Origin of the sequence: Larkinella punicea (genome assembly GCF_003334855.1) — a bacterium.
GTDB lineage: Bacteria > Bacteroidota > Bacteroidia > Cytophagales > Spirosomataceae > Larkinella > Larkinella punicea.
Genome location: NZ_QOWE01000005.1, coordinates 57672 through 173014, shown reverse-complemented (window position 1 = coordinate 173014; position 115343 = coordinate 57672). Strand labels below are relative to the sequence as shown.

The window sequence follows — 115343 nt, the reverse complement described above, 5'->3', positions numbered from 1 at the left end:
CGGTTTTCGGTGGCTGGCGCGTGCTTTTTGTGCGTTAGCCACCGAAAATTTTTACAATATTTTTTCCTTTCTTGACTGGTAAGAGGAAGTAGTATTCTTCAATTGGCATCCCGCATACGGTTTTCGGGAAACGGCGGTTTTGGTCGGTTCTGGGTGAGGTATTTGATAACGATGCCACATGATTGCTGCTTTTAAAACAAAGTTGATGCGTTTCTTCGTGATATTCTTGCCGCTTGTACTGCTTGTTTGGCAATGCAGTCAGTTTGGCTATCATTCTGTTGGCGGATTCCCAAGCAGGGCTGGTGCTCATGCAAAAGCATTAGAGCATTTACATTTCTGGTATTACTGGATCACTACAGATATGTATAAAATAGAGTATTCGTACCTTGAAAACGGCGCGTATAAACGCGAAGCCATGTGGTATTTTAAGGACAAAAATAGATTAGGGTTAGAAGAGGATATCGGTAGTGGTTTTTATGTACTGTGGCCCGGCATCAACCGTTCCGAAATAAAGCGGTTGATCGTGCAAACTCAACAAGGAATGCCACTAAACAGCATCCTTCGGAAATCAATTTTGCCTGGAGATACCCGGGATATTGAGGCCAGATAAGGCTTTATATCTCATGATGTACACTGATTCAAGAAAAAATATATGCTTAATCGCACTTGGCAAAAGCAACTCGGAGGAGTGACTCTAAATACTATTTGTTACCTGGTTTTGTGTGCTGCTCTATTTCCTTTCTGGCTACTGTTTGGTGTTTTGGCTAGTGAAACCGCTCTTTGGCAAAAAGTGTTGTGGCATATTGTTTTTCCTTTAGTTGGGCTGCCCTGGCCCGAATCCGTCGCAGGCGTTTTGGTCTGCTTGTTATCAAATGCAATATTATGGGGTACTATTGCTCAACTATTAACTCATTTTAAATACTTAAAAAAGTGAGTTTTCTATGATGATAATGAACAGATAATTAGTAAAAGTCTGGCTTCGTTTTTAAAGTATGATAGTGGTTTTAAGACTACTATTGTAAGGAATAAGTAATCGAATAAGAGTAGGGTTTACTTCATAAAGCCTGTTGAAGGAATTACAATGTGAGCACTTAATACTAATTCAGAATAGATGTAGCGTATATTTAGGCTATGAAATATACCGACAAAATAAAAGAAGAGGTTGATTTCCTGCTTGATGCCGAAAAACGGCGGGGTAATGCTTTGAATAGGGATCGAGCCCGATTTTTACGCTTACTGAAATCAGGCGAGTGCAATTCGCAAGCCGCTGCCGGAGCCGTCATTGGCCTGTGCCAACGCCATTCGCAACGACTCTGGCAAACCTACCAGCAAGGTGGTTTTGAAGCTTTGATGATTGGGCCTTCCCGCCGAGGTTGGGGCAAGCTCAGTAGCGTGCAAATAAGTCGATTACGCCAATTTCTGGTAGACAACCAGGCTCAAACGCTGGCCGATATTCAAGCGTATTTAGCGGGCAGTTTAGGGGTATCCTACACCATCGGCGGAGTGAGTGATTTGTGTAAACGACTCAAAATCAAACGAAAAATCGGTCGTCCTGTCAATGTCCGCCAAGAACCCGGAGCCCTTGAATTTTTTAAAAAAGTTTAGCCAACTACGGGCTGATTATAGAGACGAAGCCATTTTGTTTCATGATGAACTGCGGGCGGGAACCCGCACCGAACTGGGTCACAAATGGACTCCGATGGGCTATCGCCCAAAGGCTCCAGTACGCATTGGGTACGAAAACACCTATCTTTATCTGACCCTTTGCCCCTTCAGTGGGGAAGGTTTTGCGGCTTTTTTACCGCAATTGAACAGCGCATCATTCGCCTGGTTTATCGCTAAAGTGCAAGCATGTGTAGGTCAAAAAACGCTCTTTATCGCCGATGGAGCTACGGCTCACAAACCCGAATTGTTTGATAAGGAGAAACTGGTGTTCGAGCGATTACCTGCAGCCTGTCCCGAGTGGTCCGCCACCGCGGCTAAACCCGGTCGAACGCTTTTTCAAGGAAGTTCGCAAACAGTTGAAAAATCGAGTGTTTGATTCCTTACAGCAAGCCCAGGAGCGCATTCAAATTATTGTTGAACAGCTTTTCGAGCAGGATGGAAAAATCGTTTCACTGACTTGTTTTCCATACCTGAAAAATACGCTATCTCAAATATGAATTAGTATAAGTTGACAATAAACGCGGCATTCCTGATGTAGAACCGCACCGTAGCGATGGGTAACTGAAAATCATAGACCTGTATATATAGTATAACATTAGGTTTTTCGGGAAGATAAACGGATTCATTTATCGGTGAAAGGAAAACATATTTACTTGTACAATAGCATACAACTAAAATGGCCACTTTAGATACTATCTCAGTAGGACCGGAAAAAGAAATAATCCTGCTTGATTTTAACTATGACACCGATTCTATACTGGAAATAAATGAACGTTTGGGCCCATTCTCTAGTGATATTACTTTTAAATATAGCAATGTTAGAGATCCTTTGAGTGAATTCTGGAATAAGACAGAAATAGCGTGTGTAGCTGGCTGCTGTGGAATCAATGCTTTTGTACTTTGGCCGGAGGAGATTGTTGAGGTAGTAAAATATCTTGATATAGAGGTACTTGTTAGCCAGCTAGAAAGAGTCAAAGAGCAAGCACTTGTTAGTGACGCCCAAATAATTAGCTATCGTCGGCTCAATTATAATTTTGCAAGGCGTTCTTTTTTAGAGTTGATGGATTATCTAATAACAGAAATCAAACAGTGGGCTTAGAGTTAAATGATCATAAGATTGACTAAACTATTATGCAAAGCCAAGCTGACCCATTACTAAAAGAACTGCTAGCCGTTACTGAAGAGGTTTATTCATAGCTGACGTTACCGCCCAATTGGCCGGATTCCCGATTTCCGAACGTCGGCGACGACGATAAACCGGTAGCGGGGGTCTTTGTCGAACGAGTCTTTGGAGGAACGGTAATGCCGCTGGGCGCGTTGACGGGCTTCGGTGAAGAGTTTTCGGGAGGCTTTCCGACGGCGGACTGACATGATTTTCCGTAAATCGACATCGCCTATCATCGAGGTTTCCAGACAGGCCAGGTCCTTGTGTTCGGCGTCGCGGTAGTAACCCAGCACGCAGTGGTCGGCCAGCAACACCAGAACCGGGTCGATGTGAATGGAGCGCAGCACCGACGCCATCAACACCATGCCATCGACGCAGTTGGCCTGCCGGTTGTTCCAGGTCTGGTCGATCGTCCGAATGCGCTGGCTGTAGAGGTTTTGCGAAATGCCGGTACTTGAATTGGTGGAGATCGAACTGTAGCGAATACCCCGTTTCTGGAGCGCATACCAGATGGAAAAAACCTGATCGTCAACCCGCTTTTTGTCGCCGGTCTGGTAGCCATCGAAGCCATCCACAATGTCGGTTTGCAATGCCTGACTCAAGACTTCGTCCACAACCGGATCATCTTCGTTGATGTAGGCCACATACATGTAATTCAAATCCAGGTCGCCCGTACCGGTTTCGTCGTCTTCCCAATAATACGGGCAGTCGTTGACGGAACGCATCGTGGCCACCACCGTCCGATGGCCGACTTTTTCGTTGTTGATGTAGGTTGTGACTGTGAAATTAACCGGGGTGGGTTGCAGCAAACCGCGCAGTTTTTCAAAATTCCAGGGAATGCGGGGCGTTATTTCGTAGTTTTTATCGGGCTCCTGCAAAATGCCCTCATAAACAGCCGCTTCACTAAAGGGCGTTGCGCCGACTTCCACCCGAACCGAGGTGTTCAGGCCGGGATTGTGAAAAGAAACCGCCACGTTCCCGTCGCCATCGCCTAATCGATAATTTTTACTCTTTTCGGACAGAGCCGCGCGCGCCAGCAGATAGGAAGGGAAAAGCTGTTGTTCCATGCCCACCACCACCGATATCCGCTGCCGGTTTCCCCACGCCGTGGCGGGAGAAGAAGAAACATGCGCCAATGCATCCCCGCTGGTCTCAACAGGTGCCAACTGCGAATAACCAGGGAGCAAGAAGAAATAAAATACACTAAAAACAAGTGCATTGCACAATAATCTCATTTCGGTTAAAACAGTTACGATAGAATCTACGGGTGGCTTTGCGAATTAACAAAATAGTATCAATTTAGTCAATAGGTAACCTCGGGGTGGATTCAACATTTTTTTGTACTATTGTGCGGATTTTAAAATCGTATGCGCGCTGCACTGGCTTACATCCTGCTCATTGCGACCCTGCTGCCTCTGTTCAGTCAGTGGGGGACCATTGCGTATTACCATGCCAATAGGGATTATATTGCAAAAGTCCTGTGCGAAAACCGCGCCAAACCGGAGCTGCATTGCGACGGACAATGTTTTCTCGCCAAAAAACTGACCGCTCAACAGGAGCAGCAGGATAAAGCAACCACGGAACAGGTGCAGAAAACGCCTGATTTTCAATTATTCTATCAGTCGAATTTGCCGTTTTTATTTCAGCCGGTTGTCATTGCTCAGACGACGGTTTTGCCGGCTTATCTGCCGGGATCGTATTCCTCCCCACAGGATTCGTTGTTCCAGCCTCCGCAGGTTTGATGGTTTATTGTCAGACCTGTCAGGTTTCAAAAACCTGACAGGTTCCCGGTTTAACCGATGGAAGGCTTCCATCGGTTTGCTCGTCAATTTCATCAAACCGAAGCAACTTCATGACTTTTTTATACCGGCTCGTGGTCACGGTTTTCGTGACTTTGGCGCCATTCGGGCTATACGCCCAATCCCTTATTCAGGGCACCATTTTCGATGCCCAAACCAAAGAGCCCCTGGCGGGCGTCTCCATCTCTTCGGAAGACCGCAAAACCGGCACGCTGACGAATGCCAACGGTCAGTTTTCTTTCCATTCTGCCACGGAAAAGCTGCTGATTTCGGCCATTGGCTTTCAATCGCAGGAGGTAACGACCTCCGAAAAACCGCTGCGTATTGCCCTGGCGCCCGCCGTCGAAAATCTGCAAACGATTGTCGTGACCGCCAACCGCGAAGCCCAGAAACGGACCGAAGCGCCGGTCGCCATTTCCCGGCTTTCGCCCACGTTGATCGCCGAAACCAAGCCGACTTTGCTGGCCGAACTCATCAACAAAACGCCGGGTGTGGTGATGCTGAATTACAACAACGAACAACACGGCATGGGCATTCGTCAGCCGTTTGGCACCAGCGCCTACTTTCTCTACCTCGAAGACGGTGTTCCGATCCGGCCGATGGGTGTTTTCAACCACAATGCGCTGATTGAAATGAACGTCTTCACCGTCAGCTCGGTAGAAATTGTAAAAGGTCCGGCTTCGTCGCTCTACGGACCGGAAGCCGTGGGGGGCGCCATCAATTTTATCACGCAACGACCCACCGCCGTCCCGACGTTTCGGGTGGGCATTCAGGGCGATCAGTGGGGCTATGGCCGGGTGCAGTATGGCGGGGGCGGGATGTTGACCAAAAAACTGGGCGTCTATGCGGGCGGTTTTTTTGCCCGGCAGCGGAATAGCTGGCAATCCCGCTCCGACTACGACAAAGTGTCGTTCAATGGCCGCGCCGAATACGCGTTTACGGGTCGGACCAAACTGACGGGTACTTTTTCGTACAACGACTACAATTCGCAAACGGGTGGCAGCGTCGACAGCGTTGCTTTTTACAACCGGCAATACACCTCGACCTCGGATTTTACGTACCGGAAAGTGAAGGCAATCCGCTCGCGGCTGACGCTCGATCACCAGTGGAAAAACGGCTCCGATAGTTACCTGACGGCTTTTTACCGCGACAATTCGATTGGCCAGAACCCGAGTTACGGCATTCGCTGGACGAGTGGCGCAACCAAAGCGACAGGCCAGATCAACGTCAATGCCTTTCGCAGTTATGGCTTCATTGCCCAGCACAGCCAGAAGCTGCCGTTCTGGAACGGACGGGTGATGGCCGGGCTGACCTACGATGCGTCGCCAACGACCTATAACGCCTACCAGATTGAACTGGAAGTCCAGCTTCGACCCGACAAAAAATCGGTGGAACAGTATAAACTGGTGAAAGAACGGCCCGATTTGCTGCTGGCCGATTACGCAGCCGACATGCACAACTCGGCCATTTACGCCCAACTCGACCTGAATCCCTGGTCTGCCCTGCGGATTTCGCTCGGTGGGCGGTTTGACCAGATGGCGTTCGATTATGACAATTACCTCGACCAGAGTACCGGGCGAAAAGCCTACCGCCAGTTTACGCCCAAAGTGGGGTTGACCTACGACCTGGGCCGCGACCGGGGTTTGTATGCCAACTACAGCAAAGGCTTTTCACCGCCGGGTCTGACGTCGATTTTTACCAAACGTGTCAACGTCCAGCCGGGTGATTCTCCCTTTTATTACAACCTCCAACCGGCGTATTTCAACAACTACGAAGTCGGCGGCTGGGCGTCGCTGCTCAACCGGAAAATGTACATCGACGTGGCGGTTTACCAGATGGAGGGCCGCAACGAACTGCTCAACATTCGCCAGCCCGACAACAGCACGGACTACCAGTCGGCGGGAAAAACGCTGCACCGGGGCATTGAATACAGCCTCACGTATCGTCCGTCGGGCGAGTGGTTTTTCCGGTTTGGCGGGACCAATGCCGTCCACCGGTTTGTCGATTTTGCCTTGAGTACGCGGGCTTCCGATGCTGTAAAAAACGTGAACGGCTTCGATATGCCGCAGGCCCCGCGCTGGGTGGCCAACACCGAACTGACGTATAAACCACGCTGGGCCAAAGGGTTGCGGATGTCGGCGGAATGGCAACGCATCAGTTCCTGGTACCAGAACCAGATCAACACGGTTTCGTATGACGACCGGGGCGCGTTCGGTGGTCGGGGTGTCAGCGTCATCAACCTGCGGGCGGGGTATGCCTTCCGGCGGTTTGAGGTATTTGCCAATCTGATGAATGCCACTGACGAACTTTACGCGACCTCGGCCACGCGCGGCAACAACGCCACCGACCGAACTACCTATACGCCCGCAGCACCCCGGACGCTGGTGGGCGGGATTCAGTATAATTTTTCAAAGTGACCTAAACTGCATACCGTATTGACCATGAAAAACAGCATCCTGATTGCCGCAATTCTACTGTTTGGATTTGCCGAGCGACCCGCCAAAGAAATCCGGCTTTCGAATCCCCAGTTTGTGGGATCGACGCCCCGGCTGACCACCGACCACCGGAATCACCCGGTGTTGAGCTGGACGGAAAAAGAAGGCGAAAAAGTCGCTTTTTACTATTCCGTGTCGGACGACGGCGGGCGGACGTTCGGTGAGAAAATCCGGATCAAGTCGCCGGCGGTTTTTTCGACCCACGCCGAAGGAATGCCCAAAGTGGCGTTTAAAAAAGACGGAACCGTGCTGGCGACCTTCGAAGTGTCCCGACCAACCGCCGAAGCTCCCCGCGCCGGTGATGTGCTGTACGTTACCTCGGCAGACGGCGGCCAAACCTGGACCGAACCCAAAGCCGTTCACCGCGATACCACGCCGGGGAAAGGCCATTCGTTCAGCAACCTGAACCGCCTGCCCAACGGCGAAATCGGAATTGCGTGGCTCGACGAAAAAACCGCCAACAAGGAAGGCCGAACCGTAAAATTCGCCCAAACGGTGCCGGGTGGCGGTTTTGGGAAAGAGGTGCTGGTGGACGACAATGCCTGCCAGTGCTGCCGCACCAACGTCTTTATCGACACGAAAAACCAGATTCACATCGCCTACCGGGATTTGTTGGACAACGGTGCGCGCGACATCAGCCACGCGGTTTCGACCGATGGCGGCCGTACCTTTACCAGCCCGAAAGTGGTGTATGATGATCAGTGGAAAGTGAACGCCTGCCCGCATACCGGCCCCGATGTGGCACAGGTTGGCAATGAGCTGTTCGTGACCTGGTTTTCGGGGGGAGAAAAAACACCTGGTATCAAGCTGGCCCGGCTGGGAGCAACGCAACTGGTTTCGGGGATCGTCTCCGTGCGAACGAAACATCCGCAGATCGCGTCGCTCAACGGGCAACTGATCTGGGTTTGGGACGAGTCGATGGAGGTGAAAAATGCGGCTGGCGAAAGTCGGTTTATCTCCCGAATCGGGATGCGGAAGGTGTCCGGCGGCACGGCTTCCCCCATCACCTACCTTACGCCAACCGATGTCAATGCGGCTTTTCCGGTGGTTCTGGCCACAAAAAAAGGTCTTTTAGTCGCCTATGAACAGAAGAAAGACCAGCAAAACAGCGTTATCGTAAGTAGATGGATTGAATCAATGTAATGCAACGTTCAGTATGAAAAACACCTTTCTCGCTTCCGGTATGAGTTTATTTCTCTTTTTGACCGTTCTGGTTGCCTGCCACAATGACCCCCTGGAACCGGAATACGGAACGGTTCAACTGAGATTTGATAACGTAGTCGGTGCGCAGGAATTGAAACTGGATTCAACGACCTACATCAACGGCAGCGGAGAACCGTTTACCGTGTCCCGGTTTACGTATTTCATCAGCAACATCAAGCTAAAAAAAGCCGATGGGTCGGAATACGTCGTTCCGCAGGACAGCAGTTATTTTTTGACGTCGCAGAGCAACCCGGCCTCCCGGACGGTTCTGCTCCGCAACGTTCCGGTGGGCGACTACACCAGCATCAACTTTGTGGTGGGCGTGGATAGTCTGCGGAATACGATGGATATCGGGAAACGAACCGGCGCACTCGACCCCGGTGGTGCGGCTGCCGGGATGTATTGGGACTGGAATTCGGGTTATATTTTCCTGAAACTGGAAGGAACGTCGGCCAAAGCGCCGGTCGATGCGACGGGAAAACGGAATTTTGTCTACCACATCGGCTTGTTCGGTGGGTACCAAACCAAAACCGTCAATAATCTCAAAACCATTCAGTTAGCCCTGGGTACGCAGCCCGCCCACGTGATTGTCAATGGAAAAACCGGTATTCAGATAAAGGCGGATGTGCTGAAGGTGTTCGACGGGGTAAAGCCGCTCAGCATTGCGGCTTTACCGACGATTATGGTATCGGATTCTTCGAAAAATGTTGCGAATAATTACGCCACGATGTTCAGCATCGGTACGGTTCAGGTTGATTAAGTATTTGGTACAAGTATGATCCGAAATCTCCTTTTGTATAGCTGGTTATGCGCCGTTCTGCTGCCGACATTCAGTCAGTGGGGAACGATTGCGTATTTCCAGCTCAACAAGGAGTACATTGCCCGGGTGCTGTGCGAAAACCGGGATCGGCCGGAGCTTCATTGCGACGGACAATGCTATCTGGCCCGGCGGTTGAAGGCACAACAGGAAAAACAGGATCAACAGACCACCGAACGGGTACAGAATATACCTGTCCTTCAGCTATACACGCCCCCTTTCCTCCGGTTCGATTTCCTGCCGGAGTTGACGGTTTTGCCCACAAAAGTTACGTTTAGTTATCAATTACCAGCCTATTCGGCTCCCCTCGCTGATTTACTACAGCCGCCCCGTCTGTAACATTCCGAAGCAAACCGGCATATTTTCACAAACCAGCTAATCGTTTTCTTTCGGTTACTCAGAAAGAGTCTGCCTGCTCTTCCAGCAACTTTTTTACGTTGCCGGGAAGATGATGACCCGCCGGTTTTGCTTCAATTCCTTTCGTTTACTCCAAATCAGCACTTTTTAATCCTTATTCGAATTTCGTATGAACTTCCGTTCTTTATCTCTGATAGTCAGTGTGGCTGTGCTTTTTATGGCCTGCACCAATGATTCGTCCACCACGACCCCGGAACCGGCTGGCTCCGGGGCGGTCGATTTGAAAATCGAAGCCCTGTATGGCTCCGCAGCGTTTGAATTGGGCAAGGCCTACACTACGGCCGGAAACGAAAAAGTAACCTTCGATCAGCTCCGGTTTTGGGTTAGCAAAGTGGAACTGACCAAAAAAGACGGTTCCGTGTATGAAGTGCCGAATTCCTATTACCTCATGCAGTATCTGGGGAAGGATGAAGCCATTCAGGATGGTACGTTTACCCTGACAGCCGGCAAACGGGAGGTGGTGAACCTGACGGGTGTTCCGGCGGGGGAATATACCGGTGTCAAGTTTGGCATCGGCGTCGATCCCAAATACAACGACAACCTGACCCTGGCCGCTGGCGAGCTGAATATCCTGCAAAACATGACGAATGTGAGCTGGATGTGGCACACCAGCTACATCTTCACCAAACTGGGCGGAACCGTTGACGTGGCCGGAGCCGCCAGCCCTTTCCTGCTGGAAACCGGTACGAACGTCAATTACAAAACTATCTCGCAGACGTTTGCCACGCCACTGGTTGTCGACGGTTCGATGAAAGGGCAGATGACGTTGCAGGCTGATGTTGCCAAGGTTCTGGACGGTATTGTGATTGCCCGGGATGCCAAACTGAACACGACCGACAAAACTTACCACATCAATGCCGGAACGGCCAGCATGATGAGCAAACTCGCCGGAAACTACCCGGTTTCGTTCGTAAATGCCAAAACCGCCCGCATTAGTCAATAATGAATCGACGGGGAATTTTTGCGGGATTGATAACGCTGGGAATGGTCGCCTGTTCTCCGCCGGACGATCCTGTGCCGACACCCGAGACGCCACTGCTGGTGCGGGAACCCGCCAATTTTCCGCCACTGCCGTCGTCGTCGGATAATCCAGCGACGACGGCGGGGGTGAAACTGGGTCGGCAACTGTTCTACGATCCGCAACTTTCTGCCAACGGAAAAGTGTCCTGTGCCTCCTGCCACGATCCAGCCAAAGCTTTTTCCGACGGTGTTCGGGTTTCGGCGCTGGGCGTTTCGGGTCGGCCTTTGCTTCGGCACAGCCCGGTTTTGATGAATCTGGCCTGGGCAACCAATGGCCTGTTTTGGGATGGCGGTTCTAAAAATCTGGAATCCCAGGTGTTGGGGCCACTGACAAACCGCGACGAAATGGGCCACGATCTGGTCGTTTTAGCCAATTACCTAAAAACCGTCCCGGCCTACAAAACCCAGTTCGAGCAGGCTTTCCCCGGCGAAGCCATCCATTACGCAACGATTGCAAAGGCACTGGCGCAGTTTCAGCGGACGCTGGTTTCGGCCGATTCCCGGTATGATCAGTGGGTTCGCAAGGAGGGCGGTGTTCTCAGCGATGAAGAACAACGGGGGCATCAACTATATCAGCAACACTGCGCGGGCTGTCATGCAACGGACTTGTTTACGGATAACCAATACCACAACAACGGCCTGGACCTGGTTTTTTCGGACGAGGGCGACGGCGAAGGACTGGGTCGGGAGCGGGTGAAGTTCGATCCGGCTGACCGGGGAAAATACCGCACCCCCACGCTGCGCAATGTGGCCCTGACGGCTCCGTATATGCACGATGGGCGCATGGACACGCTGGAGGATGTGCTGGATCATTATTCAGACCGAATTAAAACATCGCCGACCCTGGACGCCCGATTACCAGCGGGCGGTTTCAGGTTGGCAACCACTGATAAAAAAGCGCTTCTGGCGTTTCTGAACACGTTGACAGACCCGCAATTTGTCACCAACCGGGCTTACCGGCCCTAACGAAAACGCACCCGATTCGCTTTCGCAAGATGATAGAAAACCGATTTTTTGGACTAATTAGCAGTATACTCTTTTTGGGAATCGTGATGGCCTGCCAATCGGGCAAAGATCCCGGTCCGGAAGCCACCGGCGTGTATGACCCAACGCCATATGACTGGCGAAAACCGGCGAATTTTCCCGAACCGGTTTACGATTTCTCGAAAAATCCGATGACCCAAAAAGGCGTGGCATTGGGGAAGATGCTGTTCTTCGATGGCGCGCTCTCGCGCGATGGCCGGATTGCCTGCGGGTTTTGCCACCAGCAGTATTCGGCTTTTGCCCATGCCGACCATTCGCTCAGCCACGGCATCGACGATAAAATTGGCACCCGCAACGTGCGGAATCTGCAAAATGTGGCCTGGAGCACGGCTTTTTTCTGGGATGGCAGCATCACGGATCTGGATACATTGGCCATCAGCCCGATTCAGAATCCGCTGGAAATGGGCGAGCATCTGGGCAATGTGCTGGACAAGGTGCGCCGGAGTTCGAGCTATCCGGCGCGTTTTAAAGAAGCGTTCGGAACCGGGCAGATTACGCAGGAGAACTTTCTCAAAGCCTTGTCGCAGTTTATGCTGACGATGGTTTCGGCCAATTCCCGGTATGACAAATACGTCCGGAAAGAACCGGGCGGTGACTTATCGGCGGATGAACTGGCGGGGCTTGCACTGTTCAAAAAGCAGTGTTCGGGTTGTCACCAGGGCGAGTTGTTCACGGATCAGAGGTATCACAACAACGGTTTGCCGGTCAGTGAAATCAACGATCAGGGGCGTTTTGAGGGGACTAAAAAAGAAACCGACCGGCTGAAGTTTCTGGTACCCAGTCTGCGCAACATTGAACGCTCGTTGCCGTACATGCACGACGGGCGGTTCTGGTCGCTGGAGCAGGTGCTGGATCACTACAGCCAGGGTGTGAAAGATAGCCCGACGCTCGATTCGCGCCTGAAAACCGGTGGTGTTCTGGGAGTTGCTCTCACCGAACCGGAGAAAAAGCAGATCATTGCTTTCCTCAAAACACTTACCGATCAGCAGTTTATCACCGATCGGCAGTTTATTCCGAATTGATTATAGGCCTTTCGTTATTGCCCCTAATCCCCTGAAGGGGACTTGGAAGCGCGCTACTCCGGATGCTAAAAGTCCCCTTCAGGGGATTAGGGGCAATAACGAAAGGCTTGTGATGATTAGTCAATGTATTCTAACAATCCACTTTATGAAAAAGCTTTTTTTACTGATTTTCCTGCTTAGTCCGACTCTGGCCTCGGCCTGTGAAGTGTGCGGGTGTTCCGGCTCCAGCTTTTATCTGGGCGTATTGCCCCAATTTCAAAAGCACTTCGTGGGTCTGCGCTACCGCACCCAAAGCTACGACACCCGGCTGACGCTTCACCACGCCGGAACGATCTACGATTCGCGGGAGGAATTCCGGGCCATCGACCTCTGGGGACGGTTTTATCCCCATCCCCGGATTCAGGTGCTGGCGATGTTACCTTACCAGATCAACAAGCAAACTCAGGGGCCGGACGTCCGGCGACACCAGGGAATTGGCGACGCGACGGTTTTGGTCAATTACAAACTGCTCGACAAAACCCGGATGAGCGACAGTGGCCGGGTGGTGAAACAAACGCTGCTGGTGGGTGGCGGCACCAAGCTCGCGACGGGCGAATACCGCTACAACCAGTACGATGGTGCGCAGGTGGCTAATCCGAATTTTCAGGCAGGGACCGGCGCTTACGATGCGGTTTTCAACGCCATTTATACGCTGCGCATCGACAAATGGGGGATGAATGCGGATGCAACGGGCCGTCTGACCGGCACGAATGCCAACGACTACCGGTTTGGCAACCGGCTCAATAGCTCCATCACCGGTTTTTATGTGCAGCAATGGGAAAAGCTGGATGTTGCGATCATGCCGAGTGCGGGTTTCTACGGCGAACTGGCGCACAAAGACCGGGATTACGCCGGCATCGTAGCGGAAACGGGCGGGTATATGCTGGCCGGAACCGTTGGACTGGATATTTACCGGGGGAACTGGATGATGGGAGTGAATGCCCAGATACCAGTCAGTCAGCGGATTTCCGAAGGATTGGTACAGGCCCACAGCCGGGTTGGGGTTCATCTGGCGAGAACGTTTTGATGATTTTTTTATTATCTAAAATCTGATTATCAATGATTTGTAAAATCAAACTTTCAATTTTGTGTTTTCTGGTTGGGCTTCTCGGATCCTGTCAATCCAAAAAGCAACCTGACGACCATCATCACCACATGGTTTCGGACTCCGGACAGACGACAGGCCCTGTTGCGGAGCTGGAGAAACAGGTTCTGGCCGTACACGACAGCCTGATGCTCCAAATGAATGACTTGATGCGTATGCAGGAAGAAGTATCCGTTAAAGTGGAGAAGAGCGTTACGCCATCCAGGGAAAAAGGGGAGCAGGTTCTGCGGCAGCTTAAAGAGGCTGATGAGGTGATGATGGACTGGATGCACCAGTACAAAGGCGACACGCTCAAACAACTGGATCAGGAAAAGGCGCTCGACTACCTGAAAATCCAGCAAGGGAAAGTAAGCAACCTGAACCGCCTGATGCGCCGGAGTCTCACCGATGCCGAAAACTACCTGAAAGAATGAGAAAAATCCGAAAAATCACCCTGACAGCCGTTGGATGGCTAGGTCTGTTTACCGGCATTTTCTGGTCATGCCATCACGACAATCCGGACCCTCAGCCGGGGCCGACAGGATCGCTCCAACTCGCCTTCGACAATGTGGTGGGGAACACTGATTTACAACTCAATACGGAAAACTACACCAACGCCGGTGGCGAATTGTTCAAAGTAACAACCCTGAATTATTACGTTACGAACATCCGGCTGAAACGGGCGGATGGGTCGGCGTATGTGATTCCGCAGGACAGTAGTTATTTTCTGGTGAAAGAGGCCGAACCGGCTTCGCAGCGCATTATGCTGAAAAATATTCCAGTCGGCAATTATACGGAAGTTTCGTACCTGATTGGCGTGGATAGCCTGCGCAACACGATGGACGTCAGCAAACGAACGGGGGTTCTGGACCCGTCCGGTGGCATGACCGGCGGCATGTACTGGGACTGGAATTCCGGTTACATTCATTTCAAAATGGAAGGGACTTCCCCACAGGCTCCGGTGACAGCCAGTGGCAAGGTTTTCCTGTATCACATCGGCCTTTTCGGCGGTTATCGGACTAAAACCATCAATAATTTAAGGACAATCGCTTTACCCTTTGGAGCAACAACCGTCCGGGTGACCGAAAACGGAGTCGTTCCGAAGGTGACGATTCAGGCGGATGTGCTCAAGGTGTTCGAAGGGTCGATGAAGCTCCGTATTGCCGTGAATGCGGATATTATGGTGTCTTCGCTGTCGTCCGGTGTGGCCGACAACTACGCCCGGATGTTTCAGATTGCAACCATAAAAACCGATTAAGTCTGCCGGTTTTTCAATCGTAAATGGATGGCGGGTTAATCATCACCCGCCATACGTTTACATTCTTCCGTACGTTTTATTGTAGTAAATTTGTCAGAGCTTACACTTTTTTGCCCCGTTCCCCTAAAGGCCGGGCGGCCGGTGCCGGACTTTTAGCATCCGGATAATTTTGCGTACAAGTCCGGCACCGGCCGCCCGGCCTTTAGGGGAACGGGGCAAAAGCGTAAGTCCTAATTTGTATTCAGACAAGCAAGTAAAGCTGAAGTAGATAGAAATGACGCGTTGGCAACATGTTGGAATCCTGGCGGCAATCGTTTTTTACGGTTTCGCGGTCGGCTGTCAGAACGACTCGGGAAAGGACGGCCCGGTTGAGCCGGAACCCAAACCCGTCGAGTTCAAGGCGACGCCGTACAACTGGAAAAAACCGGCCAATTTTGACGATCCGCACTATGATTTTACCAAAAATCCGCTGACGGTCGAAGGCGTTGCGTTGGGAAAAACATTGTTCTACGACGGAATCCTGTCGCGCGACGGGGCCATTACGTGTGCGTTTTGCCACCAGTCGTTTTCGGGTTTTGCGCATAACGATCACGCCCTGAGCCACGGTATCGGTGATAAAATTGGCACCCGCAACGTTCCCGGTATTCAGAACGTGGCCTGGACGCGGGCTTTTTTCTGGGATGGCGGTATTGTCGATCTGGATTTGCTGCCCATCGCCCCCATTCAAAATCCCGTCGAAATGGGCGATTCACTGGCCAATGTGCTGAAGAAAATCCGGGCCAGCGGCCAGTATCCGGCCCTGTTCAAAGCGGCTTTCGGAACGGAGGAGGTAACGACGGAGCGGTTTTTGAAAGCCCTGTCGCAGTTTATGCTGACAATGGTTTCGGCCAACTCCAAATACGACAAGTATTCCCGGAAAGAAACCGGCGCTTCACTGACCGAATCGGAGCTGCGGGGCTTGGCGTTGTTCAAAGCGAATTGCTCGGGTTGCCACACTGGTGAATTGTTCACCGACCAGAGTTTCCGCAACAACGGTTTGCGGATGCAACTCGCCAATAGTAAAGACTTCGATCTAGGCCGGTATCAGATCACGTTAAACCTGGATGACTATAACAAATTCCGGGTGCCGAGTTTGCGGAATGTCGAGCGTACCTCGCCCTACATGCACGACGGACGTTTTCAGACGCTGGAACAGGTGCTGGAACACTACATCAACGATGTGCAGGATACGCCCCAACTTGATCCGTTGCTGAAAAAAAGTGGCAAACCCGGTATTGCCCTGACCACCACCGACAAGGCGGACCTGCTGGCATTCCTGCGAACGCTGACCGATGACGAATACATCCGCGACCGCCGTTTTCAGCCGGATTGAAAGGCGCGGTTAATTTCGGTAAAACGCCTGGTTTTCCCGCATCACAATGTCGATCGGCATGTATTGCTCCTTCTCGATGGATTTTGAAAAAATCAGAAGCTGATACAACGTCATGATGCTCCGGTAGCCCTGGTCCTCGGGTTGGTGGCAGATCAGGAAGTCGATCAGGCCATTGTCGAGGTATTTGGCGTTCTCCTTGATCAGGTCATATCCGATCAGCAGCGGTTTTTGCTTCAGATTTAATTTTTCCAGAAAACGCGCCACCAGAAAAGACCGGGAGTTGGTTACGAACAGCACGTCGATGGCCGGATTGGCCTCGAACAGCGGCTGGAGGTTCCGGAAAACGGATTGCTCGTCGGTCTGGTGACTATCGACCCGCAGGATGGGATACGACTTGTGGTGTTCGGCAAAATACGCCCTGAAACCTTCTTCGGTCTCTTTGTAGGTGTAACTATCAATGGCCGTAGCAATGTTGACCACCAGCAATTGACTATTTTCCCGGAGCGCGTACGTGCTTAATTTGCCGGCCAGATAACCGCTCTGAAAGAGGGGCGGGCCAATATACGAAAGGTTTTTCTGATCGGGAATGGTTGAGTCGATGAAGACATACGGAATGCCTTTGGTGTCGCAGGTCGCGGTAAATTCCCGGGCTTCGTTGATGAACATCGGCGCCAACACAATGCCGTCGGCCGAGGATTCCAGGATGGCGTTGGCCTGTTTAACGAACGATTGCTGGTCGCTGAGGTCAAAAAAGAACAGGTCGACCTGTAATCCGTACTGACTGATTTCGGTGTTGGCCCGCTGAATGCCCCGCAAAGGCGCATCCCAGAATTCGGTTTCTTCGGTGGCCGAAGGAATCAAAACCGCCAGCTTGATGATTTTGCCGGACGCCAGACGGCGGGCCAGCATGTTGGGCTGGTAATTCAGTTCCTCGATGATTTTGTTGATTTTCTCGCGTGTTTTGTCCGAAACACCGGTTCGGTTGTGAATAACGCGGTCTACCGTAGCAATGGTGACGTTGGCCCGGCGGGCAATTTCCTTAACACCCTGAAGTTCTTTCTTTTTCATGTATTGGCTCTCCGAACAGGCAAAAAGTCGCAAACCGCCAGCGGGCCGGAATACGTTTCTCTTTCCTTTCTCTCACTCTTTCACCGAAAGATACTTTTTTTGCTTTATGCCACAACAAATAGGATCATAAGTCAGGGGAAATAAGCGGTTTTTTCTGACAAGCAGCAGGAGCATTCGCGTAGAAGTTGTCGCCCGCATCCCGTGAGATAGGGGCGACAACGATCAAATTCATTGGGGTAAGCGGGAGGCACTGTCGGTGTCGACAAACAAAATCGCGTCTTCGTGCAGCCGCAGAATGGTAGAAGGATACTGCTCGCTGACCGGCGAATGCAGCGTGTGGTAGACGGCCTGCGCTTTGTTGACGCCCGGAACCATGCAAAAAACGTGGGGGGCCTGCATCAGCGCCGGAACCGTCAGCGTCAGGGCGTGCGTCGGAACATCTTCAAAAACCGTAAAGCAGTCATCATTCACCTGTTGCTGGCGGCAGGCCTGGTCCAGATCGACGACTTTGACCAAAACCGGGTCGTTGAAATCGGCGACGTGGGGGTCGTTGAAGGCGATGTGGCAGTTTTCACCAATGCCCATGCAAACCACATCGACGGCCTGTTGCTTCAGGAGATCGCTGTATCGCTGGCATTCAGCCACCAGGTCCGGGGCGTTGCCGTTCAGGTAGTTGACGGTTTGGAAAGGCACCCGGTCGAAAATCCGTTCTTTCAGAAAGTTGCCGAAACGCTGCGGAGCCTCATCGGCCAACTGGACGTATTCGTCCATGTGAAAGGCGTGAATCCGGCTCCAGTCGATGGCTTCTTCCTGGCACAAAGCCGCCAGAAATTCTTCCTGCGACGGGGCTGCGGCAAAAATCACGGAAACCGTATCCTGTTGGGCAAGCAGGCTTCGCAGGCAGTTGCCCACGGCTTGTGCGGCACTGTCGCCCAGTTGGTTCCGGTTGTCGAACCGGCGAAAATCAAGTTGGTTGGTATTCGATTGGCTAATCATTCGGATGATGGTATTTTCTTCGTATAGGGTTTAAAAGACGGGGATGCTTTCACGCTGGTAGACAATCCGCCCTTCAACCATCGTCAGTTGTATTGAAATATCGGCATCAAAAAACACCAGATCCGCGTCCTTCCCCGGTGCCAGAATGCCTTTCCGATCGGCAACGCCCATGATCCGGGCCGGGGTGCTGCTGATCATGCGGATGGTGTCGAGCAGCGGAATTTCCGCCAGATTGATCATCGTGCGCACCAGCCGGTCGGCGGTGGCGACGCTTCCCGCAAAAGCCTGACGATCCGGCATTTTGGCCACGCCGTCCTCCACAATCACCTCGGTTCCGTTGTGGAGGCTGCCCAGAATGCTGTTGCCGGGCGGCATCCCCGCGGCCCGCATGGCGTCCGTGATCAGGGCGGTTCGTTCTGCCCCCTTGATTTTGTAGGCCAGTTTGAGCAGTGGAGCCGGTAAATGAACACCATCGGCAATAAGTTCCACGTCCATCTGATCCAGCAAATACGCACTTTCGATCACCCCGGCATACCGAAAGCTGTTCCGGCGGGTAACACCCGACATCGCGCTGTACAGGTGCGTGGCTAAGGAATAACCGTTTTCGACGGCCGCCAGCACTTCCTCATACACCGCATCGGTATGCGCAACAGCCGCCAGAACGCCTTTCGAGCGCAGGAATTGCCCAAATTTCAGCGCTCCCTTGAGTTCGGGCGCGGCACTCCAGCGGGTCACGGACGACGAACGCGCCAGCACTTCCTCATATTCGTCCGGGTCGGGATCGCGAATGTAGCGCGGGTCCTGCGCACCCCGCTGGCTCATAGCAAAATACGGGCCTTCGAGGTGCATACCCAGAAACCGGGCGCCCGACGTGTTGCGGGCGTTGGCTTTTTCGTAAATCTCCAGCGTGTTGAACAACTCCTCGCGCGTACTGGTCAGGGTCGTCGGCACCATCGCGGTGGTGCCGTATTGGGCGTGGAGTTCGGCGATGCGCAGAAAGGCTTCCTCGCTGCCGTCCATAAAGTCGTGCCCACCCCCGCCGTGGACGTGCAGGTCGATAAAACCGGGCGACACATACGCTCCCCCGGCGTCCAGTTCCAGCGCGTCGGGGACGTCGATGTCGCGTTCGCTGATTTCCGTGATGGTTTTTCCCGTAATCAGGATCGTTCCGTGGGGAATGATCCGGTAGGGGGTCAGAATCCGGGCGTTGGTAACCTTAATCCGTTGTGGTGCGTTGCCAGTGTTGTTCATGAACAGGTGTTTTAGCCGCCCCCGAAATCCGCCACCGGCGAATGCGGTGACCGTAAAAGGCATAATAAGCCAAATATAAGTAGCAGGGAAACAGAACCCAATAGGCTTCCCGCAGTCCGTATTGATCAGCGAGATACCCGTAAACCAACGGCAGAATGGCATTGCCGCTCAGACCCATGATCAGCAACGCTGCCCCCACTTTCGTAAACCGCCCCAAACCGTCGAGCGCCAGGGGCCAGATGCTGGCCCAGACCAGCGAGTTGGCCAGCCCCAGCAACACGATAAACCAGATGGAAACGTCGGCCTGATGACCCAGAAACACGACGCTGCTTTTCGCGAAGATAATCAATAGCGTGAACGCCAGCCCCAGCAACGTGCAGATTCTGAATACGTTGACCTGACTAATGCGTTTGGGAATCAGGATGATGCCCAGCAGATACCCGCAGATGGCGGCAAAGAGCGTATACGACGGAAACGTTTTGGCTTCCAGCAGCGAAATGCCCATCGAACTGGCGTAACCGATGATGGTGTCGATGGAAATGACCTGTGTGCCGACGTGCAGAAAAATGGCGATCGCGCCCAGCACCAGGTGCGGAAACTGAAGAACCGACGTTTTCCCGGAATTAGCAGCCGCTACTTCGGTGGTTTCCTGTTCGGTATTGATTTCGGGCAAGGGCGAGTAGCGAACCAGAATGCCCAGTCCGATCAACACGAAGCCCATCACCGTATACGGAACAATCACGCGCCGAACCAACTCGTCCAAAGCCTGGGCTTTTTCGATGGGCGACATGCCCGGCAACTGGCTGAACAGGTCGGTATCGGTGGCCCGCAGAATCACCGCGGCAAACAGAATCGGGGCCAAAATACCGGCGCCCTTGTTACCGATGCCCATGATGCTGATGCGCTGGGCGGCCCGTTCTTTCGGTCCCAAAACCGTGATGTAGGGATTGGCCGCCGTTTGCAAAACCGCCAGCCCGACGCCGATCATGAACAGCCCCAGCAGGAAAATCTCGTAGGTTCGCGTCAGGGCTGCGGGGACGAAAATGAACGCGCCCAGCGCCATGATCCAGAAACCGATCATCATGCCCTTCTTAAAACCGGTGGCTTTGAGCAGATACGACGACGGCACCGACATCACGAAATAGGAGATGTAAAACGCGAAGGTGACCAGATACGACTGGAAGTTCGTGAGTTCGCAGGCAATCTTGAAATACGGAATCAGGATGGCGTTGACCCAGGTCACAAACCCGAAAACAAAGAAAAGCAACCCGATCAGGGCAATGGAAATCCGCGTATCCCGCTGGCTCAGCGACCCTACGTCAACCGTCTTGGTTTGGTTTTTCATGCGATTGTGGTCTAAACGGTGGGTTCCCAGCCCCGCTGGTAGTCGCGCTTCCAGTACTGCTGCGCCTGGCGGTTATTTTTGATGTGGCCGTTAGTCGGGTCAATTTCCAGCGTTCCGCCCGACCGCAGGGCAATGTTGCCCAACTGACAAAGCAGCGTACTCTGGTGACCACTCAAAATATCGGCATTCAAAGCCGTTCCTTTTTTGATGCCATCAAAGAAATTCTGGATGTGAATCGCGTCCAGCACCTGCGAGGGGTTCATGCGGTCGCGGGCGTTGATGACGACGTCGTTCTTGACCTCCTTCACCAGCTTGTTTTCCAGATCGTAAATCCGGTAGGCATTGCCCCCGTCGATCTGCAACGAGCCGGTATCGCCGTAGAAAATAACGCCGACGCTGCTGCCTTCGATGGTGCGTCCGTTGCAACTCCGGCCTTCCCACGTCATGCCGGTATTGTTCGGAAATTCGAGGTTGATCACCTGCGTGTCCGGCGTTTCCCAGTCGTCTTTGTAACGATACCGCCCGCCCGAGGAGGTCACCCGGTTGGGGTATTCAACGTCGAGGCCCCAGCGCATCAGGTCCAGCATGTGCGTGCCGTTGTTGAGGGCTTCGCCCGTTCCCCAGTGCCAGAACCAGTGCCAGTTGTAGTGCAACAGATTGTCTTTGAACGCCATACGGGGCGCGGGTCCCTGCCACAGATCGTAGTTCAGCCACGACGGAACGGCCGCTTCTTTCCCGACACCGATGGACGGACGGTTGTTGGTATACCAGCCTTTGGCAAAATACGCCCGACCGATCACGCCATCCCGAACCGCCTTGACCCCGGCGGCCACGTTGGGCCACGACCGGCGCTGGTTGCCCATCTGAATCACGTTTTTGTACTTTTTAGCAGCCGCTACCAGAATCTCGCCCTCGTTGGGATTGTGGCTACACGGTTTTTCCAGATACACGTGTTTTCCGGCTTTCGACGCCAGAATGGCGGCTGGCGCGTGCCAGTGATCCGGCGCGGCCACCACCAGCGCATCCAGGTCCTTGTCTTCCAGTGCTTTCCGAAAATCAGGAACGGCTTTGGGTTTGGATTTCTGAATGCCTTCCACGGTGGTGATGCACTTGTCGGCCGCGCGGGTGTCCACGTCCGAAACCGACCGGATTTCGCAGTTGGGTTGCAGGGCAAAATTGGTCGCCAGCGCCAGTCCGCGACTGTTGACGCCCATCATGCCCACCTGAATGCGTTCGTTGGCCCCCAGAATCCGGGCGTAACTTTTGGGACTAAAACCGGGGAGCATACCGCCCAGCGATAAAGCCGCGGTTCCCGCCAGCGTCTGACCCAGAAAGGTCCTCCGCGACGGCGAACCGGCTGTGTTTTCTGTTTTTAGTTTCGATTGGCTCATTATACTCACTATTAAGTTGAAAAAGGGTTGCCTGTATTGATTTTACTGCTTGTCGGATTGTATCAAAAACCGTGTAAGGTCCGCCCGCATGGGCGCGGTGATCCGGTTGATTTCCGGCGGGGCCTGAAACTGCAAGGCACTGGTCTTCTGGTAAATACCGTAGACGGTTTTGACCCGATCCATTGCCGACTGCACCGCCGACGGATCGGCATGACGGTTCAGGCTGGGCGCGATCACCAGCAGCGGACGCGGGGCAATGCAGGCCATGATTTCGTCATAATCGACCGGTGCCTGTTGCGGGTTTTCGGCAAATAAGCCCAGCCGGGGCAAAAAACCGTGCTGGTAAGCGTCATTTTTCAGGCTTTCATACTGCTTCGTACTCGTCCGCCAGGGCGAAAACGCAGCCACAACGGCTACTCCGGCGATCCGTTGATCGAGCGCAGCAGCCATCAGGGCAACGCGGCCGCCGATGGTTTCACCCAGTACATAAATCTGCTGGTTGTCAAGGCCTTCGTATTGCTCAAGTGCATCGACGCACGCGCGGACATCGCTCACCATTTTGCCCATTTTGGACCAGCCCGGGAAACGCTCGTAAAAGTAGGTGCCTTCTTCCAGGCGGTTTCCGAATCCCAGTAAGTCGATGGCCAAAACCGCAAAGCCCTGATCCAGGATCTCCTGAAACAGCACTTCATTACCCCGCCCGCCCTCGGGTTTGTAGCCAACGGCGTAGCCGGTATTGTAATTGTAGGAATGGAGGTAAATGACAACGGGTCTTTTTTTGCCTGGATTCAACGGGCCATCCGGCTGGTACAGGGTGCCGCTCAGGTGATCGCCCATGGCGGTATACGGCCCCAGATAGGTAATCGTTGCCCGTTTGGGTTTGGGCCGCCCCGTGATGCCGTCGATCCAGTCGACGCGGTCGATGGTGGTGGGGGCTACGGGATTGGGTTTCACGCCAGCGGGTTCATCCCCCAGCAACCAGTTGAGACGCGCCCGAATGGCTTGCTTCCGGCGACCCAGCGCAAGGGTATCTTTGGCTTCGTTCAGGCGGATCGCGGGCCAGGAGGGACGTACAGTTTTAGTCGTCCGGAGCCAGTTTACATAGGAAAAATCGCAATACCGGACGTTTTCCCAGCGGGCGGTTTTTCGTTTGAACTGGTTGTCCAGAAAATCCAGGCAACGTTCCACATCCCGGGTCGTCACGGCATGTTCGCCCATGCGGGGAAGCAGGCCAATCTTCGCCGGTGAACCCAGAAAATCATAGACGGTTTTTGCAGACTGGTAACATTGCTCATTTGCCCAGGGATTCAACTGCCGTTCCACCGTCGAGTAGGTGAGTAGCAAACTGCGCGGGGCGATCAGGGCCAGAAGCTGGTTTTGGTCGATGGGTAGCCGGTCTTCCCGCCCGAAGAAAAACCGCAGACGCGGGTGAAACCAGTGGGCTGCGTTGGCGCAAATGTCGTCGATGGTCTGGTTGCCGTATTGCGGGTCGCTAAACCGCCAGGGCGTGATGCCGCCCGTTCCGCAACTGCTGGAAATGACAGCCGCAAACCGCTCGTCGAACGCAGCCGCCCACAACGCCTGCTTGCCATTGCGCGAATGACCCGTAATGGCGATCTGGGCCGGATTGACTTCGTCTCGCGTAACCAGATAATCCACTACCCGCGAAGCGCCCCAGGCCCGGCGCATCAAACCGGTGAAGTCATAGTCGGGGTAAAGAGCCTGATAGGCCTGGGTGTCGTCCTGCGTATCCGCCCCGGCATACACGCAGCCGATGTAGCCGCGCTTGACAGCCAGTTGCGCCCAGCCCCGGTGCGTTACGGGCGTCATGTAAACTGGTAGCGATCCTTTTCCCGGCGGAATCATCAGTTCCAGCGTCATGCGGGCGCGGTTTTCGGGACCAAACGACAACTCGATCCATTGAATCCGAACGGCCCCTTCGTAGCGGTCGGAAAGAATCCGGGGGTTCACGGAAGCAGGAGCCGGGGGGACGGTTCCGCTGATCCAGTGCTGAAATTCCCGCCTGATCCGGTTCCGTTCCTGCGACCAGTCGGCTGCGGTTTGGATGCGTTTGCCGGTCGTACCCGAAATCAGCGGGTCGGGCAGAAACGGCACGGACGGGAGTGTTGAAAAATCGGGGGGTAATTCGCCCGTTCGCCGTTGCCAATCCAGCCAGGTGCTGTCCTGAAACGTCACCCGCCGGCTGATCGGATGCCGGTGATCCTGCTGCACATTCAGCCGCAGAGATTCTTCCAGATACTGTTTCCGCCGGGCCAGGTCAGCCTGCGCCCAAAGCGAGGTTGCCAGCGGGCCGGTTAACAGAAGGATCAAAATCAGGCGAAGCAAATACCGCATGGTTGAGAAAGGGTTTGACGAACGGGCTTTACCCACTTAAAAGGTATAATGTGGATTTTGCTCCAGGGCCTTGTTCCGGTTCCAGGCATCGCGCGGGATGGGGAACAGAATGGGGACGGTGCTCAGCCACGGTTTTTTGTCAATTTCCAGGTCCTTGATGTTGGGGCGGTTGGCCTTGATAAAGTCAATGAAGCGACCGCGACGGTTGAGATCCGAGAACGCCCCCGCCGGTTCCCAGATGAATTCCATGCGTCGTTCGTAGAAAATGGCATCCAGCACCTCCGCTTTGTTCAGCGTTGCCGGTTTGGCCGCCAGACCGGCCCGCACCCGGATGCGGTTGACCTGCTGCATGGCGTCCTGCGAGCGACCCACTTCGTTGAGGGCTTCGGCGTAATTGAGCAGGGCTTCGGCAAACCGCAGAATGGGCGGGTTGATGCCTGAGTTGGTCAGCGCGGGGCCTTCCCAGTATTTGGTGACGATGTAGCCCGTTCGGGACCAACCCGCCGGTACGTCTTTCGGCATCACAAACGCGGGCATGTCCTGATGCGCTTCGCCCGGCCCTATGATGACGCTCCAGTAGCGTTTGTCCTTGATTTTGCCACCGGCCTCTTTTTCAAAAGCATTCACCCATTGCGGTTGCGGAACGAAGTTACTCCAGGCGGCACTTCCGCTGTATTGCGACGGCGATCCGCGCGGGGCCGTCCGCTTCACGAGGTTGTTGCCTTCCGCATCCGGGGAAACCCGGAATTGGGTCGAGAACAGAATCTCCTTGTTGTTTTCGTTGCTTTCGCGAAATACATCCCGGAAGTTGGGAATCAGGTCGTAGGCGCCGGTGGCGATTAGCTCTTCGCTGTATTTGACGGCATCAGCCCATTTTTGCTGCCACAGGCTGGCTTTCACCAGATAGCCCAGAGCGGCTCCTTTGGTGGCCCGGCCCACATCGGCGGTTCCGGTCCAGGCCGTTGGCAGCGCCTTGGCGGCTTCCAGCAAGTCGGTTTCGATCTGTTTCCAGGTTTCGGCCGCCGTGGCCCGCGGAATGGCGAGGTTGGAAGACGCATCCAGTTTTTCGGTAATCAGCGGTACTCCGCCGAAGTAATTGACGAGCCGGTAATAGAACAACGCCCGCAGAAACCGCGCCTGACCCAGAATGAGGGCCTGATTGGCCGGGTTGATGCCACTCATTTTGGTCGCTCCGTCGATTACCAGGTTGGCCCGGCCAATGCCCTGATAAGCCGCCTGATAAACGTCCCGGATGATGGTGTTGCTCGACGGCAGGTTTAGCGAGTGCAGTTCGATCCGGTTGGCACTGCCGTCCATTTCGTACATATCGCCCGACATCGCCCACTCAATATCGGCGGCATCGCGGACGTTCGTAAACGTTTCCTCGCGTTGCAAAACCGCATAGGTGCCAATCAGAGCCGCCTGGGCGTCCGATTCGGTCAGGAAGAAATTGGCATCGGTCAAAACATCCTTGGGCGTCAGTGTCAGAAACGAATCACTGCACGCGGTGGCCGTCAGCAAAAAACCGGTGAGGGCCAGGTAGTTGATATACTTGCGCATGAGTTCGGTTGGATTAAAAGTTCAGATTGATACCCGCCATGAACGTCCGGGGTTGCGGATAAACGCCATCGTCGATCCCGGCCTGCAACGGATTCAGGCTGCCGATTTCGGGATCAAAACCCGAATATTTCGTGAACGTGAACAGGTTCTGGGCCGATACGTACACGCGCGCACCCTGGAACGCCCGGGTTCTGGACAGCAGCGATGCCGGAATCCGGTAGCCCAGCGTGACGTTCCGAATCCGGAGGTAATCGCCGTCTTCGACGTAAAACGTCGAGCTGTTTCCGAAATTTCCGTTGGCATCGGTATACTGCAACCGGGGTACGTCATTGCGGCCACTGCCGGGTGTCCAGCGGTTCAGTACGTCCTTCACACCGTTGATGACGCCCGATCCCCCAAAATACTTCAGCGGATACACCGACCGGCGGTTGGCGTTGTAAATCTGGCTGCCGCCGATGCCCTGCACGATGATGTTCAGATCAAAGCCTTTGTACGACAGATCGGCGTTGGCGCCATACATCAGCGTTGGCCACGGACTTCCGATCCGCACCTGATCCTGATCCGTCAACTGGTTGTCGCCGTTGATATCCCGAAACCGGAAGTCACCCGCTTTGGCGTTGGGTTGCAGGACTTTGTTGACCTCCTCGTTGGTTTGATAAATGCCATCGACCTGGTAGCCACGGTAATACCCGATTGGTTGCCCCACTTCGGTGTAGGTCGCCCGCATGTCGAAATAGCTGGATACCGTCGCTCCCGTGATCGGCTGGCCGACGCCCAGGCTTTTGACTTCGTTTTTGAGCGTCGAGATGTTCGTATTGACGTCATACCGGAACTGGCCGACCTTACCCCGGTAGCCGAGCAAAAACTCCCAGCCCCGGTTTTGAACCTTGCCGCCGTTGACGGAGGGCGCATTCTGGAAACCGGCTTCCACCGAAACCGGCAGACTCACCAGCATGTCTTTGGTGTTTTTGACGTAATAATCCGTCGTCAGATACAGCCGGTCGTTGAAGAACGATGCATCGATCCCGAAGTTGGTTTGTTCGCTGATTTCCCACTTCAGGTTGGGGTTGCCGGGCCGCGACATGCTGGCTCCGATGACCAGCCCCTGATTGGTGCCCAGCACGTAGTTGTCGTTGACGGTTCCGATCTGGATCGTGCTCAGATAGCCGAAAGAGCCGATGGCGTCGTTCCCCAACTGCCCCCAGCTTCCGCGCAGTTTCAGCGAGTTAATGGCCTGAATGCCTTTCATAAACGCTTCGTCCGACAGGTTCCAGCCGGCGGAAACCGATGGGAAATTCCCCCACTTGTGCTTCGGCCCGAAGTTGGACGAACCGTCGCGTCGCATGCTGACCGAGAGCAAATACCGCTCTTTGTACGAATAATTGACCCGACCCAGATAGGATGCCAGCGAATAAAGCGACCCGGTGCCGCTCGCCCGGCGCTGCGTATCGTTGCTGCCGTTGATGACCTGCAATTGCTCATTCTGGAAGTCCAGCGCCGTTACGGAAACCCAGTCCGAGACGTTTTTCTGGGCGGTTTGCCCCACGACGGCGCTGATGCGGTGCGCTCCCACATCCGTGGAATAGGAGAGCGTGTTTTCAACCAGCCAGTTCAGTCCCTGCGTAAACGTGTTGCCCAACCGGGCCTGCAGGTTGCGGTAGTGACCGCGTTCGGCTTTCGGTTCCCAGGTGGTCGACCGGTTGTTGCTGGCGTCGATGCCCACGCTGGTTCGCCATTTGAGTCCCTTAATGACCTCATATTCACCGAACATGTTGCCGTAGATGCGCAGGTTGTAGAGGTAATTCTCGATGGAATTGGCCCGGAGCAGCGGGTTGTCGCCCTGGGTCGTGTAATAGGCAGACGATCCGTTGACCACGGCGCTGGGGCCCAGGGTCGGATAAAACTGCTGGGCGAGGTTGAAAATACCGATCCGCAGATCCTGGTTTTGCTGCCCCTTGGCCTGTGAGTAGGTGAGGGCCATCGTTCCGCCAAACTTCAGTTTGTTCGTCACGATCAGGTCGGCGGTGGCCCGGGCGGTGTAGCGTTTATACCAGGTTTCGATGAGCGTTCCCTGCTGATCCCGGTAGCCGAGGGTCAGTGCTCCTTTCAGTTTCTGGCTGCCGCCCGAAATGCTGAGATCCACGTTTTGCACCGGCGCACTGCTGAAAACTTCGCCGATCCAGTCGGTTCCCTGACCGAAGGAAGCCGGGTTGGCCCATTCCGGATTGGGTGCCATGCCGGAGTTGGTATACAGTTCGTTGGCTAAGGTTGCAAATTCCTGCCCGTTCAAAAATTCGGGCTTTTTCCACAGTTGCTGAATCCCGGTATACGCGTTCAGGCTCACTTTGGCCTGGCCTTCTTTTCCGCGTTTGGTCGTGATCAGAATAACGCCGTTGGCGGCCCGCGCTCCGTAAATGGCCGCAGCCGCAGCATCTTTCAGGATTTCAACGGATTCGATGTCGTTCGGGTTGATGATCGATAAACCGTCGACCTGATCCGAACTGCCGCTGATGCCCATATTACCACCACCGAGCGGAAAACCGTCGACCACATACAGCGGCTGGTTGCCGCCCGTTGTCCCGACGCCCCGAATCCGAACAGACGCGCCACCGCCGGGGGCACCGCTGGTTTGGCTGATGAAAACACCCGGAACACGCCCCTGTAGCGACGAGGTAACGCTGTTGGTCGCTACTTTTTGCAATTCTTCCGCTTTAACGGACGAAACCGATCCGGTCAGTTCGCGCTTGAGCTGGGTTCCGTAACCGACTACGACTACTTCGTTGAGGGAAGAAGCCGCCTGTTGCAGCAGCACGTCGATGGTCGTCTGCCCTTCGATTTTTACCTCCTGCGTGGTGTAGCCAATGTACGAAAATACCAGCACGTCATTCGGTTTGGCGTCGATGCTGTACTTGCCGTCGCCGTCCGTCGAAACACCCCGGGTTGTGCCTTTGATGGCCACGTTGGCACCCGGCAGCGGTGATTGAGCCAGGTTATCCCGGATAACGCCTTTAATTGGGGTAGAAGTTTGGGCCATTGCCGACCGGTTGGCCAGCAGAACCAGCAACCAGAGGCAGGTTACCTGCCAGACGAGCCGTCGCAGGCGTTGGGGAGCAGTTGTCATAGTGTAAAGGAGTTGAGCATGAGAAAAACTGGAAATAAACCAATTCATGGAGGGGGTTAATTGAGCAGAAAATACATGTCGGGTACGTACCCGGAACCGGAACAAAAAAGGGATACTACGATTTTTGCGCTTTTTTCAGGACGCTGGCGAGGCTCACGGCGACGCCACCCTGGCGTTTGCTTTCGTCGGCGGCTTCCATAAAGGCAAAGATTTCGATGGTTTCTTCGGGCTTAACGGGCGTTTCACCGGTTTCGAAAAAGTGGATGATGTCTTTCAGTAGCGGGTTGTAACCGGCGTAGGGCCCCAGGGTTACGTTGCCGTTTTTGGTATACACCGTGCCGCCGTATTCGTGCTTGCCGGTGCGGGTGCCGCGAAAGGTTCCCACGCGTCCGTCGCTCCAGGTGCCGATCACGATGTCGGTGTCGGGCGTATGAACCCGCGTCACGCTCTGACAGCCCGTTCCCATGGCCGTAAACAGCGTTTCGACGCCGTGAATGCCGTACCAGAACAGATCAGGGTGTGTTTTTTCCAAAACCGCCGGGCTGTAGGTGTCGGCACCCACGACCAGGCTTTTGTCGATGCTGTCCATGCCTTTGATGTAGCGGAGCGAAGACGCCGAGAAAACCGGGATGTTTTTCTTCTTTGCCAGGTCAAAAATGGCAATGGCGTCGGTGAGCGAAGCGGCAATGGGTTTGTCGATGAAAACGCGTTTTCCGGCGGCAAAAACCTTGGCAACCTGTTCCCGGTGCAGCCGACCGTCGTTGGTTTCCAGCATCACGACGTCTACTTTACGCAGCAAATCATCGATCGAATCCGCGATTTCGACACCCAGTTTTTTGACCTCTTCAATGTAGCCGGGAATTCGTTTGACACTGGTTTCGATGTCGTTGCTGCCTTTAGGATAGGCCGCCACCACCCGGTAGCCGGCCCAGTCGGGATTGGGGGTTGAGCTGTTGAGTTCTTTGGTGAAGGCAATGCTGTGGGAGGTGTCCAGCCCGATGATGCCCACTTTTTTCCCCTGGAGTGGCCGGGCGGATGCCGATCCGGCGGCTGCGAACGGAAGCAGGTAGGACCCCAAACCAGCGGATGCTGCCAGCATTGAGAATTTTCTACGATTAAGTGTATTTGCCATATAATATTTTACAAGGGTATGGGTTTGTAAAAACGTGTACGTACCCGAAAGGTGGGATTCAAAATTTAATAAAACAAATAAATTTTGCTTTTATTGGTTAAATACCATTTATGGTATAAATAGTTGTATTAAAATTAGGTTTTGGAAGGGGCCATTCACCGAATTTCAAGTCATCCGGATTATTATCAGGCGTATAAGAAAGTATAGAATTCGTTTCCGTGTGGGTACAGGCATTCTTTCCCCCAGGCGTTTATCCCGCAGGGATCGAACAGCGTAGCGTCGGTAGATAAACCAGAGTCGTTCTCCCACCCGCGTGCCGTGAGGTACGCGACCTTCCGGGTGCTATAAATTGTCGCGTACCTCACGGTACGCGGGGAGAACGGTTGATCCTTTGGGCTACCGACGCTACGCTGTTCGATCCCTACGGGATAAACGCTTGGGGGAAAGAATGGAAGTTAGCAAATTTGGGGTCAAAAGACCATTCACCGTGGGTCAAAAAACGGAATCGTTTGCTTAATGCGCGTGGCGCAGGCGATGAAGCCGGATGTTGGTGAGGTGGGTTAAAACCAGGCCTAAAGAGGCTGCGTAGCCGAGGTATTCGAAGGTTTCGTTGACATCTTCCAGCACAATGGCCACGGCAAAAACGCTCAGGAAAAACCACAGGCAGGCTTTGATGGCGGGCGTGGTGAAATGCCGGGTGGCAAAATAAACCGCTACGATGTTGACACCGATGAAGACATAATCAAGACTGAGGTAGCCGACCCGAACCGTGTCGTTGGTCAGAAAAGACGACGATACGAGCAGAATGGGCGTGATCAGGCAGTGAATGATGCACAATACCGATCCGCTAATTCCGATGTAATCCGCCTTGCTGCCTAGTGCTCCCAATTTCATAGTCGTCCGTTTGCTCAGTAATCATTGCAAAATAAATAGATGGTTTTGTACCGATCAAGATTATTTGCAATAAAGTTGCATTTATTTTTGCAACCTTGTTGCGAGTATTTACTTTTGCTGCCGGATTGCCGACCGATCGTCGGCTAAAACAAACTAAATAGCATTGAAGAATGAAGGCAAAACGAACACGTCAATGGGTGTGGATGCTGTCGCTGGCAGCGTCGCTGGTGTTGGTAGCGGGTTGTAATGACAAAGCCGATGAGCCCGAACCGGCCGATGAGAACGAATTGATTACAACCGTCAACCTGAAATTTACGGAGTCGGGGACAACCAGCACCCAGACGTTTACATACCGGGATACCGACGGTGATGGGGGACAGGCGGCTACGCAATTCGATAAAATTGTGCTGAAACCCAGCAAAACCTACGAACTGGCGGTGGAATTACTGGACGAGAGCAAAACGCCCACGGATGATATTTCAAAAGAAGTAGCCGAAGAAAGCGATGAGCATTTGTTCGTCTTTACGGTTTCTCCGACAACCCTCGCGACGTACACCTACGGCGACAAGGACGCCAACAACCTGCCCATTGGCTTGAAAGGCACGTTCAAAACGAATGCCGCCGGAACCGGAAAACTAAAAGTTCAACTCCGTCACCAACCCAATGCGAAAGACGGCACGCCAACACCGGGTAGCGACGATGTGAATCTGGATTTCGATCTGACGGTTCAGTAAGCGAACCGTCAGATCTTGAATTGAATTAACGAGCGACTTACGCTTTCTGCCCCTAAATCCCCTAAAGGGGACTTTTAGCATCCGGCTCGAGCTGTGTCCAAGTCCCCTTTAGGGGATTTAGGGGCAGAAAGCGTAAGTATAAGAGAATTATCACACGTAAGTTCTGGCTGAGTGATAAAGACATCCTCATTTATCACTCAGCTTGCTCAATACCGTATAGCCTTTCAGTTTCCCGTTTTTGTTGTAGGTTTCGGTTTTGATGTCGAACAGCACATCGGCTGCCCGGTAGCTGACGGAGCGGAAGGAAACCCGGACGGGAATTCCCATCATCCGATTGGCCAGGTTAATGTCGGAACCGATTTTATAGACGTCGAACGTGCCGGCGGGTGTTGTCAGGCTTTCTTTGCTTTCAACTTTCCGGTTGACAACCTTGATGGACATATCCATCATTTTGGTGTCTTTGTTGTAGGTTTCGGCTTCCAGTTCGCCGTCGGCCAGGGTGCTGCCTGCGCTCAATTGTTTGGGATAAACCAGTTTGTTGGTTTTGATCCGCACTTCCATGTCTTTCATCGCGTCGTTGGTGGCCAGCACTACGCCCGACAGATCGGCGATGAGTTCATCTCCCGTACAGGTATACTTCACCGCCATTTCAGGGGCCGGTTTGCCCTTGTCGTCGAACGACTGCATGACGATATTGATCAGCGTGGAACCGCCTTCACTCGTGACCTCCTTGATGGTATACACAACCCGGCCGGTCGGCTTGTCTTTGGCGCTGTAGGACAGCATTTCGTAGCTGGTTCCCGGTTTAAATTTGATTCCCAGACAATCCTGGGCGTACGTAAAGAGGGTGGTTAAACCGAGGGCAAAGAAGAGAAGTAGCGTTTTCATAGAAATAGGGTTCGGTACGAAACCGGTAACCTACGGAAAATTTGCCAAACCGGAGCAAAGGATTGAGTAAACGGACGTCAGACCCACGCCATGCTGACGACCCCGATGAGCATGATCAGTTTACAGAGCGAACTCAGGTAGGCGAAATCCCGCTTGGTATCGGCCCGGACCAGCCGGTAGACGAGCCACGCAATGGGCACCAGCAGGATGACAAACATCCAGAATAGTTGCTCGTTTTGCAGCGAATGGGCGATGGTGAACAGCGAAATGATGAAGGCGGCAATGATGCTGTACAGCAATTGTTTGGTTCGGCGGAGTCCCCAGACGATCGGGAGCGTCCGGCAACCGAAGCGGGCGTCGCCCTTCACGTCTTCCATGTCTTTGATGATTTCCCGAACGAGTGTGATGACGAAGGAGAACAACGCGTAAATAAGCAGCAGATCAACCTGTTGCCGGTAGAAAACCGCCAGCACAATCAGTGACAGAGCCGTTAGAAGCGCCACGATAAAATTCCCGATGAAAGGCTGGCGTTTAAAAGTTGACGAATAAAACCACAGCAATGTGACCGACAGGACATTGACGACGAAAACCCATTTGCTGAGGTAAAAACCGATCACGACGCCCAGAAAATTCAGCCCCTGGTGTAATCCCATGGCAATCTGCCGTTTCAAATACCGCCCAATGATGACCCGATCCGGTTTGTTGATAATATCGATCTTGATGTCGAAATAATCGTTGATGATGTAGCCGGCCGCGGCAATCAAAACCGTTGACAATGAGAGCAGAAAGAGCTTCGGGTCCAGGAGCAAACCGATCCAGTTGTCGCGCGGGCCAATGAGCGTAATACGGGCAAAATATTGCGTGCCGACGATGATGAGCAGGTTTTGTACCCGGATCAACCGCAGGAACCCCAGAATGTATACGTAAAATGGCGGAGTACCCGCGCGGGGCGAATGGCTCCGGACTTTTGGGGTCATAACCGAAAGGGAAAATCAGTGAACCAAAGATACGGTTTCCGGGCCGAATCACCGGCTCCGCTAAAATCTTTCTCTGTCCAACCAAATTTGTGAACACAAACGACCGGAATTGATGTTATGGGAACTGATTGGAAGAGCGAAGGTGTGAACGGGTGTCTGTCACTCGGTTATACCCTCCCTCCCTCAGTCCTTCCATCATCTTACGACTATATGAAAATTGGCATAGTGTGTTACCCGACGTTCGGGGGAAGCGGTGTGGTGGCAACGGAACTGGGCAAGGCCCTGGCCAAAGCCGGTCACAAAGTCCACTTTATTACCTACCAGCAACCGCACCGGTTGGACTTTTTTAACGAAAACGTTTTTTACCACGAAGTAAATATACCGACGTATCCGCTCTTTCAGTTCCCGCCTTACGAAACGGCGCTGGCCAGCGCGATGGTGAACGTCGTTCAATACGAAAAGCTGGATTTATTGCACGTTCATTACGCCATTCCACACGCATCGGCGGCTTATATGGCCAAAATGATTCTGCGGGCGCAGGGGCGGCACATTCCTTTTGTCACCACACTACACGGAACCGACATTACGCTGGTGGGCAAAGATGCATCTTACGAACCGGTGGTGACGTTCAGTATCAACGAGTCGGACGGCGTAACGGCGGTTTCGGAACACCTGCGGCAGGAAACGCTCGATCAGTTTGCCATTCGCCGGGATATTGAAGTGATTCCGAATTTCATCGACCTCGACCGGTTCAAACGGCAGAAGAAAGACCATTTCAAAATGGCGATTTGCCCGAATGGCGAGAAGCTGATCGTCCACACCTCGAATTTCCGGCGGGTGAAGCGCATCGACGATGTGGTGCAGATCTTCCATAAAATCAATCAGCAGATTCCCAGTAAATTATTACTTTCAGGCGACGGTCCGGAGCGGGCGCGGATTGAAAAACTGTGTCGCGATATGGGCATTTACCAGGACGTGCGGTTTTTGGGCAAACTGGATGCGGTCGAGGAGGTTTTGTCGGTGGCCGATTTGTTCCTGATGCCGTCCGAAAACGAAAGTTTCGGCCTGGCCGCGTTGGAAGCGCTGGCCTGCGAAGTGCCGCTGATCACGTCGAACGCCGGTGGTCTGCCCGAATTGAACCTTCAGGGCGTGACCGGATTTCTGAGCAACGTCGGTGATGTGGACGACATGGTAAAAAATGCCCTGTACATCCTGGATGACAATAACCTGCCGACCTTCAAACACAACGCGCTGGAGCGGGCGAAGGAGTTTGAAATTTCGCGCATTCTGCCGCACTACGAAGCCTATTACGAAAAGGTGGTGATGGAAAGCCGGGCGCTGATCTGAAATAACGGTTTTTAGCAACTTTTTGCCCGACAAGTGTTAACTTTGCCACAAACCAAGAACGTATGAAATTCGGTGTAGTAGTATTCCCCGGCTCCAATTGCGACGACGATGCGGTCGACGCGCTGCGTGATCAACTGAAACAGGATGTCGTCAAGCTCTGGCACAAAGACCACGATTTGCAAGGCTGTGATTTCATCATTCTGCCCGGCGGTTTTTCCTACGGGGACTACCTTCGGACGGGGGCCGTTGCCCGGTTTTCGCCCATCATGAACGAAGTGATCAAACACGCCGAGCGGGGTGGTTACCTGATGGGCATCTGCAATGGTTTCCAGATTCTGGCCGAAGCGCGGCTGGTTCCCGGCGTTCTGCTGCGGAATACCAACCAGAAATACGTTTGTAAAAATATCTACCTCCGTCCGCAATCGAAGAGCGTTCTGCTGACCGCCGGTTTGGACGATCGGGCCTATAAAATCCCCATTGCCCACGGCGAAGGCCGGTATTTCATCGATGCCGATACGTTGAATGAACTGAACGACAACGATCAGATCATTTTCCGGTATTGCGACGAAGCGGGAAACATCACCGACGAAGCCAATCCGAACGGCAGTCTGGACAACATTGCGGGCGTCGCGAACGAACGCAAAAACGTGTTCGGCCTGATGCCTCACCCCGAACGGGCGGCCGATTCGCTGTTGGGCAATACCGACGGACGGCTGATTCTGGAGCAGTTGCTGAATACGGTTTTGGTATAGCGATCCTGTTCGTTTAATACATTGGAAAAGTCGGCTCATGTGGCCGACTTTTCGCGTTTATGAACTTCTGGATACCGGTCTATGCATTCGAGTTACTTTATTGACCGTTTGCTCAAACGTTCTCCAAAATAAGGGAGATCAAGTGTGACTTCAGGCTCGTGGCAACGTCTGACAACTAATCCTAACCATTCGTTGAGACCATGCTTCAGAAACTTTGTAATCGGTACGAATCCCTGAATTGTCTTGTCCGGAAACGAGCCACCGGTTCTCCCAAAGAATTGGCCCAAAAATTAGGCATCAGCGAACGGGCCTGGTATAAACTCCGCGACGAGTTGGTCAATGAACTGGGCGTTCCGCTGGCCTATTGCCCGGTCCGGCGGACGTACTACTATGCTGAAGAAGGGGAATTGGTATTTCGGTTTCGGCGCAAGTTAGAAGATGAGCAGATGGAGGGGTTGTCGGGCGGTTTTGGTGCGCATACTGCCGTTGCCCACGGAAGCTTTGAAAGTCTGATCCGGCTATGGGTATGACGGCCCTTTTTTTGATGGTTCCGGCTTATGGCCATTTGAATCTGACGTTCAAACTGGCGAGGCAGTTGCAATCCGATGGGTATCAGATCGTTTACGGGTATTTGGGGAAACCTGAACTGGCCCAGCAAATTCACCGGCAGGGATTCGCGGTGCATTGGTTGCAGAGTCTGCCGTTTGGAATAGGGGTAGAGGAAGCTACGCACAAAGAGAAAAGTGAGTCGTATCTGGAATCGTTACTGGATCGTTTTACGGACAAAACGTTTCGCGCCCGCTCGGCCGATTTGCAACGCACGGTCGACGCCCTAAAACCGGCCCTGATTTTCATCGATTCATATTACAGCACCGACTTTATCGTGTTGTATCCTTTCATTAAAGACAAAGGAATCGAGGTGGTTCTGCTGCAAACCATGTTGTCGACCTATGAAGATGCGGCTATTCCGCCTTTAAACAGCCAACGTATTCCCGGTCAGGATTCTGTCGGTGCAATCCGTCGGGCGTGGCGGGCCTATTACCGAAACCGGGCTTTCAAACAACTGGGGCAAACCCTATTGTATTTGGGCCGGAGCAACCACCGGATCATCCGGCAAAAGTTCCGGCAGAACGGTTTGCCCGATTACCACCGGATTCGCAATGATAAAACGTTTTATACCGGTTTCGATAATCTGCCGGAATGGATTCTTTACCCACGGGCCTTTGAATTTCCGCAGCGAACGCTTCATCCCTTTCAACAGCATCTGGGGTTGATGATCGATACCGGGCGGGTAGAAAACCCTTCATCGGCTTATCAAACCATGTTGAAGCAGCTTTCACAGGAGCGGCAGACGAATCCGAACGTAAAAGTGATGTATGCTTCCTTGGGAACCGTCTCGAACGCCCATGCCAAACCGCTTTTGCTCAAGCGGTTTTATCAGCGGCTGATCGCAGCCGCAGCCCGGCAACCCAATTGGCGCTTAATTGTGTCGGTTGGGCCGGAATTGAAAGACGCCTTTCCGACCCGTCTTCCGAACGGCTGGATTCACGAGCGGGTCCCGCAGGTGGATATGCTCCGGCATTGTGATGTTTTTGTGACACACGGCGGCCCCAATTCGGTGCTGGAAGGTGTTCTTTGCGGGGTTCCCATGCTGGCTTATCCGCTCAACGACACCTGGGATCAGAATGGTTACACCGCCCGACTGGCCTATTTCGGCTGTGGACTGACGGGTAACCTGCGAAAAGACCGTCCGGTAGATATGGAGCAAAAGATCCTGCAACTGCTGATGGAGCCAAAATTCAGGCAAAACCTATTGGCATTTCGGGAGCAATTGCAGGAATTTGACGGGACTAGGGCTTTATTTGCGCTATTGGGTGAAAAAAAATCTTAAAATTTTTCTACATTTTTTCGTCACTGCATTCTCAGTGCAGTGGGAAGTGCGATGTTTGGAAAGTCATTCAACGGGGAATGGCGGTAAACATAAACTTTTATGCAAAAGATTGAAATTTGCCAAATGGAAAACCTTCATGGCGGAGATTGTGACATGGCTGCGGGCTTTATGTATTCAGTTGGAACAGGGGCTATGTTTATTCCAGGCTTCCAGGTAATTGCTGTACTAGGCCTAGGGATAGGAGCTTTGATGACAGCTACAAATTGCGGCTACGGTAAACCACACTAAAAATTTGACAATGTGTTGATTGTGAACGAGTATATTCATTCTTCGGCACATTCATTTGCCCTCAATATTAATTTACTTAAACTCAGATCAAAATGAAAAAAATTAGCTTAACGCAGCAGCAACTTTTAATCGGCGGTTCCGCTTGCTCTGGTGCTTTGGGTGCCAGTATTGGTGCAACAGTTATTGCAGGAGCTGGAATATTCTTTGCTCCATTATCTATGGGTACTAGTCTTGTAGTGGCAGCAGGGGTTGCGACATTATGGAGTGCTGCAACCTGTTACGGTACGGGCTTTAGATAATAAGAGATAGTATTTAATGGTTTTTTGTAATTATTTAAAAAGAAGGGATTATTTTTTTAATATTACAAAATGCCTCTCATCCAGAATTTACCAAGTCTTTGCTTAGATTTGGATAAATTCTGGATGAAAAATGAAGGATATTGCATTTGTGGTATATCAATAATTTAATTCTTATGAAAAAACCTTTTTATAAAAACCAAATATTTATATATATGGCTTTTTTTGTTTCAATAATGACAGCCTTTAATTTGTATATTATTTATAGGCATGAGTTACTATTGGTGGTATTAATCCTTTTATCAGTATTAGCTATATTAGCAATTTGGAAGTTACCAAAACTTTTTAAATAAAATTGTAGTAGAGAAAATGAGTAGCTTGATTAAAGCTATACAGATCGCCTATCTGGCTTACTATGCCTACTATTTAGTAAAATTTGGCTCCAATGAAGGCCCTAAAAAAGAAGAGACAGAGTGGTTGTTAATCTCTTCTTTAGTGATCTTAGTTCTTAATGTAGTTTATTTTTACCGTAAAAAGAAAGCCGAAAATATTTAATGATTGTTCCTATGAATACTAACAATTTAATGCTGATTCGTGCTCTGGCGGGTCTTTGTGCAGGTTGTCTGCTACTGCTAATGTTAGTCAGATCTGACGCTACCATACTTACTGATGATATAGTGGATACGATAGCAGGTTTTATAACAGCAATGGCTTGTTTCGTGTTTTTTATGAAATTTTCTAAAAGAACAGGTAAGTGAATAAAAACATTATTGAGATGTTTTTAAATGAATGAAGAAAAGTGAAAAATTTACCTGGGGCCATTTGCTCACGATCATTGCCGATGCAATCGCCATCAGTTTTCTATTCTATGTTTTATTTCATAAAAAATAAGTCATGGCACTACGTCAGGTAAACGTCTTTCGGTTTGCTTTTTTGTGCGCCCTGGCAATGCTCGCCCAATGGGCGTTTCAATATTTTCTGATTTCCGATCAGTTGTATTTCAATTCGTTATCCAATCAACTCACTTACGAGCGCATTCAGGAGTTGATCGATCAGGGCAAAAAATGGCAATGGTTGGGCTATGCCCTGGTGCCGGTCTTGTACCTCGTAAAATTTGGGCTGGTTGCGGGTTGTCTGGGCATCGGCTATTTTTTTGCAACCAGCCAATTTGCCTTCAGGCGGTTTTTCGGCGTAGCGATTCAGGCCGAGTTGGTTTTTCTGATTCCCATTCTTTTTAAATTACTCTGGTTTTTGTTTGTGTAAACCGATTTTGATCTAACCACGATCAGCCAGTTTTATCCGCTTTCCGCCCTTACCTTATTCAACGCCAGCGAATTACCACCTTACTATCTGTATCCCTTACAGGCGCTGAATGTATTTGAAGTGGCCTACTGGTTTTTGCTGGCGTATGGCGTTACGCAGACTCTGGAAATGTCGTTCTCCAAAGCGTTTAGTCTGGTTTTATCCTCCTACGGCATCGGCTTACTGCTCTGGATCACCGTGGTTGTTTTTATCACCGTCACCTACGCATCCTGATATGAAAACCGGCCTGAAATACAGTGTCGTGATCGGTGTTCTGTTGCTGATCGGTTATTTTCTCAGCCGTACAGTCAGTGCCGTTAGCAACACGAATGAACTGAAAACCAAACGTCAAACCGTACCGGATTTTAGCCAACTGGCGATTCAAATGCCGTCGAAAACCGTACCGAAAACCATGTTGAAAGGCCGTACCAATGTCATTATCCTTTTCAATCCCGATTGCGAACATTGTCAGTACGAAGCCGCCGAAATCAGCAAAAACGGCGATGCGTTCAAACAGGCCGACGTCTGGATGCTGACCACCGAAAAACCGGCCCGGGTGCGTGCCTTTACGAAACAGTTTGGGCTGGACACGCTCGCCAATGTTTGCGTGGGCACACTCACCCCGGACGAACTGTATAAAACCTTCGGCCCAACCGCCGTGCCGCATTTGTTCATTTACGGCCCTGACGGCAACCTGCGCAAAGAATACAAAGGCGAAACGAAACTAGAAGCCATTCTGAAATACTTATGACCACACCCCAACGCATTACCAAAACCTTTACCCGGCAGCTCGACCAAACCGACTGCGGAGTGGCCTGTCTGCTGTCGCTGGTTCGCTACCACGGCGGAGACGTCTCGCGTGAGCGGCTGCGCGAACTGAGCGGCACCAGCATTCAGGGCACCACGATGCTGGGGTTGTGCCAGGCGGCAACGGGACTGGGTTTGGAGGCCGATGGTTTTGAAGCGGATAGTGTTCAAAATCTGCACGATCTGACCATGCCGGTCGTTCTGCATGTGGTTCTGGAGGAGCGGTTGCAGCATTATGTGGTATTTTATGGAATCATACCCGCCAGTCTTCCAAAAGGACAGACGAATCCCTCTTCCGGGGTAAAATACCGCATCGGTGATCCCGGCAAGGGCGTGGTCGAGATGACGGCGGAAGAACTGGAAACCATCTAGCAATCAAGAGCACTGCTGCAGGTCACGCCAACCGAGTCTTTCGTACAAACCGGTCAGCAGCAAAAAGGCCAATGGCAGTGGTTTCGGGCATTGATCCGGGACGACGTGCCGCTGCTGGGCATAGCGGCTGGTTTGGGAATTCTGATTGCCGTCCTTGGGTTGTCGATGGCCTTGTTTTCCCAACGATTGATTGACGACATCCTGCCGAAGCAGAATGCCGAAAAACTTACACTGGGACTAGTCTTGCTGGCGGTGTTGTTGCTGGCCCGGTCCGGATTGAATTACCTGCGGAGTTTCTTTCTCCTGCGCCAAAGCCGTGAATTCAACATCCGGATTGCCGATAGCTTTTTTCGGGATTTACTTCGATTACCCAAAGCGTTTTTTGACACCCGCAAAACCGGCGATCTGGTCGCCCGGTTGAACGACACCCGCCGAATTCAAAGCACCATCAGTTTTCTGACCGGTAGCGTGGTCATCGACACCCTGGTCGTTCTGATTACGGCCGGGGTACTTTTTCGTTATTCCTGGCAGATTGGGTTGCTGTCGCTGCTCAGTTTTCCGTTATACGGCTGGTTGGTCTGGCGGTTTAATGGTCGGATTATCACCGGGCAACGCGAGGTGATGGCGTCCTATGCCCGCACAGAATCTCACTTTATCGACAGCATGAGCGGTATTGGCGCGATCAAAGCCGGTCGGCGGGAGGAGTTTTTTGCCCGGATTACCCAAAGCGTTTATCAATTGTTCCAGCATAAACTCTATGATCTGGGTTTGCTGGGAAACCGGTACGGCATTCTCAGTGAGGTAGTCGGCGTCGGTTTGTTGATGGCCCTGATCAGCGTAACGGCTTTTATGGTGTTGCAAAAGCACCTGTTACTCGGCGAAATGATGGCGATTATTAGTATGGCCAGCACGCTGATTTCTTCGGTTTCGAAGCTTTCAACCACCAATATTCAGTTACAGGAAGCCCGTGTAGCCTTTGATCGAATGCGGGAGTTTTTCCGCAATCGATCAAAATTTTCAACGGGACTTTGCTGGATAACATTTGCCTGGGCAATGTGCTGGAAGAAGGCGAAGCAGTCGTTCAATTTTGCCAGAAACACGGTTTTGACCGGTATTTTGAATCCCTTCCGCAAAGCTACCTTACCTTGGTTGGTGAAGAAGGTATTAATCTCTCCGGCGGACAACAGCAACTGGTGGGGCTGGCTCGGGCGTTGTACCGGCGTCCACAACTGCTGTTGCTGGATGAAGCAACTTCGGCACTCGACCGCCAGACCGAGCAGTTTGTGTTGGACCTCCTAGACCGGCTACGCCCCCAATTGGCTACGGTATTGGTAACACACCGCAGCCAGTCGGTACAACTGACAGATCGTGTCTATGGCTTGGCCACAGGCTGTCTGGAAGAGCAGAAAGCAGTAGCTATGTTTTCCTGAATGTCGGGTGAAAGGATGCTATTCAACAGGGTAGATGTGACTTTTTCGGATTAATCACGTCTGACAACTAATCCTAACGTTGTCAAACCCAGTCGTTGACCCACACAACTACTTTCTTTCACCATGGAACTGGTCATTAAAGAACTCCGCAAATCCTATTCGGGAAAAACCGTGCTCGATGCCCTCAATCTGACCTTTCGGGGTGGTGATGTGATTGGGCTGCTGGGCAAAAACGGATCGGGGAAAACCACCTTTCTCAATTGCCTGATCGACCTGATTGCACCCGATAGCGGGGAATTCTATTTCAAAGGCGAGGAGTTAACGGGAGATCGCTTGCCGTTAAAACGGGTGCTGGGCATCGTGTCCGACGTCATTCCGCCCGTGCCTGAATTTACCGGCGCGGACTACCTGCGCTTTATGGGCTTGATCCACAAGCTTGATGACGCGACGTTTCAAAAACGCTCGACCGACTTGACCAATTTCTTTTTTGACGAACCCGGCGTCCTGAAAAAGAAGATTAGCCAGTATTCGACGGGAATGATCAAAAAGATTAGTTTCTGTGCAGCGATTCTTCACATCCCATCGGTCGTCATCCTGGACGAACCGTTTGCCGGTCTCGACCCCATAGCCGTCCGGCAGTTGATTTCATTCCTCCAAACGTATCGGCGGGCCGACCGCATCATCCTGGTTGCGTCCCACGACCTGAGTTATTTGGAAGAAATCGCCACGCGCATTCTGGTGTTGGATGAGACCCAGATCAAATTTGACGGCAAACTGGCGGACTTTACCGAACAAGGCACCAAAGTCATCAGTGAGGCTCTGTTCGAGATATTAGTACCAAAGACCAAACAAACCACTTTCGACTGGCTCTAACTTCTCCGAATGATGTTTCCCATCCTTGTTTTCGCCTTGCGTAGGCGGTTTTTTGGCTTCTTCCGGAGTGCAGAGTCGATCCTCGGACTGATCCTGCGGCTTGTTTTCATGGCCGCTCTGGCGTTGAGCGCGGGTGCAATGGGCTGGTTGATCGATTTGGCTGCCACTTCTGACAAAATGGGAGCTAATCCCAACAATCTCATCCTGATCAGCAACGGTGTCGTCTGTGGGCAGTGGATGTGGATGGAATTCTTTCCGACCTACACACCACGGTCAACGCTATTTTCAAAAACCTTTCCGATTCCATATCGCGCTCAGTGGATCGGGACGCTGTTGTATGATGCGTTTACGGTTTCGGTGGTTGGTTCGGGATTGCTTTTCGTCATCCTGAACGCATTTTCGGAAACGTATACCAACGCGCATCTGGTGTCTTCACTCCTGCTGCTGGGCAACGCCGTAATTTTTGTTCAACTGCTGAAAGCGTTCCTGGAATCGACGCACGGCGGCAAGCGGTATTCCTGTTGGGTTGGGGAATGCTGAGTGTCCTGATCGGTTTTTCGGCCTGGCATTGGCGGTTCGACCCGACCGGATTGCTTCTTGTTTTGAGTGTTGCTTTAGCCAGCCAAAGTATACTCTTGTATTTACTGGATCGGGCTGCTCTGGCGAGAACGGAATCAACGGTTCTGCTCGTAAAGACAAACTACCTGTCACCGGTTTATACGGCCTTCATCAACAATGCCCAGGCGCGAAAAGCCTTCGCGTTCGGAATCTTGATGAAAGCACTATTGCTGTTGTTTTCATCAAAAATGTTGGCGAGTGATTTTTCATCGGCCAACTTTGTGCTTTTCTTATACGTTTCCCCAATGATTTTATTCAATTATGTGGCCAATAATAGCTGGGGTTTCTTTCCGGCCTTGTGGATCAACGGTTCGTTAGGGAGTCGCTCGGAGGTGTATTTGATTTATTTTCAGCTTTTTATCATTCCTGTTCTAATTGATCTGATCGTAACCATCAGCGTCCTTGCCTTCTTAAACCTGCTCAGTGGGCACCTCCTCTCTTTTTACCTCATCAGTACGGCTTGTTTCAGCTTGAATGGCCTTCTTTTTTCGCAGTATAAAGCGTTTCGGGTACACAACAGCCTGAGTTTTGGTCAGGTAAAAAGTAATGTAAGTGGCTGGAGTATTTTTATCAATTTTCTTTTACTGATCGGGATTGGTCTGGCGCTGAAAACCGTAGTGACGACCTTCGTCCTCTGCCTGGGTCTGGTGCTTGCTGTCGGGTATGTATTCCGTTCTATTTTGCCACGGGATCGCAATGCGATTCACAGAATTTACAAAAGTGTATTCGTAGACCGGGAGTAAAGCCAAAGAAGGAGTCTACAAGCCATTCATTCGGATTTATTTAAGTGTGCAAATTGCGTATATTAGTAACTTGGCCTGGAAAATGCTGTTAATTACGGTAATTTTATACACTGCCATTGTACGCATTGAATGCCATGCCAATTCCAATTAATGAGCCTGAAAGAGTAAGAGCCTTGCACCGGTACCAGATTCTGGACACGGTTCCCGAGAAGGAATTTGACCGGCTGACCGAACTGGCATCCCTGATTTGTCAGGTTCCAATTTCATTGGTATCGCTCATCGACGACCACCGGCAATGGTTTAAATCGCGGGTTGGCCTCGACCTGAAAGAAACCAGCCGGGATATTGCGTTTTGCCGGTATGCCATTCTGAACAGTGACCTCTTCGAAGTGGAAGATGCCGCACGGGATACGCGCTTCAAAGAAAACCCGCTGGTTACTTTGGATCCCCACATCCGCTTTTACGCGGGCTACCCGTTGACCGATTCCGATGGCTATGCGTTGGGAACGCTTTGTGTATTGGACCGGATTCCCCGGCAACTTACTGAAAATCAAAAACAATCATTGCGTCTGCTGGGTGATGCCGCTCTGGAACTGATTGTCAAACATCGCCATAACCAGGAACTGAAATACCTCGGCAACCTTTTTACGCTGTCAAATGACCTGATCTGTGTGGCGGGTACCGACGGTTATTTTAAAAAACTCAACCCGGCTTTTCAGGATGTGCTCGGCTGGGATGAATCCTATCTGTTGCGGACTTCTTTTTTTGATTTGGTTCACCCGGACGATTTGCAGGCCACGCAGAACGAAATTGCCGAATTGGCATCGGGCAAGTCGACCATTAATTTTGCCCACCGGTTTTGTTGCCAAAATGGCACCTACCGGAACCTGCAATGGGTAGCGACCCCCGAACCTGACACCGGATATCTGTTTGCCATTGCCCGGGACATTACCGACGAGAAGGAGAAAGAGCGTCTGTTGTTTCAGTCGGAAAACAAATTCCGCTCGTTTTTTGAAAACTCCCAGGGTCTCATGTGTATTCATGATCTGGAGGGGAAACTGCTTACCGTCAACAGTGCCGGTTCCCACGCTCTGGGCTATGAACCGGCAGAGTTAGTTGGCCTGCGCTTGTCAGATATTGTTCCCGAAGTTCACCAGGCGGCACTTTCCGCGTACCTGCAAACCATCAATAAAACCGGTCGGGCCAGCGGGCTGATGCACACGCTCACCAAAGACGGGTCGTTGTTGATCTGGTTGTTCAACAACATCCTGGAAAAAGAACTGAACGGCCATACGTATGTGATCGGTAATGCTATCGACATTACCCGCAGACACCAGTTGGAAGCGGATTTGAACCGGACCAAACAAATACTGGAACAAACGAATGAGGTGGCCCGGATCGGAACCTGGGAAGTGAATGTTGTTCAGGAAACCGTATACTGGTCAGCGGTAACCAAAGCCATTCATGAAGTGCCAAAAGACTATGTCCCGGATTTTCATGCGGCTGTATCTTTCTTCAAAGGGAAGAATTACGAGCAGATTATGGAAGCCGTAAACCGCTCCGTTCAGGAAGGTATAGCCTATGATGTAGAATTACAAATCGTTACGGCGAAAGGACGGACTGTATGGATTCGGGCGCTGGGAACCCCCGAATACCAGAACGGAAAGTGTGTTCGCTTATACGGCACGTTTCAGGATATTGATGAACGAAAGAAAGCAGAGCAGGCATTGCTCAACGAAAAACTCAGACTGGCCGCTTTTGTCGAACACGCCCCGGCGGCTGTCGCGATGTTTGACCGGGAAATTCGTTACATCGCCGTCAGCAGCCGCTGGATGGAGGAATATCACCTGGGGGGAAGTGTGCTCGGCCGGTCCCATTATGACGTATTTCCCAATGTGTCGGACGAGTGGAAGGCCATTCACAGCCGTTGCGTCGAGGGGGCGGTGGAAAAGAATGAGGAGGACATCTGGCGGCCCGAGGGATGGGATCATGACCAGTATCTGCGCTGGGAAGTCCGGCCGTGGTACCAGTTCGATGGCTCCATCGGCGGAATCATGATGTTCACCCAGGACATCACCGAAATTTGTCTACAGCGTGATGAGCTGAAAAAAGCGAAGATTCTGGCCGAGCAGGCCAGTCTGGCGAAATCGGAATTTCTGGCCAACATGAGCCATGAGATCAGAACCCCGCTCAATGGCGTCATCGGGTTCACGGATCTGGTGCTGAAAACTGCCCTGAATACCACGCAGCAGCAGTATTTGTCCATCGTCAACCAATCAGCCAATACCTTGCTGAGCATCATCAACGACATCCTGGATTTTTCGAAGATCGAAGCCGGAAAACTGGAGCTGGCGATTGAAAAAACGGATATTTACGAGATCAGTAGCCAGGTGGCCGACACCATCACGTACCAGGCTCAGAACAAAGGGCTGGAGGTGTTATTAAATCTTTCCGTTGACCTCCCCCGGTTTGTCTTTGTCGATTCGGTGCGGTTGAAACAGGTGCTGGTCAATTTGCTGGGGAATGCCGTAAAATTCACCGAGAAGGGTGAAATTGAACTGAAAATTACGGCATTGAGCGATGTTGCAGAAGACCATGTTACGTTTCGGTTTGAAGTGCGGGATACCGGTATTGGCATCAAACCGGAAATGCAGGAACGCATATTTGACGCTTTTTCCCAGGAAGACCCTTCCACGACGAAAAAATACGGCGGAACCGGTCTGGGGTTGACCATCTCCAACAAGCTGCTGGGCTTGATGGGAGGCCAGCTTCAGTTGACGAGCAATCCCGGTGAAGGTAGTTGCTTTTTCTTCGAAATCAGGCTTAAGGCGGAACCGGGGGATGCAATCGTCTGGCGCGATAACCTCCCGATCAATACCGTGCTGATCGTGGATGACAATGCACACAACCGCCTTATTTTGCGGCAAATGTTTTTGTTGAAAAACATTGAAGTAGAGGAAGTTAGTAACGGTTTTGAAGCGCTTCAGTTGCTGGGCCGCCATAAAAAATACGATGTCATTCTGATGGATTACCACATGCCCTACATGGATGGGCTGGAAACGATTCAGAAAATAAGGACTACCTTTCCGCCGTCGCCCGGCGAGCAACCCATCATCTTTCTGCATAGTTCATCGGATGACGAAAAAATCATCAAAGCCTGTGAGTCGCTGGATGTTAACCAACGGTTGGTGAAACCCATCAAAATGCAGGAGCTGTACCAGGCCCTGTACCGGCTGGTTCAGCAGGACGAAAAACCCGTGCCGGCATTGCCCGCCCGCCCAACCGCGGTTGATAGCCAAGCTGTGAAGGTGTTGATCGTGGAGGATAATAAGATCAACCTGCTGCTGGCGAAAGTCATCATCGGGCGGATTGCCCCGAACGCGCATATTTTTGAAGCGGCTAACGGCGTGGAAGCGGTTCAGTGTTACATCCAGGAATCTCCCGATCTGATTCTGATGGATGTTCAGATGCCGTTGATGAATGGGTACGAAGCCACGCAGCGGATTCGGGAATTGGAGAAAGACCGGCGCATTCCGGTTATTGCCCTGACGGCGGGAACCGTGAAAGGGGAGCGGGAGAAGTGTCTGGTGGCCGGGATGGACGATTTTCTTACCAAACCCATTGTGGAAGAATCCCTGGCTTCTCTGTTTAGGGTGTGGCTTGCAGCCGAATCGAAGAACGCGAACGCAACTGAGCAGCCCGGTGAGCGTAATCCGCATTTTGACCCGGAACCGTAAACGAACTACCCGACCGGGGTTCTGCCGAAACGTAACACGATCCTGGATGGAACAGCGAATAGGCCCCTTACCGAATCCTAAAATCCCCCAATCCGCAATTGGATATGAATCAAATCCTTCCGGAAAACGTCATTTCTCCTGCACAGGCCGGGTGAGTCGTCCTTACCGCAAATCCACCACTTCAACGCCGGGATACTTGGTTTTATCAAACACAAAATATGCATCGGCTACGGCCACGTTTGGCGTGAATTTGTCGATCGTATAACTGGTTACTTTACCGGTTTTGTCGGTCAGTTTCCAGCCTTTCACCTGCTTGTCTTTCTTGTTGACCGAAATTTGTACTTTAACAATCTGGGTACTTTTCTTTTCGGGTGTCAGTTCCACCACTTCGACGGGTTGACCACCCTGTTTCTGCTCACCGATGTATTTGTAGTTGTACCCTTGCTTGTAGATGGAATAGATCTTCGTCGGATTGAAATCCCCGGCAGCACCGGCGTCGTAGTCCTGAACGTTCACTTCGTTGGTTTCCTTGATGTAGGTAGACATCGTTTTGCCGTCGGTGAAAACTTCCTGACCGGCCAGCTTCAACCGGAACGCGTTCTTTTTCACCGTTAAATCGCCTTTGTAATTGCTTCCTTCGCCCGTGTAAGTGAAGGCGGCTTTGTAGGAATTCAGCGCTTTGTATTTGGCACTCATGGCATCTAAAACCTCCGATGCTTTTTTATCTTTTTGCGCCACCGATGGCAGCGAAAATCCAATAACCAATGCCCACAATAAGGCTAATTTTTTCATGTGTATCGTCTTTTACGTAATTTTGGGTAATTCGCTAAAACCGCCCGCAAAGTTGCTGACCGTTTCGTAGGTAGACAAGATTTATGGGAAAAAGTTTAATGAATTGATAAAAGGGAGAAAAGGATGAAGGGAAGAGGGTTCCGGTTTACCGCTCTTCCCTTCATCCTTTTCTCCCTTTTATCAATTCATATTTTTCAGAACTTCCTCCAGCGTATGGATGTCCTGAATCAGCACCTCGCGGGCTTTGCTGCCTTCAAAGGCCCCCACAATACCGGCGGCTTCCAACTGGTCGATGAGCCGCCCGGCCCGGTTGTAGCCTAACTTCAACCGACGCTGAATGAGCGACGTACTGCCCTGCTGGTGATTGACCACCAGACGAGCCGCTTCGTCGAACATCGGATCGCGGTTTTCGAGATCAATTTCTTTCTCTTCACTGCTTCCCGATTCATCACCGGCAAATTCGGGCAGGTTATACGCCGAATCATACCCGCGCTGGCTGCCGACAAATTCGCAGATATCTTCAATTTCGTTGGTATCGACAAACGGACATTGCAGCCGGACAATGTCGGAATTGGACGAGAACAGCATGTCTCCCATCCCGACCAATTGCTCGGCGCCACCCGTATCGAGAATGGTCCGGGAGTCGATTTTAGACGTCACCTTGAACGACAGGCGCGCCGGGAAGTTGGCTTTGATCAAACCCGTAATGACGTTTACGGACGGCCGTTGGGTGGCCACCACCAGGTGAATCCCGATGGCCCTCGCCAACTGCGCCAGGCGGGCAATGGGTTGTTCGACTTCCTTGCCCGCCGTCATCATCAGGTCGGCTAACTCATCGATGACGAGCACAATGTATGGCAGGAACTTATGGCCCTTTTCCGGGTTCAACCGGCGCTGGATGAACTTGGCGTTGTATTCTTTCAGGTTCCGGCACTGTGCGTCTTTGAGCAGGTTATACCGGTTGTCCATCTCGATACAAAGCGAGTTGAGCGTGTTGACCACCTTTTTCGTGTCGGTAATAATCGGCTCGTCGCTGTCGGGCAACTGGGCCAGAAAATGCCGTTCGAGCTTGTTGAACAGCGTCAACTCCACCTTTTTCGGATCGACCAGAATGAGCTTGAGCTGCGAGGGGTGTTTCTTGTAAATCAGCGACGTCAGCAACACATTCAACCCGACAGATTTCCCCTGTCCTGTGGCACCCGCCATGAGCAGGTGGGGCATTTTGGCCAGATCGGCCACGTAAATTTCGTTGGAAATGGTTTTGCCCATCACCACCGGCAACTCAAAATTACTTTTGGTAAACTTCTCGGTCGACATCACCGAGCGCATCGCCACCATTTCCCGGTTTTTGTTCGGCACCTCGATACCGATGGTTCCCTGGCCGGGCATCGGCGCAATGATCCGAATACCGAGGGCGGCCAAACTCAGGGCAATGTCATCTTCCAGACTCTTGATTTTTGAGATCCGGACCCCAGCCGCCGGAATGATCTCGTACAGCGTGACGGTTGGCCCGATGGTCGCCTTGATGCTGTCGATCGTGATGCCGTAATTCTGGAGCGTTTCCACAATCCGGTCTTTGTTGGCTTCCAGTTCTTCCGCCGAAACCTGGGCCTTTTTATTTTCCGGATATTCGGTCAGTAAGTCGATGGTCGGAAACTGATACCGGGGCAGATCGAGCGTCGGGTCATACAGACCGTGCAATTTCAACGCATCCTCGTCCAACTCGTCCGTTGGTCCGGCAAACACTTCTGCAACGGGTTGGGGCGATTCAGATGCCGGTTCGACCGGCGTGGTATCGGCAATGGTGAACGTCAGCGGTTTTTTAGCGGGTGGCCCCGATCCATTCACCTTTCCGGGCTTCAGTTCGGTCGTATGCCCATTCAGGGATTCGGGTTCCGCCGGGACTTCAGCAACCGGGGCCGGCGTCGGTGTGGGGACCGGTTTTGGAACGCCGTTGGTTGCCGGTTTGACGTCGATAAAGTCTTTTACATCGTCTTCATCCTCCTCTTCCGGATCGTCCTCTTCGCCATCATAAGCAGATTTGGCGGTCGAAACCGGTCTTTGGGGTAACGAGATTGACGGTAATTTGGTGATTCCGTAGAAAAAAACGAGAAAGACGAACAAGGCAAACCCGATGATGGCAAGACCACCCCAGCCAATGAGGTTATAGAGCCAGACGTTCACTTCGTAGCCAATGCCACCGCACCAGACGCTGCCCTGCCCGACGGAGTCGGTGGACAGAACGATGTAACCGGCCAGCGCACTGATCCAGGTCATGTAAAACAGCACGGCTTTGGTCGTGCGGCTCAACGGCAACAGTTCGAAATTGAAAGCCAGTTTACACCCGGCTAAAAACAGGATGATGGGAATGCCGAGGGCGGCAATTCCGAACCAGCGGAAAATGAATACGTGGGCGATGTAAGCCCCCAGAATACCCAGGAAATTCCGCATTTCGGTGCCCGATTCCCGCAGGGGCGCATCGGACACTTTGCTCAGCACGCTCTGGTCGGCCTGACCGGTGAGCAAGTACGAGCAGAAGGCTACGGTGAGCCCAATGGCCAGCAGCATCAGCAACCCGCCAAAGGCTAATTGCGACCGGCGGTCGGCTTGCCAGGCCGGCCATTTCATCGAAACCGACGATGGCCGCGGTTTCGGCCGCTCATTCCGAACGGAGTTTTGTCGGTTAATGGGTTGACTCATTTTTTTGTAAACTGCTATAATCTACCTCTTCTGCCAATACTTTGCAAATCTCTTTCGCCAACGTAGGGCCTTCATAAATGAACCCCGTGTACACCTGCACCAAACTGGCCCCAGCCCGCAGTTTTTCGAGCGCGTCTTCCGCCGTTGCAATACCACCTACCCCAATAACCGGGAACGCATGACCCGATTGTTGACAAAGATAACGAATCACCTCCGTCGAACGTTGTTTTAACGGCGCTCCGCTGACGCCACCCATGCCTATTTTTTCAACAGTCTGGGCATCGGTTTGTAAACCGTCGCGGCTAATCGTCGTGTTGGTTGCAATAATACCGGCAATGCGGGTGGTGGTAACAATTTCGATAATATCATCCAACTGACTGTCGGTCAGATCGGGGGCAATTTTGAGCAGAATGGGTTTCGCAACTGGTTTCCGGCGGTTTTCATCCTGCAAGCGTTGCAACAGGGCCATGAGCGGTTCTTTTTCCTGCAAGGCCCGCAACCCCGGCGTGTTGGGCGAACTGACGTTGACGACGAAATAATCGACGGTATCGAACAGGTCGTGAAAGCAGGCCAGGTAATCGTCCAGCGCGTTTTCGTTCGGCGTCATTTTGTTCTTGCCGATGTTTCCGCCAATGATCAGTTGCTGGCCCGAACGCCGTTTGCGCAGCCGGCTGGCAGCCGCTTTGGCACCTTCGTTGTTGAAACCCATGCGGTTGATCAGCCCTTTGTCGGCTTTCAGACGAAAAAGCCGGGGGCGGTCGTTGCCGGCCTGGGGGCGGGGTGTTACGGTGCCGATTTCAATAAAGCCAAAACCCAGGCAGGCGAGTTCGTCTACCCATTCTGCATTTTTGTCGAACCCAGCGGCCAGGCCGACGGGATTGGCAAACTGAATGCCGAAAACTTCCCGTCTCAGGCGTGGATCGTCGACGGTAAACAACTGACGGGCCAGCCAGCGAAAACCGGGGATGGCCAGCGAAATTTTCAGGAAAGAAGTAACAAAATGGTGAATTTGTTCAGCATCAAAACGAAAGAGGAGAGGCAGGACGACGCGCTTGTACATAACACAAATGTACAGAACTGTCGGGATGTGGTGCAAGCCGCCAGATGGATAATTAACTGCCGGAAAAATTAATTTCCCGGCAGTCATTCCCCGGCCGCTGATGGTCCGTTGTGCTGTTCGGTTAACTCCCAAACAGATCGGACGACAAATAGCGGTCGCCCCGGTCGCAGATGATGCAGACCACGACGCCTTGTTCCAGTTCCTCGATGAGCTTGAGGGCGGCATAAACGGAACCTCCGCTGCTCATCCCGGCAAAAATCCCTTCTTCGCGGGCCAGCCGGCGGGTCATCCGGGTGGCGTCGTCCTGCGACATTTCAATGACGCGATCGACGCGGCTGGGTTCAAAAATCTTGGGCAGGTATTCCTGGGGCCATTTCCGAATTCCCGGAATCTGTGACCCTTCGGAAGGCTGGCAGCCCACCACCTGAACCGCCGGATTCTGTTCCTTCAGATACCGGGACGTTCCCATGATGGTGCCGGTGGTTCCCATGGCTGAAACAAAATGAGTAATTTTACTCTGAGTATCTTTCCAGATTTCGGGGCCTGTGGTGCGGTAATGGGCTAAGTAGTTGTCAGGATTGGCAAATTGATTAAGCAGAAAATAATGGCCTTTTGTGGCCTGTTCCTCGGCATAATCGCGGGCGCTCTCCATGGTTTCCAGCAACGTCACTTTTGCGCCGAATGCCTGCATGGTCAGAATCCGTTCGCGGGTCGAGTTCTGGGGCAAAACCAGCTCGATTTCAACGTTGTAGAGCCGGGCAATCATAGCCAGTGCAATGCCGGTGTTTCCACTCGTGGCTTCGATCAATTTCATACCCGGTTTAAGATCACCACGATCGATAGCTCCTTTGATCATGCTGTAGGCCGGACGATCCTTCACGCTGCCGCCCGGATTGTGTCCTTCCATCTTTCCGAACAGCTTAACGCCTGACTTTGAGTTAATATGCTTTAATTCAACCAATGGGGTGTTCCCAACAAAATCTAATAAAGTAGCCATGAAGAGTTTACGAAGAATGAAATCCTATCTGAAACAAACACGAAGGCGGTTTTCAAAGTTGCAAACTGCCCAAAGGTTACTAAAAAAGGCGTTGTAGTGCAGTAAAAGGGCATCAGGGCAAATAAGTTGAAAATATTTTTGCTGTTTGTGGGTGAAATGTTGAAAAAACATTGCGTTTATCAAATAATATGAGCCATTTTTGTAAAAGATCAATATACAACGGCTACGTATATGAAATTACAAATCCATTCCACCCCCAGAAATAGTTACTCCGAGTACCAGTTGCAAGCCGTCACCCGTCATCTGAACCTATCAGACATTGTCCTGCCTTTTTGGGGCCAGCGCCGGAAAATCCCGGCGTACCGAATCACCTGGCTTGAAGGACAGGGCAACTACACGGTAGTGCATTTTAGCGACGGTTCCGAGATGATCGTATCGCTGACGTTGAAAAAACTGGAAGGTCGTTTGCCGACGGAAATCTTTGTGAGGCCCCACAAGAAAAGCATCATCAACCTGCTGTACCTGCAGGAAATCCGCCCGGGGAAAAGTACAACCATCTGTCTGACAAATGGCTGTGAAATTGAAGTTTCGCGTCGGAAAACTACGCATTTCATGCGGCTGGTGGTCGCCTTTCAGCAGGAGTTTCTTCCGCTCACGACGCAGTATGCCAGGGCCTGAAGCATAAAAAAAGCGGTTTTTCAACCGCTTGTCTTTTACTTCTTGGGGAGTTTAGCGAGTTCTTCGTCGCGCAGTGGCCGTCGAAGAATCTTGCCGACATTACTTTTCGGTAACTCGGTCCGGAACTCGATGTGGCGCGGTCGTTTATAATTGGTCAGTTGGTCTTTGCTGTACTTGAGAATGTCTTCGGCCGTGAGGTTGGGGTCTTTTTTGACCACAAAGATTTTGACGGCTTCCGTCGATTTGTCGTCAGGCACACCGATGCAAGCCACTTCCAGAACGCCCGGACACTGGGCAATCACATCCTCGATTTCGTTGGGGTATACGTTGAAGCCCGAAACCAGAATCATGTCTTTCTTGCGGTCGACAATCCGGAAAAAACCGTCTTCGTCCATCACCCCGATGTCGCCGGTTTTGAACCAGTCTCCCTCCATCACTTTGGCGGTTTCGTCGGGGCGGTTGTAGTAACCCGGAAAAACCTGCGGCCCTTTCGCCCATACTTCACCCGGCATGCCCATCGGCGCTTCGGTGCCGTCTTCCTGCATGATTTTCAGCTCCGTACTCGGCAGCGGCAGACCGATCGTTCCCAGCCGGGCCGTGCCATCGCAGGGGTTCGATGATAGAATCGGCGAGGTTTCTGACAAACCATACCCTTCCGAAATCACATTCCCGCTTAGTTTCTTCCAGCGTTCGGCCACGGCCGTTTGCAGCGCCATACCGCCCGCCGACGAAATCTTGAGGTGGCTGAAATCGACTTCATTGATCCGGGGGTGATTGACCAGACCGTTGTAGAGCGTATTCAATCCGACAAACATGTTGAATTTGTATTTCTTCATCTCATCGATGAATGCATTCATGTCGCGCGGATTGGTGATGAGCACATTCAGACAACCGCTTTTGAGCGCCAGCATGGCGTTCACGGTCAGGGCATAAATGTGGTAGAGGGGCAGGGGCGTAATGATGACGCACTGGTCCGTTTTCATGCGGTCGATCTGCATCCAGTAACAACCGGCTTCCGTGTTGGCAATGATGTTGCGGTGCGTCAATATGGCTCCTTTCGAAACACCCGTGGTGCCACCCGTATACTGAACGAAGGCCATGTCGGTGTTGGCAATCTGAACTTTCTGCAACGGCTGACGGCTCCCGTGGCTCAGCGCATCGGCCAGCGAAACCGCCTGGGGCAGGTGATACGGTGGAATCAGTTTCTTGACATATTTCACGACGGCATTGACAATGAGCTTCTTCGGAAAGCCGAGCAAATCACCCACATTGGTAATGATGACGTGTTTGATGTCCGTTTGGTCGATGATTTTCTCCAGATTCGCGGCAAAATTGGCCAGGATAACGATGGCTTTCGCACCCGAATCCTTGAACTGGTGCTGCATTTCCCGGGGCGTATACAGCGGGTTTGTGTTGACAACCACCAGACCAGCCCGCAGAATGCCAAAAATAGCCACCGGATACTGTAGCAGGTTCGGCATTTGAATGGCAACGCGGTCGCCTTTTTGCAGTTTCAGGTTGTTTTGCAGGTAAGAAGCAAAGTGTCCGGAAAGCGTATAAATTTCCCGGAACGTCAGTTGCTTATCCATGTTCGCGTAAGCCGGTAAACTGGCAAACCGCTGGCAGCCTTCATCGATCAGATCGACCAGGGATGAGTAGGCATCGGGATTTATGTCGGCAGGAATACCCTCCGGATAATGCTTGAGCCAGGGGTACGGTTTCGCCGTGAACGGTTTTTCCATGGGATTAGAATGTTTTTTGTAAAAATAAGACAAAACTTCAAACCACCTACGTACCCACGGACTTTCGTCCGCGTTTAAATGAAGATCAACGACGGTCAGGGTTCTTTGTTGCGTCGGCTACGTATGAACACAAAGATACTGACTTCGAAACCGTCGGCCAGCGGGAGTCGATAACTGGCGGTGTAGAGCCGATAACTCACAAAAAAGGGCCGGATTTTGTGATGCGGCCCCCTGAGAATGTTAAAACGCAACGGCTTTCAGTCGCAGTCCCGTATCTTCCGGCAACCCGAACAGGAGATTCATATTTTGAACGGCGTGGCCCGATGCGCCTTTGGTCAGGTTATCGATCACGCTGCTGATGAGCAACTGACCGTCGTGTTTTTCCAGATGGATCAGGCATTTATTGGTGTTGACAACCTGCTTCACATCCACCGGCATGTTGCTGACGTGCGTAAACGGATGGCCGTGGTAGTAGGTGTCAAAAAGCTGACGGGCTTCGTCGAGGCTCCCGGCAAAGGGCGTATAGACGTTGGCCATGATGCCGCGGGTGAAGTCGCCCCGGTACGGAACAAAGTGGATCGGTTGATCGAAACCGGGTTGCAAGGCATTCAGACTCTGGCGAATTTCTGTCAGATGCTGGTGCGTAAAGGCTTTGTAAATCGAAACGTTGTTGTTCCGCCAGGTGAAATGTGTCGTTGGGCTTAACGACTGTCCCGCGCCGGTGGAACCGGTAATGGCACTCACCTGAACGGCTTCCGTGAGCAGCCCGGCCTGCGCCAGTGGGAGCAAAGCGAGTTGGATGCTGGTGGCAAAACAGCCGGGGTTGGCGATTTTGGTCGCGGATTGGATGCGTTCGCGTTGCAGTTCGGGCAAACCGTATACAAAGCCGTTCGACTGATCGCGGAAATCGGTGCTCAAATCAATCACGCTGAGCGTTTCCGGAATCGGATTTTCCGCCAGAAACTTCGCGGATTCCCCGTGGCCGGAGCAGAGAAAAATCACCGAAAGACCAGCCTGGTTGACCAGGTCGCGGGTGTCGTCTCCGGAAAAGGTCAGATCCGTGTCGCCGAGTAAATCCGTGTGGGTGTTGTAAACCGGTTTTCCTGCCTGGCTTTTGCTGTGGACAAAGGCAATTTCTGCGTTGGGGTGGTTGATGAGAATACGCAGCAACTCGCCACCCGTGTAGCCCGCTCCGCCGATAATCCCGATACGTAGTTTAGTCATAATTTTTGATAGAGCCTGATGTGCTCACTGGTGAAACGTTCCCACGAGAACAATTGTGCCCGCCGGAGCGCTTTGGTTGCTAATTCGTTGCGTAAATCCGCCGACTGAACCACCGTCAGCATGGCCTGGGCGAGCGCGTCGGCGTCGGTGGGCGACACCTGAATGGCCGCATCGCCCACCACTTCGGGCAAGGACGAAACGTTGGAGGTAATCACCGGTAAACCGCATTGCATGGCTTCTAAAGGCGGCAGCCCAAAGCCTTCGAACAGGGATGGATACACGAAGGCCAGCGCACCGGAATACATAGCGGCCAGGTCTTCGTCGGGCACAAAACCGGTGAAAATCAGCCGCGACCGAATGCTTTCGTTCTTCGCGATTTCGCTCAAAACCTGATCCATTTTCCAGCCTTTCGTACCGACCAATACCAGCTTTACTTCCGTCGGTAGCTCCCCGCTTTCGGCCAGTTGGACGAAACAGCGGATGAGGTGATCGAGGTTTTTGCGTGGTTCGAGCGTCGCCAGACTGAGCAGATACGGCTCGTCGCCCAACCCGAAACGTTGCTGCGTGGCTTTGATTCGTGCAGCATCCGTTACCGGATAAAACAAGGCCAGTGAAGCCGCCAGGTGAATGGCGGTTACGCGGGCCGGATCGAAACCGGTAAACTGGCAAAAATCCACTTTGGTCGCTTCCGAAACCGTGATGACGTGCGCGTCTTTGGGCAGGGTTTGGATTGCTTCTTTGACCGCCCGCTCACCCGCCGGAAACCATTCGGGGTGATGAATAGGAATCAAATCATGCACCGTCAGCACCTTGCGAACGTGCGGCATTCGCCCAATGTCGTCCGGAATGGCAAAAAACGGCGAGTGATAAATGGCACCGTTCGGCAGCAGTTCCGCCGAAAACCGGGCCTGTTCGCCCTTCAACGCTTTTCGGGATTGGTAAAAAACCTGCCGAATCAACTTCGACGGCAGGCTTTGGGGTGCAAACGGACCGAGCAAGGCGTTTTCCAGCTTCGCCCACCGCTGTTCGGCCGGGCGGTTGACCAAGGGCGGAGCCTGTGTTCCGAAGGTTTCCCGCGCATACCGCAACGTTTCGGCCTGGTTGGTCGGCGCAGCCAGCGAAAGCTGCACCTGCTCCGAGGCAAGCAGTCCCTTCACCAATTGCTCGGCGACGCGACTCACGCCCGTTTTGGCCTGACGGTGGTAAAAGCCAATACCCGGAAGGCTGGCGTCGATGATTACGTTCAATCGCTTTGAATGATGAACGATGAATGATGAACGATGAACGATGAAGGTAAAGCATTACGATCGTGTGCAAAGCCTTTTAATTCATCGTTCATCGTTCATCATTCATCATTTAGTTGCGTTCTCTTTCACTTTTCCATAAATCATCAACTGATTCGACATCACTTTCGAGAAGCCGCGGACATCCTCGCCGGTCCAGGCGTTGTTCATTTCGCCGTAGCTACCAAATGCCGACGACATCAGGTCGAACGGCGATTCGATGCCCAGCACCTGGAAGCGATACGGAGCCAGCAGAACGTGAACTTTGCCCGTTACGTGGGTTTGGGTATCGGTCAGGAAGGTCTCGATGTTCCGCATGACGGGGTCCAGAAACTGGCCTTCGTGCAGCATCGTGCCATACCAGTTCGCCAGTTGATCTTTCCAGTATTGCTGCCATTTGGTCAAAACGTGCTTTTCGATAGCGTGGTGTGCTTTCAGAATAATCAGCGGAGCCGGAGCCTCAAAACCGACCCGGCCTTTGATGCCGATGATGGTATCGCCGACGTGAATATCGCGGCCAATGCCAAACGGCCCGGCCAGCGCCGTCAGTTGCTGAATGGCTTGAACGGGATCACCGACCGGTTCGTCACCAATGCCTTTCAGTTCACCCGCTTCAAAATGCAGCGTGATTTGCTCCGGTTCGGTTTTGGTCACCTGCGTTGGCCAGGCCGATTCGGGCAGAAAACCGTTGGACGTCAGCGTTTCGCGACCGCCCACTGACGTACCCCACAAGCCTTTGTTGATGGAATAGGCGGCTTTGTGCCATTCCTGCTCCACGCCCTTGGCTTTCAAATAGTCGATTTCGGCTTCGCGCGACAGCCGCAGATCGCGGATGGGCGTGATGATTTCGGCGTCGGGGGCAATGATCCGAAACGCCATATCGAACCGTACCTGGTCGTTGCCTGCGCCCGTGCTGCCGTGCGCAATGGCATTGGCACCAATGGATTTGGCGTATTCAGCGACAGCAATGGCCTGAAAAATCCGCTCGGCACTGACACTCAGGGGGTAGGTGTTATTTTTCAGTACGTTACCATACACCAGATATTTTAAACATTGCTGGTAGTAATCGTCGGTTTTGGCGATGGCGGTATGGTGCTTCACGCCCAGCGAATAGGCCCGGTCTTCGATGGTTTTCAAATCGGCTTCCGAAAAACCACCGGTATCGACCAGCACGGAGTAGATTTCGTACCCCAGATCTTCGGATAAGTATTTAACACAAAACGAGGTGTCGAGACCTCCGCTAAACGCAAGAACTACTTTTTTCTGTTGAGACATCACGGTGAACTGTGGGACGTATGGAACGAAAAGGATTGATCTGACCGGATTGGGGACAGCTCAGATTGTATTTAAGACACAAAACTAAAAAATCCCTTCCAGCCAACCGCCGAAAGGGACTTAAAATCACTTGAATACCTTTACAATGACTTTATTACCCGACGGTTTCCAACTCACGTTCGGGTTTCCTCGCCCGGGGGCGATCCTGAAAACGCATCAGAATGCGTTGTTTGATGCGCATCCAGCGTTCATACAGCTTCGATTCCTTCAGAAAATTCCATTTCTCGGTTTTCTCTTCCGTCTTTTTGTGCTGCTCGGGATCATACAACATGCCCGTACAGAGGCAGTGTTTCCGGTTGGTTCGGGTCAGAATATCGTAGTTAACGCAGCTTGAGCAGCCTTTCCAGAACGCATCATCCGCCGGTAATTCGCTGAACGTCACGGGTTCGTAGCCCAGATCCGAGTTGATCTTCATCACCGCCAGGCTTGTCGTTAAGCCGATGATTTTGGCGTCGGGATATTTCTTGCGCGAAAGCTTGAAGGCTTCGTTTTTGATGCGCGTGGCAATGCCGCTCTTCCGAAAAGAAGAATGAACGATGAGGCCCGAGTTGGCGACGAACTTGCCGTGCTGCCAGGTTTCGATGTAACAAAAACCCACCCATTCGCCGGTTTTCGTGGTTGCCACAATCGCCTTGCCTTCCAGCATTTTCTCCATCAGGTACAAAGGCGAGCGCTTGGCAATGCCCGTTCCCCGTGCCTTGGCGCTCTCCTCCATTTCCTGGCAGATCGCTTCGGCTAGTTGAAGGTGGTTTTCATCGGCCACCTGAACTACATACGTATCGTTGTTTACTTCTGAAATCATCGTCGTTTGATCGAATGAAGGCACCCTCGTCCGGCGAATAACCGGTTGGATCGTGTGATCAAAAAAGTTTGTTGATAAATGAAAATAAGAAAGGGCTGAACCGCAGGAGCGGATGCTCACCGCATAGGCAAGCAATTAGGTCGGGTCCTTTCGGACCTGAACCGAAATGGCGTTGTGTGGTAGAATGTCGGTAGATAGACGCGTGTTGCCATTTTTGTGTTTGCCAAAAAGCGGGACAATGATAAAGGAATTGTTCCGCTTGTGCAATAAAATAACGATAATTTTGAAGAAACGTTCAGTAATCGTGCCATTTTTTACAAACCATTATTTTTATATATTTGTTGGAGAACCTTCGCGAATCTCCATGTATCGTCTGTCTTCTGATGACCTGATTTATGGCTACATCAATGGTATCTTTCCGATGGCCGACACGGACAATACGCTGTATTGGTATTCCCCCGACCCCCGTGCCATCATTCCCCTGGACACGTACCAACCTGCTAAATCGCTGCGGCCTGTCCTGAATAAAAAGGTGTTCGAGGTTCGTATTAATGCTGATTTTGAGCAAGTTATGCGAAAGTGTGCGTTGCCCCGCTCGGAGAATGACGGCACCTGGATTTCCGAAGAAATTATCGAAGCCTATATGGATTTACACCAGATGGGAATGGCCCACAGCGTGGAAACGTATATTGATAACTGTCTGGTCGGCGGGCTCTACGGCGTTGCGCTGGGAGCCGCTTTTTTTGGTGAATCGATGTTTTATCAGGTGCCCAATGCCTCAAAAGTAGCCTTCCATTACCTGATTGAAATCTTGAGAAAACAACAATTTGAGCTGCTGGACACTCAATTTATCAACGATAATGTCCGGCGGTTTGGTGCCATTGAAATTCCGCGACCGGAATACATGAAACGGCTGAAGCAAACGCTGCAAAAAAAAGCCACTTTTACGGAGCCGGTGCTGGCGCATCTTTTCAAAAATCAGCCGGATTAATTCGACCCTCTTCCAACCCTACGGTTTTCTGACGCTGGTTTTCGGCCGATTCGCGCGGTCTGGCGGAATCTTTCGTATTTTCGCACCTTCTTTCGCTTCATCGCCCATAACGTCACTTTAGTTTAGTCTTTTAATCCAGTTCAAGCGTGTCAGTTTTAGTCATTAAATTCGGTACGGCATCGATCACCCAGCCGGACGGTTCACTCAATGAAGCCGTAATTGCCGATATTGCCCGGCAGGTGGCCGAATTGCGTCAGTCGTACCACATTGTTCTGGTATCATCGGGCGCGGTGGGTGCCGGAAAAGGCCTGATCGAAGGCTACCGGGGCGAAATGGCCCAGCGCAAAGCTGCGGCCGCCGTGGGTAATCTGCTGTTGCTCAATGTGTATAACCGCTATTTTTCCGACTATAATATTCCCATTGCCCAAACCCTCTGCGAACGCCATCACTTTGCCGACCGGCAGCAGTTTCTCCAGCTCAAGGAAACCGTGCAGGAATTGTGGAAAAACGGCATTATTCCCATTGCGAATGAAAACGACGTCGTGAGCGACCGGGAACTGAAGTTTTCGGACAACGACGAACTCGCCACGCTCATGGCCGTCGGTTTTGGGGCTTCGACACTCATGCTATGTACCTCGGTCGGCGGTTTGCTGGACGAAGACAACCACATCATTCCGGCGGTTGATCGGGTTGATGAATCCGTTTTTGGAATTGTTCGGGATGAGAAATCGGCTCTGGGCTTAGGCGGAATGGCGTCCAAGCTGACCTTTGCCAAACTGGCGACCCGCATGGGCATTCGGGTCACGATTTTTGGACTGAAACAACCCGACGGCATTTTGCGGGCGTTGCGGGGCGAAACCGGCACGACGTTTAAACCGCAGGTGAGCACGCCCTCGGCGCGGCAACGCTGGCTCGGCAGTGGCAGCCTGACAGCGGGCATTCTGCGGGTCGATGCCGGCGCGGTGGCGGCTTTGGGCCGGCGGAACAGTTTGCTGGCTGTCGGTGTTCGGACGGTAGAAGGTGAATTTGCGGCTGGCGAAGTCGTTGAGATTTGTGACGAAGCAGGCACCACGGTGGCTGTAGCCCGCGCCCGTCTGTCGTCGGCAGACTTATTGGCGCAGTTGAACCAGCAAAATGTGGAGGTGGCAAATGCCAATGATATTGTACTTTTGTGAAAATACCAGATTGTATGAATACAGTAACTCCCCTGCTTCAGGAAACGAAGTTTGCTTCGGCCGCGGTTCGGCGCCTGTCCGACGAGCAGAAAACCGCCTTGCTCAACCGGCTGGCGGATGTGGTTTTTGAAAACAAAGAAACCATTCTGACTGAAAATCAGAAAGATCTGGACGCCATGCCGGATGCCGATCCGAAGAAAGACCGGTTGTTGCTGAACGAAAAGCGCATCTGCGATCTGGTGGAAAGTCTGCGCGTGGTGGCGGTGCTGCCCGATCCGAGCGGAAAGGTTTTATTGGAAAAAACCATTGAACAGGGGCTTCAACTCCGGAAGCTGGCGGTTCCGCTGGGCGTGGTGGGCGTTATTTATGAGTCGCGGCCCAACGTGACGCTGGATGTGGCGTCGCTCTGCCTGCGGTCGGGAAATGCCTGCGTACTGAAAGGCGGGAAGGAAGCGCATCATTCCAACCTGGCCATTGTGGGGCTGATTCACCAGGTTCTGACGGAATTTGGTGTGCCGGAAGCCGCCGTTTCGCTGATGCCTCCTGACCGGGCGGTGGTGAACGAATTGCTGACGGCTACGCGGTATGTCGATATTATAATTCCGCGTGGGTCTGATTCGCTGATTCAGTATGTCCGGCAAAATTCGCTCGTGCCCACCATCGAAACTGGCGCGGGCGTTTGTCATACCTACGTTGAACGAACGGCTGATCTGGAAAAAGCGCGTGATATGGTCGTGAATGCCAAGGTGTCGCGCCCGTCGGTTTGCAACTCGCTGGATTGCGTGCTGGTTGATCAGGCTGTTGCCGACGTATTTTTGCCGATGCTGGTGGCGGATTTTACGAAATGGAACGTGGAGGTTTTTGCGGATGAGGAGGCTTATCGTATTTTAGCGTCAGCCGGTTATCCCCAGCTTCAACCGGCTCAACTGAGCGATTTTGGCCGGGAGTTTCTGGATTATAAATGTGCCATTAAAGTGGTCGGCGGTTTGGAAGAGGCTTTGTCGCACATTCAGACCTATTCGTCGCGCCATTCCGAAGCGATTGTGTCCCGCGATCCGGCGGCTATCGACCGGTTTCTGAATGAAGTGGACGCGGCTGCCGTATATGCCAATGCGTCGACTCGTTTCACTGACGGCGGGGTGTTTGGTCTGGGAGCCGAAATCGGGATTTCGACGCAAAAATTACACGCCCGGGGGCCGTTTGCCCTCGAAAAACTCGTGACGGAAAAGTGGGTGGTGGTTGGCGATGGTCAGGTGCGCTGGTAGGAAAAAACCGCCTTTTTTAGTTCAAAATGAGGAGGTTCATTTTTAATGAATTTCTAATCAGAGTACAATTACAAATGTAGTTCAATGCCGTAACTTGCGACGTATTCGTCGTAACGCTGAAAAATGATTGGATTTCGGGAGTCGTTGCTATTCATGCTCTCCACACCGCTGTATGTGCTCATCATTGGCGCAGAGGTGGTGATGAGCTATTTTCAGCATCGGCCTTATTATTCCATCAAAGGCGTCCTTCAGAATTGTTACCTGACCCTGCTCAACATGGGCCTCGATTTGCTGGTTCGGGGGTTCTATATCGGCGTTCTGGTTTGGGTGTATCAGTATCGCATTACGGAAATAACGACGCCCTGGCTGTATTGGCTGACGCTTCTGATTCTGGAAGATTTTGCCTTCTACTGGCTGCACCGCGTCGATCATTTCTGCCGTCTGTTCTGGGCCATTCACGTCACGCACCACTCTTCGGAGGAATTTAACCTGACCGTTGGTTTCCGGTCTTCCGTGCTGCAACCGCTTTACCGGTTTATCTATTTTGTTCCGATTGCGTTGCTGGGGTTCCGGGCCGAGGACATTGTGTTTATGTATTCCGCAACCCAGATTTACGGCATTATTGTTCATACTCAGTACGTTGGCCGTCTCGGTTTTCTGGAATGGTTTCTGGTTACGCCGTCGCACCACCGCGTTCACCATGCGTCTAATGTTCGCTACCTGGATCGGAACATGGGCATGATGCTCATCATTTGGGATCGTCTGTTTGGCACCTTTGCCGAAGAAACCCCGGAAGATCCCGTTCGCTACGGTCTTACGACCAACATCACCGATCACTCGTTGGGGAATTTGGTTTTTCACGAGTGGAAAAAGCTTATTGATGATCTTCGTATACCGGGGCCGTTCGGCCAGAAAATCAAATATTTGCTGGCTCCTCCCGGCTGGAGCCACGATGGCCGGAGCCAAACCGCCGACGAGATGCGGCAGGAATTGGGCATCGGAATCGAAACCGACGAAGGACTGGAGTTGAAGAAGATCGGCGAGTTACGGAGTGTGCAGGCTATGGCTGGTCTAGCAAATACCCAAACGGCATCCCCAGAAACCACTATTACTCATAACGATCACCTACCAAGATAGCCAAGTCTACTATTTAAAGTTCTTTTTTTTGGTTTGCTCTGTTTCTAAATAAACTTCCACATCAGATGCAACAAACACATAAGCTTTTTTTACCGCTACTCCATAAAGATCAATATTATTTTCTTCCCAACCTGACTCACTTTTGAACTGAGAAACCCCCGAGAAATAATCATTATCCAGCAAGATAATACCCGATAAGTCTAGTAATTCATGTGTAGTCAACACACCTTGTACTTTTCTTACCAAATAATCCAAACTATTTTTTCGATCTTTATCGATCCAGTCAGCGGCAATTAATAAGTCCCAGACGATAGAGTCCTCCCGTAGAGCGAGAGCAAAGAAACTTAGTTCTCCTTTCTCAAAAGCAATGGTATCAACCAAGCTTCCAATCTTTTTAATCATCTGTTTCATAGCATTTTGAAAAGGATATTCGCAGCATTAATCAGATCGAACGCTTTTTGTTTGGACATTGTTCCTACAGGTTTGTAACGATCTTCAGGAGTCCAAATTTTAATGGCTGACCATTCGGCAAAATGCAACCGCTTGACTTTCTCTTCAATGCCAGAAAGACGTAGCAACGTATCTAGATTGTGGGTTTTGAAACTCAGTAATCCATCGAATTCCTTATTCTTCTCAGGGAACTCGTTTCATTTCAATGTTTTACAAATTCTAAGTTTCAAACCCAGCTCAATTGCATAACCGCACAAATAAGTTGCGCCATCATATCTCCCCGCATCCAGTAGCACTTTCGCGTCGTGAAGCCGGGCCTGCGCGATACGCTTCAAATCTGCTTTGAGCAGCATAGAATTGAATTTAGACCTTTTACTTTAACATTCCCAACTCCGCAGCCAAAAACTTCCCGGTATAGCTTCCTTTCGTTTTAGCGACTTTCTCCGGCGTTCCTTCTGCGATGATGTAACCGCCTTTGTTGCCCCCTTCCGGACCCAAATCGATGACGTGGTCGGAGACTTTGATCACATCCAGGTTGTGTTCGATGATCAAAACCGTGTTGCCTTTGTCCGCCAGTTTGTTCAGCACGTCGAGCAGGTGGGAAATGTCCTGAAAATGAAGGCCGGTGGTGGGCTCGTCGAGGATGTACATGGTTTTGCCGGTATCCTTCTTCGAGAGTTCTTCCGCCAGTTTCACCCGTTGCGCTTCCCCGCCCGACAGCGTCGTGGCGTGTTGGCCAAGGGTAATATAGCCCAATCCGACATCGTTCAACGTTTGTACTTTTCGCAGGATCTTCGGCTGGCTGGCAAAAAACTCCAGCGACTGCTCAACGGTCATATCCAGCACGTCGGCGATGGATTTGCCCTTGAACCGTACCTCCAGCGTTTCGCGGTTGAAGCGTTTGCCTTTGCAGGTTTCGCACATGACGTGGACATCCGGCAAAAATTCCATTTCGATTTTCTTCATCCCCGCGCCCTCGCACTCTTCACACCGACCGCCTTTGACGTTGAACGAAAACCGCCCCGGCTTATACCCCCGGATTTTGGCTTCAGGCAGTTCGGCAAACAGGCTGCGGATGTCGGAAAACATGCCTGTATAGGTCGCGGGATTGGAACGGGGTGTCCGGCCAATCGGCGACTGGTCCACCTCGATTACCTTATCCAACTGCTCCAGGCCTTCGACCGATTTGAAGGGCAGAGCCTCGCGTTTCGACTTGTAAAAATGCTTGTTCAAGACTGGAAACAGCGTTTCGTGAATCAGCGACGATTTACCGCTGCCCGACACGCCCGTGATGCAAACCATCTGCCCGAGCGGCAATTTCATGGTTACATTTTTCAGGTTATGCCCCGTGGCACCCTTGATTACTAACTGATTTCCATTCCCTTTCCGGCGTTCCTTCGGCACTTCAATCGCCCGGCGCCCGCTCAGGTAAGCCGCCGTCGTGCTGCCGTTTTTCAGGAATTGTTCCGGTGTTCCGGCTCCGACGACCTGACCGCCGTGCCGACCGGCTCCCGGGCCAATGTCCAGGATGTAGTCCGACTCCAGCATCATGTCCTTGTCGTGTTCCACCACCAAAACCGTATTGCCCAGATCGCGCAGGTTTTTCAGCGAGTCGATCAATTTGACGTTGTCACGCTGGTGCAAACCGATGCTGGGTTCGTCCATAATGTACAGAACACCAACCAATTGGGTGCCAATCTGCGTGGCCAGCCGAATGCGTTGGGCTTCTCCGCCCGAGAGCGTGCGCAGCGGTCGGTCGAGCATCAGGTAATCCAAACCGATGTCCAGCAAAAAGCCGATCCGTTTGCGGATTTCTTTCAGAATCTCTTTGGCAATCACATTCTGGCGATTGGAAAGGCGGCTTTCCAGATCCGTCATCCAGACGGCCAGTTCCGAAATGTCCATCCGGGCCAGTTCGGAGATGTTTTTGGTATCCAGCCGAAAGTACAGCGATTCTTTTTTCAAGCGCGCGCCTTCGCATTCCGGGCAGGTTTTGATCACCGTGAAATCCTTCAGCCATTCCTGAATTTTGTCGGAACGACCCGCCGAATCAGCGCTTTCCTGCTGGCGTTTCAGGAAGGTGATGACGCCCTCGAATTTGAAATTATAGTAGTCTTCTCCCGGATGTTTTTTCGACGGCATGGTCGATTCGTCTTCCGTTCCGTAGAGCAGCGCATGTAGCAAATCCGCCGGGTATTTTTCAACCGGTGTCGTTAGGCTCAGTTTGTATTTTTTCAGGATGACTTCGATCTCCCGAAAAAACCAGAGTTCCCGGTATTCACCGAGGGGAGCAATGGCGCCCCGGCTGATACTCAATGCTTTGTTGGGAATCACTGATTCTTCCGTAATTTCTTCAATAACCCCCAATCCGTTACAAACCGGGCAGGCTCCGTAGGGAGAATTGAACGAAAACGTATTGGGCGACGGCTCGTCGTAGCTAATGCCCGATTCCGGGTCCATCAGGTTTTGGGAAAAATACGTCAGGTGGTTTTTCTCATCCAGAATCTGCATGGCCCCTTTGCCCTGTTTCAAAGCCGTTTGCACCGACTGACTGAGCCGGTACCGGTCTTCCGGTTTCGGAACAATCCGGTCGATCACGATCTCGACATCGTGGACTTTATACCGGTCGAGCTGCATCTTCGGCACGATGTCCTGCACCTCGCCATCGACGCGCACTTTGGCGTAACCCAACTTGGCAATCTGTACGAATAGTTCGCGGTAATGCCCTTTCCGACCCCGCACGATGGGTGCCAGCAGGGTCAGCTTTTTATTGGCATAATGCGTCAGAATGGTGTCGATGATCTGATCCTGCGATTGCCGCTCCATTTTTCGGCCCGTGACATACGAAAAGGCTTCACCGGCGCGGGCATATAGCAGCCGCAGAAAGTCGTAGATTTCGGTGGTCGTGCCAACGGTGGAACGGGGGTTTTTGGAGGTTGTTTTTTGCTCGATGGAAATAACCGGGCTCAACCCGTTGATTTTATCGACGTCGGGCCGCTCCATATTACCAAGAAACGAGCGGGCATAGGCGGAGAAACTCTCCATGTACCGGCGTTGTCCCTCGGCATAAATGGTATCGAAGGCCAGCGACGATTTGCCGCTGCCGCTGATACCAGTTACCACCACCAGTTTGTTGCGGGGAATGGTAACATCAATGTTTTTCAGGTTGTGTTCGCGGGCACCCAATACCTCAATCTGTTCGTAGCCCGTCAGGTCAATGTCTGTAAGCCCGGTGTTTGGGGCGGAAGCGTTGTTTTCTGTCACGTTGTGATAGCCTTATTCTTCTAGCCTTTCGCTTGCCGCCCCTAAATCCCCTAAAGGGGACTTGGACGCGATCAATCCGGATTCCAAAAGTCCCCTTTAGGGGATTTAGGGGCGGCAAGCGAAAGGCCTATTCTTAAATCTAACAGAAAATTCAGGGATGAAGTTTCTAACCGGTAAAAGTAAAAGGAGTGGTTTGGTGCTGGAAGTCTAACCCTGTCAGCGGTCGAAGACCCTGACAGCGGTTAGGCATCCAGCACCAAACCTTCCGACGCCGGATAGCCCGTGCAGGTTAGCACCCAGCCGTTGGCCAGGTCGCGTTCCGTCAGCACATCGTTGATGGTCATGTGAACTTCTCCCGCTTTCAGCCGGGCCGCACAGCTTGAACACCGGCCGCCTTTACAGCTATACGGCAACGGAATGCCGTGATCCAGAGCCGCTTGCAGAATGGATTTGTAAGCTGGTACGTCGATGTCGTAGTCTGTTCCGCGATACCGCAGCAACATCCGGTGGTCGCGCGCCAGCTCGGGCGGTGGCGTTCTCGTAACGGGTTCGATTACAAAATTTTCTTTCTTGATGTGATCGAGCCGAATGCCCGCATACACCAGCGTAAACTGCACCATCCGCATGAATCCAAACGGTCCGCAAACGTACCAATGGGCTTTGTCGCGTTCAAAACGAACCAACTCGGGCAGCATGGTTTCCAGCAGCCAGTTGTTCAATCGACCCCGCCGGATGTTACCCGCTTTTCGCCAATCGTCCTCCGGCTGGCTGAGCAGGTGGATCAACTGAAACCGGTCCGGGTACTGTTTCCGTAAGGCTTCCAGTTGATGGTAGAAAATGATATTCCGTTCGCTGGTATTGCAATACAGCAGCGTAATGTGGCTTTTCGGTTCATCACGCAGGGCCTGTTTCAAAATACCGTACAGGGGCGAAATGCCGCTTCCGGCCCCAATCAGCACCAGGTCCCGTTGCTGATTGGGATCGGTTTCCAGCGTAAACCGGCCCGTTGGTGGCAAACTGCTGAGCGTATCGCCGACCCGCAGATGATCAAGCAGATACCGGGAAATTTCGCCGTTTTCTACGCGTTTGATCGTCAGGCTCAACGGTTCTGCCGGATCACCACCGGGCGTTGAACTCAATGAATAGGACCGCCGGACTTCGTGGCCGAGGTGGTGGAAGAGAAGCGTTAGAAACTGCCCCGCCCGATACGGAACAGGTTGCCCGTCGGTGGGTTGTAAAAGAAGCGTTTTCGTGTCAGGCGTTTCCTGAATTATTTCGGATACCTGAAGGTGAATCAATTCCTCGTTCATGCGAGCGTGTTAACTTTGTACCAGGGTCTGCAAACTTTCCGTTATAGTTAACGAACTTTGCATTTCGAAAACGGTTATCGTTTTACCCCTAAATCCCCTGAAGGGGACTTCCGGACCCGGAGGTTTTGCGTCCAAGTCTCTTTCAGGAGATTTAAGGGTAAAATGCAAAGTTCGTCAACCCAATCGGAAAGAACACCAAGTTTTGAAGCTGAACCACACATGCATGAATAAATTTACGTTGCTGAGTATCGTTTTGGGGGTCGTTGGGTTTTTGACCCTTGGCGCGTCGGGAGTGGAACAACGAACCCGTCAACCCCGTGCCGTTGCCGATACGTTGATTGAAATCCGGAAGGACACGCTGATTGAAAAGTACCTGAAAGACAGTCTCTACAAAGCCATTTTTCAGCGCGATACCACCATGCGCATCGACTCGGCGGCTATGCGCGCCCAGGCCGACAGCCATAAAGTGGCGCTGCCGGAAGTGCTAACGGGTGACCTGAACGGCCTGGCGGTTTGTGCCGGATCGCCGGTTTCGGTGCCGTATACCTCGTCGGGCGGGCGGTTTTCGCCGGATAATCAATTTGTTCTCCAACTGGTCGATGCAACCGGAAAAGTGACCAATCTGAGCGAACCCGCCAAAGCCGGGCCGTTTGGCAACGGAACGCTGGCGGGCGTGATTCCGGTCACAACGGAGGCTGGAAGCCGGTATACGCTGCGGGTCGCTTCCACCAATCCGGTGGTCAACGGCACGGCGCAGGCGCTTCGGGTGTTACCCGCTCCAGGTGCCCGCATCGAACTGGCCGACGGCAGCAATGCCGTAACGGTTTTGCCGGGCCAACCCGCTACATTCCGCATCGCCCTGAGCGGACACGGGCCGTGGTCGTTTGTGCTCTCGGACGGAACGAAAGTGCAAAACACCATGACGACGCCTTATGAAGTGACCGTAACGCCTGAAAAACCAACGATTTACAAAGTAGTGAACGTCAGTGGCCCCTGCGGGAGCGGAACGGTTTCGGGGGAAATTATCGTCAATGTGAACGAGAATCCGAACCCGGAAATTGCCATCAAAGCCCCGAACGGCGGTTTTCGGATTTGTACCGGAACCCCTTTTCAGGTCGCTTTCACGGCTACCGGGAAATACCAGACCGGGAACGGTTTTGTGGCCCAACTCGCCGATTCTACCGACAATTGGACCACCATTTCCGCTTCCGGCACCGCCAGTCCGCTGATGGCGCGGCTGCCCTACGGTATTTCGCCCAAAGGAGCCTACAAAATCCGGGTGGTGGCCACGCAACCCGCGATCAGCAGTAACGCCGAAAATCTGATCGTGGCGGCTCAGGCCGTGGCGGTTTTGCGGAACGATACGGTGAAGATCGAAGAAGGAAAAACCGCCGAACTGACCGTGGATTTTGGCGGAGGTGGGCCGTGGTTTGTTCTGTTGACGGATGGCACCTACGAAAACAACATTGCCAAAAGCCCGCATACCATCCGCGTGACGCCGAACAATCCAACGCCCTACGCCATTACCTCAGCGGGTGGGGCCTGTGGCGTTGGCGAATACAGCGGGCGGGCGTTTGTGAAGGTAAACATTCCGCCCTCGACCATCACCACCGGCAACCTGTCGGCCCGGACGATTTGCCACGGTGCCGAAATTACGGTTCCGTTCACGACGGCGGGGCGATTTTATGCCAACAACAAATACATCGTGCAGGTGGCCGACACCAGCGGGCGGTTTGTCAATCTGGCGACCACCTACAAAGACGGAGTTTTGAAAGCGGCCATCAGTCCGGCCTATCTGAAGGATACGCTCAACACCGTTCGGCTGCGGGTGGCCTCCACCAGCCCGGCGGTGGCCGGTTCCGAAACGACGGTTAAAATCCTGGCACCCAACGTGAGTCAGGCTGTTGTGGCGGGTGAAGGCACGATCCGGCCCGGCCAGACGTCTAAAGTTCGCGTGGCTTTCAAAAATGGATTGCCGCCCTGGTCGTTTGTGCTCTCCGACGGCACCCAAGTGAACGGCACGTTTCTCAATCCGTATACGCTGACGGTGGCGCCCACCAGTTCGACGGAGTACACGATTACGTCCTTAAAAAGCTCGTGTGGAACGGGGATTCCGACGGGAAGTGCCCGGGTAACCGTGGAGCGGAATTAGGAATGAATGTTTGCATCCGTGCGGAGTTAATAGTAGCCCCCAGTTTTAACCGTGGGTTCGCCAGACAGTTTGATGGTTGCGGTATTGAAACCGTTTTAACGGTTTTGAGCACTGGAAACCGTTGGCTAGTCTAATCATTCCGGAAATTCTGAATTTTATTTTTAGCATTTTATTTTACATTTACGAAATATTCGTAGGTTTACGAAAAAATCGTAGATGTGAATAAGCTGAGCGTACAGGAAGAAGAAGCCATGCTGGTGATCTGGAAAAGCCAGGGTGGTTTTGTCAAAGATTTTCTGGATCAACTGCCCGAACCGCGTCCGCCCTATACGACCCTGGCGTCCACGATTCGGAATCTGGAGCGGAAAGGGTTTCTGGAGAGCAAAAAATGGGGCAATACGTATCGCTACGAGCCACTGATCAGCGAAGAAGAGTACAAAAAGCGTTTCATGAGCGGTTTTGTGAGTGATTATTTCAGGAATTCCTTCAAAGAACTGGTCGCGTTTTTTGCTGAAGACCAGAAGATCAGCGCCGATGAGCTGAAGGAGATTATCGAGATGATTGAAAAGCGCAAATCCGACTGAGATGCTACCGGTTTTGACCTACCTGCTTCAGGCCAACACGGCTTTACTGCTGTTTTTTCTGGCCTATTCCCTGGTTCTTCGTCGGCTGACCTTTTATGGTCTGAATCGCCTGTTTCTGCTGTTCGGAATGGTTTTTTCCGTTGTCTATCCATTGATCGATTTTGCCGAACTCGCCCGGAGAAATGAGACGCTGTTTAGACCGATTCAGCGGACGATTGATTGGCAAATATGGGAAGCCATTCCGCAGCAAACCGACGGCGGAAGTAGCTGGATCTGGCTGGTGGCCGTGTTCTGGTTCGGCGTTGGCATAATGACAGTCCGGCTGGCAGTGCAGTTGCTGTCGCTCTATCGCATTCACCGGTGTTCGCAACCGGCAACGTACAAGGGTTTCCGTTTTCGGGCGGTCAGCGAAAATTTCAACCCGTTTTCGTTCGGGCAAACCATCTACCTGAATCCGTCCCGACATTCAGCGGAAGAACTCGGACCGATTCTGCAACACGAGCGGGTTCACGTTCGGGAGTGGCACACGCTGGATGTTTTGCTGGCAGAGTTGGGTACGGTTTTTTTCTGGTTTAATCCGGCGAGCTGGTTTCTGAAACGGGCGATCAAAGAAAATCTGGAATTCGGCGTTGATCGGCAAATGCTGCGGAGCGGTTTGGATGCTAAAAACTATCAATACATGCTGGTGCGCATCGGCGGTTTGCGGGTGAGTTTAGCCACTAATTTCACCGAACTGACCATCAAAAAACGGATTGGGATGATGAACCGTAAACCGTCTTCGCGACGATTAATGGCCAGTTATAGCCTTCTGTTGATGATTTTGATCACGCTGATTCTGTCAAAAATGCCGGGAGCATCAGTGAACTGGGAGCGAGGAATAACAACAGATGCCGGAAACTTTTCAATCGATCCGAAAAACGCATTTGCGGTAATTGATACGCCCAATGGAACGCTGAATCTGATCCGTAACATCCAGCTTAAACACCGAAAAGCCGGGTCGGAACCGCCAACTGAACTGATTCTTTTTTCGAAAAACAGCGAAGGAAGAGGCATGGATGTCTACGTGAAAATAAAGGACGATCAGATTGAGGAGATAAAAATTCTGGCGCTGGCTTCTCCCCATTTTTCCGCAAACAACTCCTCCAAAAAACCGCTGGCTAGCTTGAAGTAACCTTTTCCAACACTTCTAAATTTCTCCATAATCTTCCTTCCTCCCTACTGCGATGAAATCATTGATTTTCAGTGGCATTCTTATGCCCTTTTTTCTGGTAATGACAACCCAAACGCCCGGTTTGGCACAGTCCGAAACCGTTTCTGCGGAGGACGTACTTCGTAAAACTTCGCAAGCACTCAGCGGCCGGAAAACGCTCCGGTACCACTATCACCGGGAACTGAATTACGTCTCGGAAGGCATCCTCCACGAGATGAGCGGAGCGTGCTTTCTGGATTTTAGCAGTGAAAACCCGGTTTTGGGTTTCAGATACCAATTCAACAGTTCGGATATGCTGGCGGTTTTTAATGGCACCGAACAGTTTGTCTGCGACCGGAAAAGCAAGACGTTGCGGGTTACCGGACAACCGGCCCGCCGGAATTTTGAGTCGCTCTCGTTTTTCTACGATTCCCCGGTTACCTTTCGAAACGCGTTGCCGATGCTTCTTTCGGATGCGTCGGTTCCTAAAACCGTGCAGGATACCGTGGTGGACGCGAAACCTTTTTATGCGGTAACCTTCACCCTGCAACAGAAAGTGATCGATTATCTGGGCGCTTACCGTCCCATTACGGCAGACCGATCGATCCGCTACCGTTTGCTGATCGACAAGGCGACGTATTTGCCCGTTGAAGTGATGCAGTCCAACAACCGCAACCAGGATTTTACGAAAACCCGCTTTCAATACCTCGATGCGACGGTTTTGCCAACTGATTCGTCCTGGTATTTTTCCAGTTACCGGAATGAGTACAAGCTGGTAAACCCGGAAGATGAAAAGCTACAAATCATTCCACGCGGCCGAACCGCCCCGGATTGGACGTTGCCGGTTTTTGACCGCACGACCGGAATTACGCTGAACCAGTTGAAAGGGAAAGTGGTTTTGCTGGAATTCTGGATTCGGAATTGCGGCTATTGTGTGGCGTCTGTCCCCGACTTAAATGCCCTATATAACCAGTACAAAGCCAACGGTTTCGAGCTACTGGGCATCAATCCACACGATTCGAAAGAAGTAATAGCGGTTTTTAAACAGAAAATCCAGCCAGAATACCCGCTTTTATACGGTGCGCAGGACGTGGCAAAACGCTACGGGGTCGGTATGTTTCCGATGGTCGTCTTGCTCGATAAAACCGGAAACGTGCTGTATTCCGGTGAGTTCAAGCGGGAAAACGTGGCGAAACTGATTGAGGAGAATTTGTAATGCCTTGATGTACGGGGTATGACGTTCGTTCGTACTTTGGCATTGCTATCCCATCTAAAGTTAGGGTCTGCTTAACTTGTAGCACTCCCAAACCAGGTACCACCACGGTATTATTGGAAAGAAGGGGAGTTCTGGTCATCTTGAAAGAGATACCAATGCGTGTTAATTACCACGTTTCTTATTTGGCAGCTTAGCGGTTTTAAGCATTTCATTGGCTTTTTCCAGTTTTTCTGGAAAAAGCACTTTACCACGGTACTTCTCTAGTGAAGGATCAATCCGCACAATCGGCGCTTTGCTGCTGTTAATTTCCTGAACATTTTTCATAATACTGAAAGTTAATCAAATTTTCGTTGGGCTAAAAAACCAGAATACTCTTTACCAACTTCAAAATGAAAAAAATCGTCTCCTGACAAACCATAAAGTTCAAAATCCTGAATCATTTCGTCGTAAAACCTGGTAATTCCCATTCTGTAGAGCCTTGTTCGGGCATTGGTACTACCGGTCGCATACACGAATGCATCAGGGTATTTGTCGAAAAAAGCATATAATGCGGCAACAACTGTAGCCAAAACCTTGTCAGTATCTCCATTATTTGAAACAATTAAATCGTCAATATCCCCTGTCTCTGTATTTTTATCACCAAAGGCCAGATTATAGATATTTTGTTGATTGGTCTCTTGAAACTGAATCAACTTACGGATCAAGCCATTTGGTCCTTCACTAACAAACTCAAATACAGTGAGACTACTTTCTGATTTCAGTGGGTATTTTTCAATCTTCATCTTTTACCAGTTTCAGACCCCAGCCGCGTCCCGATCCACCCAAACATAGCCCTTCGGATGCGTTTGCATGATGCTGGCGGGAAAGTCTTCCGTCACCGGGCCTTCCATAGCGGTTTTGATCACCGGTGCTTTTTTGCTGCCGCTGGCAATCAGAATGGCTTCCCGGGCGTCCATCAATTGCTGCAGGCCGGTGGTGACGCCCAGCGTCAGGGGAGTGGGGGTAGAGAAGTATTTTTGCCCGACCGTAATGGTCGTTTCGGCCAGTTCGGAAACGTGGGCTTTCAGGGTAAAGGGTGTTCCCGGTTCGTTCAATGCGATGTGACCATTCAGACCAACGCCCACCAGAATGAGGTCAAAACCGCCCCGGTCATCGACAAATTGCGTCATCGACTCACATTCGGCTTCCAGATCATCGGCTTTGGCGTCGAACAGGCGGTATTGGTTAGACTGAATGTTGAGCGGGCCGAAGAGTTCGCGCTGGAGATAATTTGCGCAACTTCCTTCACTTTCCGGCCCTAAACCGACCCATTCATCCAGACCCACAAACGTGCAGCGGTCGACGCTGGTTTTTCCTTCTTTCACCAGTTGAACCAGCGCCCGGTACGTACCCACGGGCGTGTCGCCGGAAGCGGCACAAATCAGGGCATCGGGTTTGCGGTTCAGTAAGTCGGCAATGTGTTGGGCGGTATGACGGGAAAGCGTTTCGTAATCGTCGAAAATCTGGAAGTTCATGAGCGGGGTTTAGCAGTTTGGCCGCTAAAATACGGCGAAGCGGTCTATTTCCCTGCAAAGGACTCAAAATCTATTTCTTGCCCGTTACTTCAAGTCGTGCAGGTATAAATAAATCGCTTTCAGTTCGTCGTCGGTATACACGGTGGCGAAATACTTCCAGGGCATAAAATCGTTGATCACGCGCCCATCCGGTGTTTTACCCGTCCGGATGGCGGTAACAAAATGATCCGACGTCCATTTTCCGACTTTACCCGTTTGGGTCAGGTCCGCAATATGCGGTTCGCCGGGACCGTGGCCGGGGCCACCTTTGAAACTGGGGCCGTGGCATCCCGAGCAGGTAACGGCCAGGTATTTTCCATAGACGGCATCCACCGCGGCCGGTACGTTTTCGGTGGGTTGGGCCTCGTGGTCGATCACTTCAGCCGGAAAAAGCGGCAGGTCGCCGGTAAACGCTAAAAACCGCCCCAATGGTTTTACTTCTTTGGCCGGATGGGTTTTATCGACGGGTGGCTGACGCTTCAGGAAATAAATCAACGCCCCCATATCCCGGTTCGACAGCGGAGCACTGACTTCCGGTGCCGGCATGAACCACAACGTTTTGTTGTCTTTTCCCAAACCATGCCGCAAGGCGCGAATCCAGTCCTGATCGGTATAGGAAATCCCGCCTTTTCCGGTGGTCAGGTTGGACGTATACAAAATACCGATCGGGGTGCTGGCGTCGAAAAACGCTTTGCCACTGAAATCGGCACCGTGGCATTCCGCGCAGCCCCGGATGCCGGCAATGTGTTTGCCCAGCGCATACGAAGCCGAGTCGTTTGGAAGGGTGAGTGTCTGCAATTTGACCTCATATACCTTGTTGGCGCGCGACTCGGTCTGGAAATAGACGAATGCATAAAAAACCAGGAGCAAAACCAACACAGTGCCAAGGACAATGCCGAGCCATTTCAATACTTTCCTGAACATGATCAATGGTACGTTAAAAGGGAGTGAGTAGTGTAATCCATAACCCCGGTTTTCGAAAACCGGCCTTTCTGTGCTGCCCGAAAAGAGTTAACTGACAATAAGTTAAAAGCAAATGGGTTTGGTGCTCACAAGTATTGAGCAAGTGGTAAAAAGAGGCTTTTTAATTGATTATTCGGTTCCAGTTTATAGTAAACCTATTTGTGCTGAAGGTCAATCAATTCCAGGAACATCCGGGCCGCCGGTTCGATCAGGTCGTCGTTAAAATCGTAGTCGTCGTTGTGCAGAGCCGGGGTGTTTTCGCCCGCGCCGATCCCGAACATGGCACCCTGGTAATGCTGTGTAAACAGGCCAAAATCTTCTCCCCATTTAAACGGTTCCTGTTTTTTCACGAACGCATACCCGAGTTTCAACGCGCTCGTTTTGACCTGCTCAAACGCATCGGCATCGTTCTGACTGGCAAAAAAGACCTCCGTGATGGCGGTTTCTATTTCAACACCGGTTCCTACGCTGAGGATCGACAAAACGCTGAGCAATTGCTTGGTCAGCCGCTCCATGTTCTGGCTCGTTCGGGTGCGAAGCGTCAGATGCACTTCGCCATAACCCGCCGACACGCCATACGATTTTTCGCCCAGTGTGGTATAAATCGGTGTGATCAGCGCAAAGTCGTCGGATCGGCTGTCGGGGTGCGTCAATTGCCTGGTTTTTAGGATAAAATCAGCCATCAGATACGCCGGATTGATGCCTTTTTCGGGTTCGGCCGAGTGCGATACTTTGCCCGTAAACGTCACGATCAGGCTTTGAACGGCTGATGTAAACGGGCCGGGTTTGCACACGATGGTTCCTGAACCGAAACCGGGCAAATTATGCAGGGCAAACACCCGGTCGGGGCGAATTGCGGCAAAGGCGGGGTCGTCCAGGACGGCTTTGGCGCCTTCGCCGGTTTCTTCAGCGGGTTGAAAAAGCAAATAAACCCGGCCTTTCAGCAACGGTTTTTCGGCCAAATGAGCCGCCAGCCGGGCCAGAATGGCCGCGTGGCCGTCGTGTCCGCACTTATGAGAAATCCCTTCGGTGCGGGATTGATGTTCAAATTCGTTGACTTCCTGAATCGGTAACGCGTCGATGTCCGCCCGGATCAGGGTTACCGGCCCGGTCGAATCCGCTCCGTATTGCAGCAGCAGCCCGGTTTTTCCTACTTCGATCAGGCTAACCGGATTGAACCGGCTGACAAATTCCTTAATCCGTCGCTGGGTTTCAAATTCCCGCCCGGAAAGCTCCGGAAAACGGTGAAGTTCTCGTCTGAATTCAACAAAAGCAGCAGACTTTTCTGACGACATGGGCGCGTTGGAATGGATTTTCAAAAAACCGGGATCGTTAAAAGTAGGGAAAGTGGCTGAAAAATTCCAACATTTTTGGCTTGATTGGGAACGAACCCCGGTAAGGACGAAGAAACCTACCACGATTTGTGTCATCCCGTAGTGAATTGCTAGATTTGCGCCGGGCATAAATCACAGCGATTACGATGATTCATTTCAAGCGGTTAGACCACATTCTGATTTCCATTCCGGAAGGAAAAAAAGAAGAAGCGAGAACATTTTATGGCGATGTGCTGGGCCTGAAAGAGGTTCCGGGCGAGCATCCCGGTGGTGCGCTCTGGTTTTCGATTGCCGGCATTGAACTGCATTTTCGCGAAGAAACCGCCGGGCCCTATTCCAAGCGGCACCCGGCTTTTGAAATCGCGAATCTGGATGAAGCCAAACAGCAGTTGGAAAACCACGGCATCGGGATCACCTACTCGTCCGAGATCGACGGGCGGCAGCGGTTTTTCTTCCATGATCCGTTTGATAACCGCATCGAGTTGTTGCAATTTGCGGAGTAGAAACTTCCTGTTAAATCCCTATTTTTGCTATCGAAAAGATACCAGACTCCAGACGGATACCGGTATTTCTAAACAGTCCTGGCGGTTATGGTCAAGCAAAAAGAGAAGGTCATTCATACCAAAAGTGCCTGCACGCGCAGTTTAGCCGGGGTGCGGGATGCGCTCTATGTGCTCAACGGCAAATGGAAATTGCCCATCATCATTGCCTTGTCCGAAGGCCCGTCGCGGTTCAAGGACCTGCAACGGCGGGTGGAAGGCATCACGCCTAAATTGCTCTCGAAAGAGCTGAAGGAACTGGAGCAAAACGAGTTTGTCGTGCGCCAGGTTTACCCCCAAACCCCGGTTTTGGTCGAATATGAATTGACGGAGTACAGCAGTTCGCTGGACGGCATCATCCAGGCGATGGCGGAATGGGGAATCCAACACCGGGCGCGTATTCAGTCCCGGTGATGAAAGCCCATTTTGCCCCGTTCCCCTAAAGGGCAGGGCTGTTAGGTTCTTGAATTAGAGTCGACTCAAGCCGACCATTTTGCCCCGCTTTTGCCCCCCAGCCCCCTAAAGAGGGAGCGCGAGAAAGCTCCCCCTTTAGGGGGCAAATTAGCGCAGAACCTAACAGCCCTGCCCTTTAGGGGCGAGTCATCAGAACTGAAAGTAAATGAATGAGTTGCTGCTTTTCTGAGTCAGAATCAGTAAAATCAGCATGCCCGCCCAGACCAGGCTAAGCAGCCACCACGGCAGTCGCGCCCCGAGTTTCACCAGCGACGAATTTCGCATCGCCCAGTGACAGGCCATCAGAATTACCGTGACCGAACTGACTTTCAGAATGTCGAGGGACGTGAGCAGGGCCGCTCCGTTGGGGATGACGCCAAACATAGACAGCAGAATTCGCATCGCACTGCCGAAATCGGGGGCGCGGAAAAACACCCAGGTGATGTCGACCAGAAACAGCGTGAGCAACGCCAGACCGAAATTGCCAAGCTTTCCGTTCCACGAAACCGGCAGCATTGATGCCTGCGCAACGGTTCCGGTCAACACCTGGCCGGAGCGGTTTTGTTCGGCAAAATTCCGCTGCCGCTTGCCGGACCAATCCCGGATCAGTCGTTCGGCGCACAGAAAAATACCGTGCAAACCGCCCCAAATCACGAAGTTCCAGGATGCTCCGTGCCACAAGCCACCCAGCAACATCGTGATCATCAGGTTGATATAGGTCCGGGCAGCCCCTTTGCGGTTTCCGCCCAGCGGAATGTAGAGGTAGTCGCGCAGCCAGGTTGAGAGCGTGATGTGCCACCGGCGCCAGAAATCCGAAAATCCGATGGACGCGTAGGGATACCGGAAATTGTCGGGCAGCACGAAGCCCAGACACAGCGAAATGCCGATGGCGCAGGTCGAATAGCCCGCAAAATCACAGAAAATCTGCCCCGAAAACGCCATCACACCCATCCAGGCATCCAGTGGCTGCACCGGAAAGGGCACCCCAAAAACCGTATCGGCCGAGTCGGCCAGCAGCGTATCGGCAACGACCACTTTCATGAACAGGCCGAGCGACAGCAGAAAAAGCCCCCAGGTCATCTGTTGGGTGGTGGCGCGGTGGGGTTCCTTAAACTGCGGAATCAGGTCTTCGGGCCGGACAATCGGCCCCGCAACCAGGTGCGGAAAAAACGTAACGAACAGCGCAAAATTCAGAAAAGACGGTTCGGGTTCGGCTTTCCGACGGTAGACATCCAGCGTGTACGAAAGCGTTACGAAGGTGTAAAACGAAATACCGACCGGTAGGATTATATCGGGTTGGGCCGCGTGGAAGGCAATGCCCATCGCCGATAGTAAAGCCGTAAAGTTTTCCAGCAAAAAACCGCCGTATTTAAAGTAGCTCAACATGCCCAGATTCAGCAGCAGGCTGACGGTCAGGAGGAGTTTACGGGGTGCAGACCGTTGCTCACGGGCAATCAGCCGGGCCATGTAGAAATCCACCACCGTCGAAATCCAGAGCAGCAGAATGAACGGCGGATTCCAGAGGGCGTAAAATAAGTAACTGGCCAGCAGTAAATTGATCTTTTTCGCCTTCCAGGGCAAGGGCAGGTTGTGCAGCACCAGGAGCAGAACGAAGAAGAGGGCGAAACTGTAGGAGTTGAAAACCATGATCGTTTTGAGCTATGGGTGGGGAGGAAGGGAAGCCGTAAGGGCGGGCTTTGGAGTGGACCGGATTGTGATGGGCCAGCCGGTTTTCTGCTTCAGAATCGGGATGAAATCCTGCGTAAAGGTGACCGCATCTTTTGGCGCCAGGTGCGACCATTCCGGGCAGCGGTATTTGGACAATGCCGGGTAATCCGCAAAATAGATACCGGGCGTCCGGGTATGCGCCAGCAGCCGATCCCAGTATTTTTCCCGCGGGTGGCTCATTTTTTCGGCTTCGTAGAAGGGGCCGTCCGAAGGCATCCGGACAAAAACCACTTGACCACCCCGCGCCCGAATCTGGTCTACCGACTTCTTGACGGAGTTCATAATGCCCGTAACCATCGCATCCGGCATGGTTTGCTTTGGGCTGTGGGCGCCAATGTCCACCCAAACCGCCTGCACTTGATGCTGAATGGCGGTGTCGGCCACCATCGCATCCGTCATGACTTCCTGCCGGTCGGACTGGATGATCGAAAATTCTTTTGGAAATTTCGGGCCACCCCAGGTGCCGGGGCGGGGCGGAATCGGTAGGTCGGTCAGCAGGGGGCGCAGGGCCAGCCGTTCTTCATCCAGAAAATACAGCCAGGGTTCCAGCACCCGGTTGATGTGGAAACTGATCTGCTGGGAGAGCGACCACTTGGGGTAAAAGTTAACCCGTTTCGTGGCCTCCCGTTCGGGAAAAGAACCGTCGGGGGCGAAGAAAAGGACTTCGGTAACGCCAATGATGAGCGTCCCTTTGAACTTTGGATCATTGGCCAGATCCGTCAGCAAAGGCCGGGGCGCCGTACCGGCCAGCGCCAGTTGGATCGGTTTTTCGCCGGTTGTGGCTTCCCAGGTCGCCAGATCGAGGTCGAACTTGACGCGCGACGAGCCAATGATCACCGGCCTCGACGGACTGCTCCGATAAATCTCTTTCCGGGTGTGCGCCCACAGGCTTTCATCGTCGTTGTAGGAAAGCCCGAGGTTTTGACTGCGCCAGTACAGTTCCCAGCCGACGACAAACGTCAGAACCAGAGCCAGCGTCAAAAGGCTCGATTTTAGAAGTGGGGTCATTTGTGTGAAGTTTATCGTATTGTGTATCAGCTTGTTCGGTATAATTTACAAAAGACGGTTTTGAAACGGGTGGGTTATTTATTAATTGGTCGAACATCGAAGAATATTGCCAGATTTTGTCTTGGAAATGATGTTTTGAAGAGAATAGGCCATTTTTGCGTTTTTTTTGCTTCGGCCAATAGCCCATCTGATTTTCTTTTCGTAGTTATCTGGAACAAATCGACTGAAGATGAAAAAGACGACGGGTTATGCGGGCGAAATACGGACGGGTGTGCTGCTGACAGCGGCCTTCTTTGCGCTTTTCCTCTATTTCAATGGGCAACTTCCACCCGCCGAACTCCTGCTGGCGAGTCCGTATTTCATCGTCTTGTATTTCCTGACGTTCACCCTGGGCCAGCCGGGCATTTCTGAGCGACTTGAACGGCGCGTAGACACCGGCCTGGAGCGGGCCGTTGTGTTTCCGGTGTTGCTGATTATTGTTCTGTATTCCTATTTGGGATTTCACGGGCATTCGCCGTTCAAGGGGTCGGCCGCGTTATTTCCATTTTATCTGCTGTTTCCGGTCCTCGGTTTTTTAGCCTATAAAAGAGATCCTCAACCCATTAAATGGACGGATTTTGCGATTTATTTTCTCTTTCTGATTCCGGCTACTTCCATTTCTTTCGGGGTAAAAACACATCTGCCTTTCAATGGTGCGGGCTTCAGCAACGTGTTACGGTTTGTGCTGATTCTGACGGCGGTCTACGGTTTCGGCACCATCCGAAAGCTGCCCGATATCGGTTTTTTTCCGACTTTCAACTGGCGTTATCTTAAAACCGCCGTGTGGGTTTGGCTGGCTTTCATTGCCTTAACAGCCTTGATTGCGTACGTCAGCGGTTTTCTGAAAACCAGCGGCTACGAACCGCTTTCGATGGCGTTGATTCCCCTGGCCGTTGGCGAGATGGTGCGGATTTTTTTTGGTACGGCTTTGTTCGAAGAACTCTTTCTGCGGGGCATTTTGCAAAACATGCTGGCCCGGAAAATAACGGAATCCGGGGTCTGGAGGACGTATTGGAAATGGGGATTTGCGGTTTTTCTACTGCTCTCGCTGCTCACCGGGTACCTGATGCACGCGGCCCTGCTGTGGGTTCCGGTTCTGATCACGGTTCTCTTATTCCTGGCAGCTTACTGGATTGAGAAGAAATCGATCGATCTACACGGTCCCTATACGTCACTGGCCATCACGAGTATTTTCTTTGGCCTGGTTCATTTTCACGCGGGATCGCTGGTCTTTGTGGGCCTGGCCAGCATCGCGGGCTGGGGCTACGGCTACACGTACATGAAGACGAAAAATGTCTTTTACGCAGCCCTGGTTCACACGCTCGTCAATTCGTCGGAGTTTCTGTTCAATCTGGAAACGCTGAAGTGAGGAGCGATTTAGACAAGAGAGGATAGACAAGAGAGTAAAGACTGTTTTCTCAGCACTAGTCTTTACTCTCTTGTCTATCCTCTCTTGTCTCTTTAAACACCCAATTGCTGCTGGAAGCTGGCATGATCCCAGTCGATGGCCACCGCAACGATCTTGTCGTCTTCGTTGAAGCGGAAAATGAAAATATGGTCGCTGTTGAAATGTAGCCCTTTGTTCGTAATACCGGCAAAATCAGCGGTTTGGGTTCCGAACAGCGTCACGTTGCAAATGATTCTGTCGCCGTCGGTCGTCACTTTATCGACGGTATTGTCGATGTCCGGGAAAGCGCCAATGACGCCCGTCCAGAAATTCCGGCCTAAGTCGCCGATGGTTCCCTGCGGATCGGGGCCGAGCGGCATGAGCCAGAATTCGCCGGTGGGGTCGAAGAGGGCCATCATCCGTTCGATATCGCGTTCCTGGTAGGCCGAGAAAAATTCAATGCTGGTGCCTTTGCGGGTCAGGTCGGTCAGTGAATCCGTTTGTGTCGTTTTCATGAAAAATCGTGGTTATATGATAAACCAAAAGTACCTGACCACCGGGCGGCTTAATTGTATAAATGCGACATTTTGCAAAAGGCGCACAATCAGCACTCATGATTGGAGAAAATTCGCCAGCTCGACGTTGTTCCGTACGTAAAGTGATGGAATCCGGCCCGTAAAACCGGTAAACTCACGAATAAAGTGCGACTGGTCGTAATATCCCGCCCGGTAAATGACGTCGTGCCAGTCGTCCACATTCCAGTGTTTGTTGGCCAATTGGGCGCATAAATATCCGATGCGCCGGATGCGGGCGTAATATTTCGGACTCACCCCGACTTTGGTCAGGAATTTTCGTTCAAACTGCCGCCGACAAACGTACAGTTCGTCCATCAACTCATTGATATTGATGATGCCCCGCTGGTCTACGATCAGGTTGGCAACATAATCCGTGCGGTCGGTTACGGCATTGGTGCGGGTCATCTGGTTGCTCAGGAAGGCTTCCAGCAGCCGGATCCGACCGATGGCACCGTTAGGTTCTACGATGCGTTCCTGAACGTTTCGGATGCCGTCGCCCAGAACGGCAGCCAGATCAATGCGTTCATCGACAAATTCATACATCGGTAACCCAAAAAGACTGTTCAGGCCTGCCGGACGAAAAACCGCCCCGATCATGCCGATTTGTCCCTGCAACTGCAATTGGTAACTGCGGGTCGACTGCCCGCTCAGGAAGGATGCGGGCACCACTTTCGTTCCGTTTTTCTGCGTTTGAAGCCGGTACGGATCACCATAATTGAACACCAGCGAGCCGTAACCGTTCGGTGGCGACTCGACCGTCATGGGCTGAGTCGGCAACGCTGCGTTTTCCCAAACGTAGTAGCACTCGACAAACGGGCGCAGATGGGGAGCCGGTTGATACTTCTGGTACAGCATGAGACGTGCAGGGAGTTAAAGCAAGTTATGCTTTTTTTCCTGCAAACCGGCCCAACGATTTAGCGAAAGGTAGGTGGTGTCTTATTTTCGCTCCGGCACCAGCAACAGCTTGATGAAATTCTTGCCAAAATACTGATTGGCAGCCTGTTTCGTGCTTTCGGGCGTCACCTGTTTCAGAAATTCCGCTTCCCGCAGGATTTCGTTCGGGTCGTCCTGGTTGAAATACTGGTTGGACAAATACCCCAGCCAGAAATTGTTCTGCTTCAGTTGAACTTCCGTTTCGCGCCGGGTTTCGGCTTTGAATTTGTCGATGTCTTTGGAATCGGCACCGTTCTGCTTCAGTTTTTCGATCTCGGCCAGGGTTCGCGCAATCAGTTTATCGACGTTTTCGGGGGCGCAACTGAAGCCGACGCGGAACGTATACCGCTGGGCCGGAATTTTGGCATAAGCTCCGCTGACGCCCACGCCGTAGACCCCGCTTTCTTCCTCCCGCAGCGTTTCGGTCAGTTTGATCTCCAGTACTTCAGCCAGCGCATCGACCTGGGTGGCGTTTTCGGCATTCCAGACAAAATCACCGCTGAAAATCAACTGCACGGTACTTCGGGGTTCCAGGCCCTTGGTGACGGATTTTTCGATCTTTCCGGCCGGAATCCGGATGCCCAGGTCGCGGTAGGTTTCCTTGCGGTTTGTAGACGGTAACCCACCCAAATATTTCTCAATCAGCGGTTTAATATCTTTTTCTTTAAAATTTCCGACGAAGAAGAACGTGAAGTCACTGGCGTCGGCAAACCGTTCTTTATAAATCGCCCCGGCCCGGTTAACGTCCACTTTGTCCAGCCGTTCGGGCGTCAGCGGCAACCGGCGGTAGTTGTAGGCCCCCAGCAATGACTGAACCGTATCCTGAAAAACCTTCTGGGGCGTTGGGGTGGCCAACTGGTTTTGCAGAAAGCTCCGCTGGTTCGACAGAAAACCCTTGATCACATCGGGGTCCTGACGCGGAGCCGTAAAGTAGGCATAAACCAGTTGCAGGGCGGTTTCCAGGTCGTCGGGTGTGGTGCTGCCGCTGATGCCTTCGGTCGTTTCACCGATATAGGGCGACACGCTAACGGTTTTTCCGGTCAGGTATTTACCCAACTGAATCTGGTTATATTCGCCAATACCGCTCATATGCGTGAGCGTGGAGGCAAACCGCGCCGATTCAAAATCCTTGTCGGGGTAGAGAGACGTTCCGCCCGGACTGTTGGCCGAAAAAATGATCTGATCGTTTTTAAAATCCGTCGGTTTCAACACCACCTTCACGCCGTTGCGGAGCGTCCATTCCGTGACGTTGATGTCCTTGATTTCTTTTTCACTCGTTACCGGACCGCCAACGGGCAGCGTCGGCAACAGCGGTTTGTCCATCGTTTTATCGACATACGCCGTCAGGTTTTTACCGGCATTGTCGATCAGGGCCAGCACCTGCTTTTCGGTCGGGAGTTTGGCTTTATCCTTTTCGGGTGCCATGATGACCACGGCCCGGTTTTCAGTCGTAATGAACTGTTTTGCCAGGTTGTTGACGTCGCCAACGGTGATTCCGCCGAGGTATTTTTTCAGAAAATCATTGTAAAACGAGATGCTGACCGGAATATCGCCTTTCAGGAAGTTCTCTACGTATTCGCCGACGTAGCTCGTGGAACGGGTTTTGTCGCGTTCGCGGTAAATGCGGTCGACGGCTTTCAGATACTGTTTTTTGGCCCGATCCAGTTCCGTTTCCGTGAAGCCGAAGCGATCGACGCGGGCGTTTTCGTCCAGAATGGCCGTGACGGCCCGTGCCACGTTTCCATCTTTGGCAATGACGTACGAACTAAAAGCGTCCTGATCGCCCAGAAAACCGCCGTAATTGCTGTAGCCGGCCAGAAACGGTGGGTCGGCCTGTTGCGTGAGTTCATTGATCCGGTTTCCGATCATGGAGTTGAACAACACCCGTTTCACCGCTTCGCGGATGTCATACAGGGTTTTCTCCTTGATTTCGGGTCGTTTATACATAATCTGCACCATCGTGTTCGGTTGTTCGGGATCGGTCACGATGGCAATTTTGGTGTCTTTGTGGGGCGGAATCGGGTATTCCGGGCGCGGTTTTGGGTTCGTTGCCGCCGGAATCCGTCCGAACTTTTCCTTGATGATGCCTTCAACCTGCGCCACATCGAAGTCGCCCACGGCTACGACGGCCATCAGATCCGGGCGGTACCAGTCTTTATAAAACCGTTGCAGCACTTCGGGTTTGAAGGTTTTGATGATGTCGTCTTTTCCGATGGGCAGACGGCTGGCGTAGCGGGAGTTGTTGAGAATCAGCGGGAAATACTTCTCGCGCATCCGCTGACCCGCCCCGCGCCCCGACCGCGCTTCTTCCAGAATCACCCCGCGTTCCTTCTCGATTTCAGCCGGGTCCATCGTCACGTTGTGCGCCCAGTCTTCCATAATCTGAAACGCCCGCTCAAAAAGCCGCACCGAGTCGGTTGGAACGGGCAGTTGGTAAACCGTCTCGTCAAAACCGGTCGACGCGTTCAGGTCGGCCCCAAACCGGACGCCCGACGATTGCAGGAAGCTCACCAGCTCGTTTTTTGGAAAATTTTTCGTGCCGTTGAACGCCATGTGTTCCATGAAGTGGGCGAGCCCCTGCTGGTCTTCCGTTTCCAGAATCGACCCGGCATTGATGGCTAACCGCAGTTCGGCCCGGTTTTTGGGCTCGGCATTTTTGCGGATGTAATACGTAATCCCGTTCGGTAGTTTCCCCACTTTAACGCCCGGATCGAACGGAATGGGCTGTTTTAGTTCGGCGGGGATTCCTGCCGAGACGGCTGATTTGGAAGGAACGGCGGCTTTTTTAGCACCGGTTTTGGCAGGTTGCTGGGCATTCGCACCGGTTACCAACAGAGAAATGGCAAGGCCGGTCGCAAGAATCTTGTTCATTAGGTCGGTTTTGAAAACACGGCGGATCACGTGTCTGCTGTGTTAACTCAAAATTAGCGGCATTATTTATACTTTAATAATGATTTTTTGTTGATACATCCACCCCAAAATCACGAACCAGATCAGCACAAAGGTCAGCGCCCCGGCCAGCGACGCATTGTACGGACTTTCGAAATACGGCACAAAAAACGTCTGGTACAGCCACTCCTTCGCGCCAATTTCCGAGCCGTCGGGTTGCTGAACCTTTATCATGTTCAAAATGCGCGGAATCAGACCGGAGAGAAAGAAAACCGTGATGGCATTGACGCCAAAAGCCACGAACGGTTTGGTCCATTTTTTATACCCTTGCACGTCGATTAGCCAGTAGCACAAGGCCAGTCCCTGCAACGCCAAACCGGAGGTGAGCAACACGAACGAGCTGGTCCAGAGGGATTTGTTGATCGGGAAAAAACCGTTCCAGATGTAGGCTCCCAGCAAGGAGAAACAACCCGCCACAAACAGCCAGACGGCTTTTTCTGCTTCCGGGCGGCTGGATTTCAGGAGTGTTCCGGCCAGAATTCCGGACAGGCCGGTGGCAATGGCGGGCAGGGTGCTCAGGAGTCCTTCGGGGTCCCAGATTTTCGAGGTTTTCCACAAATGGCCGCCCAGCAAGGTCCGGTCGAGCCACGCGCCGAGGTTGGTTTCGGCTTCCAGATTGGCCGGGCCAAAATCCGGCACGGGAATGAACGACATCAACAGCCAGTAGCCGACGAGCAGAACGCCAACCAGCCAGCCCTGTGTCCGGGTGTCGGTTTTGATGTAAATCAGCGAGCAGGCCAGATACACCAGCGCAATCCGCTGCAAAACGCCCGGAATCCGGACGGTCGTGAAATCAAATTTCGAAAACAGGTTCAGAAACAATCCCAGGCTAAACAGGATCAGACTTCGCTTCATAATCTTACCCGCCAGTCCCGCCCGGTCCTTATTCTGCAACGCATACGAAATCGATACGCCGACAATGAAGAGGAAAAACGGAAAAATTAGGTCGGTGGGCGTCCAGCCGTGCCAGTGAGCGTGGCCCAGCGGGGCGTAGATATGGCCCCAGTCGCCGGGATTATTGACCAGAATCATGGCCGCAACGGTGATGCCCCGGAAGGTGTCGAGGGAGAGGAGCCGGGAGGTGCTCACGGACCGGTGGGTGTCCCGGTTCGGGCTGTGCGGGTGCGGAGTAGACGTTGGTTGCATGTGTCGCTACGGAAGCTGGAACGGATGGATACGATGATTTTTCAACTTTTTTGGCGGCATTAAATCATCAGATACCGTATTTATACCGGTTGATCATCTGCCGCAGCAAACTTGGTTTGAAATGTCGTTTGAGGTTTTGAACCACCTCCGGATCAACCTGAATATCTGCTGTTAGTTTGATTTTGCCTTCGTGAAGCGCCGTGTTCTGAAACCGGCTGAACCGGCCAAAGTTGGTGCCGGCGTCGTAGCCAATGTGTTCGACTTTCGACCGGATCGGATACAGACAATACCGCTTCTGCCTGAAATGCGTGTAACTCCAGCGGATGGCCCAGGAACTAATCAGGCCTTTCTGCTGCTTGGCAAACATCGGAATCAGGTCGCTGCCACTGGCCGAAAAAGCCTGCCGGGCTTTCGAATCCTGAATGAAATGGGCGTAATCCGCCACCGACCAATCGGCCAATTCCCAGCGGTTTTTCCAGGTCGACCAGCCGAGCGACGATGCGCGCGGCAACAGTAAAACGTCCTCGGAATAAGTGGACGGAATGGAAAACGGATACAAATACCCGGAAATCGAAAAAACCAGCGGATGGTGTTCGTAAAAATCCAGAGCCGCATTCTGAAAATCGAGGAAATCGGTCGTACAGATGATGTCATCTTCCATGACAATCACGCGGCCGTGTTGCTCGATCACCTCCGTCACGCCCCGGATTACGGAGTTGGCCAGGCCCTGATTCGTGACGGCTTCCTTGATGCGAACATCCGCAAAGCCTTCAATCGTCGGCAAATAGGAACGGACTTTTTGCACCTTTTCCGCATCTTCTTTCCCAACCGCCGGATTCGTTTTTGGCCCGTCTGAAAAAATATAAAGGATACTTTCTTTGGCTAATGGGTTTTTAGCCAGATAGTTAATCGTTTCCCGCAGGTGATCGACGCGGTTATAACAGAATAAAACGATGGGAGCGAGGGGCATTACGGTTTACGGTTTACGGTATTCGGTTTACGGTGGTTGACGCATGCTAACCGGCGCATGAAGTGTAACGCGCCAGCTACCGTAAACAGAAAACCGAATACCGTAAACCCCAAACTAATTACAAGATTACTTAATTATTTGCATCGTCTCTGCTTTCTTTGTGTTTACAATGCCAATACGCACCACAAATCGTACGCGTGTCAGGGCTGATTCGTTTGGTATTTCTGGAAATCAGCCGATTCCCGTTCAAACCGGGCCGCACCACGACGTTTCTATTTCATTATGACAACAATCCGCGCTGAAGCGATGCCGGACGATCCGTCTGAGCATTACCGGATTAAACCTCCACTGACCAATCCCCGGCGGTATTATCTGATCAAACTCAGGGAGTTGGTGCAGTATGCCAGAACCACGTTTATCGATCCGCTGACGAAAACCGGGCGGATCAAACTGGCCGACTACGGATGCGGAACCAAACCCTATGTCTCGCTTTTCCCGCCCGAACAGGTGCAATACATCGGCATCGACCTCGACTGGAACCCGCACGCCGATGTCTACATCGGCTCCGACAGCCGCATTGGCATGGACGACGCGCAGGTGGACGTGGTGTTGTCGACGCAGGTGCTGGAACACGTCGAAGATCCTGAAGGTTATTTGCAGGAAGCCTGCCGGATTCTGAAACCCGGCGGCTTGCTGTTGCTGACGACACACGGTTACTGGATGTATCATCCTGACCCCACGGATTACTGGCGCTGGACCTCGGCCGGATTGCAGAAAATTGTGGCCCGCAACGGTTTTGAAATCGTCTCGTTTCGGGGCATTATCGGAAGGTCGGCGATGGGTTTGCAACTGTTTCAGGACGGTTTTCTGTTCAAAATACCGCGCTGGCTGTGGCCACCGTTTGCGCTCATCATGCAGGCGTCGATCAGCCTGTTTGACAAAACGACATCTCAGGAAACGAAGGACAAGGACGCGTGTACGTATTTGGTCGTCGGCCGGAAGCTATGAAAATCTGCATTGCCTATCCGAACAAAAACAGCTATTCGGAGACCTTTATTCACAACCATATCGCGTATTTGAAGCCCGAATTGACGCTCTCCGGTGGTTGGCGACCGTATCGCACGCTGGATGGCGACACGATCATCCGGATGCCGTTGGCCGAACCGGTTCGGGTGGGTATCAAGCGGATGGTGTCGGCGCTCTACCCGGCTTTTTACACCCATTTTCTAACCCGGTATTTAAAGGAAAACCGCCCTGACGTTTTGCTGGCGGAATACGGCCCGACGGCTTGCCATGTGATGGCCGCTTGCCGAAAGGCAAATGTGTCGCTGGTCGTGCATTTTCACGGCTTCGATGCGGTTGAGAAAGAGACGCTTAGAAAACTCGAAACGCCATACCGCCAGCTTTTTGCGCAGGCCAAGGCGATTGTGGCGGTTTCCAACGATATGATGGAACAACTCGTCCGGCTGGGTGCTGATCCTCAGAAAGTTCATCGAAATCCATACGGCGTTGAAACGAAATTGTTTGCCGGGGCCGAGCCGGAAAAAGCAGAAAAACTGATTGTAACCGTCGGACGGTTTACGGCCAAAAAAGCGCCACAATTGACCATTCGGGCGTTTGATAAAGTACTGGACCGGCATCCGGATGCCAGGCTGGTGATGATCGGCGGGGGTGAATTGTTGGAATCGTGTAAGAAGCTGGTGGACGAGTTGCAGTTGAAATACGCCGTTCAACTGGTCGGTGTCAAAACCGCTGCGGAAATTGCGGAATGGCACAAAAAAGCCCGTCTTTTTGCCCAGCATTCGATGGTCAATCCGGTGAATGGTGATTCGGAAGGAACGCCTAATACGGTGCTGGAAGCCTCGGCCGCCGGTTTGCCGATTGTCAGCACCCGCCACGCCGGCATCAAGGAAGCCGTCGAACACGGCGTGACCGGTTTTCTGGTCGAAGAGGGTGATGTGCAGGGCATGGCGAAGTACATGGTTCAGTTGCTGGATGAGCCGAAACTGGCCGGTGAACTGGGTCGGAATGCCCGGCAAAAAATGATCAATGAATACGAAATGCGTGACCGCATCAAGGAATTAAACCGCCTATTGGAACTATGACCGTACGCTCACCGCTCACCAACTCGCCCGCGGTTTCGCCCGTTCGGAGCCTGAACGCCCGCACCATCGAAGAACGGTATCGCGATCAGTTCGGGATGGATGTCAGCCGGTATTTTGCCGGGATGGACGAGGTGATGATTTATGAATGCAACCAGTCGAAACTGCGGTTTTATTACCCGTTTTCGCTGGCGGGTGATGCGGATTTTTACGCCGATCTGGGCAAGCATTACAAAGGCTATTACAGCCCGTGGAAATGGGAGCATGAGCTGGTGTTTCAACACCTGAAGTCGGGCGACCGGGTGCTGGAAATTGGCAGCGGTAATGGCTACTTCCTGAAACGGCTTCCCGAAAAAGGAGCGAACGGTTTGGGGCTGGAACTGAACGACGACGCGATTGCGTACGGCAGGAAAATCGGGGTTAATATCATCAACGAGGATCTAAAAATCCATGCGCAACAGCATGAAGGCCAGTATGATGTCGTCTGTGCGTTTCAGGTTTTCGAACACGTCAACAACGTCGGCGATTTCTTTCGGCAGGCGGCTCAGTGCGTCAAACCGGGTGGTTTGCTGGCCATTGGCGTTCCGAATAATGCCTCGTATTATTTCCGGGAAGATCCGTATCATACGCTGAACCTGCCGCCCCACCACACCTTGCTCTGGGACCCGGTTTCGTTGAAATATGCCGGTGAGTTGATGGGTCTGACCGTGGTGGAAATTAAGAACGAACCCGCTTCAGTGACGCACCGGAGCCTCGGCTATCGCCTGTGGCTGGAAAAACACCTGGGCCGGAATCTGTTCGCGTCGCTCGTCTATAAATCGACCCGGTTTGTGGCCAAACGCCTGCCGATTATGTCCGATGGGGCCACGGTGGTCGCCATTTATCGAAAGGGAGCGTAACCAAATCACATGGGAATTGTCATTCGTCAAAGCCTGAAAGCCAGCATCGGTTCCTACATTGGAGTCGGCATCGGGATTATTAACCAGTTGTACGTTTCGCTGCACTTTCTGTCGACCGACCAACTGGCGATTTCGCGTTTGTTGCTGGAAAATAGCCTGCTTTTTGCCGCGTTTGCGCACCTCGGCGCGCCGTTTATCACCGACCGGTTTTTTGGCTATTTCCGCGATGACAAAACGCAGAATAACGGTTTTCTGGGTTTCCTGCTGGCTTTTCCCCTGATTGGCATCAGCCTGTTTACGGCGGCTTATTTTCTGTTCGAACAACCCATTCAGGATTACTTTGCTGAAAAATCGGCGGGTCTGATTCCGTATCATGTGCTGGTGGTGCCGCTCACGATTTTCTGGATTTACATCTCCGTGCTGGAAGCCTACTGCCGTAACAACGCCCGCATTGCCATCCCGACCTTCATTCGCGAAGTGTATCTGAAACTGGCGAATGTGCTGGTGATTCTGCTGTTTGGGCTGGGCTGGTATAATTTCGACTGGATGCTGTACCTGATGATTGGGTCGTACGGTCTGGCGGTGGTCATTCTGCTGGTCTATATTTATCAGTTGGGCAAGTTTTCGCTGCGGTTCGATGTGACGCGGTTGAAAGACGGCATGTTTCGGCAGATGATGTATTTCGGTCTGTTTGTCGTCATGGGGGGCGTCGGCACGCAGGTGGTGTATTTCATCGACCGCACGATGCTTTCCGGTGGCGAAGGACTGACCAATGCCGCTATTTTTATCATCGCGACCTACATTGCCGGCATTATTGAAATTCCCCGAAAAACCATCACGCAGATTTCGACGCCACTGGTTTCCAATTCGTTGCGACAGAACGATATGGCGCACGTTCAGGAGCTATACCACAAATCGTCGCTGAATCAGTTGCTGGCGGGTGGGTTGGTTTTTCTACTGATCTGGACCAACATCGACGGTATTTTCAGCCTGTTGCCGAAAGCCGACATCTATCGACAAGGCAAACACGTGGTGTTGCTGCTGGCGTCGGCGAAGCTGTTTGAGATGGCTACGGGTGTGAACGGTGAAATCATCAATTATTCCAAATACTACCGCTACGCCACGTTGCTGATGATTGTGATGGCCTGTCTGGCCATTGGCGCCAACGCCTACCTGATTCCGCGCTACGGCATCGACGGAGCCGCTTTTGCTACCACGCTCACTACGCTGATTTTTGCCCTGAGCAAAGTCGGTTTGGTCTGGGTGTTTTTCCGAATCCTGCCGTTCACGTTTTCGGGCGTCAAAGCCCTTGCGGTTCTGGTGCTGGTCTATTGCGTTTCTCTCCTTCTTCCCGCGTGGAACGGTTCGTTGTGGCTGGTATTGTTCAGCATTATCGGACGCTCGCTGGTGCTGATGGGCCTGTTTGCCGGGCTGATTCTGTGGTTCCGGGTGTCGGAAGATATGAATGGCTTGATGGGGTCAGTGCTGGGGCGTGTGCGGGGCTTTCGACGGCGGTGATCAGGACATCCACAGCCGACGGTCGATCGGAATGATCTCCTGATTGGTGATTCGTAATTGGTCGAATTGCGGATGGTATGGATGAAAAATGATATTAAAAGAAAAAGGCACAATAACCGAAGGAACCGCGACCGCCAAATGGTCCGGCTTTTGCAACCAGTCCTTCAGCCACAGTTGGGTTCGTTCGTAGGTTTTATCCTGCCAGAAGTCCGGCATAGCATCTCGCTGATAGTACTGGATATCATCAGGCGCTTCAATCGAAAACAGCCAATAGGTAGGTAAATCCTCATAGCGAATCTTCGGTGCATGCGCTAAAGTTTCTACCAGACCTAGTTCCGGTGTCGAAGTCGTATACAGAACGCCAGTTCCTTTGGGGTTCCAGCGGGCACCAAAGAGACGACTGCCTTCAACGGACAGTGGTTGATCGGTAAATTTCTCACGAATGATGCGGTAAACGGTGGGCATTTGAGCAAGTCGGTTTGGTCAGGCAGGCAGACCGTAATCAAGCCGTCCTAAAACATCATCGACCAACGTAAAACCGGTCACTGTATCCATCAATTGAAGCGGAGCCTGATCATCCAGTTCCCGAATCGGTGTTTTTAGCCAGCTTAACACGGTGGTGGTGCGCCCATCAAACGTATCTAATGCATGTACTAAAACGTTTTTCAACAGCAATAGCCGTTCAGACGCTTCAATATTTAAGGGTTGCTGAGATAAAAGACGGTGCAGATTGCGGGGAGTCATGCCCAACACATAAGCCATCTCTTTATCGGTAAGCCCAACCAAAGCGGCAATTTCATCCACTTGAGCACGCAACACGCCTTGTCGGGAAGTTTTTACAACTTCGAAAGGGGTAGAGGCCACTTTTTGCCAGGAAGCACTTTGGTATTTGGGCTGACTCATGGTTGGTTTAGTGAATTGTGTCACTAATATAAGTGAATAATTTCACTATCCAGGCATATGCTGGGATCAAAACCGCATTTCAAACACCAACTTCGCCGACTCCACCGCGCCCAGTTGACTTTTAAAACGGATCAATCCCTCGTTTCGAATGCCCCGGCTGGTCGAAATACCCAGATCGAGCAATGGAATCTGGTGTTGCTGACAATAGGTGTACAGGCTTTCGATCAACAGCACCGACGAGCTAAACTGTTGATAATCTTCATGATCGGCGGGTAAAAAGTAATAGAGAATACCGGGCGCAACGCGAATGCCCAGGCAGGTGGCAATGAGTTGGTCGCCATCGCACACCGTAAAAACCGGGCAGACATCCCCAAAATTGGTGAGAAGATTGGCAAGCTCTTTGCTGCTCATTGACAGAGGCAGGTTTTTCCGCAGCCGGGCTTTCCGGATGAAGGCAAACAAGGTCTCCACATCCGGATTTTCCCGGATTTGAGTCGTAAAACCCGCCTGCTGGCATTTCCGAAGCCGTCGCCGTTCGGCAGTATGCAGGTGTTCGGTAAAGGAACGGGGGCTGACCGGCAAATGCTGATTGAGTTCTTCATATTTCACCGCAAAACCGGCGTCCAGCAATACCGCACGAAGTCGCTGGGAATGAAACGGCAAATAGCAATCCGGATAATTGACTATTCGAATTCCCTGGACTAGTAATTTTTTACTACTTGTTACTACGGCGTCTACCAGGCGGACTATTTCTTCGTCCGGCAACTCATCCGAAAATTCAATGGAACCAAACGAGGCAGCCGATGGGCTTATAGCCCAGTCGTCGCGGATAAAAACCGCACAACGGGCCTCGGACTGGCCAGTTTTTGGGTTGAGGAGGGCAAAATAGTGGAGCGGTCGATCCGGCTGGTTGAGCAGGTGACGGGCCTGAAGGAACAGAAAACCGTCCTGGCAGAACGGCGGAATCTGTTCCGGGAGCGGGTTTTCTACCTGAAGAAGTTCGTACACAGCCGGTTCACTGCTTGAAATTTTCGGGAACTAAGGCTTTTTTTTCGGCTGCTTTTTGCCCCAGCGTTCATAGACCAACTGAAGAATACCGTCTTTCAGGCCCAAATCAGGAACCACAATGGTGTCGGCTCCGGCCCATTTCATAACCGAAATGTAGATGTCTGCCGCCGGAATGATGACGTCGGCCCGGTCGGCATTCAGCCGCAGTTTGTTGATCCGGTCTTCCAGGCTATAGCCCGAAATGTAATTCCGCATCCGTTCAATTTCCGCCAGGGTCGTTGTGTCATTGACTTTCGCCACGAGGTTGAAGATCTTGTTGATGTTTCCGCCCGTACCAACGGCGACCATATCCTGCGTCATCAGCACGTTTTCATCCACCCAGTCTTTCATTTTGTTCCAGGCCCCTTTGGTTTCTTTTCCTTCCAATGAGCGCACGGAGCCGATTTTGAACGACTTCGAATTGACCTTTTTCCGGTTCAAATACAGGTTCAGTTCGGTGCTGCCACCGCCCACGTCGATGTGCAGAAACTGCCGTTCGTCGAGGGCCTGCACCACCACATTATTGATCAGTTCGGCTTCTTTTTGGCCGTCGATGATGTTGATTTCGATGCCGGTCAACTCCTTGATTCGGGTCGCCACTTTGTGGCCGTTGACGGCTTCCCGCATGGCCGAGGTGGCGCAGGCCATGTAGTCTTCCACTTCGTGGAGTTCCATCAACAACTTATACACCTGCATCAGTTTATTGGTACGAACTTCGCTTTCGGGCGTAATTTCGCCGAAGTTGAACACATCGTGACCCAGCCGAAGCGGAAACCGGACGTATTCAACCTTCTTGAAACTAATCACGTCGTCCACGTGCAGAACCGTAGAAATCTGGAGACGGGCCGCGTTGGAGCCGATATCGATGGCAGCAATTTTCAAAATGAAGTCGGGAAAAGTGGTACTGAAACGCCCAAATATAGTCAATTTACATCCCCAGACGAAATACAGCGGCTTTTCTATAGAACGGTCGGGTACGGAATATTTTCCCATCGATCAGGGATCAGAAGCTCTTCGGGATATATTTCTATTCCTATAATTAATATTATTTTTTATTTGTAAAATGATTGCAACCATTTACTTTACAAAGTGGTCCTGTAGGAGTATACTCAAATTGGTGCGAATAAATTACACGTTCTTATCTTACTAAATTGCCCAGTTTTGGCCGCTTGTCGAAATATTAAGTAAAAACATATTGATTGCATGTACAATATAATTACTTTTGTCGATCTTATTCGAAGGAAATGTTCAGGAAGGGTATAGTAAGGCTTTGGAGTGTCGTAACACTTGGTTTGGTAGGTTTATGGCTGAGCTGTTATGTGTATGATAAAAACAGAGGAAATGCGGACGGGTTAATTGGCAACGTAGCTTATAACAATGTTTTTATAGCGGTTTTTATTCTGGTTGGGCTGGGAGTCGGGCTTAGTTGGGGGTTGACAGCCCGGCAAAAAACCATTCAGAATTATGCGTTATTAACTTTTTCAGGGCTGTTTTTCATCGTTTTTCTCGAAGGGATCGGCCATTTGGTATTAGGACTGAAGCTGGTAAATTCTTATTCGTTTATTTTTCGGCGGTTTTACATTTCTTCGGCCGAAGCCAAAGGTAATCCTTTTCCGGTTTGTGAAATCGAGCCACACGTAGGCCGGTGGCGCATTCATAATAAATCCTATCACTTTATCAATTGCGCGGGCGATTCCATTCACTGGAATTATAATTCCGTTGGAGCAAATGACCGGCAGCGGTCCATCAAAAATCCGGATTCGACCCGAAAACGGGTGGCCGTTTTCGGCGATTCGTATAGCGAAGGGTTCATGGTGAGCAACTCCAATCGCTGGTCGGCGGTTCTGGAAAAACAAACTCGTCTCGAACACCTCAATTTTGCGATTAGCGGAGCGGGCCCATTGGACTATTATTTGATCTACAAAACCATAGGCAAGGCCTATGAGGCTGACGTTCTGATGATCGGATTTTTACCGGCCAATGATTTTGAGACCTACACTGAAAAGGAAGCTTATCGACTTGTTGAATGGCCCTCCTTTATGCCTTATTGGCAGGGATCGTATCCAGACTATACTCTACGGTATAGTCTGGCAAACGTTGCCCAATCCATTCAGCATGGCGATCATACCCCGGCGTCGTTGTTAAAAGTAGTCGATTCGGTCTATAGTCATTTACCACTATCCGGCAAACTGAAAGCCGACTTACTCGCCCATTCCAGTCTATTCCGATTATTACGTGAATTGAATTCGAAAAGCTACAGGGAAGGGAAATTTAGCCGGTATGAACAGTTTACGGAGGAGGAATGGAACCGTGTACGGTACTCGTTGAAAAAATTGAAGGAAGAGGCCGGGGGAAAGAAGGTTATCCTACTCTCGATTCCTATTTTGCCGGATCTCAAAGCCCTGAAACAAGGCAAATCCAACCGGGTTGACCCGTTGCTGAGCCAATTCTGCCAGCAAAATGGCATCGGATTTATTCCGTTGGCGCCTTCATTTCTGAAATACAAAGGCGACCCTGAACAGTTGTACGTTTCTTGCGACGGGCATTGGACGGTTCAGGGAGAAGCACTTGCGGCAGAGGTGATCATGAACCATCCGGTGTATCGTTCGGCTGTTGGTCTGCCCTCGAAGTCGCAGAAAATGGGTTACGAATGATCACTAAATACTACGCTTCACCAGAAACGGTATAAGGTGATGCTGCTAAAAACCTGCTTTTGTCAGTAGTTAGTTTGGAGAAAACGTATATACTTCAGGGAACCCTGGAAAAATGATGAGACAGCTATACGTAATAAGTAAAATCTAGTATATTCACACAATTAAAATAAGGATATAGCCAGAAAAACTTTAACAATACCAAGGTGTTTCAATAAGATTTTTCCGGATTTCCCCACACCATGACCATTTTAGGAATATCAGCTTTTTACCACGATTCCGCTGCGGCTTTGATTGAAGACGGACGAATTGTAGCGGCAGCGCAGGAAGAACGGTTTACCCGCAAAAAACACGATCCCGGTTTTCCTTCGAATGCGATTCGCTATTGTCTGGAATATGGTGGAACGGCCCTTAATAAGCTGGATGCCATTGTGTTCTACGACAAACCCCTGCTGAAATTCGAGCGATTGCTGGAAACCTATTACACCTTTGCTCCCCGCGGATTGCGATCATTTCTGACGGCCATGCCGGTTTGGATGAAAGATAAATTATTCCTGAAACGGCTCATCCGGGACGAATTGAAAAAGCTGGGATATGACCCCAAAAAACCGGTAAAACTACTCTTTCCTGAACACCACTTATCCCATGCTGCCAGTGCGTATTACCCATCCGCGTTTGATAAAGCCGCTATTCTGACGATCGATGGCGTGGGTGAGTGGGCGACGGCATCGATCGGGCTGGGTGAAGGGGCATCCATCACGATTCTGAAAGAGTTGCATTTCCCGCATTCGTTGGGACTGCTGTATTCGGCTTTTACCTATTTTCTGGGATTTCGGGTCAACTCCGGAGAATACAAACTGATGGGCCTGGCTCCGTATGGTGATCCCCGTTCGCCGGATGTTGACCGGTACGTTGGTTTGATAAAAGATAAATTGATTGAGCTGAAAGCCGACGGATCGGTTTGGCTCGATCAGGATTATTTCGATTATGCGACCGGTTTGCGGATGGTTCACGAAAAGAAGTGGGAAGCCCTGTTCAGAATTCCCAAACGCAACGCAGAGGATGAGCTGAAGCCAGAACATTGTAATCTGGGCCTGGCCATCCAGCGCGTCACGGAAGATATCGTTGTCAACATGGCCCGCGAGGCCCGACAGTTGACCGGGGCCGACAATCTGGTGTTGGCCGGTGGGGTGGCGCTCAACTGCGTGGCCAACGGGAAATTGCAGAAATCGGGCGTTTTCAGGAATATTTTCATTCAACCCGCAGCCGGTGATGCCGGTGGTGCCCTCGGGGCTGCCCTGGCCGCTTACCACATTTATTTCGGTAAAGAACGGATTGTAGACTACAAAGACGATGCCATGCTGGGTTCCTATCTCGGTCCCACCTTCTCGGACCTCGACGTTGAATTGATGGCCAAAAAGTACAAAAGTGTTTACACACGCTACGACGATTTTGGCAAATTGAGCGAAGAGACTGCCCGCTTGCTGGCCAATGAAAACGTCGTCGGCTGGGTTCAGGGACGGATGGAATTCGGACCGAGGGCCTTGGGTGGACGCAGCATTCTGGGTGATCCGCGCAGCGCGGAAATGCAGAAAAAATTAAACCTGAAAATCAAATACCGAGAATCGTTTCGACCTTTTGCGCCCTCGGTTCTGGCCGAAGATTGTCACGAATACTTTGACTACGACGGTATTTCGCCCTATATGTTGCTGGTGCACCCGGTGCTGGAAAGCCGCCGGATGCCGTTGCCCGCCAATTATGACAGCCTTTCGTTGCGGGATAAATTGTATCATTTGCGCTCCGATTTGCCGTCGATTACACACATTGATTTCTCCGCCCGGATTCAAACCGTTCACCAGAATACGAACCCGCGGTACTGGCAGTTGATCAACGCTTTCAAAAAGCGGACGGGCTACGGCGTAATTGTCAACACCAGTTTCAACGTACGCGGAGAACCTATCGTGAACACGCCGGATGATGCCTACCGGTGTTTTATGCGGACCGAAATGGATTACCTGGTGGTGGGAAATTATGTATTCGACAAGAAAAAACAACCAGAGTGGCAGGAAAAGGACAACTGGCAGGAAGAATTCGTCCTGGATTAATGCCCGGAGAAATCATCGTTGTCGCTCGCGTTTCGAGAGTGACTTCTATCCAAAGGGCCTCCGGCCCGCACCTAATCTTTCTGAAAATCAAACTTCGGGGCAAAGGCTCTTCGATAGGAATTACTCGCGAAACGCGATCGACAACGGCAGAATCAGATTTCAAACTAAATCGACTCAATACATTTAGGGGCGAAAGTCCTAACATTATTCGTAACGGAAACACATAAATCATTTCTATCATGGACTTTCTTCGAGACATTTTTGGATTTCTGAGCCAGCGCAAAAAATGGTGGCTGGCCCCCATCGTCATGTTGTTGTTATTAATTGGCGTTGTTCTGGTGGTGGGTGGCGGTTCGGCGGTGGCGCCGTTTATTTATACCTTATTTTAACCGGTAGTGCCGCAGTCGATGAGTCAATTAGACCGTGTGAAGGCCCAGTTGGTTATTGTTACCGGTCTGGTTGTCCTCTATTTCATTTTTATATCGGTATACTGGCTGTATGCCGCAGCAGCCATTGGGTTGTTGAGCGTGTTTATTCCGGTGGCGGGTAACGGTATTGTCTGGGTGTGGTTTAAGATTGCCGAAATTCTGGGCAACATCAACGGCAAAATCGTTCTGACCGTTCTGTTCTGGGTGTTTTTAGTTCCGATTGCCCTGCTTTACCGGCTGTTCTCCAAAAATCCGTTGGCGGTAAAACGAACCGGAAAAGCGTCGTTATACCATGAACGAAACCATACGTACACGAAGGAAGACCTGGAACAAACCTGGTAGGTAAATCTTTTTCGTAGAGAGAGAGCCTGTTTTTGACCTGAGCGAATAGTTTTGGCAAAAACCGGCTCTTTTTCTATTTTTGTAAAACGCTTATCGAGAAAGACGGAGGGATTGGACCCGATGATGTCTTGGCAACCAGTCATACTCCCTGAAAAAGGTGCCAAATTCCGCCCCGGCAACGGGGACAGATAAGTTGAAAGCTTGCACCCTGCTTCCTTTCTTCGATAAGCCGTGTACCCGTATTGGCGCCGTTCTGCTACAGACGGTGGTTTGCATGGTAAATAGTCCTAATCAATACAAGAACTTGGAAAAAATAACTGACCTTCTTCAACAGCGTATCCTGATTCTCGATGGAGCGATGGGTACTATGATTCAACGGTATAAACTGGAAGAAGAAGATTATCGCGGAACGCGTTTTGCCGACTGGCCACACGATTTGAAGGGCAACAACGATTTGCTGTCGCTCACAAGACCGGACATCATCAAGGAAATCCACCGCCAGTATCTCGAAGCCGGATCGGACATCATCGAAACCAACACCTTCAGCGGAACGTGGGTGGCAATGGCCGATTACCACATGGAAGAACTGGTGTACGAACTGAATTACGAGTCGGCGAGAATTGCGAAGGAAGTGGCGGAGGAAGTAACCCGCCAGAATCCCGACAAGCCCCGGTTTGTGGCCGGTGCGATGGGGCCGACCACGCGGCTGGCCTCCATGTCGCCCGATGTGAACAATCCCGGCTACCGCGCCATTACGTTCGATCAACTGGTCGAAGCATTTTACACCCAGGTTTCCGGGTTGGTCGAGGGCGGATCGGATTTGCTATTGATTGAAACCATCACGGATACGCTCAACGCCAAAGCCGCGTTGTTTGCCGTGGATAAATATTTTGCGGATAAAGGACTGGAACCGCTGCCGATCATGGTTTCGGGAACCATTACCGACGCTTCGGGCCGGACGCTGTCGGGCCAGACGACGGAAGCGTTTCTGTATTCGGTGTCGCACCTGCCATTGCTCAGCATTGGGTTGAACTGCGCGATGGGGGCCGAACTGCTGCGGCCGTATGTACAGACGCTGGCGAAAGAAGCGCCGTTTTTTACGTCGGCCTATCCGAATGCCGGATTGCCCAACGAAATGGGGGAATACGATCAGTCGCCCGACGAAATGGCGGCCCAGATCGAAGGCTTTGTGCAGGACGGTTTTGTCAACATCGTCGGCGGTTGCTGCGGTTCGACGCCGGATCACATTCGGGCGATTGCCCAGGCGATTGCGAAATATCCGCCCCGTCCGAGACCACAGGCCGAATCGTATCAGAAACTGAGCGGTCTGGAGCCGTTGAAAATCACGGAGTTGACCAACTTTGTCAACGTCGGGGAACGCACCAACGTGACGGGTTCCAAGGCATTTGCGCGTTTGATCAAAGCCGGGGATTACGATGCTGCCTTGTCCGTGGCGCGTCAGCAGGTCGAAAACGGTGCGCAGGTAATCGACGTGAACATGGACGAAGGCATGCTGGATTCGGTGGAAGTCATGACAACCTTCCTGAACCTGATTGCCGCCGAACCCGACATTGCCCGCGTGCCGATCATGATCGACTCCTCGAAGTGGGAAGTGATCGAAGCCGGTTTGAAATGCGTGCAGGGCAAAGCCATCGTGAACTCAATTTCGCTGAAAGAAGGAGAAGAAGCGTTTATCGAACGCGCCAATCTGGTGAAACGCTACGGTGCTGCGGCCGTGGTGATGGCGTTCGACGAAACCGGTCAGGCCGATAACTTCGAACGGCGGATTGAAATTTGCGAACGCGCGTACCGGATTCTGGTGGATAAAGTCGGTTTTTCGGCGCAGGACATCATTTTTGACCCGAACATCCTGACCGTTGCCACGGGAATCGAAGAACACAATAATTACGCCGTCGACTTCATCAATGCGACGCGCTGGATCAAGGAAAATCTGCCGTTAGCGAAGGTGAGTGGCGGGGTGTCCAATATTTCGTTCTCTTTCCGGGGCAACGAGGTGGTGCGGGAAGCGATGCACTCGGTTTTTCTGTACTACGCTATTAAAGCCGGGATGGACATGGGGATTGTCAACGCCGGTAATCTGGGTGTTTATGACGATATTCCGAAAGACCTCCTCGAACGCTGCGAAGATGTGCTGCTCAACCGCCGTCCGGATGCGACGGAGCGGCTGGTCGATTTTGCCGAAACCGTTAAAGCCAAAGGAAAAGTCGTTGTTCAGGATGAAAGCTGGCGGCTGGAACCGGTTCAGGAACGCCTGAAACACGCGCTGGTGCGCGGCATCACGGATTACATCGACCAGGACACGGAAGAAGCCCGGCTGCTGTATGAGCGACCCATCGAGGTGATCGAAGGGCCGTTGATGGATGGCATGAACGTGGTGGGCGACCTGTTTGGCGAAGGGAAAATGTTCCTGCCGCAGGTGGTGAAGTCGGCGCGGGTGATGAAAAAGGCCGTTGCCTATCTGTTCCCGTTCATCGAAGCCAGCAAGGCCGTGGGCGCGCGGGCGGCCGGAAAAATCCTGATGGCCACCGTCAAAGGCGACGTTCACGACATTGGAAAAAACATCGTTGGCGTGGTTTTGGGCTGTAACAACTACGAAATCATTGATTTGGGCGTGATGGTGCCAACCCAGAAAATTCTGGAAGAAGCCAAAAAGCATAACGTCGATATCATCGGTTTAAGCGGTTTGATTACGCCCTCGCTGGATGAAATGGTGGGCGTGGCGAAAGAAATGGAGCGTCAGGGTTTTACGATGCCGCTGCTGATCGGCGGGGCTACGACCTCGCGGATTCACACCGCCGTCAAAATCGATCCGCATTATTCGGGGCCGGTGGTGCACGTGCTGGATGCCAGCCGGAGTGTGCCGGTGGCCGGTCGGCTCATCAGCGAGCAGGAAAGCACGCGCGATCTGGTTTTCCACGAATTCAAGGACGAGTACACCAAACTCCGCGCCGATCACGCCAAGCGGAAACAGGACAAAAAGACCCTGACGATTGACGTAGCCCGGAAAAACAAAACCGTCATCGACTGGTCGGAATTTGAACCGACCAAACCGCAGTTTCTCGGAAACCGCTATTTTCAGGACTATTCCTTGAAAGAAATTGCGGAGTTTATCGACTGGACGCCGTTTTTCCAGACCTGGGAATTGCACGGAAAATACCCCGCGATTCTGACCGATGAGGTTGTTGGCGTTGAAGCAAAAAAGGTCTTTGAAGATGCCAAACGGCTTTTGCAGAAAGTGATCGATGAAAAACTGCTGACGGCCAGAGCCGTGGTTGGTTTTTATCCCGCCAACGCCACCGAAGACGATGTGCTGCTGCACGACTTTGAGGAAATTGTCCGCGAGATTCCCTGTGAACGGCACGGTTCGCACGCGCATATTGAATATAAACTCAGCCACATTGCCGAGCGTAGCGAACACAAATCGGCAGGAGAACTGATTTACGATACCAAAACCGTGCTCCATTTCCTGCGTCAGCAAAACCAGAAAGCACCCGGTTTACCCAACTTCTGTCTGGCGGATTTTGTAGCTCCGATGGAGACGGGCCACACGGATTACATTGGCGGTTTTGCCGTTACGGCGGGGATTGGTATTGAAAAACTGGTGGAGGAATTTGAGCGCGATCACGACGATTACAACAGCATCATGATCAAGGCCATCGCCGACCGTCTGGCCGAAGCTTTCGCTGAATTGATGCACAAACGGGTTCGGACGGAGTTCTGGCCGTATGCAACCAACGAAAAATTGTCGAACGAAGATTTAATCAAGGAAGAGTACCAGGGCATTCGGCCGGCACCGGGCTACCCCGCCTGCCCCGACCATACCGAAAAAGCAACGCTGTTTGAACTGCTGGATGCCGGACAGATCGACATCCAACTGACCGAGAGTTTTGCCATGTATCCGGCGTCGTCGGTGAGCGGTTTTTACTTCTCGCACCCGTCGTCGCGGTATTTTGCGGTCGGAAAAATCAACAAGGATCAGGTGCTCGATTATGCGCAGCGGAAGAACATGCCCCTTGATGAGGTCGAACGCTGGTTGTCTCCGGTTCTGTCGTACGACGCGTAGGGAACCGCCCCCCCCCCACGCCCAGTCACCCTCGCCCCGAAGGGGCCTCATCATTAGCCCCGGACATCGTCCGGGGAACACGGGGAGGTCGCCCATCACCCCGCCCCAAAGGGGCATCATCATTAACCCCGGACGATATCCGGGGTTAATGATGATATCCGCGTCCTCGCCAACCCTGAAAGGGTTGAATATCGATCTAATTATCCAACCCTTTCAGGGTTATGACCAATTGGCCCCTCTCCGTATTCCCCGGACGATGTCCGGGGCTAATGATGGTGCCCCTTTAGGGCGGGGTGATGGGCGACCTCCCCGTATTCCCCGGACGATGTCCGGGGCTAATGATGGTGCCCCTTTAGGGCGGGGTGATGGGCGACCTCCCCGTATTCCCCGGACGATGTCAGGGGTTAATGATGATGCCCCTTTGGCGCGGGGTGATGGGCGACCTCTCCGTATTCCCCGGACGATGTCCGGGGCTAATGATGGTGCCCCTTTAGGGCGGGGTGATGGGCGACCTCCCCGTATTCCCCGGACGATGTCCGGGGTTAATGATGAGGCCCCTTTGGGGCGGGGTGACTGGGCGTGGGGATTTGAAAAAAATCCGGGAAAGATTTTGTTTATATATTGGAATCTTTTATATATTTACTTCATACAAATAAATTAACATTCTATTTCTGCACAGCATGGAACCATCAGGCAATGAATTTTTGCGGGGAACCCTGAAGACAATCGTGTTGAAACTGCTGACCGAACGGGGCCGGATGTACGGATACGAAATCACGCAGTCGGTCAAAGAGCGGACGCAGGGAGAGGTTATTCTGACGTTCGGGGCGTTGTACCCGGTTTTGCACAAATTGCAACAGGAAGGTTTATTGATTACGGAGTCGGTGGAAGTGGACGGGCGGTTGCGCAAATACTACACACTCACCCCCAGTGGCAACGAAATGGCCCACCAGAAAGTCTCTGATTTCGAGCGATTTGTTGAAGTAATGAAAGCCCTTTTACAACCGGTGCCAGCCTTGTCGCTGGGCCACTAAAATCCGAACCGATCAGCCGCTAAACCCGATAGTCCTATGGAAAAGCTCAACCCGCAACAAGTAGAAATCCTATACCGCCATCTGGTCTGGAACGGCACCGACGAAGCGCTGTTTGAAGAACTCCTCGATCACCTGGCTTGTGAGGTCGAGCATTACATGTGGATTGGTCTGCCATTCGAAACCGCCCTGGAAAAAGTGCAGCTCGAAGCAAACGCCAAAGCCGTGAAGCACCTGCGCAAAACCTACCAGATCGAGCTAACCATGAACGAGGAACAGCTTCGGAAAGCGGATCTGGACGATATTGTGTTTCAGTTTCGCAACAAGGCATATGGCGCGTATGATTTGCGGCAGGAATACCGGAATTCCCTGCGCACAGCCCTGTTGATGACTGTCGGAATGGTTCTGATGATGATGGCTCTACTCACCACCGTGAGTACCGGAAAATGGGCGTATCTGAGTGTTTGGGGGCTGGTCTGGACCGTTGGGCTGCTCAGCTTCTCGTATGCCGTCGGCACCTGTATTCGCCAGCGAATCCAGCAGCGATACCGGATCGTGCGATAAAAGATTGCCTGGAGCAACAGTTGAAGAAATTGGAAGTGGCCGGGAAACGGGAACGTTTCACACGGTGTCCACTCCCAATCGGCTATTGATTCAACGCTAGGATTAAATAAGTCGGTAATACGTTGCCAGGTCTTTCATAACCAGTACATTGTCGACCTTGAGCTTGTCGAATATCCGGGCTTTGTGCGTGCCAACGGTCGATGTGTGAATGTTGAGCGTATCGGCAATGTGGCTGACGGATTTGCCCCTCACCAGGTGAAAAGCAATTTCCAGTTCCCGGTTCGACAAGGCATCGAACGGGTCCAGTTCTTTCCTAAAGTGATTATCATCCTGCATTTTTTCCAATAAGTCGGGGCATACGCACGGTTTTCCACACAGGATGGCGTGAACGGCTTTCCGGATTTCCGGGTCCTCGGCCTGCTTGCTGACGTACCCCTTGACGCCCAGTTGCAGATACCGCTTGGCGAACGCGTATTCGGTCATGATGGTAAAGATCATAATCGGTAAGTCCGGTGCCATCGCCCGAATATTCTGGAGCAAACTGAATGTGTCGGTGTTAGGCATGTTGATGTCCATAATCACCAGATGATAGGTGGTATCCATAATCTTGCCGAAAGCCGAACTGCCGTTTTTGGCTTCGTCAATCTGGATGGTGCCGTATTGTTCTTTCAACAACAAACGGATGCCTGAACGGACAATGGAGTGGTCGTCTACTAATAAGATCTTGTACATAACTTTCCTGGTTTTAGCGTTAAATAGTATTTCATCACTGCACTAGGCCCGGTTTTCAATAATCCAGGGCCGTAAAAACGGAGTTGTTACTGATGTACTCTGGAATCAGACGTTTAAGGGTTCCTACCAACTGGTGATCACTGCCGTTGAGCATCAGATGCCGCAATTGGTCGAGTGTCGCTTTCATTTCGTCTGCGTCGGGAATGACCACCTGCGCAATCATAATTTTGGGGTGATGGGTGGGCAGCGTGCTTTCGTTGTCGTTGAGGAGTTCTTCAAACAGCTTTTCGCCCGGTCGCAAACCCGTAAAAACGATTTTGATGTCCTTGTCTACGGCATAACCGGACAGGTGAATCATCTTGCGGGCCAGTTCCACGATCTTCACCGGATCGCCCATGTCGAACACGAACACTTCCCCGCCTTTGCCCATACCGCCCGCTTCGAGCACCAACTGGCAGGCTTCCGGAATGGTCATGAAATAGCGGATGATGTCGGGGTGGGTGACCGTTACGGGGCCGCCCGACTGGATTTGCTGTTGGAAAACCGTCACCACCGAGCCGTTGGAACCCAGCACGTTGCCAAACCGGGTGGCAATAAACCGGGTTCGGCGCAAGGCTTTGTCAGGATGATTCAGGCTCTGAACATACATTTCGGCCAGCCGTTTGGTGGCTCCCATGACGTTGGTGGGGTTGACGGCCTTGTCGGTCGAAATCATGACGAACGTGCGAACGCCAAATTTCAGCGACAGATCCGCGACAATCTGCGTTCCCAGCACATTCACCCGCACGGCTTCGTATGGATGTTCTTCCATGAGCGGAACGTGCTTGTAGGCTGCGGCATGAAAGACAATCGTCGGGCGGGTTTCCCGGAAAATATGCCGCATCCGAAATTCGTCGGAGATGTCCGCAATTTTCACGATCACGTTGACCTCGCTCGCCAGGGCCTGGTATTCCCGGCGCAGTTTGAATTCCAGATCGAACAGGGCCGATTCTGCCTGATCGACCAGCACGACGGTGTGTGGACGGTGGCGCAACACCTGCCGGATGAGTTCGGCACCAATCGAACCGGCGGCCCCCGTCACCATCACGACCTGATCGTTGAGTTGTTCGCGGATGGCCTGGTTTTCCAGTTGAATGGGTGAGCGACCAAGGAGGTCCTCGATCCGGATGTCGCGGATCTGGAACGCGTTCAGCCGGCCGTCGATCCATTGTTCAACCGTGGGAATGGTTTTGACCGGGACGTGGTATTGCAGGAAAAAATCGGTGATTTCCGTTTTTTTCTTCGGACTGATGGCCCCCATCGCCAGCAGAATCTGGGGTGGAATCGTTTGTTTCCGAATATAGCGTTTGTAAGCTTCCTGCCGCGAAACGACCGGCAAGCCCTGAATGACTTTGTTGATTTTGTACGGATTGTCGTCGATGAAAGCCAGAACTGTATACCGTTGCGTGGGGTCCTGCGCCAGCGCGTTGCGGGTGAGCAGACCGGTTTTGCCGGCGCCGTAGATCAAAATCGGCTGCAACGGCGTACCCCGCGTAATCGAGCGCAGGTGCCAGTAAAACGCTTTGACCAGAAACCGGCTCAGCGACAGGGCTACGAGGGAGCAGCAATAATCGATCATCAGAATCGATACCGGCACGTAATATACGAGGTAACCGGCTTGCCAGCCGAAATAGGTTCCAAAAGCTGTAATCGTGCTACCGGCGGTAACGGCATACAACAGCAGCAGAATGTCTTCGAGACTGGTGTGGCGAATGATGCCCTGGTGGGAACGGAACAGCACGAAAAATAGAGACCGGATTCCGACCGTGAGACCCAGGCAAAACAGGAAGTAATCGGCATAAATGGTGGTTACTTCGAAATTAAACCGCAACAAAAAGGCAATCGCGAACGAACCGATGGAGAGACAAACATCGGCCAGCAGCACGAAATAGCTGGAGACAATGCGGTTTGAATGGATTTTTAAATAGTGCTCTATCATCACTTTATAATCTAGGATGAGGGATTATCGACTCAGATGATTGGCAATACAGAGCCAGGTACCGCCGTTTTCAGGACGGCGGTAACGAATAAGTCCGTGTTTTCAGATCCGTCTGTTCAGCCGGTTACTGAACAGCCACTTTTACGAACTTTGGCTGTACCAGCGACGGGTTTTGCAACGAGATCACGTACAGGCCACTGTGTAGGGACACGCCCTGAAATTGCACGGTATTCCGTCCTTTCTCCAGCAAAATCGATTGTTTACCGACGGTTCGGCCCATGTTGTCGACCAGAACCAGGTTCGCTTCCCGGGAGAGATTTTCGTCGCCGTAATCGACATACGCTTTGATGGTGCCGTTGGTAACCGGATTGGTCGACAGTTTCAGTTCGATGCCCACGTAACCCTCAAATGTCAGGGAGCGCAGGAAGCTGAACTCGTATTTCCCGTCCGTATCCACCTGCCGCAATCGGTAATAATGAACCACCGACGGATCGGGATATTCCTGCGTGAAGCGATAATTCTGGGTTTGATACGTCGTTCCGTGGCCGTTTACCTTTCCCAGCACCTCAAAATCGCGGGCATTGGTCGAATGCTGCACTTCAAAAAACGCGTTGTTTTTCTCGGATGACGTGGTCCATTCCAGAACCGCGTGTTGGTTGACGGCTTTTACGTTGAAGGACGACAGGGTGACGGGCAGGGCCGAGGACCCGACGGACGTCTGGACGTTCGATGCGTTGTTGCCGGGTGTATTTTCCTGAATAAGCAAGGCATTTGCTACTTCGATGTCGGCCTGTAGAATGACATTTCCGGCGGTTTGGGCAACGGCGATTGTATTGAGATCGATGGCGACGGCACCCGTCGGAATGGCCGCCAGCGTGTTGACGAGACTGACGGATGTTCCGCTCGAACTTTCTACCGTAAAATATGTATTGGGCTGGAGCGACACATAATTGACAAAACTATTGAGCGTGACCACCACCCGGATCGCACCAATGGGAATGGAGGGTGCCGATAAATTCTGGAAATTGACCGTCAGAACGCCCGTGTGATTGGGGCCGGCGAAAATCGTCGGATCACCGGCGTTTTCAGTGATGAGGAAGATGTTCGTCGAGGCATCGATGACGACCTGAGCGTTCGACTTTCTTCCCATAAAAAACCCGGAGAATAACAGGATGAGTACAATTATTCGGTTCATAGCTGCTTTTGTTAATGGTTATACGTTTGCGGTTGTCTGAAAAGTTGATTTTTTCCGGGCCGACCAGTCGGCCCGGAAAAATCTGGTTGCGTTACTCAATGGTTATCTGTGCGCTGGCTACGTTGTTGGCCGTGTTGGTTTCTCCCCCTGAACCGGCAAGAATGTTTATGTTCAGGTTGGCAAGTCCCGGAGCCGCCGAGCCGCTGGCCGTCAGCACCATTTCGATTTCATTGAACGAACTGCCTGCAATGGTTACCCCCGTTTTGGAAACCAGTTTGAACAGTAAGGTTTCGGTGGTCAGTATCCATTGATCCTGAAGGGCTTCAGCGGTTGAGAGCGCCATCGTGTAGAAGGGTGACGGTCTCGAAATCGTTAGTGTAATCGTTCCGTTGGTATTGGTGGCCGGAATGAGGTTATACACCTGCACCTTGAGGTTTTTAGCTCCGCCACTGGCACCATACAACCGGTCGGGCATCGACAGCGTTGGGTACAGATCCACACCGGCCGGGTCGATATAATCCGGGTTCTCATCCGTATCTTCATTGGGCAAAGTTGGGTTTCCGCTGTCACCATAGGCATTGGGTTCACCATCGACCGTTTGCGGAATACCGTCATTGTCCGTTCCATCAGCCGCATCCACCACGCCATCCCCGTTGGTGTCGAGCGATGCCGGATTGGGAATGCCGCTTTCGTAGAGATCTTTCTTGGAGTCGTTATCACTGTCCAGATCGCGGTAGTTCGGGCTGCCGTCATTGTCGGCATCGGCCGGGGTTACTCCCGAACCTGCGGACGACGGGATGCCCGTTGCCCCCGGTGTACCATCGGCAATTCCATCGCCGTTCGAGTCATTGGTCGGCGAGCCGGTGGCTTCCACCACATCGTTGATACCGTCATTATCCGAATCCAGATCCAGGTAGTCCGGTAGTAAATCCCCGTCGGTGTTGGTCGGATTGGCGCCATCGATTCCTTTTTCAACGGTGTCCGTAATGCCGTCGTTATCACTGTCGAGGTCGCGGTAATTCGGATAAGCATCCCCGTCGTTGTTCGGCAAGGCCGGGCTATTGGCATCGCCGTAGGTTCCATTGGCCCCATCGACCACGGCTGCGGGAGCGTTCACGGTGGGAATACCGTCGTTATCCGTTTCGGAAGCATCGTCGATAATACCGTCTTTGTTGGTATCGAGCGCATTCGGATTCGGAATGCCGCTTTCGTAGAGATCCGGAATGCCGTCGCCGTCGGTATCAATATCCTGGAAGTCAGGCTTCGTATCTCCGTCGGTGTCGGGTGGCGTCAAACCGCTGCCCGCGGAGGCTGGAATCCCCGTTGCGCCCGGCGTGCCATCGGCAATACCGTCACCATTGCTGTCTTTGGTTGGAGAACCGTTGGGGTTGGCTTCAATGACGTCGTTGATGCCGTCGTTATCAGCATCCAGGTCGATGTAATCCGGCCGACCGTCGGGGTTGCTGCCGGTATTGGTATCGCTGTTGGTCGGGTTGTTACCGTCGGAGCCTTTCTCGACGGTATCCAGAATGCCGTCGTTGTCGCTGTCCAGATCGAGGTAATCGGGCAGGGCATCGCCGTCTGTGTTGCGGGGTTCATCGCCATTCGGGCCGGCTTCCACGGAGTCGGGAATGCCGTCATTGTCGCTGTCGGGATCGCGGTAGTCGGGAACGTCCGTACCGTCCGTATTGGAGGGATTGTTGCCATCCGGGCCTTTTTCAACGGAATCCGGGATGCCGTCGTTATCGCTGTCCAGATCCCGCAGATCCGGACTGCTGTCACCATCCGTATCCCGGTTCGGATCGCCTTCCGGATTTTCTACCGTATCGGGAATTCCGTCGTTGTCATCATCCGGATCGCAGGTATCCGGAATACCGTCGCCGTCGAAATCGAGGAGATCATTGCCGGTTCCGGTGCCGCAGACATCCTGACAATCAGGAACGCCATCCCCATCGGCATCTTCGATGACAAAGGCATCATAAATTAAATAATCACCTGCCAGATCGGCACTGAGCAAACCTTCATTGACAATTAGCTGAATCCGGTCAAATGCTGCGTCCGGATAAAAGCCTACCACGGATCGGGTGGTTGTACCGGAAATAAGCGACGCCCCCAGCAAACTAGCGGAAGTAGATTCATCCACCAGCGTCGTTCCATTATAGACTTTTATGGTAATAGCGTCCAACAGTCCTAACGCAATGAGTGAGCCGGTTTTGGAAATATGAAACCCGGCAAACGTCGTATTGGCGGTAAAGTCTGTTCCATCATTTTCA

101 protein-coding genes, 1 pseudogene and 1 riboswitch (1 of these 103 only partly in view) are annotated in these 115343 nt (G+C 52.1%); of the genes and pseudogenes, 56 read left to right on the top strand and 46 right to left on the bottom strand.

Annotated elements, in window-relative coordinates; genetic code table 11:
• The first annotated feature begins 178 nt into the window (after window positions 1-178).
• The 4 genes from DUE52_RS07635 (at window position 179) to DUE52_RS07620 (ending at window position 2764) form a co-directional block, all read left to right on the top strand.
• Window positions 179-610, top strand: coding sequence for a hypothetical protein (locus DUE52_RS07635; protein WP_114405393.1), 432 nt, complete (start codon window positions 179-181; stop codon window positions 608-610).
• 521 nt (window positions 611-1131) lie between these two features.
• Window positions 1132-1605, top strand: coding sequence for a helix-turn-helix domain-containing protein (locus DUE52_RS07630; protein WP_114405392.1), 474 nt, complete (start codon window positions 1132-1134; stop codon window positions 1603-1605).
• Window positions 1559-2041 carry a transposase gene (locus DUE52_RS07625; protein WP_114405391.1) on the top strand — a complete coding sequence of 161 codons (483 nt, stop codon included), beginning with the start codon at window positions 1559-1561 and terminating at the stop codon, window positions 2039-2041. Before DUE52_RS07630 ends, DUE52_RS07625 begins: the two co-directional genes overlap by 47 nt.
• A 300-nt stretch (window positions 2042-2341) precedes the next feature.
• A complete protein-coding gene (locus DUE52_RS07620; protein ID WP_114405390.1) occupies window positions 2342-2764 on the top strand; it encodes a DUF6331 family protein in 423 nt (140 codons plus the stop codon).
• Window positions 2765-2868: 104 nt separating this feature from the next.
• On the opposite strand, the gene DUE52_RS07615 is transcribed toward DUE52_RS07620, so the two are convergent.
• Window positions 2869-3996, bottom strand: a complete 1128-nt coding sequence (locus DUE52_RS07615) for a hypothetical protein (RefSeq protein WP_133299783.1) — start codon at window positions 3994-3996, stop codon at window positions 2869-2871.
• A gap of 201 nt (window positions 3997-4197) precedes the next feature.
• On the opposite strand from DUE52_RS07615, the gene DUE52_RS07610 reads away from it, so the two are divergent.
• From DUE52_RS07610 to DUE52_RS07555, 12 genes are all read left to right on the top strand, one after another.
• On the top strand, window positions 4198-4572 hold the full coding sequence (locus DUE52_RS07610) for a hypothetical protein (RefSeq protein ID WP_114405388.1): 375 nt from the start codon (window positions 4198-4200) through the stop codon (window positions 4570-4572).
• Window positions 4573-4682: 110 nt separating this feature from the next.
• A complete protein-coding gene (locus tag DUE52_RS07605) occupies window positions 4683-7046 on the top strand; it encodes a TonB-dependent receptor (protein WP_114405387.1) in 2364 nt (787 codons plus the stop codon).
• Between the two features lie 24 nt (window positions 7047-7070).
• On the top strand, window positions 7071-8267 hold the full coding sequence (locus DUE52_RS07600; RefSeq protein ID WP_114405386.1) for a sialidase family protein: 1197 nt from the start codon (window positions 7071-7073) through the stop codon (window positions 8265-8267).
• Window positions 8268-8280: 13 nt separating this feature from the next.
• Window positions 8281-9087 carry an MbnP family protein gene (locus DUE52_RS07595; protein ID WP_114405385.1) on the top strand — a complete coding sequence of 269 codons (807 nt, stop codon included), beginning with the start codon at window positions 8281-8283 and terminating at the stop codon, window positions 9085-9087.
• 15 nt (window positions 9088-9102) lie between these two features.
• Window positions 9103-9483, top strand: coding sequence for a hypothetical protein (locus DUE52_RS07590; protein ID WP_310587790.1), 381 nt, complete (start codon window positions 9103-9105; stop codon window positions 9481-9483).
• Window positions 9484-9670: 187 nt separating this feature from the next.
• Window positions 9671-10504, top strand: coding sequence for an MbnP family protein (locus tag DUE52_RS07585; RefSeq protein WP_114405384.1), 834 nt, complete (start codon window positions 9671-9673; stop codon window positions 10502-10504).
• Complete coding sequence (locus DUE52_RS07580; RefSeq protein ID WP_229312094.1) at window positions 10504-11547, top strand: cytochrome-c peroxidase; 1044 nt, start codon at window positions 10504-10506, stop codon at window positions 11545-11547. The genes DUE52_RS07585 and DUE52_RS07580 overlap by 1 nt, the downstream gene beginning before the upstream one ends.
• A gap of 86 nt (window positions 11548-11633) precedes the next feature.
• Complete coding sequence (locus DUE52_RS07575) at window positions 11634-12647, top strand: cytochrome-c peroxidase (protein WP_229312093.1); 1014 nt, start codon at window positions 11634-11636, stop codon at window positions 12645-12647.
• A 145-nt stretch (window positions 12648-12792) separates the two neighbouring features.
• Window positions 12793-13713, top strand: coding sequence for a hypothetical protein (locus tag DUE52_RS07570; RefSeq protein ID WP_114405382.1), 921 nt, complete (start codon window positions 12793-12795; stop codon window positions 13711-13713).
• A gap of 128 nt (window positions 13714-13841) precedes the next feature.
• Window positions 13842-14204, top strand: a complete 363-nt coding sequence (locus DUE52_RS07565; protein ID WP_114405381.1) for a hypothetical protein — start codon at window positions 13842-13844, stop codon at window positions 14202-14204.
• Window positions 14201-15028 carry an MbnP family protein gene (locus tag DUE52_RS07560; protein WP_114405380.1) on the top strand — a complete coding sequence of 276 codons (828 nt, stop codon included), beginning with the start codon at window positions 14201-14203 and terminating at the stop codon, window positions 15026-15028. The genes DUE52_RS07565 and DUE52_RS07560 overlap by 4 nt, the downstream gene beginning before the upstream one ends.
• Window positions 15029-15302: 274 nt before the next feature.
• Window positions 15303-16400, top strand: a complete 1098-nt coding sequence (locus DUE52_RS07555; RefSeq protein WP_114405379.1) for a cytochrome-c peroxidase — start codon at window positions 15303-15305, stop codon at window positions 16398-16400.
• Window positions 16401-16409: 9 nt separating this feature from the next.
• On the opposite strand, the gene DUE52_RS07550 is transcribed toward DUE52_RS07555, so the two are convergent.
• The 10 genes from DUE52_RS07550 to DUE52_RS07505 all read right to left on the bottom strand — a co-directional run bounded on the left by DUE52_RS07550 (window position 16410) and on the right by DUE52_RS07505 (window position 31513).
• Complete coding sequence (locus DUE52_RS07550) at window positions 16410-17468, bottom strand: LacI family DNA-binding transcriptional regulator (RefSeq protein ID WP_114405378.1); 1059 nt, start codon at window positions 17466-17468, stop codon at window positions 16410-16412.
• Window positions 17469-17696: 228 nt separating this feature from the next.
• On the bottom strand, window positions 17697-18464 hold the full coding sequence (locus DUE52_RS07545; protein ID WP_114405377.1) for a glucosamine-6-phosphate deaminase: 768 nt from the start codon (window positions 18462-18464) through the stop codon (window positions 17697-17699).
• A 30-nt stretch (window positions 18465-18494) separates the two neighbouring features.
• Complete coding sequence (gene nagA / locus DUE52_RS07540; protein WP_114405376.1) at window positions 18495-19715, bottom strand: N-acetylglucosamine-6-phosphate deacetylase; 1221 nt, start codon at window positions 19713-19715, stop codon at window positions 18495-18497.
• Entirely contained in the window at window positions 19681-21060 is a 1380-nt protein-coding gene (locus DUE52_RS07535) for a sugar MFS transporter (protein ID WP_114405375.1), read from the bottom strand. The genes nagA and DUE52_RS07535 overlap by 35 nt, the downstream gene beginning before the upstream one ends.
• An 11-nt stretch (window positions 21061-21071) precedes the next feature.
• Window positions 21072-22451 (bottom strand): Gfo/Idh/MocA family protein, encoded by a 1380-nt coding sequence (locus tag DUE52_RS07530; RefSeq protein ID WP_114405374.1) that lies wholly within the window; start codon window positions 22449-22451, stop codon window positions 21072-21074.
• Between the two features lie 42 nt (window positions 22452-22493).
• Entirely contained in the window at window positions 22494-24806 is a 2313-nt protein-coding gene (locus tag DUE52_RS07525; protein ID WP_114405373.1) for an alpha/beta hydrolase, read from the bottom strand.
• Between the two features lie 36 nt (window positions 24807-24842).
• Entirely contained in the window at window positions 24843-26366 is a 1524-nt protein-coding gene (locus DUE52_RS07520) for a RagB/SusD family nutrient uptake outer membrane protein (RefSeq protein ID WP_114405372.1), read from the bottom strand.
• 13 nt (window positions 26367-26379) lie between these two features.
• Complete coding sequence (locus DUE52_RS07515) at window positions 26380-29487, bottom strand: SusC/RagA family TonB-linked outer membrane protein (RefSeq protein ID WP_165840887.1); 3108 nt, start codon at window positions 29485-29487, stop codon at window positions 26380-26382.
• 115 nt (window positions 29488-29602) lie between these two features.
• On the bottom strand, window positions 29603-30586 hold the full coding sequence (locus DUE52_RS07510; RefSeq protein WP_222930260.1) for a Gfo/Idh/MocA family protein: 984 nt from the start codon (window positions 30584-30586) through the stop codon (window positions 29603-29605).
• Window positions 30587-31132: 546 nt separating this feature from the next.
• Window positions 31133-31513 (bottom strand): MerC domain-containing protein, encoded by a 381-nt coding sequence (locus tag DUE52_RS07505; protein WP_114405369.1) that lies wholly within the window; start codon window positions 31511-31513, stop codon window positions 31133-31135.
• 170 nt (window positions 31514-31683) lie between these two features.
• Between DUE52_RS07505 and DUE52_RS07500 the strand changes: the two genes are divergently transcribed.
• The gene (locus tag DUE52_RS07500) at window positions 31684-32247 is read left to right on the top strand and encodes a hypothetical protein (RefSeq protein ID WP_114405368.1); all 564 of its coding nucleotides are present in this window, start codon (window positions 31684-31686) and stop codon (window positions 32245-32247) included.
• Window positions 32248-32433: 186 nt separating this feature from the next.
• Here the strand turns inward: DUE52_RS07500 and DUE52_RS07495 are convergent, their stop codons facing one another.
• Window positions 32434-33135 carry a TapB family protein gene (locus tag DUE52_RS07495; RefSeq protein WP_114405367.1) on the bottom strand — a complete coding sequence of 234 codons (702 nt, stop codon included), beginning with the start codon at window positions 33133-33135 and terminating at the stop codon, window positions 32434-32436.
• A 77-nt stretch (window positions 33136-33212) separates the two neighbouring features.
• A complete protein-coding gene (locus DUE52_RS07490) occupies window positions 33213-34112 on the bottom strand; it encodes a geranylgeranylglycerol-phosphate geranylgeranyltransferase (protein ID WP_114405366.1) in 900 nt (299 codons plus the stop codon).
• A gap of 210 nt (window positions 34113-34322) precedes the next feature.
• Between DUE52_RS07490 and bshA the strand changes: the two genes are divergently transcribed.
• The 16 genes and pseudogenes from bshA (at window position 34323) to DUE52_RS07405 (ending at window position 48568) form a co-directional block, all read left to right on the top strand.
• Window positions 34323-35459: an N-acetyl-alpha-D-glucosaminyl L-malate synthase BshA gene (gene bshA / locus DUE52_RS07485; protein WP_114405365.1), complete on the top strand. Its 1137-nt coding sequence runs from the start codon at window positions 34323-34325 to the stop codon at window positions 35457-35459.
• Between the two features lie 62 nt (window positions 35460-35521).
• Window positions 35522-36211 carry a phosphoribosylformylglycinamidine synthase subunit PurQ gene (gene purQ / locus DUE52_RS07480; protein WP_114405364.1) on the top strand — a complete coding sequence of 230 codons (690 nt, stop codon included), beginning with the start codon at window positions 35522-35524 and terminating at the stop codon, window positions 36209-36211.
• Window positions 36212-36411: 200 nt separating this feature from the next.
• Window positions 36412-36741 carry a hypothetical protein gene (locus DUE52_RS07475; protein WP_114405363.1) on the top strand — a complete coding sequence of 110 codons (330 nt, stop codon included), beginning with the start codon at window positions 36412-36414 and terminating at the stop codon, window positions 36739-36741.
• Window positions 36738-38102: a nucleotide disphospho-sugar-binding domain-containing protein gene (locus DUE52_RS07470; protein WP_165840886.1), complete on the top strand. Its 1365-nt coding sequence runs from the start codon at window positions 36738-36740 to the stop codon at window positions 38100-38102. The genes DUE52_RS07475 and DUE52_RS07470 overlap by 4 nt, the downstream gene beginning before the upstream one ends.
• Before the next feature lie 99 nt (window positions 38103-38201).
• Window positions 38202-38390 carry a hypothetical protein gene (locus tag DUE52_RS07465; protein ID WP_114405361.1) on the top strand — a complete coding sequence of 63 codons (189 nt, stop codon included), beginning with the start codon at window positions 38202-38204 and terminating at the stop codon, window positions 38388-38390.
• A gap of 92 nt (window positions 38391-38482) precedes the next feature.
• Window positions 38483-38689 (top strand): hypothetical protein, encoded by a 207-nt coding sequence (locus DUE52_RS32055; protein ID WP_133299782.1) that lies wholly within the window; start codon window positions 38483-38485, stop codon window positions 38687-38689.
• Window positions 38690-39580: 891 nt separating this feature from the next.
• On the top strand, window positions 39581-39949 hold the full coding sequence (locus tag DUE52_RS07445; protein ID WP_114405357.1) for a hypothetical protein: 369 nt from the start codon (window positions 39581-39583) through the stop codon (window positions 39947-39949).
• Window positions 39950-40069: 120 nt separating this feature from the next.
• Entirely contained in the window at window positions 40070-40222 is a 153-nt protein-coding gene (locus tag DUE52_RS32350) for a hypothetical protein (protein ID WP_165840885.1), read from the top strand.
• 1 nt (window position 40223) lies between these two features.
• Entirely contained in the window at window positions 40224-40739 is a 516-nt protein-coding gene (locus DUE52_RS07440) for a peroxiredoxin family protein (protein ID WP_165840884.1), read from the top strand.
• Window positions 40736-41167 (top strand): cysteine peptidase family C39 domain-containing protein, encoded by a 432-nt coding sequence (locus tag DUE52_RS07435; RefSeq protein ID WP_114405355.1) that lies wholly within the window; start codon window positions 40736-40738, stop codon window positions 41165-41167. The genes DUE52_RS07440 and DUE52_RS07435 overlap by 4 nt, the downstream gene beginning before the upstream one ends.
• Window positions 41168-41272: 105 nt before the next feature.
• Window positions 41273-42082, top strand: a pseudogene (locus DUE52_RS07430) (ABC transporter transmembrane domain-containing protein); the annotation flags it as partial.
• 113 nt (window positions 42083-42195) lie between these two features.
• A complete protein-coding gene (locus DUE52_RS33060; RefSeq protein WP_374755892.1) occupies window positions 42196-42597 on the top strand; it encodes an ATP-binding cassette domain-containing protein in 402 nt (133 codons plus the stop codon).
• 123 nt (window positions 42598-42720) lie between these two features.
• Complete coding sequence (locus DUE52_RS07420; RefSeq protein ID WP_114405353.1) at window positions 42721-43470, top strand: ABC transporter ATP-binding protein; 750 nt, start codon at window positions 42721-42723, stop codon at window positions 43468-43470.
• 9 nt (window positions 43471-43479) lie between these two features.
• Window positions 43480-44010, top strand: a complete 531-nt coding sequence (locus DUE52_RS07415) for a hypothetical protein (protein ID WP_114405352.1) — start codon at window positions 43480-43482, stop codon at window positions 44008-44010.
• A complete protein-coding gene (locus DUE52_RS07410; protein ID WP_114405351.1) occupies window positions 44004-44831 on the top strand; it encodes a hypothetical protein in 828 nt (275 codons plus the stop codon). The genes DUE52_RS07415 and DUE52_RS07410 overlap by 7 nt, the downstream gene beginning before the upstream one ends.
• A gap of 134 nt (window positions 44832-44965) precedes the next feature.
• Complete coding sequence (locus tag DUE52_RS07405) at window positions 44966-48568, top strand: response regulator (RefSeq protein ID WP_114405527.1); 3603 nt, start codon at window positions 44966-44968, stop codon at window positions 48566-48568.
• 162 nt (window positions 48569-48730) lie between these two features.
• Here the strand turns inward: DUE52_RS07405 and lolA1 are convergent, their stop codons facing one another.
• The 4 genes from lolA1 to cysM all read right to left on the bottom strand — a co-directional run bounded on the left by lolA1 (window position 48731) and on the right by cysM (window position 54117).
• Entirely contained in the window at window positions 48731-49360 is a 630-nt protein-coding gene (lolA1, locus tag DUE52_RS07400; RefSeq protein WP_114405350.1) for an outer membrane lipoprotein periplasmic chaperone LolA1, read from the bottom strand.
• Between the two features lie 180 nt (window positions 49361-49540).
• Complete coding sequence (locus DUE52_RS07395) at window positions 49541-52060, bottom strand: FtsK/SpoIIIE family DNA translocase (protein ID WP_114405349.1); 2520 nt, start codon at window positions 52058-52060, stop codon at window positions 49541-49543.
• Window positions 52044-53120, bottom strand: a complete 1077-nt coding sequence (locus DUE52_RS07390) for a quinone-dependent dihydroorotate dehydrogenase (RefSeq protein WP_114405348.1) — start codon at window positions 53118-53120, stop codon at window positions 52044-52046. The genes DUE52_RS07395 and DUE52_RS07390 overlap by 17 nt, the downstream gene beginning before the upstream one ends.
• Window positions 53121-53241: 121 nt before the next feature.
• A complete protein-coding gene (cysM, locus tag DUE52_RS07385) occupies window positions 53242-54117 on the bottom strand; it encodes a cysteine synthase CysM (RefSeq protein ID WP_114405347.1) in 876 nt (291 codons plus the stop codon).
• A gap of 231 nt (window positions 54118-54348) precedes the next feature.
• Here cysM and DUE52_RS07380 point away from each other — a divergent pair, with 231 nt between their 5' ends.
• Complete coding sequence (locus tag DUE52_RS07380) at window positions 54349-54795, top strand: LytR/AlgR family response regulator transcription factor (protein ID WP_114405346.1); 447 nt, start codon at window positions 54349-54351, stop codon at window positions 54793-54795.
• 35 nt (window positions 54796-54830) lie between these two features.
• On the opposite strand, the gene DUE52_RS07375 is transcribed toward DUE52_RS07380, so the two are convergent.
• The 5 genes from DUE52_RS07375 to DUE52_RS07355 all read right to left on the bottom strand — a co-directional run bounded on the left by DUE52_RS07375 (window position 54831) and on the right by DUE52_RS07355 (window position 61181).
• Window positions 54831-56537, bottom strand: a complete 1707-nt coding sequence (locus tag DUE52_RS07375) for an AMP-binding protein (RefSeq protein WP_114405345.1) — start codon at window positions 56535-56537, stop codon at window positions 54831-54833.
• Window positions 56538-56777: 240 nt separating this feature from the next.
• On the bottom strand, window positions 56778-57761 hold the full coding sequence (gene argC / locus DUE52_RS07370) for an N-acetyl-gamma-glutamyl-phosphate reductase (RefSeq protein ID WP_114405344.1): 984 nt from the start codon (window positions 57759-57761) through the stop codon (window positions 56778-56780).
• Window positions 57758-59008 (bottom strand): glycosyltransferase family 4 protein, encoded by a 1251-nt coding sequence (locus tag DUE52_RS07365; protein WP_114405343.1) that lies wholly within the window; start codon window positions 59006-59008, stop codon window positions 57758-57760. Before DUE52_RS07365 ends, argC begins: the two co-directional genes overlap by 4 nt.
• Before the next feature lie 105 nt (window positions 59009-59113).
• Window positions 59114-60319: an argininosuccinate synthase gene (locus tag DUE52_RS07360; RefSeq protein ID WP_114405342.1), complete on the bottom strand. Its 1206-nt coding sequence runs from the start codon at window positions 60317-60319 to the stop codon at window positions 59114-59116.
• A gap of 154 nt (window positions 60320-60473) precedes the next feature.
• Window positions 60474-61181, bottom strand: coding sequence for a GNAT family N-acetyltransferase (locus tag DUE52_RS07355; RefSeq protein ID WP_114405341.1), 708 nt, complete (start codon window positions 61179-61181; stop codon window positions 60474-60476).
• 364 nt (window positions 61182-61545) lie between these two features.
• On the opposite strand from DUE52_RS07355, the gene aat reads away from it, so the two are divergent.
• From aat to DUE52_RS07335, 4 genes are all read left to right on the top strand, one after another.
• The gene (gene aat, locus DUE52_RS07350; protein ID WP_114405340.1) at window positions 61546-62172 is read left to right on the top strand and encodes a leucyl/phenylalanyl-tRNA--protein transferase; all 627 of its coding nucleotides are present in this window, start codon (window positions 61546-61548) and stop codon (window positions 62170-62172) included.
• A gap of 146 nt (window positions 62173-62318) precedes the next feature.
• Window positions 62319-63347: a glutamate 5-kinase gene (gene proB / locus DUE52_RS07345; RefSeq protein WP_114405339.1), complete on the top strand. Its 1029-nt coding sequence runs from the start codon at window positions 62319-62321 to the stop codon at window positions 63345-63347.
• A 14-nt stretch (window positions 63348-63361) separates the two neighbouring features.
• Window positions 63362-64612, top strand: coding sequence for a glutamate-5-semialdehyde dehydrogenase (locus DUE52_RS07340; RefSeq protein ID WP_114405338.1), 1251 nt, complete (start codon window positions 63362-63364; stop codon window positions 64610-64612).
• A 123-nt stretch (window positions 64613-64735) separates the two neighbouring features.
• Entirely contained in the window at window positions 64736-65749 is a 1014-nt protein-coding gene (locus DUE52_RS07335) for a sterol desaturase family protein (protein WP_114405337.1), read from the top strand.
• 9 nt (window positions 65750-65758) lie between these two features.
• Here DUE52_RS07335 and DUE52_RS07330 read toward each other — a convergent pair whose 3' ends face one another.
• The 4 genes from DUE52_RS07330 to DUE52_RS07315 form a co-directional block, all read right to left on the bottom strand.
• On the bottom strand, window positions 65759-66160 hold the full coding sequence (locus DUE52_RS07330) for a hypothetical protein (RefSeq protein ID WP_114405336.1): 402 nt from the start codon (window positions 66158-66160) through the stop codon (window positions 65759-65761).
• 236 nt (window positions 66161-66396) lie between these two features.
• Window positions 66397-66552 (bottom strand): HEPN domain-containing protein, encoded by a 156-nt coding sequence (locus tag DUE52_RS33055; protein WP_114405335.1) that lies wholly within the window; start codon window positions 66550-66552, stop codon window positions 66397-66399.
• Window positions 66553-66571: 19 nt separating this feature from the next.
• Window positions 66572-69463: an excinuclease ABC subunit UvrA gene (uvrA, locus tag DUE52_RS07320; protein WP_114405334.1), complete on the bottom strand. Its 2892-nt coding sequence runs from the start codon at window positions 69461-69463 to the stop codon at window positions 66572-66574.
• Window positions 69464-69705: 242 nt separating this feature from the next.
• Window positions 69706-70773, bottom strand: a complete 1068-nt coding sequence (locus tag DUE52_RS07315) for a ferredoxin--NADP reductase (protein WP_114405333.1) — start codon at window positions 70771-70773, stop codon at window positions 69706-69708.
• A 223-nt stretch (window positions 70774-70996) separates the two neighbouring features.
• On the opposite strand from DUE52_RS07315, the gene DUE52_RS07310 reads away from it, so the two are divergent.
• The 4 genes from DUE52_RS07310 to DUE52_RS07295 all read left to right on the top strand — a co-directional run bounded on the left by DUE52_RS07310 (window position 70997) and on the right by DUE52_RS07295 (window position 75914).
• On the top strand, window positions 70997-72925 hold the full coding sequence (locus DUE52_RS07310) for a hypothetical protein (RefSeq protein WP_114405332.1): 1929 nt from the start codon (window positions 70997-70999) through the stop codon (window positions 72923-72925).
• Between the two features lie 218 nt (window positions 72926-73143).
• Entirely contained in the window at window positions 73144-73509 is a 366-nt protein-coding gene (locus tag DUE52_RS07305) for a BlaI/MecI/CopY family transcriptional regulator (protein WP_114405331.1), read from the top strand.
• 1 nt (window position 73510) lies between these two features.
• On the top strand, window positions 73511-74680 hold the full coding sequence (locus tag DUE52_RS07300) for a M56 family metallopeptidase (RefSeq protein WP_114405330.1): 1170 nt from the start codon (window positions 73511-73513) through the stop codon (window positions 74678-74680).
• A gap of 52 nt (window positions 74681-74732) precedes the next feature.
• Window positions 74733-75914: a peroxiredoxin family protein gene (locus tag DUE52_RS07295; RefSeq protein ID WP_114405329.1), complete on the top strand. Its 1182-nt coding sequence runs from the start codon at window positions 74733-74735 to the stop codon at window positions 75912-75914.
• A gap of 162 nt (window positions 75915-76076) precedes the next feature.
• Here DUE52_RS07295 and DUE52_RS32345 read toward each other — a convergent pair whose 3' ends face one another.
• From DUE52_RS32345 to DUE52_RS07275, 5 genes are all read right to left on the bottom strand, one after another.
• On the bottom strand, window positions 76077-76238 hold the full coding sequence (locus DUE52_RS32345) for a hypothetical protein (protein WP_165840883.1): 162 nt from the start codon (window positions 76236-76238) through the stop codon (window positions 76077-76079).
• Between the two features lie 11 nt (window positions 76239-76249).
• Window positions 76250-76696 (bottom strand): DUF6934 family protein, encoded by a 447-nt coding sequence (locus DUE52_RS07290; protein ID WP_114405328.1) that lies wholly within the window; start codon window positions 76694-76696, stop codon window positions 76250-76252.
• Between the two features lie 12 nt (window positions 76697-76708).
• Window positions 76709-77428 carry a glucosamine-6-phosphate deaminase gene (locus DUE52_RS07285; RefSeq protein ID WP_114405327.1) on the bottom strand — a complete coding sequence of 240 codons (720 nt, stop codon included), beginning with the start codon at window positions 77426-77428 and terminating at the stop codon, window positions 76709-76711.
• An 84-nt stretch (window positions 77429-77512) separates the two neighbouring features.
• On the bottom strand, window positions 77513-78391 hold the full coding sequence (locus DUE52_RS07280; RefSeq protein WP_114405326.1) for a c-type cytochrome: 879 nt from the start codon (window positions 78389-78391) through the stop codon (window positions 77513-77515).
• A 194-nt stretch (window positions 78392-78585) separates the two neighbouring features.
• Window positions 78586-79725 (bottom strand): amidohydrolase, encoded by a 1140-nt coding sequence (locus DUE52_RS07275; protein ID WP_114405325.1) that lies wholly within the window; start codon window positions 79723-79725, stop codon window positions 78586-78588.
• Window positions 79726-79910: 185 nt separating this feature from the next.
• Between DUE52_RS07275 and DUE52_RS07270 the strand changes: the two genes are divergently transcribed.
• Together DUE52_RS07270 and DUE52_RS07265 are read left to right on the top strand one after the other, a co-directional pair.
• Window positions 79911-80267 (top strand): VOC family protein, encoded by a 357-nt coding sequence (locus DUE52_RS07270; RefSeq protein WP_114405324.1) that lies wholly within the window; start codon window positions 79911-79913, stop codon window positions 80265-80267.
• A gap of 87 nt (window positions 80268-80354) precedes the next feature.
• Window positions 80355-80717, top strand: a complete 363-nt coding sequence (locus DUE52_RS07265; protein WP_114405323.1) for a winged helix-turn-helix transcriptional regulator — start codon at window positions 80355-80357, stop codon at window positions 80715-80717.
• 189 nt (window positions 80718-80906) lie between these two features.
• On the opposite strand, the gene DUE52_RS07260 is transcribed toward DUE52_RS07265, so the two are convergent.
• Window positions 80907-82403 carry an MBOAT family O-acyltransferase gene (locus DUE52_RS07260; protein ID WP_114405322.1) on the bottom strand — a complete coding sequence of 499 codons (1497 nt, stop codon included), beginning with the start codon at window positions 82401-82403 and terminating at the stop codon, window positions 80907-80909.
• Between the two features lie 12 nt (window positions 82404-82415).
• Entirely contained in the window at window positions 82416-83492 is a 1077-nt protein-coding gene (locus DUE52_RS07255) for a hypothetical protein (protein WP_114405321.1), read from the bottom strand.
• Window positions 83493-83721: 229 nt separating this feature from the next.
• On the opposite strand from DUE52_RS07255, the gene DUE52_RS07250 reads away from it, so the two are divergent.
• Window positions 83722-84900, top strand: coding sequence for a CPBP family intramembrane glutamic endopeptidase (locus tag DUE52_RS07250; RefSeq protein WP_114405320.1), 1179 nt, complete (start codon window positions 83722-83724; stop codon window positions 84898-84900).
• A gap of 92 nt (window positions 84901-84992) precedes the next feature.
• Here the strand turns inward: DUE52_RS07250 and DUE52_RS07245 are convergent, their stop codons facing one another.
• The 5 genes from DUE52_RS07245 to DUE52_RS07225 form a co-directional block, all read right to left on the bottom strand.
• Window positions 84993-85433 carry an ester cyclase gene (locus tag DUE52_RS07245; RefSeq protein WP_114405319.1) on the bottom strand — a complete coding sequence of 147 codons (441 nt, stop codon included), beginning with the start codon at window positions 85431-85433 and terminating at the stop codon, window positions 84993-84995.
• A gap of 96 nt (window positions 85434-85529) precedes the next feature.
• Window positions 85530-86348 (bottom strand): helix-turn-helix domain-containing protein, encoded by an 819-nt coding sequence (locus DUE52_RS07240; RefSeq protein ID WP_114405318.1) that lies wholly within the window; start codon window positions 86346-86348, stop codon window positions 85530-85532.
• A gap of 81 nt (window positions 86349-86429) precedes the next feature.
• Window positions 86430-89297, bottom strand: coding sequence for a M16 family metallopeptidase (locus tag DUE52_RS07235; RefSeq protein WP_114405317.1), 2868 nt, complete (start codon window positions 89295-89297; stop codon window positions 86430-86432).
• 66 nt (window positions 89298-89363) lie between these two features.
• Window positions 89364-90521 (bottom strand): acyltransferase family protein, encoded by a 1158-nt coding sequence (locus tag DUE52_RS07230; protein WP_114405316.1) that lies wholly within the window; start codon window positions 90519-90521, stop codon window positions 89364-89366.
• 67 nt (window positions 90522-90588) lie between these two features.
• A complete protein-coding gene (locus DUE52_RS07225; RefSeq protein ID WP_114405315.1) occupies window positions 90589-91491 on the bottom strand; it encodes a glycosyltransferase family protein in 903 nt (300 codons plus the stop codon).
• A 282-nt stretch (window positions 91492-91773) separates the two neighbouring features.
• On the opposite strand from DUE52_RS07225, the gene DUE52_RS07220 reads away from it, so the two are divergent.
• Genes DUE52_RS07220 through DUE52_RS07205 form a run of 4 tightly spaced genes read left to right on the top strand, consistent with a single transcriptional unit; the run spans window position 91774 to window position 96010 of the window.
• A complete protein-coding gene (locus tag DUE52_RS07220; protein WP_114405314.1) occupies window positions 91774-92499 on the top strand; it encodes a class I SAM-dependent methyltransferase in 726 nt (241 codons plus the stop codon).
• Window positions 92496-93596 (top strand): glycosyltransferase, encoded by a 1101-nt coding sequence (locus tag DUE52_RS07215; protein ID WP_114405313.1) that lies wholly within the window; start codon window positions 92496-92498, stop codon window positions 93594-93596. Before DUE52_RS07220 ends, DUE52_RS07215 begins: the two co-directional genes overlap by 4 nt.
• On the top strand, window positions 93593-94492 hold the full coding sequence (locus DUE52_RS07210) for a class I SAM-dependent methyltransferase (protein WP_114405312.1): 900 nt from the start codon (window positions 93593-93595) through the stop codon (window positions 94490-94492). Before DUE52_RS07215 ends, DUE52_RS07210 begins: the two co-directional genes overlap by 4 nt.
• Before the next feature lie 9 nt (window positions 94493-94501).
• On the top strand, window positions 94502-96010 hold the full coding sequence (locus DUE52_RS07205; RefSeq protein WP_114405311.1) for a lipopolysaccharide biosynthesis protein: 1509 nt from the start codon (window positions 94502-94504) through the stop codon (window positions 96008-96010).
• Here DUE52_RS07205 and DUE52_RS07200 read toward each other — a convergent pair whose 3' ends face one another.
• From DUE52_RS07200 to DUE52_RS07185, 4 genes are all read right to left on the bottom strand, one after another.
• Window positions 96011-96475 (bottom strand): RES family NAD+ phosphorylase, encoded by a 465-nt coding sequence (locus DUE52_RS07200; RefSeq protein WP_114405310.1) that lies wholly within the window; start codon window positions 96473-96475, stop codon window positions 96011-96013.
• Between the two features lie 18 nt (window positions 96476-96493).
• Window positions 96494-96913 (bottom strand): Xre family toxin-antitoxin system antitoxin, encoded by a 420-nt coding sequence (locus tag DUE52_RS07195; RefSeq protein WP_114405309.1) that lies wholly within the window; start codon window positions 96911-96913, stop codon window positions 96494-96496.
• A gap of 66 nt (window positions 96914-96979) precedes the next feature.
• Entirely contained in the window at window positions 96980-97921 is a 942-nt protein-coding gene (locus DUE52_RS07190) for a GNAT family N-acetyltransferase (RefSeq protein WP_165840882.1), read from the bottom strand.
• A gap of 30 nt (window positions 97922-97951) precedes the next feature.
• Complete coding sequence (locus tag DUE52_RS07185) at window positions 97952-98842, bottom strand: Ppx/GppA phosphatase family protein (RefSeq protein WP_114405526.1); 891 nt, start codon at window positions 98840-98842, stop codon at window positions 97952-97954.
• 410 nt (window positions 98843-99252) lie between these two features.
• Between DUE52_RS07185 and DUE52_RS07180 the strand changes: the two genes are divergently transcribed.
• The 7 genes from DUE52_RS07180 to DUE52_RS07150 all read left to right on the top strand — a co-directional run bounded on the left by DUE52_RS07180 (window position 99253) and on the right by DUE52_RS07150 (window position 109165).
• A complete protein-coding gene (locus DUE52_RS07180) occupies window positions 99253-100614 on the top strand; it encodes an SGNH/GDSL hydrolase family protein (protein WP_133299781.1) in 1362 nt (453 codons plus the stop codon).
• Window positions 100615-100853: 239 nt separating this feature from the next.
• Window positions 100854-102716: a carbamoyltransferase family protein gene (locus DUE52_RS07175; protein ID WP_114405306.1), complete on the top strand. Its 1863-nt coding sequence runs from the start codon at window positions 100854-100856 to the stop codon at window positions 102714-102716.
• A gap of 239 nt (window positions 102717-102955) precedes the next feature.
• Window positions 102956-103105, top strand: a complete 150-nt coding sequence (locus DUE52_RS32340; protein ID WP_165840881.1) for a DUF5989 family protein — start codon at window positions 102956-102958, stop codon at window positions 103103-103105.
• An 18-nt stretch (window positions 103106-103123) separates the two neighbouring features.
• Window positions 103124-103486 carry a hypothetical protein gene (locus DUE52_RS07170; RefSeq protein ID WP_114405305.1) on the top strand — a complete coding sequence of 121 codons (363 nt, stop codon included), beginning with the start codon at window positions 103124-103126 and terminating at the stop codon, window positions 103484-103486.
• An 87-nt stretch (window positions 103487-103573) separates the two neighbouring features.
• A riboswitch (SAM riboswitch) is annotated at window positions 103574-103681 on the top strand.
• A 109-nt stretch (window positions 103682-103790) separates the two neighbouring features.
• Window positions 103791-107570, top strand: a complete 3780-nt coding sequence (metH, locus tag DUE52_RS07165; RefSeq protein ID WP_114405304.1) for a methionine synthase — start codon at window positions 103791-103793, stop codon at window positions 107568-107570.
• A 680-nt stretch (window positions 107571-108250) separates the two neighbouring features.
• A complete protein-coding gene (locus DUE52_RS07155) occupies window positions 108251-108604 on the top strand; it encodes a PadR family transcriptional regulator (RefSeq protein WP_114405302.1) in 354 nt (117 codons plus the stop codon).
• A gap of 36 nt (window positions 108605-108640) precedes the next feature.
• Window positions 108641-109165, top strand: a complete 525-nt coding sequence (locus DUE52_RS07150) for a hypothetical protein (protein WP_114405301.1) — start codon at window positions 108641-108643, stop codon at window positions 109163-109165.
• A 102-nt stretch (window positions 109166-109267) separates the two neighbouring features.
• On the opposite strand, the gene DUE52_RS07145 is transcribed toward DUE52_RS07150, so the two are convergent.
• The 4 genes from DUE52_RS07145 to DUE52_RS07130 form a co-directional block, all read right to left on the bottom strand.
• Entirely contained in the window at window positions 109268-109897 is a 630-nt protein-coding gene (locus DUE52_RS07145; RefSeq protein WP_114405300.1) for a response regulator, read from the bottom strand.
• Window positions 109898-109952: 55 nt separating this feature from the next.
• The gene (locus DUE52_RS07140; protein ID WP_114405299.1) at window positions 109953-111875 is read right to left on the bottom strand and encodes a polysaccharide biosynthesis protein; all 1923 of its coding nucleotides are present in this window, start codon (window positions 111873-111875) and stop codon (window positions 109953-109955) included.
• A 124-nt stretch (window positions 111876-111999) separates the two neighbouring features.
• Entirely contained in the window at window positions 112000-113070 is a 1071-nt protein-coding gene (locus tag DUE52_RS07135) for a hypothetical protein (RefSeq protein ID WP_114405298.1), read from the bottom strand.
• A 91-nt stretch (window positions 113071-113161) separates the two neighbouring features.
• Window positions 113162-115343, bottom strand: partial view of a hypothetical protein gene (locus tag DUE52_RS07130; RefSeq protein WP_133299780.1) — the 3' portion only. The gene runs 1370 nt beyond the window's last position; 2182 of the gene's 3552 nt are visible here — the last part of the coding sequence; the start codon falls outside the window, past its right edge; it ends in the stop codon at window positions 113162-113164.

Coding starts and splice junctions, on each gene's coding strand:
- DUE52_RS07635 (WP_114405393.1), top strand. CDS start 179: ATGATTGCTGCTTTTAAAACAAAGTTGATGCGTTTCTTCGTGATATTC.
- DUE52_RS07630 (WP_114405392.1), top strand. CDS start 1,132: ATGAAATATACCGACAAAATAAAAGAAGAGGTTGATTTCCTGCTTGAT.
- DUE52_RS07625 (WP_114405391.1), top strand. CDS start 1,559: ATGTCCGCCAAGAACCCGGAGCCCTTGAATTTTTTAAAAAAGTTTAGC.
- DUE52_RS07620 (WP_114405390.1), top strand. CDS start 2,342: ATGGCCACTTTAGATACTATCTCAGTAGGACCGGAAAAAGAAATAATC.
- DUE52_RS07610 (WP_114405388.1), top strand. CDS start 4,198: ATGCGCGCTGCACTGGCTTACATCCTGCTCATTGCGACCCTGCTGCCT.
- DUE52_RS07605 (WP_114405387.1), top strand. CDS start 4,683: ATGACTTTTTTATACCGGCTCGTGGTCACGGTTTTCGTGACTTTGGCG.
- DUE52_RS07600 (WP_114405386.1), top strand. CDS start 7,071: ATGAAAAACAGCATCCTGATTGCCGCAATTCTACTGTTTGGATTTGCC.
- DUE52_RS07595 (WP_114405385.1), top strand. CDS start 8,281: ATGAAAAACACCTTTCTCGCTTCCGGTATGAGTTTATTTCTCTTTTTG.
- DUE52_RS07590 (WP_310587790.1), top strand. CDS start 9,103: ATGATCCGAAATCTCCTTTTGTATAGCTGGTTATGCGCCGTTCTGCTG.
- DUE52_RS07585 (WP_114405384.1), top strand. CDS start 9,671: ATGAACTTCCGTTCTTTATCTCTGATAGTCAGTGTGGCTGTGCTTTTT.
- DUE52_RS07580 (WP_229312094.1), top strand. CDS start 10,504: ATGAATCGACGGGGAATTTTTGCGGGATTGATAACGCTGGGAATGGTC.
- DUE52_RS07575 (WP_229312093.1), top strand. CDS start 11,634: ATGGCCTGCCAATCGGGCAAAGATCCCGGTCCGGAAGCCACCGGCGTG.
- DUE52_RS07570 (WP_114405382.1), top strand. CDS start 12,793: ATGAAAAAGCTTTTTTTACTGATTTTCCTGCTTAGTCCGACTCTGGCC.
- DUE52_RS07565 (WP_114405381.1), top strand. CDS start 13,842: ATGGTTTCGGACTCCGGACAGACGACAGGCCCTGTTGCGGAGCTGGAG.
- DUE52_RS07560 (WP_114405380.1), top strand. CDS start 14,201: ATGAGAAAAATCCGAAAAATCACCCTGACAGCCGTTGGATGGCTAGGT.
- DUE52_RS07555 (WP_114405379.1), top strand. CDS start 15,303: ATGACGCGTTGGCAACATGTTGGAATCCTGGCGGCAATCGTTTTTTAC.
- DUE52_RS07550 (WP_114405378.1), bottom strand. CDS start 17,468: ATGAAAAAGAAAGAACTTCAGGGTGTTAAGGAAATTGCCCGCCGGGCC.
- DUE52_RS07545 (WP_114405377.1), bottom strand. CDS start 18,464: ATGATTAGCCAATCGAATACCAACCAACTTGATTTTCGCCGGTTCGAC.
- nagA (WP_114405376.1), bottom strand. CDS start 19,715: ATGAACAACACTGGCAACGCACCACAACGGATTAAGGTTACCAACGCC.
- DUE52_RS07535 (WP_114405375.1), bottom strand. CDS start 21,060: ATGAAAAACCAAACCAAGACGGTTGACGTAGGGTCGCTGAGCCAGCGG.
- DUE52_RS07530 (WP_114405374.1), bottom strand. CDS start 22,451: ATGAGCCAATCGAAACTAAAAACAGAAAACACAGCCGGTTCGCCGTCG.
- DUE52_RS07525 (WP_114405373.1), bottom strand. CDS start 24,806: ATGCGGTATTTGCTTCGCCTGATTTTGATCCTTCTGTTAACCGGCCCG.
- DUE52_RS07520 (WP_114405372.1), bottom strand. CDS start 26,366: ATGCGCAAGTATATCAACTACCTGGCCCTCACCGGTTTTTTGCTGACG.
- DUE52_RS07515 (WP_165840887.1), bottom strand. CDS start 29,487: ATGACAACTGCTCCCCAACGCCTGCGACGGCTCGTCTGGCAGGTAACC.
- DUE52_RS07510 (WP_222930260.1), bottom strand. CDS start 30,586: ATGCTGGCAGCATCCGCTGGTTTGGGGTCCTACCTGCTTCCGTTCGCA.
- DUE52_RS07505 (WP_114405369.1), bottom strand. CDS start 31,513: ATGAAATTGGGAGCACTAGGCAGCAAGGCGGATTACATCGGAATTAGC.
- DUE52_RS07500 (WP_114405368.1), top strand. CDS start 31,684: ATGAAGGCAAAACGAACACGTCAATGGGTGTGGATGCTGTCGCTGGCA.
- DUE52_RS07495 (WP_114405367.1), bottom strand. CDS start 33,135: ATGAAAACGCTACTTCTCTTCTTTGCCCTCGGTTTAACCACCCTCTTT.
- DUE52_RS07490 (WP_114405366.1), bottom strand. CDS start 34,112: ATGACCCCAAAAGTCCGGAGCCATTCGCCCCGCGCGGGTACTCCGCCA.
- bshA (WP_114405365.1), top strand. CDS start 34,323: ATGAAAATTGGCATAGTGTGTTACCCGACGTTCGGGGGAAGCGGTGTG.
- purQ (WP_114405364.1), top strand. CDS start 35,522: ATGAAATTCGGTGTAGTAGTATTCCCCGGCTCCAATTGCGACGACGAT.
- DUE52_RS07475 (WP_114405363.1), top strand. CDS start 36,412: ATGCTTCAGAAACTTTGTAATCGGTACGAATCCCTGAATTGTCTTGTC.
- DUE52_RS07470 (WP_165840886.1), top strand. CDS start 36,738: ATGACGGCCCTTTTTTTGATGGTTCCGGCTTATGGCCATTTGAATCTG.
- DUE52_RS07465 (WP_114405361.1), top strand. CDS start 38,202: ATGCAAAAGATTGAAATTTGCCAAATGGAAAACCTTCATGGCGGAGAT.
- DUE52_RS32055 (WP_133299782.1), top strand. CDS start 38,483: ATGAAAAAAATTAGCTTAACGCAGCAGCAACTTTTAATCGGCGGTTCC.
- DUE52_RS07445 (WP_114405357.1), top strand. CDS start 39,581: ATGGCACTACGTCAGGTAAACGTCTTTCGGTTTGCTTTTTTGTGCGCC.
- DUE52_RS07440 (WP_165840884.1), top strand. CDS start 40,224: ATGAAAACCGGCCTGAAATACAGTGTCGTGATCGGTGTTCTGTTGCTG.
- DUE52_RS07435 (WP_114405355.1), top strand. CDS start 40,736: ATGACCACACCCCAACGCATTACCAAAACCTTTACCCGGCAGCTCGAC.
- DUE52_RS07420 (WP_114405353.1), top strand. CDS start 42,721: ATGGAACTGGTCATTAAAGAACTCCGCAAATCCTATTCGGGAAAAACC.
- DUE52_RS07415 (WP_114405352.1), top strand. CDS start 43,480: ATGATGTTTCCCATCCTTGTTTTCGCCTTGCGTAGGCGGTTTTTTGGC.
- DUE52_RS07410 (WP_114405351.1), top strand. CDS start 44,004: ATGCTGAGTGTCCTGATCGGTTTTTCGGCCTGGCATTGGCGGTTCGAC.
- DUE52_RS07405 (WP_114405527.1), top strand. CDS start 44,966: ATGCCAATTCCAATTAATGAGCCTGAAAGAGTAAGAGCCTTGCACCGG.
- lolA1 (WP_114405350.1), bottom strand. CDS start 49,360: ATGAAAAAATTAGCCTTATTGTGGGCATTGGTTATTGGATTTTCGCTG.
- DUE52_RS07395 (WP_114405349.1), bottom strand. CDS start 52,060: ATGAGTCAACCCATTAACCGACAAAACTCCGTTCGGAATGAGCGGCCG.
- DUE52_RS07390 (WP_114405348.1), bottom strand. CDS start 53,120: ATGTACAAGCGCGTCGTCCTGCCTCTCCTCTTTCGTTTTGATGCTGAA.
- cysM (WP_114405347.1), bottom strand. CDS start 54,117: ATGGCTACTTTATTAGATTTTGTTGGGAACACCCCATTGGTTGAATTA.
- DUE52_RS07380 (WP_114405346.1), top strand. CDS start 54,349: ATGAAATTACAAATCCATTCCACCCCCAGAAATAGTTACTCCGAGTAC.
- DUE52_RS07375 (WP_114405345.1), bottom strand. CDS start 56,537: ATGGAAAAACCGTTCACGGCGAAACCGTACCCCTGGCTCAAGCATTAT.
- argC (WP_114405344.1), bottom strand. CDS start 57,761: ATGACTAAACTACGTATCGGGATTATCGGCGGAGCGGGCTACACGGGT.
- DUE52_RS07360 (WP_114405342.1), bottom strand. CDS start 60,319: ATGTCTCAACAGAAAAAAGTAGTTCTTGCGTTTAGCGGAGGTCTCGAC.
- DUE52_RS07355 (WP_114405341.1), bottom strand. CDS start 61,181: ATGATTTCAGAAGTAAACAACGATACGTATGTAGTTCAGGTGGCCGAT.
- aat (WP_114405340.1), top strand. CDS start 61,546: ATGTATCGTCTGTCTTCTGATGACCTGATTTATGGCTACATCAATGGT.
- DUE52_RS07340 (WP_114405338.1), top strand. CDS start 63,362: ATGAATACAGTAACTCCCCTGCTTCAGGAAACGAAGTTTGCTTCGGCC.
- DUE52_RS07335 (WP_114405337.1), top strand. CDS start 64,736: ATGATTGGATTTCGGGAGTCGTTGCTATTCATGCTCTCCACACCGCTG.
- DUE52_RS07330 (WP_114405336.1), bottom strand. CDS start 66,160: ATGAAACAGATGATTAAAAAGATTGGAAGCTTGGTTGATACCATTGCT.
- DUE52_RS33055 (WP_114405335.1), bottom strand. CDS start 66,552: ATGCTGCTCAAAGCAGATTTGAAGCGTATCGCGCAGGCCCGGCTTCAC.
- DUE52_RS07315 (WP_114405333.1), bottom strand. CDS start 70,773: ATGAACGAGGAATTGATTCACCTTCAGGTATCCGAAATAATTCAGGAA.
- DUE52_RS07310 (WP_114405332.1), top strand. CDS start 70,997: ATGAATAAATTTACGTTGCTGAGTATCGTTTTGGGGGTCGTTGGGTTT.
- DUE52_RS07300 (WP_114405330.1), top strand. CDS start 73,511: ATGCTACCGGTTTTGACCTACCTGCTTCAGGCCAACACGGCTTTACTG.
- DUE52_RS07295 (WP_114405329.1), top strand. CDS start 74,733: ATGAAATCATTGATTTTCAGTGGCATTCTTATGCCCTTTTTTCTGGTA.
- DUE52_RS32345 (WP_165840883.1), bottom strand. CDS start 76,238: ATGAAAAATGTTCAGGAAATTAACAGCAGCAAAGCGCCGATTGTGCGG.
- DUE52_RS07290 (WP_114405328.1), bottom strand. CDS start 76,696: ATGAAGATTGAAAAATACCCACTGAAATCAGAAAGTAGTCTCACTGTA.
- DUE52_RS07285 (WP_114405327.1), bottom strand. CDS start 77,428: ATGAACTTCCAGATTTTCGACGATTACGAAACGCTTTCCCGTCATACC.
- DUE52_RS07280 (WP_114405326.1), bottom strand. CDS start 78,391: ATGTTCAGGAAAGTATTGAAATGGCTCGGCATTGTCCTTGGCACTGTG.
- DUE52_RS07275 (WP_114405325.1), bottom strand. CDS start 79,725: ATGTCGTCAGAAAAGTCTGCTGCTTTTGTTGAATTCAGACGAGAACTT.
- DUE52_RS07270 (WP_114405324.1), top strand. CDS start 79,911: ATGATTCATTTCAAGCGGTTAGACCACATTCTGATTTCCATTCCGGAA.
- DUE52_RS07265 (WP_114405323.1), top strand. CDS start 80,355: ATGGTCAAGCAAAAAGAGAAGGTCATTCATACCAAAAGTGCCTGCACG.
- DUE52_RS07260 (WP_114405322.1), bottom strand. CDS start 82,403: ATGGTTTTCAACTCCTACAGTTTCGCCCTCTTCTTCGTTCTGCTCCTG.
- DUE52_RS07255 (WP_114405321.1), bottom strand. CDS start 83,492: ATGACCCCACTTCTAAAATCGAGCCTTTTGACGCTGGCTCTGGTTCTG.
- DUE52_RS07250 (WP_114405320.1), top strand. CDS start 83,722: ATGAAAAAGACGACGGGTTATGCGGGCGAAATACGGACGGGTGTGCTG.
- DUE52_RS07245 (WP_114405319.1), bottom strand. CDS start 85,433: ATGAAAACGACACAAACGGATTCACTGACCGACCTGACCCGCAAAGGC.
- DUE52_RS07240 (WP_114405318.1), bottom strand. CDS start 86,348: ATGCTGTACCAGAAGTATCAACCGGCTCCCCATCTGCGCCCGTTTGTC.
- DUE52_RS07235 (WP_114405317.1), bottom strand. CDS start 89,297: ATGAACAAGATTCTTGCGACCGGCCTTGCCATTTCTCTGTTGGTAACC.
- DUE52_RS07230 (WP_114405316.1), bottom strand. CDS start 90,521: ATGCAACCAACGTCTACTCCGCACCCGCACAGCCCGAACCGGGACACC.
- DUE52_RS07225 (WP_114405315.1), bottom strand. CDS start 91,491: ATGCCCCTCGCTCCCATCGTTTTATTCTGTTATAACCGCGTCGATCAC.
- DUE52_RS07220 (WP_114405314.1), top strand. CDS start 91,774: ATGACAACAATCCGCGCTGAAGCGATGCCGGACGATCCGTCTGAGCAT.
- DUE52_RS07215 (WP_114405313.1), top strand. CDS start 92,496: ATGAAAATCTGCATTGCCTATCCGAACAAAAACAGCTATTCGGAGACC.
- DUE52_RS07210 (WP_114405312.1), top strand. CDS start 93,593: ATGACCGTACGCTCACCGCTCACCAACTCGCCCGCGGTTTCGCCCGTT.
- DUE52_RS07205 (WP_114405311.1), top strand. CDS start 94,502: ATGGGAATTGTCATTCGTCAAAGCCTGAAAGCCAGCATCGGTTCCTAC.
- DUE52_RS07200 (WP_114405310.1), bottom strand. CDS start 96,475: ATGCCCACCGTTTACCGCATCATTCGTGAGAAATTTACCGATCAACCA.
- DUE52_RS07195 (WP_114405309.1), bottom strand. CDS start 96,913: ATGAGTCAGCCCAAATACCAAAGTGCTTCCTGGCAAAAAGTGGCCTCT.
- DUE52_RS07175 (WP_114405306.1), top strand. CDS start 100,854: ATGACCATTTTAGGAATATCAGCTTTTTACCACGATTCCGCTGCGGCT.
- DUE52_RS32340 (WP_165840881.1), top strand. CDS start 102,956: ATGGACTTTCTTCGAGACATTTTTGGATTTCTGAGCCAGCGCAAAAAA.
- DUE52_RS07170 (WP_114405305.1), top strand. CDS start 103,124: ATGAGTCAATTAGACCGTGTGAAGGCCCAGTTGGTTATTGTTACCGGT.
- DUE52_RS07155 (WP_114405302.1), top strand. CDS start 108,251: ATGGAACCATCAGGCAATGAATTTTTGCGGGGAACCCTGAAGACAATC.
- DUE52_RS07150 (WP_114405301.1), top strand. CDS start 108,641: ATGGAAAAGCTCAACCCGCAACAAGTAGAAATCCTATACCGCCATCTG.
- DUE52_RS07145 (WP_114405300.1), bottom strand. CDS start 109,897: ATGTACAAGATCTTATTAGTAGACGACCACTCCATTGTCCGTTCAGGC.
- DUE52_RS07140 (WP_114405299.1), bottom strand. CDS start 111,875: ATGATAGAGCACTATTTAAAAATCCATTCAAACCGCATTGTCTCCAGC.
- DUE52_RS07135 (WP_114405298.1), bottom strand. CDS start 113,070: ATGAACCGAATAATTGTACTCATCCTGTTATTCTCCGGGTTTTTTATG.